The sequence below is a fragment of the Mesorhizobium wenxiniae genome, from assembly GCF_002284535.1.
Taxonomy (GTDB): Bacteria; Pseudomonadota; Alphaproteobacteria; order Rhizobiales; family Rhizobiaceae; genus Mesorhizobium; species Mesorhizobium wenxiniae.
Window position 1 is genome coordinate 57,672 of sequence record NZ_NPKH01000039.1, and the last position, 111,678, is coordinate 169,349.

Consider the following 111,678-nt stretch of genomic DNA (forward strand, 5'->3'; position numbering starts at 1 on the left):
CTTTCGCTCGGCGCCGACGAAGCGACGCTGCGGGAGAAGATGAAGGACCCGTCGATCGCCGAGGCCCTCTCCGAGACCTATGACCTTGCCAACAAGCTGGCCATCACCGGAACGCCTTCCTATGTGGTCGGCAACGAGGTGGTGTTCGGGGCGCTCGGCCAGGAAGTGCTGGCGGAGAAGATCGAGGCGGCCAAGGCCGCACTCTGATCGCCCGCTGGCTTTCGGCGCAAGCCATTTTCCGCCTGTTGTGGACAGCGAAAGAACCCACTTGCGCTCTTTTCGCAGGCGTCTAAGCCCATTATAGAGGTCCGGCGCGCCGACTGATGCCGGCGCTGATGTGGTGGATTTGAAGTTCCTGCTACTTTGGTGGCATCAGCGTTCAGGAACTTCAAATCCACCACATCAGAAATGTATAAATTGCCAGTGTGGCTTTGAATCCGAAATTCGTTCAAAGCGCTGCTCCAAGGTACTGCGAATTTCGGATTCAAAATCACACTGGGAAAGGTCGGCATTTTGAAAACGGTTTTCGTCCTGAACGGTCCCAACCTTAACGCGCTCGGCAAACGCGAGCCGGGCATCTATGGCGGCAAGACGCTTGCCGCGATCGCCGACGATTGCAAGCTGGCAGGTGCGGCACTTGGGCTCGAGATCGATTTCCGTCAGTCGAATCATGAGGGCGACCTCGTCGACTGGATACAGGAAGCCGCCGACAAGGCTGTCGGCATCGTCATAAATCCGGGCGCCTACAGCCACACCTCGATCGCCATTCACGACGCCATCCGCTCCGTCGCGCCATTACCCGTCGCCGAAGTTCATCTTTCCAACATCCATGCGCGGGAATCATTCCGCCACGTCTCCATGGTCTCGCCGGTCGCCGTCGGCATGATCTGCGGGTTCGGGCCGCTCGGCTACACACTGGCGCTGCAGGCGCTGGCCGCACGCCTATGACCGGCCAACAAACAGAAGGCTCGAAAATGTCGATAAAGAAGAATGGTGTTGACCAGCAGCTTATCCGCGATCTGGCGGGCATACTGAACGACACCAACCTCACCGAGATCGAGGTCGAGCTGGGCGACTTGAAGGTGCGCGTGTCGCGACAGGCGCCGGCCGTGCATGCGGTCGCCGCACCGCAGCCCGCCTATGCGCCGCCGGCAGCGCAGCCGGCTGCCGCAGCCGCCCCGGCAGCGGCCGACGTGTCCAAGAATGCGGTGGCCTCCCCCATGGTCGGCACCGCCTACCTGGCGCCGTCGCCCGACGCCAAGGCGTTCATCGAGGTCGGCCAGCAGGTCAAGGAAGGCCAGACGCTGCTGATCATCGAGGCGATGAAGACAATGAACCAGATCCCCTCGCCTCGTGCCGGCACGGTGACGGCGATCCTGTTCGAGGATGCGCAGCCGGTCGAATATGGCATGCCGCTCGTCGTGATCGAGTAGAGCCGGGAACAGCCGAAAAATGTTCCAGAAAATCCTCATCGCCAATCGCGGCGAAATCGCGCTGAGAGTGCTGCGCGCCTGCAAGGAGCTTGGCATCCAGACGGTGGTGGTGCATTCGACCGCCGACGCCGACGCCATGCATGTGCGGCTCGCCGACGAGAGCGTCTGCATCGGCCCGCCGCCGTCGCGCGACAGCTATCTCAACATCCACCAGATCGTCGCGGCCTGCGAGATCACCGGCGCCGACGCGGTGCATCCGGGCTACGGATTCCTGTCGGAGAATGCCAAATTCGCCGATATCCTGGCCGCGCACAACATCACCTTCATCGGTCCGTCCGGCGATCACATCCGCATCATGGGCGACAAGATCGAGGCCAAGCGCACTGCAAAGCGTCTTGGCATTCCGGTGGTGCCCGGCTCCGACGGCGCGGTCACCGAGGAAAAGGACGCCAAACGCATCGCCGCCGAGATCGGCTATCCCGTGATCATCAAGGCGTCGGCCGGCGGCGGCGGACGCGGCATGAAGGTGGCGCGCAGCGAAGCCGATCTTGTGGTCGCGCTGCAGACGGCGCGCTCGGAAGCCGGGGCCGCTTTTGGCGACGACGCCGTCTATATCGAGAAGTATCTCGAAAAGCCGCGCCACATCGAGATCCAGGTGTTCGGCGACGGTGCCGGCCGCGGCGTGCATTTCGGCGAACGCGACTGTTCGCTGCAGCGCCGTCACCAGAAGGTCTGGGAAGAGGCGCCCTCGCCGGCGCTCAATGCCGAGGAGCGCGCGCATATCGGCGGCGTCTGTGCAAGGGCGATCGCCGATCTCGGCTACTCCGGTGCCGGCACCATCGAGTTCCTCTATGAGAACGGCGAGTTCTATTTCATCGAGATGAACACGCGCCTGCAGGTCGAGCATCCGGTGACGGAGGCGATCACCGGTATCGACCTCGTGCATGAGCAGATCCGCGTCGCCTCGGGCGGCGGGCTTTCGGTGCGCCAGGAAGAGATCCGCTTTCAGGGCCATGCCATCGAATGTCGCATCAATGCCGAGGATCCGCGCACCTTCACGCCCTCGCCCGGCACGATCACCCACTTCCACACGCCGGGCGGCCTCGGCATCCGTGTCGATTCCGGCGTCTATTCCGGCTACAAGATCCCGCCCTACTACGACAGCCTGATCGGCAAGCTGATCGTGCACGGCCGCAACCGTGTCGAATGCATGATGCGGCTGCGGCGGGCGCTCGACGAATTCGTCGTCGACGGCATCAAGACGACGCTGCCGCTGTTTCGCGATCTCGTCGGTAATGCCGATATCGCCAATGGCGAGTATGACATCCACTGGCTGGAAAAATATCTGGCCAAAGAGGATTAGGTCGTAAACTTATAGAATATAATGTCGCGATGACCCGTCCCTACGCGCCAGGCTATCGCATCCCGACCGACCTGTTGCTCAAGGCCTACGCCTCGGGCGTCTTTCCGATGGCCGAAAGCGCCACCGATCCCGAAGTGTTCTGGGTACGGCCGGAGACGCGCGGCATCATCCCGCTCGATGGTTTTCACACGCCCAAAAGCCTGAGGAAGGCGATCCGGAAAAACCTGTTCGACATCCGTTTCGATTTCGACTTCGAGGCGGCCATCGACGGCTGCGCCGAGCGGCGCGAAGAACGCCGGTCGACCTGGATCAACGCGCCGATCCGCGAGGCTTATGTCGAACTTCACCGGATGGGCCATTGCCATTCGGTCGAAGCCTGGCGCGAGGGTCGGCTGGTCGGCGGCCTCTACGGCGTGTCGCTCGGCCGGGTATTCTTCGGCGAGAGCATGTTCGCCCGGGAAACGGACGCGTCGAAGATCTGCCTGGTGCATCTGGTTGAACGTCTGAAGGAAAGGCGCTTTGCGCTGCTCGACACGCAGTTCACCACCGAGCACCTCAAACGTTTCGGCGCGATCGACGTGCCGAGGGGCAAGTATGAAAAGATGCTGGCTGACGCGCTGAAGGGCGAAGCGGTCTTCTTTCCCTGACGATCCGTCCAATCAGTCTTTCGTCGCAACTTCCAGCGGCGTCTGCGCGTGGAACATCATCTTCCAGCCATTGACGCGATGGACATAGCCGGTGCTGACCAGCGCCGCATAAGGCTCGCCATTCTCGCGAGTGGCATGGGCCTCATAGGTCAGCACAACGATGTCGCTGCCCGGCTCGATGATGCCCTTGAGATCGATATCGAGATCGCGCCAGCGGTTCGGATCCGTCGCGGTTTCGGCCAGATCGGCGTTACTCATCGTTTGCGCCATCTGTGGGAAAGCCACCAGGCATTCGGTGTCGGCATTGGCTTTGAAATAGGCAGCGTCGCCGGTCCAGAACCCTCTTTCGAGATCGAGGAGTTCGTCCTTGTTGGCCATCATGGGAACATCTCCGTACCGCCAGCCATGACCAACGCACGGAGAATAAGGCAGTTCCGGAAGCTTAGTATGTGATCCCGAACAGGAGATCCCGCGTGCCTGGCGCTCTAATTGGATTTAGCAGCGTCGGGTGCCGGCACCTCCGACTTCTGCTTGCAGCCTTTCAGCCAGACATCGTAGACCGCGTGCTCGACGGCGTTGAGGCCGGGGCTTTCGGCAAACATCCAGCCGGTGAAGATGCGGCGGATCTTGCGATCCAGCGTGATCTCGTCGACCTCGACAAAGGAATCGGTCTTCGGCTCTTCGGTTTGCGGCCGCGAATAGCAGATGCGCGGCGTCACCTGCAAGGCACCGAACTGCACCGTCTCGTCGATATAAACATCGAAGGTGATGATGCGGCCGGTGATTTTGTCGATGCCGGCGAATTCGGCGACGGGATTGGTGATGCGTTCTGGTGCCGCAGGTGCCGCCGGCGCCACTGTCGCCTCCGGTTCCACCGGCGCCTCCGGCGCCGCCGGGTCCAACGGCGCCTCAAGCGTCTGTGCGGCGACCATGCTAAAAGCCGCAAAAGCGGCGGCGGCCACCGTCAGTCCGCCCATCGAGATTCGGCTGAAAATGCTCATGCAAGGGTCCGGTGGTTTGCGCCCGGGGCGATTCTGTCGCGCCCAAGGCTAGTCGCTGCTGTCAGATCGGCAAGCAGCTAAACGCCAATTGTGGCGATAAAGGACCGATCCGCCGCGACGAGCGGTTACGAACCCGGCGTCCAGGCGTCGTAATCGCCCGTCACCTGCGGGCGGTGCTGGTTGGTGAGCACAGAGCCCTTGGGGCGATAGGCGGCGGCACTTCCGGTGAGGTTCGGCTGATGCGGCTTCTGCCAGTCGCGTGGCTTGTAATTGTCGCTCGGCGGCGCGATGTCGACGCGGTGATGCATCCAGCCATGCCAGCCGGGCGGAATCATCGAGGCTTCCGCATAGTCTCGATAGATGACCCAGCGGCGGGTGCGGCCTTCCGAATCGACACCACCCTCGTAGTAGACATTGCCAGCCTCGTCCTGCCCGACTTTCTTGCCATGCCGCCAGGTGTGGAAGCGCGTGCCCAGCGTCTGGCTGTTCCACCAGGTGAAAAACTGCAGAAGGAAAGTCTTCATCCAAATCCTCGTGGCAAGCCCTCGCGGCGGCAGCGGCGGCGCCTGTTTCCTGCTTATGGCGTCAGGCCATCGCTAAGGCAAGGGTTTTGCCGCAAGCGCCGCGCAAATGGCTGTCAGAAAACCGATGCAAACCCGGCGGGCCTTTCGCGGCGGTCGAAGCATGCCTTGCCAAGGCTGCCCCGTCTTTCTAAAGCTCTGCGCGTCCCATGCAGGTATCCAGTCTGATTGACGGTGAGGGAGGTAAAGATGGCCCCGGATTCATCCGACCCTGAGCTGCGAATCAGTGCCAGCTCCATTCGCCTGCGCAAGGGCGGCGTGCCGGTCGTCTGCCTCACCGCCTACACCTATCCCGTCGCTCGCCTGCTCGACGATCATGTCGACCTGCTTCTGGTCGGAGACAGCGTCGCCATGGTTCTCCATGGCCACAAGACCACGCTGGGCGCTTCGCTGGAGATGATGATCGCCCATGGACAAGCGGTGATGCGGGGTTCGGCCAGGGCCTGCGTGGTGGTCGACATGCCGGCCGGAAGCTATGAGGCAACGCCGCGCCAAGCCGTCGCCTCGGCTCGGCGGATCGTCAACGAAACCGGTTGTCAGGCCGTCAAGCTGGAGGGCGGCGTTACCGTTGCCCGGCAGATCGCGGCGATCGTCGCTGCCGGCATTCCGGTCATGGGACATATCGGCTTGCAGCCGCAATCGGTGGAAAGCGACGGCGGCTACAGGATCAAGGGCCGTACCGAGGAGAATGTGGCGGCGCTTTATCGCGACGCCCGCGCGGTCGAGAAGGCCGGCGCGTTTTCGGTAGTCATCGAAGGCACAGTCGAGACCGTCGCCGCCGACCTCACCCGGCACATTTCCATTCCAACCATCGGGATCGGCGCCAGCGGAGACTGCGACGGCCAGATCCTGGTCATCGACGATATGGTCGGCCTGACCGTCGACCGCGTGCCGAAATTCGTCAAGCAATATGCCGACCTGCGCAGCGTCATATCGCAGGCGGCAGCCAGCTATGCAGCGGAGGTGCGAAGCCGGACATTCCCCGGCCCGAACCACGTCTTTTCGGCCGCAGCCGAACAAGGGCAAAGAATGAGTTGGGACAAAGAATGAGCCGAGACAAAGCATGAGCCGGCCTCTCATCGTCGACAGCGTCGCCGCCCTTCGCGCGCAAATCCGCGACTGGCGTCGCGATGGCCTCAGCCTTGCCATGGTACCGACCATGGGTGCACTGCATGACGGCCATGTCTCGCTGATCGGGGTCGCACTCGAAAAGGCCGATCGCTGCGTTGTCTCGATCTTCGTCAACCCGACGCAGTTCGCTCCGAGCGAAGACCTCGACAAATATCCGCGCCAACTCGCCCGCGACCTCGACCGGCTGGCCGAGACCGGCGCCCAACTCACTTTCACCCCTGGTGTGGCGGAGATGTATCCGGCTGGCTTCGCCACAAGGATCTCGGTCGGCGGGCCAGCCGCCGGGCTGGAATCGGATTTCCGTCCGACCTTCTTCGACGGCGTCGCGACGGTCGTGGCAAAGCTCTTCCTGCAGGCGTCGCCCGACTGTGCGGTCTTCGGTGAAAAGGACTACCAGCAGCTTTGCGTCGTCAGGCAGCTCTGCCGCGACCTCGATCTGCCGGTGGAAATCATCGGCGCGCCAACGGTACGCGACGCACATGGCCTCGCCATGTCCTCACGCAATGCGTATCTGAGCGAAGCCGAGCTGGAGGTGGCGCGCCAGCTCAACGCCATATTGCGCCGGACGGCGGCGGCACTAGCGGCAGGCGCGGATGAAGGCAGCGCGACCGCCGAGGCCAGCCGCGCGCTCGTCAAGGCTGGCTTCGACAAAATCGATTATGTCGCGGCGCGCGAGAGCCTGACGCTCGCCCCATGGCGGCGAACCCGTGACGGACGCCTGCTCGCAGCCGCCTGGCTGGGCAAGACCCGGCTGATCGACAATGTGGAAGTTCCCTCCGCCTAAAGCGCGTCGCGTTTGGATGGATTCATGCGACGCGCTTTAAGTTCTTGTTTTTATGCATGTCGTTATCGCAAGACCGCTTCGCACTTTTGCGCGACGTGCATTAAGCCAATCAGGCGACCTTGAGATCCTTCATCGCCTTCTCGTAGACATCTTTGATCGGCTTGGATACGTCTTCGGCGGCTTTCGTCGCGGCCGCCTGAAACTCCTTGCCCTGCTCGACGGTCTTTTCCACCTGCTTGCGCAGGAAGGCAGTCTGCAGTTCGACGAACTCGGAGGGCGATTTCACGGCAACCAGGGCTTCGAGGTGAGAAAAGCTGGCCTCAACATTTGCGCGCAGCGCGGCGATCGTCTTCAGCGACAGCTCATTGCCAGCGGTCTTGGCTGTTTCGAAGGATGACTCAAGAGCCTTTTGGGTCGCCTCGGCGCCGGTCGCCAATTTCGATAAGGCTTCTTTCGACTGCTCGACGCCCTTTTCGGCGACAGCGCGGAACTGATCGGTTGCCGCGGTCGCTACTTCTGCATTCTCGATGATTTCAGCAGTTTTATCAGCGGTCTTGGTCATAGTTTCCATCCTTTGCGGTGGGCGACCTTGTAGAAAAGCCGTCTCGTTCATCTAGCAGCCTGACGTTACGGCATCTGCAGTGCATTGCAATATTTTTGTGCGTCGCACCATGCCTTTTTTGCCTCAGCGTTAGCCACTGCTGAATTCTTACCGGGCGTGTTTTGCGGACGACAGATGAGAAAGTATTCGGGCAAGAATTGCAAAACAGTGGCCCGCTTCATCGCGCCTGTCCGATACACGGTTCGCCCCGCGAATTACGGAATTACGGTGACAGTGCACTTTTATTCCCCGCCTGCCGCGTTTTCCGGATTTCACGGTTTTTTCGGTTTGCTCGGCAATCCGATCCAGAAGTGCTTCGCTGCCCACCGGCCAGCACAGCCGAGCAAACAGGGCAAACACTGCACTGTCACCCTAATTCACCCTAATTCCAATCTGCATATTTTTTAGACCTTTGTGGACGACATCTTCAGAATCCAAGCTACCCGGCCGGCTCGGCTACAATTCGGCCAAAATCATGGTGCGGTCCTGCGCGCTCCAGGAGCGCAGCATCGATGCTCGGCTGGAATGAGAACGTTTCCTGGCGCGGATCCCAATCTTGATACCGGCACATGTCGAGCGGCTGCTCCCCTATCTGTTCCTGCTTGCATTGACCTGCATCGCGGTCGCCTTCCGGCCGCTCCTGCCTGTCGATGAAACGCGATATCTCAGCGTCACCTGGGAGATGTATCTGAGCGGACAGATCTTCGTTCCGACGATGAATTTCGCGCCCTATCTGCAAAAGCCGCCGCTGCTGTTTTGGCTTATCGACCTGGCCTGGGACATTTTCGGCGCAAGTCGGGTTGCCGCGATGCTCGTCATCTTCGTCGCGTCGTCGCTCGTCATCTGGCTGACGACGCGTCTGACAAAAACCCTCTTTCCCAGGCGCGACGACATCGCAAGCCGTATCCCTTGGCTCGTCGCCGGAAGCACCATCTTCGTGATTTATTCGACGCTGATCCTGTTCGACATGCTGCTGACAATCTTCGTGCTCGCCGCGCTTTTGTCGTTGCTTGCCTTTGCCAAAAACGGCAACCATTGGCACGCCGTGCTGGCGGGATTGTTCATCGGACTGGGTGTTTTGACGAAAGGTCCGGTGGTGCTCATCCATGTCGGCGCCCCTATCCTGCTCTATCCGTTCTGGCGCGATCGGCAGGCCGGGCTGGCGACGCCGAAATTTTTTGCCGGGGCGGGTCTGGCAATTCTCGCCGCATTGATCCCGGTGGCGATCTGGCTGGTGCCGGCGACCATCCAGACGAAAGGCAACTTCGTCTACGACCTTGTCTGGAACCAGTCGGCAGGGCGTGTCACCGGCCACCTGCACAACTCCCATGGCCGGCCGTTCTATTTCTACGTCGTGCTGTTGCCGATCATGCTCATACCGTGGATCTTCATACCCGAAGTGTGGCGGCTGAAGCTGGGCGCCCGGATACGTGGCCTGATCGACACGAAATCGCCGGACCTGCGCGCACTGCGCCTGCTGTCGTTCTCGTTCGTCGCGGTTTTACTGGTTTTCAGCGCGATATCCGGCAAGCAACCTCACTATCTGGTGCCGATGCTGCCATTTGCGACCATCCTGTTCGGGTATTTCATGGCGGAGATTCCCCCCGCGCGGCTCAGAAACTCGGCCTTCGTCCTGCTCGCAATTTTCGGCATCGGCCATGCCGCAGCATCAGCGACCGCTTTCAGACGCGAAGATCTCATGCCGCTGGCCAAATTCATCGCCGAGCGAAAGAACGCCGACTGGGCCGTCGCCTTCGACTACCAGGACGAGGTCGGTTTCCTGGCTCGGCTGCAGAAGCCGTTCGAAAGCACTGACAATCCCGAGGAATGGCTTCGCTCGCATCCTGGCGGCTATGTCATCGACAAATCCAAGGACACTGGGACGTCGGAGCAAATCGCTTTCCGCCTTCACGTCGAACGAGGCTATCTTGTCGTCCTCAAGGGACAACATTGAGGGCGCCGCAACCGACCGCGCAGCCCGTAAAACGCAACTGACTGCGACATATCCGGGCAGACAAATCTATCCGATCGCCTTCTCGCCGGCAGCCCTGAACCGCCGCCACAGGCGGCGGTGTTGCCGGCGGGCAAAAACCCTTTCGAGCGATAGAAGGCGACGGCCGGAGCGTTTGCCTCTTCCACTTCGACACGCAGCGTCCGCGCCTCCGGAAAGCTGGCCTCGACCTCTTCCAGCAGCGCCTGGCGATCCCTTGCCTCTAACAGGTCGGATGCACGTAAAGCTGGTTCAGCATGACGATCTTCGCATCCGTGGTGGCTGCGGCGAAAGCCATGCGCCGATGAGCCTGCCGTCGTCTGCGACCAGGAATTCGGAGTTCGGCCGTGTCAGCAGCGCTCTACAGCGCCGCGGCCCCTTTCGGAGGACGCTGTAGCACTTTGATTTTGCGCATGATCCTTTCCGAAATCGATTCCGATTTCGGGGTCATGCGCTGAGCGAGGCGATCGAATGCCATTCGTCAGTGATCTCGGTGACTTTGGCAGCACCATAGATGGCGTCATAGGTGGCATGCCACGTTTCGACCAGCAGCGCCCGGATGGCAACCAGATCGCGTTCGCTGGCAGTGCGGACGAACATCGGTTTTCTCGCTGACGGCTCGGCTATGCTTCGACAGGTCTGCGTTTGAGATCGATCACGGCAAGCAGCACGACCCAGATGAGGAGCACCAGGCTGCCCGCCATGTTGGCCGCCATGGCGATATCGGAGAAACCTGTTGCCGCCGTGGCGACGCCGCCAATCAGGACGCCAACAGCCCCTGCGCTGCCGAGCAACGACATCCAGACTGGACAGTGCTTCGCCTGTTGCAACGCGATGCTGGCGAGCAGGACGGTCAGGCCGAGCAGCACGGCGCTCACCGCGGCAAAGCCGATTTCGATCTGCCGCACCGCAAAGGCAGCGTTGAACAGCGATGCCTTTGCCGCATCGTCAGCCATGGCCCATGCGTTGACCATGGCCTTCAGGGCGATGCCGTCGACTGCCTGCAAAGCCGCCGCAGCCGCAAGCGACGCCGCGCCAAATACGATGGTGAGCAGAGCAAAGCCCCGCGCCGGACCGTCGAACAGACGGCCAATGATCAAAAGCATGCCGGCGATCATCGCCACGACACCGGCAAGTTGGGCCATGTGACTAAAAAGCCAATTGTGATCGGCGGAATACTCACCGAAGGCGCGAAGCGCATCACTCGGGTCCTCATGCATCGGATGCAACAGCGTGCCGACGAAAAGCAGCACGGCACCTGCGATCAGCAGCGCCGACGAGAGACCTGCCTGATTGCGCGGCCGTGGTCTTGCGTTCATTGCGCTATTCGATCCTGAGCTTGGCCTTGACGAGATCGTTGACCGCTTGCGGGTTGGCCTTGCCGCCTGTCGCCTTCATCACCTGGCCGACGAACCAGCCGGCCAAGCTCGGCTTGGCGCGCGCCTGCTCGACCTTGTCCGGATTGGCTGATATCACCTCATCGACCGCCTTTTCGATGGCGCCGCCGTCGGTGACCTGCTTCATGCCGCGGCTTTCGACCAACTGGCGCGGATCGCCGCCTTCGTTCCAGACGATCTCGAACAGATCCTTGCCGATCTTGCCGGAGATGGTGCCCTCCTTGATCAGATCGATGACCGCGCCGAGCTGATCGGGCGAAACCGGAGCATTTTCAATATTCTTGCCGGCTCTGTTCAACGCGCCCAGCAGATCGTTGATGACCCAATTGGCGGCGAGCTTGCCGTCGCGACCAGCGGCCACCTTCTCGAAATAGTCGGCGACCGCCTTTTCCGACACCAGGATCGAGGCGTCGTAGGTCGACAGGCCAAGCGAGGAGATCAGCCGCGCCTTCTTGGCGTCGGGCAGTTCAGGCAGATCGTTTGCCAACGCATCGACATAGGCCTGGTCGAATTCCAGCGGCAGAAGATCGGGATCCGGGAAATAGCGGTAGTCGTGCGCTTCTTCCTTGGAACGCATCGAGCGCGTCTCGCCCTTGTTGGGGTCGAACAGCCGCGTTTCCTGGTCGATTTTGCCGCCATCCTCGAGGATGGCGATCTGGCGGCGCGCCTCGTAGTCAATGGCCTGGCCGATGAAGCGGATGGAGTTGACGTTCTTGATCTCGCAGCGCGTGCCGAATTCGCCGCCGGGCCGGCGCACCGATACGTTGACGTCGGCGCGCAGCGAGCCTTCGTCCATATTGCCGTCGCAAGTGCCGAGATAGCGCACGATGGTGCGCAGCTTGGTGACATAGGCCTTGGCCTCGTCGGCGGAGCGCATATCGGGCTTGGAGACGATCTCCATCAACGCCACGCCGGAGCGGTTGAGGTCGACATAGGACATCGTCGCATGCTGGTCGTGCATCGACTTGCCGGCATCCTGCTCCAGGTGCAGGCGCTCGATGCCGACCTCGATGTCCTCGAATTCGCCCTGCCGGTCCGGGCCGACGGAGACGATCACCTTGCCCTCGCCGACGATCGGCTGCTTGAACTGCGAGATCTGATAGCCCTGCGGCAAATCGGGATAAAAATAGTTCTTCCGGTCGAAGACCGATTTGTGGTTGATCTCGGCCTTCAGCCCGAGGCCGGTGCGGATCGCCTGTTTGACACATTCCTCGTTGATGACCGGAAGCATGCCCGGCATCGCCGCATCGACGAGGCTGACATTGGCGTTTGGCGGCGCACCGAAAGCCGTCGAGGCGCCGGAGAACAGCTTTGCTTGCGAGGTCACCTGCGCGTGCACCTCGAGGCCGATGATGATTTCCCAGTCGCCGGTGGCACCTGATATCAGGCGCTTGGCATCGGGTGTGCGAGTATCGATGAGGGTCATAGTGGCCTGCGAGTTATCGGTGACGGAATTCACTTCTCAACGTGAATTCCATCACGTCCGACGTGAAAGTCACTCGCTAGTGCAAACCACAAAAAGAGACAAGCGCAAAGCCAAAGCTGGCGCTTCACATCGAATCCAGCCGGCCGGCTGAAGAAATGAGGCGTCACGCCGTCGCGATGTAGGCCCTGATCTCCGCGGCCTCGCGCTCGACATCCTCGATGCGCCGCTTGACCACATCACCTATGGACACGATGCCGTCGAGCAGGCCGTCCTTTTCCACAGGCAGATGGCGGAAACGGCCACTGGTCATGATCTCCATGACTTCATTGACGGTGTGGTTCTCATTACAGATCTTCACCTTGGGCGTCATTGCCGAACGCACCGCGATATCCAGTGCGGCGGCTCCTTCCCTGGCGAGGACCCGCACGACGTCGCGCTCGGAAAGAATACCGACGATCTTATGATCGCCATTGGTGATGACCAGCGCACCGATCCTGTGTTCGGCCAGGATGCGAATGGCCTCGCTCAGCTTTTCGTTCGGCCCGAGCGTCAACACGTCATGGCCTTTCTGCTCGAGAATTGCCTTAACAGTCATGGCGTCCTCCTCAGTTTTACTTGCCGGTTCCTGCCCTGACCGGCTTTCCTTTTGCGCATGACCCCGAAAATCGGCCCGATTTTCGGAAGGATCATGCGCAAATCAAAGTTCTACAGCGTCCTTTGCTCGTCCAAGAGGACGCGCGGCGCTGTAGTGAACATCGTGCGCCGCGATCGATTGCATTTCAAGTGCGGCGATGCTTAAGCCGTGAACTCATCCGGCTGCTGCCGTCGATCGAAAGCGCGCAGGCCGAAGAAGCCGGCGACGAAACCGCCAATATGCGCCTCCCAGGCGATCTGGCTGTCGATGCCGGGCGCGAAGGCAACGAGGCCGGTGGCGAGATTGATCACCATCCAGATGGCAAGAAAAGTCACAACGCCGCGCGAGCGGAACACTGCCGCCATCGGCAGCGGCGCGCCGGCGAAGGCAGCTTTGCCGGACGAGCGGTCCGTGCGGAAGCCAAAGCGGGCGGCGGCCCCCATCATGCCGGAAATCGCCCCCGATGCGCCGACCAGCGGCGCCTGGCCGAGCGGATGCACGGCCCAGAACAGCACCACCGCCGCCAGCCCCGTCGCCGCGAAGAACAGGCTGAAACGAAGCGCGCCGAAGCGGTTCGCCAGCGGTGAGCCGAAAGCCGCCAGCCACACCATGTTGACGGCAAGATGAGCAAAGCCGCCATGCAGGAAGGCATAAGTGAAGGGGCTCGAAAACGCGTAGAAATCGAGGTCGAAGCGACCGGAATAGCGGATCGGAATGAAGGCGGTCCGGATCAGCAGGGAGAAATCCTGGTCCTCGGTGAGCCAGTAGAGCCGGATCAGATGAACGACGACGCAGATGCCGATCACCGCCAGCACAACCGGTGGCATGTTGAATACCGGCTCGCGAAGACGCTCCGGCTCGCGGCCGACAGGTCCGCCCTCGCCCTGTTTGATTTCCGATGGGCTTGCTGGTTCGCTCATATGGCTCGCACTCAGTCGCTGGATTCGACTTCGCGAGCATGTAGATCACGGCCACCCGATTCACAAAGGGGCGAATCGCCCCACGCAAATCAAAACCGGGGCGAATCAAAATTGGCGCGAATCAAAAAGAAGCCGTCCAAGGTTTCCCTTGAACGGCTGGTCGAGCCCCCATGCTCCCCCAAACTCTTGACTGAACTGCTGCCGATCGCTGCGAAACGACCGCTTCTGGAGTGGTTTTAGCGTGCCACGGGCGTGGGCGGGGCGCAACGTAAACCACTTGTTAACCTTAACGACCCCGACCCGTGAACAAGTGTTAACGATGCTGGCACGCATCCTGCTCCGCAACGCATGTAGGTCCTCGGAGGGCGCCCTTCTGTTCACCGATGGGACATCAGACGACAGATTGCGCGGAGCAGCATAACATGAACCAGAACGGATCGATCACGCTGTTCCATTATTGGAACCGGCTGCGTGACGGGCGCCCTGCCCCGAAGCGTTCGGAAGTCGAGCCAGCCGACATCAAGTCGTTGCTGGCCGACACATTCATCCTGGAAAAGGATACGCGCGGCGAAGCGGTATTCCGGCTCGCCGGCACCAGGCTTTGCGCGGTCTATGGCCGTGAACTCAAGGGGTTTTCCTTCCCCTCTCTATGGCGCGAGAAGGACCAGCGGCTTATCTCGAAACTGATCCACGGCGTCTTCGATCAGAAATCCGTATTGCTCATCACCTATGAAGGTTTCAGCCGCACCGACCGTTCCAGCAAGTTCGAGCTGCTCGCCCTGCCGCTCGACGGCGGCGTCGAAAATCCGCGCTGCCTCGGCGTGATAAGCGCCGCTGAAAAACCCTTCTGGCTGGGCGCGGACCCTATCGCCGACGCCCTGATCGATTCGATCCGCGTCGTCGATCCGGAGAAGGAACCGATATTCGCCAAGAACCGGCCGGCCATCGACGTTCCCTCGCTTGTCCCGTCGGAACTCGATCCGCCCCAGACGATTTCGGCTCTCGGCCAGGCGCGCCGCATCCGCCATCTGGTCGTGTTCGACGGCGGGCGCGGGTAATAATCCAAAACTCTAAAGTAGCGGTGTCAGGCTTTCCCCTTTGTTAACCCGCTTCGCTGTAGCTTTCTGACGAAGTTCCTCGCATCAACGCGCGGAATGCCAGACGGGGTGTAGGCAGTCATGAGGTCAGCGGCGGTCGACACCGCGCCGTCCCGAGCTGAAAGGCGTAACTTTCAGCGCGTTCGCGTGAAAATCTACGGACGCTTCATGCTGGAGGATCGCACCGAACATCCGTGCCAGGTGGTCGATATGTCGCCGGGCAATGTAGCGCTTCGCACCGAGCGCATCGGCATGCCGGGCGAGAAAGTCATCGCCTACATCGATCACATCGGCCGCATCGAAGGAGTCGTCACCCGCATCCTGCAGGATGGTTTCGCGATGACGGTCATCGCCTCGGAACGCAAGAAGGACAAGCTTGCCGCGCAGTTGACCTGGCTCGCCAACAAGCACGAGCTTGATCTGCCGGAAGATCGTCGTCACGAACGCGTGGCGCCGCGCAATCCGACCACCGTGCTTCAGCTCAGTGATGGGCGCCAGTACCAGTGCCGCATCATCGACCTGTCGCTTTCGGGCGCCGCGGTCGAGATCGATGTCAAGCCGGCAATCGGCATCCAGGTCATGCTCGGCACGATGCGCGGCCAGGTGGTGCGCCATTTCGAGGACGGCGTCGCCATCGAGTTCGCGGTCATCCAGCGGCCCGAAACACTCGATTCCGAATTCAACGCACCCGGCACCTGACAAACAACACGGTTTCCGCAATCGAACCGGCCCATTTCGGCCGGTTTTTTGTTGCCCCGATGCCGCGCCAAGGCGCCGCGCCGGCCGATACGGCTCCGCGAGAACGCCTCAACAATTTTGTACTGGAATGATTCAAATTTTATGTGTATTCTATAGGCGTTTTACTTAATGTCTACTTCGAGCCTTTGCGTCGAATAAATCCAATCGTGTCATTGTCTCCTCAAACGGGGAGACTGGACGATGAAGAAGACGAGGGGCAAGCTGTTGCTCTTGGCAATGGCGATGCAGCTTACCGCCTGGGGAACGGCGTATGCAGCGGGACCTGCCTTCATGCACACCGGCAGCCGTACCACACAGCCGGTCGGCCATTACGAGTTCTGTCAGAAGATTCCGCAGGAATGCAATCAGCGGACGCCGAAGCAGGCGCCGATCGAGCTGACCCGCAAGCTGTGGGCGAAGATCGTGAGCATCAACAATTCGGTCAACAGCAAGATCGCGCCACGCACCGATATGGAACTGTGGGGCAAAGAAGAAGTCTGGTCCTATCCCAACAGCGGCTTCGGCGACTGCGAGGACTATGCGCTGGAAAAGCGCCGCGCGTTGATGAACATCGGCGTTCCGGCCGGCGACCTGCTGATGACGGTTGCGCGCCAGCCGAACGGAGACGGCCACGCGGTGCTGACCGTGCGCACCAGCCTCGGAGAGTTCATCCTCGACAATCTGGAAACCAGGGTGCTGTCCTGGACTGCTACCGACTACACCTACCTGAAGCGCCAATCGAGCCAGAATTCGGGCGCTTGGATAATGATCAACGACGGCCGCTCCGACGCGGTCGCCAGCGTCCGCTAAGGACGCCAATGCATGTCGCCCAAAAGTGCGCAGCGGTTTTGGGATAGCGACATGCATAAAACAGAGATTAAGCGCGTCGCATCATTTGAACGCGCCGCGCTTTAGGAGAAAACCCGGTCGAGCCCCACCCTCCCCGTCCCCAACGACCGGGTTTTAGGAGCCGGCCCCGTCCCCGGGCCGGCTCCACCATTTCAGGAGACACGGGCCTTAGTCCGGCAGGCCCGCCTTGCGAAGGCCCTCGATATATCTGCTGCGATCGTCCGGTCGATGAAACGGCGGCAGCACCTCGGCGAGATTCGAAAGCCGCAGCGAGGGATCGAACGCGCACAGCCGGGCCATCATTTGCTGCGCTTCCAAAAGCCGCCCCGCCAGGGCATGACCTACGGCCGCAACGCGCATGGCGCTTGCGTAGTTCGGCTGGGATCGCAACGAGCTTTCTGCCCATTCGACAGCGTCATCGTAGCGGCCAGCACAGAAGTGAGCGAGCCCCGTGCAGAACTGCCAGGCGAACAGACGCGGATCCAGTGGGCTCAGGCGCATGGCGCCCGCAGCGTGTTCGACGGCCCTGTCCGGCTCACCAAAGCAGGCTTTCACCCAGCTGCTTAGGCCCCAGGCAGCCGCTAAATTCGGGTTGAGAACGAGCGCGCGATCGATGCAGACCGCACTGTTCTTGAGTTCGCCCCCAACATAACCAAGGACGTATCCACCATGGGAAAGTGCAATCGCATCGTCCCTGCCGAGTTCGACCGCTCGCCTCGCCAATCGGACGGCTTCTGCGACCTCTTCCGCGCGATCGACCATCCAGCCATTGCTCTTTCGAGTGGCGTAGCATCGCGCAGCCCGCGCGTAAGCTGCGGCAAACTCCGGGTCACGGGCGATCGCTGCCTTGAACAGTTGCAACGCTTCGTCGATAGCCGCTTGATCGTTGACCGTCCGGTCAAAGACTGCGAGCCCGCGGAGGTAGTAGTCATAAGCGTCGAGGCTTTCTGTCGGCTTGCGTTTGGCACGCTCGATCTCAGCCTCCTCCACCTTCGGTGTGATTGCGCCGACTATGCTCGAGGCGACCTGGTCCTGCAGATCGAACACCTCGGCGAGCGTTCCGTCAAAGCGATCGGCCCAGAGATAGGCCCCCGTCGAGGTGTCGATGAGCTGTCCGGCGATGCGCAGGCGGTCACTCGCCCGGCGCACACTTCCCTCGACCACATAGCGCACGCCCAGTTCACGCCCGACCTGCTTTATGTCTATGGACCGCCCCTTGTAGGCAAAGCTCGAATTCCGTGCGACTACGAACAGGTGGCGAAAGTGAGCCAGGGCGGTGACGATGTCTTCCACCATACCGTCGGCAAAATATTCCTGCTCGACATCACCGCTTAGATTCTGGAATGGCAGCACTGCAATTGATGGCTGGTCGTCGTGTCTCGCTAGAACTGCCCGCATTTGCGCCGGCGTCGCGACGCCAGAGCTTGGCCCCGGCGGCTGATGTCCAGTTCGGTCGCGGGACTGCAGAGAAGCCGCCAGTGAGCTTGTCTGCGCCTCCGGCTCCGCATCCAGCTGCTTCTTCAGGGCAGTTCGACAAAGCTCGAACTGGCGCAAGGCCGCGTTTTCGTGACCGCGATGGGCGTGGATCCGGATCAGCGCCCGATGGGCGGCCTCGGCGGTAGGATCTGAGGCGAGCAATCTCTCTGCCAGCCCTTCGCAGGCTGTCTCTTCAGCAGAGCCGGGTATGGGCAGCGCGAGGCTCAGCCGATCCACCAACTGCAGCGCCTTGCGCTGATACCTGTTCAGATAAGGTCCAAACCACTCATCCAGTTCCTCAGGAATGGCTTCCCCTGCGAGCACCCCACCGCGGTAGAGGTCGGCGGCGAAGGCGAGATCGGTCGCCCGGCCCTCCTCCAGTTTCCGGTCGAAGATCGAAATGTCCGCTTCATCCGGGCCGGTAATCAGCGCGACGGCTTCGTGATCCCCGTCGATGTAGACGGCGGCATCTTTGCTGGTCGGGAACGAGCGCCGGATGTCGACCAGTGCTTGCCGCAAACTGTTGCGCGCCTGGCCATTGCTTCGTCCCGGCCAAAAGGCTTCGGAAAGCTGCTCGCGACGATGGCCGCGGCGGCCGGCAAGGACCAGGGCAGCAAAAAGCAGCGAAGTCTTGCGCGTGGCGAAGCGGACGGGCCGGCGCTCCAGGGAAGTAACCTCGAGGCCGCCAAGCAACCTGATGCGCACAGATGGTCTCCAGACTTTGACCGCCGCGGCAGAATAGCATTTCGGTGGTTGGATTTTACACCGATTTAACGGCAGCTCGTCGGACGTTTCCGTTTTTTTCACGCTCAGCCGAACAGCCCGAAAACACCCGCGTGGCACGTTCCCAGCCGCAAATCTCGAAATTGGAGACTAGAAATGGCTCATACGGATACTCGCGCCGACCGCAGCGCGTCGAAAAGACACTTGTTTGGATCTTGCAGGAAAAGCGTAGCAATGATGATCGCCGCCTTCTGGGGATGGCGACGGACCGTCGCAGAAGGCAGGGCGCTAGCCGACTTGACGCCCGATCAGCTGAACGACATCGGTCATCCGGAGGCCCATCGAACGGTGCTCAACATCAAGGCAGGTCTGATCGCGAATTTGATGTCGATGCGGTAAGTTCGGCGTACCATTGCGCAAAAGGATCAGCTGCCGGCAGCCTGCAACCGCTGCATAGTCGAACTCGCACCAAACGCGCGGGCTGGATTGTCGGCAGTAAGAGACTGAAGCGGGATGAGATTCTAACAAACGCAGCCGCAAGAACTTCTCTCCAATCGCAACCCGCCCATGAGGCTTTCAGGCAACTGCCAATGGGAGCAATATGGGCGGCCGTTCAACCTCCGGATCGCTGCGATGTTGGAAATCCCGGAAGATCGATGCGAGCGCCACCGCCTGTTCAAGGCCATCGATGACGCGTTCAAGGCGGGCGACTTCGAGGGCCTCGGTGTGGCCCTCGGCGGCTCACCCGGCTGGTTCGACGAGCAAATGCCGTTTGAACTCGGCCTTGGACATCCACTGGAATATGCGATCTATTGGAGTCCCGCCGCTTTCATCTCGATCTTACTGGATGCGGGCTCGGACCCGAACTATCACCACCACAGCGGTTTTCCGGCAATCATCGCGGCACTGTCCACCGACCGGGCTGACAGACTGGAAATCGTCCGAATCCTGATCGATGGGGGCGCAGACCCCAACATGCGGGGCGTAAACGACTGGACACCGCTTCACTATGCAGTCGCCATCCGTAGCGTCGATGCCATCCGCCTGCTGTTGGCGGCGGGCGCCGACTCATCGCTCGAAACCCGCATCGACGACTATACGACAGCCCTCGAGGACGCCGACAATGCCGGTTTTGAAGCCGGCGCTTCGTTGCTGCGCGATGCGATGACCAGACGCGGCTCCAATGGACTCTGAGTTGGGGGACGATGCAGGTGAAACCATAGCCGAAGGTTTGAGCAAGGCTGGCCTCAGGCCTTCATCAGTCCCGCTTTGAAGCGTTTGCCGTTGGCGACGTAGTGCGCGGCCGAAGCGCGCAGCCTTGAGACCGCGGCATCGTCCAGCGCTCGCACCAAACGCGCGGGCGAGCCGATGATCAGTGAATTGTCGGGGAATTCCTTGCCTTCGGTGACCAGGGCGCCGGCGCCGACCAGCGAGTTCTTGCCGATTTTCGCGCCGTTCAGCACGATGGCGCCCATGCCGATCAGGCTGTTGTAGCCGATCGTGCAACCATGCAGCAACGCGCGATGGCCAATCGTGCAGCCTTGCCCGATGGTCAGGGGAAAACCGGCATCGGTGTGCATGACCGTCTGTTCCTGCACATTGGTATCGGCGCCGATGGTGATCGGCTCGTTGTCGCCGCGAATGACGACGCCGAACCAGAAGCCGGCATTGCGGCCGATCTGTACGTCGCCGATCAGGGTGGCGTCGGGCGCGATCCAGTTGCTGTCCGCGTCCTCGAAAACGGGGGCTTTTGCGTCGATCGCGTAGAGCGGCATTTCGATCTCCCGATTCGTCTCACACTGAAAAGTCAGTCGAACCTAGGAGCATGCCCGCAACGGATGCAATGTCGATCAGCACGACGCCCAACGCCAATGCCCAGACCGTCGCGGTGCAACCGCAGGAGATCAGCGCCGGAGCGGAAATGCGGCCTTGCCGCCAGGCGTCGAGGGCTTCGTTGGCGAACATCAAGGGTCCGGCGCAGGCCGTCGCGGCGAGCGAACGCAGCACATGCGCCGGCGACAAATAGGGCTCGACGAAGGCAAGCCGGCGGCCTGACATCAGCTCCATCGCCGATCCGGCCAGGCCGCACGCCGTCAGCCCAACCATAAAAGCAAAGAGTGTGTGTTCGACCAGACCCATCTTTACCTTCCATTTACCATGAAAACGCACAGTCGTGTTCGACAGGCGCCGTTGCAAGAGCCGTGCCGCGCCACATGTCCCGCCTAAGGACACCCCAAGAGGGGCGTCCCCAGGGGACGGCCATGGGACATCTGGGGACAGGCGGCCGAAATTGGGGATCGCGATGAAGCAGGCAGCCACCGCCAACAGTCTGCAACTCACCGTCGTCGATTCCAAGCTGATGAAGCGGGTGTTCTACGTGTTCGCAGCGCTGGCAATGCTTTCGGTGGCGATCAGCCTTGGCGGCAAATGGCTCGGCCGCTCGATCGCCATGGCCGGATACACCGACGACACGACAATCCACGAGGTGGTGATCGGCAACAATGTCATCGCCGTGCCGGGCAATGTCATCCGCTTCGACCAGGCCCGGCGCGACGGCATCGCCTCGCGGCTCGACCTCTATCTGCGCTATCCCGAGATGGACGGCTACAGCGAGGCCGCCCGCGACGATTTCAACCACACCGGATCGAGCAAGGACATCGTCTTCCTGTCGTTCGAACGGCAGATAATGTCGCGCGAGATGAGCGGCCGCTTCGCGCCGATCTACAGCGCCCTGATCGTCGAACCCGGCACGCCCGGCCCGGGCGGCACCACGCTCTACGGCTTCACCGAAAAATCAGGCTATTTCAACGAGGTGCTGGCGGTCGCCAATCGCCGGGGCAAGGACCCGTTCGTGGCCCGCTGCCTGAGCGGCCCGAGTGCTGCGCAATCGCTGGCGCCCTGCGAACGCGACATTCTGGTCGGCGACAGTCTCAGCCTCAGCTACCGCTTTCCCATGGAATTTCTAGGAAACTGGCAGGCGCTCGATGCAGCCATCGCCGCCGAGGCTGCGCGTATGCTGAAGACAGGGCGCTAACGCATTGTGTCTGAAGGGATTATGTGACGCGCTTTGGGGACAAATCGCAAACGGCGGAGATTGGCGTCCCCTTCTCCGCCAGGGATAACGGCGCCTACCGGTAACCGAGAACCCCCGACTCAGGCCAGATCGATGTCGAGGATCGCCATCGAGAAGTTATAGTCGCCGTCGTCCTCGTCCTTGAAGACGATGCCGAGGAATTCGTCGCCCACATAGACCTCGGCCGAATCGTCCTTGCGCGGCCGCGCTTTCACTTCAAGCTTGGGGTTCTGGAAGACGCGCTTGAAATAAGCGTCCAGCTTTCTGATTTCGTCCGGCTTCAAAACTCTTCTCCGATCGTCGGTCTTGCTCGTTTGAGCGCGCTTCTGGCACGTCGACAATGGCGATGTAAAGGCGAGCCGACCGGATATGCGAGAACCGACAGGCGGCAGAGCCGGCAAACGGAGTTACGTTGCCCGCCCCGCGGACTTGAAATCAGATATCGAAGCTGACGACGTGGTCCATCGACTGCGATGGCAAAAGCTGGTCCATCTGCCGTGAAGGCTGGTCGCAGCCGGTCTCGCCGACGACACGAGCCGGCACGCCGGCAACCGTCTTGTTGTGCGGCACCGGCGACAGCACCACCGAGCCTGCCGCGATCTTCGAGCAATGGCCGACTTCGATGTTGCCGAGGATCTTGGCGCCGGCGCCGATCAGCACGCCGTAGCGGATCTTGGGATGGCGGTCGCCACCGGCCTTGCCGGTGCCGCCCAGCGTCACGCCGTGCAGGATCGACACGTCGTCCTCGATCACCGCCGTCTGGCCGACGACGAGGCCGGTGGCGTGGTCGAGGAAGATGCCCTTGCCGATGCGCGCGGCCGGGTTGATGTCAGTCTGGAACACCGAGGACGACCGGCTCTGCAGGTAGAGAGCGAAATCCTGGCGGCCCTGGTTCCACAGCCAATGTGCCAGCCGGTGGGTCTGGATGGCATGAAAGCCCTTGAAATAGAGCACCGGCATGATGAAGCGGTCGCAGGCCGGATCGCGATCATAATAGGCCTGGATGTCGACACGCACCGTCGACGACCAGTCCATGTCGTCGGCTGCCATCGCCTTGAATGTCTGGCGGATGAGATCGGAACCGATATCCTGATGGGCGAGCCGCTCAGCCAGCCGATGAATGACCGCCTCCTCCAGGCTTTCCTGGTTGAGGATGGTCGAATAGAGGAACGCCGCCAGCAGCGGATCGCGGTTGACCGCCTCCATCGCCTCGTCGCGGATCGAGCGCCAGATCGGGTCGATCGGCTCCACCATGGTCGGGCGGGCAATCGTAACACTGTTCATCAATGGTCTCCGGCTTGCCTGCTTGCGTATTCTCCGGTCGCATAATGCGCATCGCGATCAAATTGATGCGCATTAAGCATCTGTTTTTGGGCATGTCGTTGTCCCAAAACCGCTGCGCACTTTTGCGCGACATGCTCTATAAGCCAGATCATAGCACGGTTGAACTCAATTTTCCTTAGTGCTTTGTCAAATGGATTTGGTTCACGGAAATTCAAGCGGCCATGGAAGACGAACCCTTGATCGACGAATCGCTGAAGCACGAGCTTTCCGCGCTCTATCAGGCCGACGACCGCCACTATCACGGCCTTGCCCATATCGAGGCGATGATGGTGTTGGCCGCCGGCTATAGGGCATCCCTGCACGATCCCGAGGCGGTCAAGGCGGCGATCTGGTTCCACGATGCCATCTATGACAGCCGAGCCAAGGACAATGAGGCGAGGAGTGCCGCCCTTGCCGAGAAAAAACTCGCCGGCCGCTCGGATACGGAGCGCCTGGACCGCATCGCAGCGATGATCATCGCCACCGCCACGCATGAATTGCCGCACTTTGACGACGAGAATGCCGTCCGCGACGCAGCGCTGTTCCTCGATATGGACCTGGCAATCCTGGGTGCGACGCCGGATGCGTTCGACGCCTATGAACAGGCAGTTCGCCGCGAATATGGCTGGGTGGAAGAGCCAATGTGGCGTGCCGGCCGCAGTGCGGTTCTGAAGAGTTTCCTCGCCCGCCCGCATATCTTTCACACCGAGGAGTTCCGGCAGCGGTTCGAGGTTCAGGCTCGGCAAAACATGGCGCGTTCGCTCAAGGCGCTCGGGCTAGCTGAGTCCAAACAGGCGTAGTTATAAGCATCCATACGCTGCGCATCGATGCACTCACAGCGGATTTTCGGCATAGAATTCCAGCACCCGCTGCTTGAAGGTCTTGTCGCCGACGGCCAACATGTGGTCGCGGCCCTCGATGTGAAAGGCCCTGGCGTTCGGCATCAAGGCGGCCAGTTCGTCGGGCGAACCGCCGATATCGTCCTTGGTGCCGACGGCAATCAACGTCGGCTGGGCAATGCGCGCAATGTCGGCCTCGGCCAGCAATTCCCGCGAGGTGGCAATGCAGGCAGCCAGCGCCCGGCGGTCGCTGCGTGTCTGGTCGGCGAAGGCGCGAAACGAGCGGCCGCGCGGATGGCTGGCGGCATCAGGATCTTCGGCCAGAAGGGCGGCGGCGATCGGATCCCAGTCGCCGACGCCGTCGACCATGCCGACGCCGAGACCGCCGAAGACCAGCGTCGCCACCTTGTCCGGATCGGAAAGCGCCAGGAAGGCCGATATCCGCGCGCCCATCGAATAGCCTATGACATGGGCGCGTTCGATGCCGAGATGGGTCAGCAACGCTGCCCCGTCGGAAGCCATTTTTGCGGGGGTATAATCGGCCTCTTCATAGCTCTTCGACGAGGCGCCATGGCCGCGATTGTCGAAGGCGATGGCGCGGTAGCCGGCATCGTTAAGCGCCTTGAACCAGCCGGGCGACACCCAGTTGACGTAATGGGTCGAGGCAAAGCCATGGATCATGAGCACCGGATCGCCCTGCCCCGATGCCGGCTGGCGGTCGAGGAAGGCAAGATCAAAACCGTCATGGCAGAAAAACTGCATCTGCGCCGGATCCTGCGCGTTCAGTTATGCGCAGTGCCGATTGCCGGGTGGCGCAACAAATCGCCGTCCTCAATGCCGCCCCTGGCGGCGGTGCCCGCCTTGAGCTCGAGCACGAAGCGAACCGGCTCGCCAGGCGAGATCATCGCCTCGGATTGCGGCTCGCCTTGCTTGATTGCCCGGATCCTGCCGTCCTGACCGACAAAGATCAGGTCGAGCGGCATCGGCGTGTTCTTCATCCAGAAGCTCACATCCCGAGGCTCCTCGAACACAAACAGCATGCCATGATCGTCGGCCATCTCCTCGCGAAACATCAGGCCGGCCTCGCGCTCGGCGGAGGTGTCGGCGATTTCGACGGAGAAAGAGCGTTCGCCGGCTTTCGTCACAGCGACCAGCGGCTGCGGGTCGACGGCAAGGACCATAGCTCGGCGGTCTGCCGAAGCCGGTTGCTGCGAATGGAAGAAAGCGCCTGTGGCGATGACAAAAGCGATCGCGGCGCAGACTACGCCTGTTGTCAGCCAGTTCCTGTAAGTCATTCAGAATCCTCGGCCATCGCCCTAGACCATGATCCGAACCTACGGTTCGAAAAAGATCATGGTCAAGCAGAAAGCACTAGGTCGCATCCCGATTCGATCGGGATGGAACCTAGTGGGAGACCGGCAAGGTACCCATATCCGGGTGAATTTCGGCAGCCATAAGGCCTTTGTCGCCGCGCCCGAAGCGGACCAGCACGACCTGCCCGGGCCGGAGCTCGGTAATGCCGTAACGGCGCAGGGTCTCCATGTGGACGAAAATGTCCTCGGTGCCCTCGCCTCGGGTCAGGAAACCGAACCCCTTGGTGCGGTTGAACCATTTCACCAGTGCCCGTTCGAGGCCGCTTTCCGGCGTCACCGAGACGTGGGTGCGCTGCTCCTGCATCTCCGCCGGATGGGTCGCCGTGGTGAGATCCATGGAGAGCACGCGGAACGCCTGCAATCCGCGCTCACCTTGCTTGACCAGGCAGACGACGCGCGCACCTTCCAAGGCGGTCTGGAAACCGTCCTTTCGAAGGCATGTCACATGGAGGAGAATATCGCCGGAAGAGCCGTCATCGGGAAGAATGAAACCGTAGCCCTTGGCCACGTCGAACCATTTGATGGCGCCCGCAACCTCGACAAGATCGGCAGCGTCGCCGCTCCCGTCTCTTTGCAAGGCGTCGTGACCGGTTCCGTCCCGCCCCATGAAAGAGGCTTTTTCCCCCATAAGAACGCCCCCTTTTTCCAAGAATACCGCAACTGATTCTTGGCGTTAGATTAACACTGCCGCTTCCGGTGTGTGCAAGACCTGAGCTGTCTTTTTTCACGGTTCATTGCAGGGATACCGGATTTGTTGTTTGCCAACACGACCGGTTATCGGGAATTGCCCTTTGGCCGGGTGGCCCCTATGTTCCGCCGCAACGCAAACGTTTCGAGGAAATCACATGCGCTATCTCCACACCATGGTCCGTGTCGCCGACATCGATGCCTCGCTCGATTTCTACTGCAACAAGCTTGGCCTCAAGGAAGTGCGCCGCCACGAAAACGAACAGGGGCGCTACACGCTGATCTTCCTCGCCGCGCCCGAAGACGAGCAAAGCGATATCGCCGACAAGGCGCCGCTGATCGAGCTCACCTACAATTGGGATCCGGAAGACTACAAGGGCGGCCGCAATTTCGGCCACCTCGCCTACGAGGTCGACGACATCTACGCCACCTGCCAGCAGCTGATGGACAAGGGTGTCACCATCAATAGGCCGCCGCGCGACGGCAACATGGCCTTCGTCAAGTCGCCGGACGGCATTTCGATCGAGCTTTTGCAGAAAGGCCCGGCCAAGGCCAAGGCCGAGCCCTGGGCGTCGATGCCGAACACCGGAAGCTGGTAACCCATCACAAGATCGAGGGCGGGTACGACCGAGCCGGACATTTTATGGCGTTTCTCGAGATCGCGCCTATCTGTCCGGCGATCACGCCTGCTTCCGAAATTGGCGCATCTTGCCTTAGGAGAAATCCATTCATGCCGACCAGCCATGTCGATGTCGCCACTGAACATGCGAGCCGTTATCTGCAGCAGCTATGCAAGCATTGGGCGCACAAGTTTCCGGTCGAGTTCGATCCGAACCACGGCACGATCGACCTCTCACTGGGCCGTGCGGTTCTCGATGCCGATGCCGCAGCGCTGCATATCGCGGTAACCGCTGACGAAGCCGGCTCGTTGGAGCGCCTGGAAACGGTCGTCGCCGACCACATCAAACGCTTCGCTTTCCGCGAAGAGCTGATCTTCGATTGGAAAAGGGCCTCGGCAGCGTAGGCGACCACGTTCAGCCGTCTCGGCCGGCTAACTCCAGCAGCGCCTGCACCGTGCGCCAGTTGCGCGCGGTGCAGGGCACTTTCAGCGTGCGCGGGATGAGGTTGGCAAACACCGATTTGCCGAGGCCATCCGGTGCGTGCAGATAAAGTACGTCGTCCCTGATCTCGAAGCTTTCAGGGCCGGTGCACTTCTGCGAAAGACGAGCCGTCTCCTCAGGCGTTGGCGCACGCTCCAGCGCGTAGACGTGGAGTTTCGTCGGCTCCCCGGCGACTTCCGGATAGGGATTGTCCGCCACCAGCCGCTCGAACCAGCCGAGATCGCGCACCATGATGCGCGAGTGAAATCCCCATTTCTTCTCGAAAGCCGCTTCCAACTGCTTGGTCAGCGTGGCCACATCGCCCGTTGCCGACCGGAACACGGCGTTGCCGCTCTGCACGTAGGTGGCGACGTCGCCAAAGCCGAGTTTCTCGAAGAACGACCGAAGTTCGGCCATCTTGACGATGCGGTTGCCGCCGACATTGATGCCGGAAAACAATGCAACGAATATCTTCTCCTCTTCACTCATATTCGGGCGCTCAAATGATGAACCCGGCGAGCGTCTCGTTGTCGGTGATGTCCTGATACTGAACGCCCTCGGCCTCGAAATTCGCGTTGAGCAGCTCGAAATTGCGGCGATCCTTGGTTTCGATGCCGATCAGCACCGAACCGAAATTGCGCGCCGATTTCTTCAAATATTCGAAGCGGGCAATGTCGTCGTCAGGCCCCAGCAATTCGAGAAAGTCGCGCAGCGCGCCCGGCCGCTGCGGAAAGCGGATGATGAAGTACTTCTTCAGCCCCTCGAAACGCAGCGCCCTTTCCTTCACATCCGGCAGCCGCTCGAAATCGAAATTGCCGCCCGACACCACCGCGACGATGGTCTTGTCCCTAATTTCCTTCTTCGAAAAATCCTTGAGCGCGTCGATCGCCAATGCGCCGGCCGGCTCCAGCACTACGCCTTCGACATTCAGCATCTCGATCATGGTCGCGCAGAGCCGGTTTTCCGGGATCAGCCGCACGGCCTCAGCGGCAAACTTCCTGAGGTGCCGCAACGGTTCGCGGCCGATCTCGGCCACCGCCGCGCCGTCGACGAAATTGTCGACCCTGGCGAGCTTGATGCGCTTGCCGGTGGCGAGGCTCTCGCTGAGGCTTGGCGCGCCGGCCGGCTCGCAGAAGACGAAGCGCGTGTCGCGGCGCTGGTCGGCGAAATAATGCGTCACACCCGCAGCCAGACCGCCGCCGCCGACCGGAAGCATGATGATGTCGGGCATCCGCGCGCCCGGCATCTGGCCTGATATTTCGTAGGCGACGGTCGCCTGCCCCTCGATGATGTCCTTGTGGTCGAACGGCGGCACCATGTGCGCGCCGGCGCTTTCGGTGAATTCGAAGGCGGCGCGGTAACAGTCGTCGAAAAAGTCGCCGATCAGCCTGATCTCGACGAATTCGCCGCCGAACAGCCGCGTCTTATCGATTTTCTGCTGTGGCGTCGTCACTGGCATGAACACCACACCTTGTCTGCCGAAATGACGGCAGACGAAGGCAAAGCCCTGCGCATGGTTGCCGGCGGAAGCGCAGACGAACAGTTCGGCGTCGTTGCCGGCGTCGAGCGCCTTGCGGAAGAAATTGAACGCGCCCCTGATCTTGTAGGAGCGCACCGGCGACAGGTCCTCGCGCTTCAGCAGCACGCGCGCCCCGGTCTTCTTCGACAGGTAATCGTTTTCCTGCAGTGGTGTTTCCGGGAAAATCTCGCGGATCGCGGCGGCAGCGGCAGCGACGCGGGAGGAGAAACTGGTCATCGGAAAAATCACCCCGAATCGTCTGTGGTCTTCGCGTGCGATTGTCGGTCACGAAGCTAGCACACGCCGTACGTGTTTGATCAGGGCAATCGTTCTGGCTTTCGTGCAACAGTGCTTGACTGTCGCAAGGCGCTGAGCGCAATTCGGCTGGATATGACTTACTTCTGCCGCACTTCGACTGTCCGGGAGGGGTTCGCGGAGGTTGGATAGCCTTTTCGGCCGGAGTGGACTCTAGAGTTGAAGAAGATTTGTATCCTTGTCCTTACCTTGCTCGTTGCCGGCTGTGGCGGCCGGCAAACCGAGGAACTGCTCGGCAGCGCCATGGTCTCCGCGCCGGTGACGGAAATCGCCGGCAACCACAGCATCTTCATCGCCACGACGCGCAAGCGCTCCGACGATCCCAGCAAGGTTTTCGACCGTGAGCGCTCGGCCACGCTGAACTATGCCCGCGCCAACGTCACCGTGCCGGGGACCCACGAAACCGGTCGGATCGAGCGGCGTTCGCGCGGCAAGTCGAACGACCCGGCCAAATACTTCATGGCCTCCGACGTCGTCGGCTACGACACCGCGCCGAAATTCTCCAGCGCGCTCAGCACCGACATCGCCGCGCGCGGCGGCCGCGTCATGGTCTTCGTCCACGGCTACAACACCGGTTTCGACGCCGCCGTCTACCGCGTCACCCAGATCGCCCATGATTCCGGCTACCCGGGCACGCCGGTGCTGTTTTCCTGGGCGTCAGGCGCCAAGACCAGGGACTATGTCTACGACAGGGAAAGCGCCAGTGCTGCCCGCGACCAGCTGGAAGTGACGTTGAGGATGCTCGCGCAGACCGGCGCGCGGCGCATCGACATCGTCGCGCATTCGCTGGGAACCTGGGTTACCATGGAAGCGCTGCGCCAGCTCGCCATCAACGGCGACCGCGATCTCGGCGGCAAGCTCGGCGACGTCGTGCTGGCCTCGCCCGACATCGATGTCGACGTGTTCAAGAGCCAGATGCGCCGCTACGGCAAGCCGAACAAGCCATTCATCCTGCTCCTGTCCGACGACGACCGGGCGCTGCGGCTCTCCGGCCTGATCGCCGGCTCGCGGCCGCGCGTCGGCGACTACAAGGACGCCGCCGACCTCGCCGACTATGGCGTGAGCGTTGTCGATCTCTCCAGCGTCAAGGGATCGGACCGTTTCAACCACACCAAATTTGCCGACAACCCCGAGCTGGTGAAGATGATCGGCCAGCGGCTGCGCGAGGATGACGGATTTGCCAGCGACCGCGAGGTAACCGACCGCATCAGCCTGCTCGGACAGTGAGGTGCGTTCCACGCCCTGTTACTTTCGTCGTGCGTGTTCACGGTTGCGGCACCATCGAATCACTTTCAACTGGACCGGGCCGGACCTTGGCTTTATCGAAATAGCGAGCGACGTCACCAGCTTGACGTCCCCCTTGCGGGAGCCTGCGTGACCGTGCGTTCGAAGATTTTTCTCGTCGTAGCGTTTGCGCTCGCCGTTACCGGCTGCGCCGGTGGGAAAACACACGACCTTCTCAACACGACGGCTGTCACAGTGCCTGCCTCCGACATCGCAGCCACGCATGAGATATTCGTCGCCACCACCCGGAAAAGGGCAACGAAAGATCCGCGGCAGGTGTTCGACGGTGACCGTTCACCGACCACCAGTTTTGCCAGTGTCGAGGTCACCGTTCCGAAGGTCCATCAGGTCGGCGCCATCGAGCGGGTCAGGAGCTCCGCCAACAGCAATCCGGCGAAGGATTTCACGGCAACGGAGGTCGAATTCTACGAAGGCGCCCCGCAATTCGCCAAGGCGGTCGGCGCCGACATCGCCATGCGCGGCGACCGCGCGCTGGTCTTCGTGCACGGCTTCAACAACGGTTTCGACGACGGCATCTATCGACTGACGCAGATTGCGCACGACACGAAATATCCCGGCACGCCGGTGCTGTTCTCATGGGCGTCGAGCGGCAAAACCACGGGCTATATCTACGACAAGGAAAGCGCCAACGCTGCGCGCGACGATCTCGAAGAGACGCTGCGTATGCTGGCCAAGACGAAGGCCAAGAGCATCGACATTATCGCCCATTCGATGGGCACCTGGGTGACAATGGAGGCGTTGCGCCAGCTTGCCATCACCGGCGACCGCGATCTCAGCGACAAGCTCGGCTACGTCATCCTGGCCTCGCCCGACATCGATGTCGATGTGTTCAAGAAGCAGATGATCCGCTACGGCAAGCCCGACAAGCCTTTCGCCATCCTGCTTTCGGGCGACGATCGCGCCCTCAGACTCTCCTCCCTGATCTCCGGCGACAAGCCGCGCGTCGGCGACTATGGCGACGCGGCCGACCTCGCCAGCTACGGCGTGTCGGTGATCGACCTGACCAAGACCAAGGGCGGCGACCGTCTGAACCACGCCAAATTCGCCGACAACCCGTTCCTGGTACAGTTGCTCGGCGACCGGCTGCGCGCCCCGGCCGGCCTGGCATCGGAGGAAGCCAATCCGGCGCAGCCGATCGACAATCTCGGCCAGGGCATCGGCAAGGCCGTCGGCTCGGTTGCCGAGATCGTCATCACCACGCCGTTCAGGGTGCTGACCATCGCCACCGGCGGATGAGCAATCTGGGCTCGCCCTTGGTCGTTGTCAGACGAACAGGTCGACCTTTTGGAACGTCGTCACGTCGATCAGGCCGACATCGGAAATCCTCAGTTGCGGGATGACGACCAGCGCCAGCAGCGAGTGCTGCATGTAGGCGTTGTTCAGCGAACAGCCCATCTGGCGCATCGCCTCGGTCAGCTTGTCGGCCTTGGCCGCGACGATTTCGGCGCGCTCGTCCGACATCAGCCCGGCAATCGGCATTTCGACCAGCGCCAGTTCCTTGCCCTTGGAGAACAGCACGACGCCGCCACCGACCTCGCCCAGCCGGTTGACCGCCAGTGCCATGTCCTGCTTGCTGGTGCCGACGACGATGATGTGGTGCGCATCATGCGCCACGCTGGAGGCTATGGCGCAGTCGCCCATATAGCCGAAGCCGGAGACGAAGGCATTGGTGACGCCGCCCGTGCCCTTGTGGCGTTCGACCAGCGCGATCTGGCAGACGTCGTTGCGACGGTCCATGGCGACCAGACCGTCCTCCACCGGAAGATCGGCCTCGAGCGCGCGCGTCGGCGCCTGGTTCTCGATCACGCCGATGACCCGCACCCGCACCTCGTTGGCGCCCATGGGTGCCGCGATGTCGAAATCCCCTGACTTGAGCTTCCTGCCGAGCTTGACGGTGTTCTTCGACGTCTTCGGATAGTTATAGGCCGGAATGTCGATGTCGAGCTTGCCGCCCTTGGCCAGCCTGACGCCGCGGCCATAGACCTCGTCGATAGTCATTGCGGCCAGATCGGAGACGATCAGCAGATCGGCAAGCCGCCCCGGGGCGATCGAACCCAGCTCTCGCTCCAGCCTGAAATGCTGGGCAGTGTTGAGCGTCGCCATCTGGATCGCCGTCACCGGCTTCAACCCCTGGCTGATGGCGTGCCGGACCACCCGGTCCATATGGCCTTCATGGACAAGCGTGCCGGAATGGCTGTCGTCGGTGCACAGGATGAAATTGCGCGGATCGAGCCCGCTCTCCGTCACCCCTTTGATCTGCGAGGCGACGTCGTACCAGGCCGAACCCAGCCTCAGCATCGCCTTCATGCCCTGGCGGACGCGGGCGATGGCGTCCTCGGCGCGCGTGCCTTCGTGGTCGTCCTCGGGGCCGCCGGCGACATAGCCATGGAACGGCAGGCCGAGATCGCGCGAGGCGTAATGGCCGCCAACCGTCTTGCCCGCCCTCACCGTCGCGGCGATCTCGCCCGACATCACCGGATCGTTGGCCGCAACACCGGGAAAATTCATCACCTCGCCAAGCCCGATGATGTTTTCCCACGCCATCGCCTCGGCGACATCGGCGACCGTCAGCTCGGCGCCGGCATGCTCCAGCCCAGGTGCGGAGGGCACGCAGGACGGCATCTGCACTAACACGTTGATCGGCATGGCGACGGCCTCGTCATGCATCAGCCGCACACCCGGCAGGCCGAGCACATTGGCGATCTCGTGCGGATCGATGAACATCGAGGTCGTGCCATGCGGGATGACCGCGCGGCAGAACTCCGTCACCGTCACCATGCCGCTCTCGACATGCATATGCGCGTCGCAGAGACCCGGCACCAGATAGCGTCCGCCGGCGTCGACCACCTTGGTGCCCTGCCCGATGGCGTGGCCGGCATTCGGTCCGCAATAGGCGAAGCGGCCGCCGGCAATGGCAATGTCGGTGCCGGCGATGATCTCGCCGGAGTGAACGTTGACCCAACGCCCGTTGCGGATGACGAGATCGGCGGGCCTCCTGCCCATCGCGACGTCGACCAGATGCGTGGCCGCCTCGGCCCAGGGTTTTGGTTTCGTTGCGGTCTTCGCCATGAAAGAGACTCCTGTTTTCCCGACTGTGCCAAGCCGATGGCGTTTTGACCAGCGAGATCGGCGGATTGCCTGAGGGCTCCTCGGCCTTAACATCGACCGTGATTTTCGCGTCTGTTGCGAGCTCGCGATTCGTTACTTTGTGACGGCATTTATGTTGTGGATTTCGCCATGGCGCTGATTTGCGCCAACGACCCGCCGCCGAGGCGGGTTTTTTGTTTCGGCGCCGTCCACGGCAAAGTGCCTAACCGGAATACGTTCCGTTTGCGGCAAATCAGATTGCCTCCCGTTAGCGAATCTTTCTGAATCGACGTTCGGGAAACCGCAGACACCACTCGAAGACTCAGATCAGAACTGGAAGTGCCAGATCCGGCCGCTCAGAGGGTCTCGATCTCCACTATTCGAACCTGCAGGCGGTTCAATCAATTTGATCCCCGAACTGTCATTTTTTACTCGGATCGTCCGCCGGATTGACGTAGTTGATCGTGAACGGTCCGTTGCCATGAACCTGAATAATCGTTTCGCTTGTCATCCAGGCGAAGTGATTCATTCCGGCCGGCGCAACTCCGAAGCCGCCAGCAGTCAGTTCGATGCCTTTCGCCTCGTCGAACTTATCGCCCATTCCGATATGAAAGTTGCCGGAAAGCACCGTTATATATTCCGCGGTGGGATGACTATGTGCGGCAATTTTGTAGCCGGCGGGCGTCTTCAGTCGCAGCACATAAGGCCCATCCTTTGAGGGGTCTCCAGCGATAACAGCTATGTCCGCGCCAGCGGGAATGACAGCAGGAGCAGGGCCCCATTTGATACTGTCCGCGTTCACTGGCATACCATCGGCAAACAGAGGCGCTGTCCCAACAAGCAGCAGCGCCAGAGCAGAGGCGAGCTTGAGCATGACAATCTCTCCATTGGTTCGTAGAGGACAGCGTTAAATATCAACGCTGAGTCACTCGCCAATTGGAGCCTACCAATGCAGAACGCCCGAACGCATCCTCCGAACGGGGGACGCGCTTTCGCGGCAGACCTCGGAAGCCGCCGTTAAGTGTCCTCCCGCTGTTCCCTGTCGCGGCAGTTAAGAAGTTCGACCAGATCGTCGGCCTCTTCGATCGGCATGTCGATCAAGGGGACACCCACCTCGACAACCGGCAGCCCTGTGAACACATCGATGATGTCCCACGTGCCTTCAGGTGTCTTCTCAATGTCGTAGCGTTGAGTCATGGGGGAGTAGTGAGCCATGAGGGTAGAGGGGAAGACCTGGCGCGTTTTACTCGATCATCGCTCGTTCGGGCTTCGGCAATGCGGAAATGGATCCCGCCCGGCCTGATCAAGCGCCTCAAGCAATGAGGCAAGGGGGCTGGGAAGTCGCAGGTCGACGGCAAGATCCAGCGCGTCGTGTAAATACCGGCGATTATCTTCGGAACGGATCAGTTGCCGAACGGCTTCGGCAACAGACTTCCCTCGTTCTGTGTCAAACTTTGCCATGTTCGGGATTCCAGTAGCTTTAGTGCGAAACTCAGCCACTACGAAATTGTTCCCGGTGGAAACGATCTTGTTTGAGCCTCAGTGTTTGATTCCCTCGCTGGGAAGGGTTGCCGCCGGCCCGGTAACGGCAGCTATGCTGTTGACTTGGGCACGGATTTCGCGCCGACGATCCGCATCCAAGGCGGGTCGCGCGTGCCATGATGCGGGCCGGAAAAAACGCCCTAGCTTGAGAGACCGTAACGGTTTGGTAACGAGCCTGCCCCGTCGAGGGGGAGTCCGGGACAGGCTCGGCTCCTCAGAACATGCCGGATTTCTCCGACTGGCCTCCAAACCACTGTGCCCGCGTAAAGTTCCATTGCGTGGTGATCATTTTTCCTCGCGAAAGTCCTGCAGCGAGGCATGCCGAAGGTCTTCCTGCCACGCAGGTGTTTGGCGATCCGCGCAAGAACGAAGGCGACGATTTTACATCTGCCCGATCTGTGCGCAGCCGGTCGATATGCCGGATCTCAGGCAGTAATCTGGCACGATCAGCCGGGGCACGATCTGCTGGAATGGGCCCCTAGCGGCGCCTTTCTCGCTGCCGCCGTCATGACCGAACCGTAACCTCGACCGGCAAGGGGGAGCGCTGGTTCTGCAGCGAGGCAGAAGCGCGATCAGCGGGCTGGCGAAAAGCGCGACGGTGACGTCCGCCTTGCTCTTGTGCCGCAGCTATTGCGCGATTTTGGTTCCGTTGACGCCCGGCAATCATGGACGGCCCGGCGGCGAGTGGTCGAGTTCCGGTTCCCATAGCACACTAGCCCAGCACTAAGCCTGCAATCAAAACGGCAAATCCGATAGAAAGCGGGACCGCCAAAAGCCAGCCAGCCTCCAAAACGCTATTTTCTTGCCGATCCATAACAGTCTCCTCTTTGACGCTGCCCCTCATTACGAAAGCTCCGGGGAGCGGTTCGGTTCCGACGGATTTGCCGACGACCCGGCGGCGATGGCACCACGGTTCCTCGCGTTCGCCCTCACCATTCGCGTCGGCGGCGATCGCATCGCGTGGCGTCAGGGCCACGAGCTCATGGATGGCACCGTTGATCTCACCGCGCTCCAGACGCTCCCACAAGGCGCCGCAGAACGATGTTGGAGCGGATGTCGTCGATAGCCTCGATGAAGGCGGCGGGCAGCATCGGGCTCGTACATCGCGACAAGCTGTTCGATCCGCTCGCACGGTGATAGGCGTTGAGCATCTGAAGCCTATTTGGAGGTACCGCAATTGGTCATCGCGTTCGCCATATCTGCAGGTCTCGCACTGGTAACGGTTCTGATGCACTATGAGGTGCTAAGTATCGCCGGAGCGATGAGGCGTCGTTTTTCACTTCCGATGCGGGTTGATCTGCTGCTCTTGGTCATCGCAGCGATCATTGCTCACGTGGTGGGGATCTGTCTTTTCGCGGTCGCCTATGCCTGGATGCACCAGCATCCAGACCTTGGAGCTCTCGCAGGCTTGTTTTCCGGGAGCGCAGCGGATTTCTTCTACTTCTCGATCACCTGTTACACGACCATCGGCTTTGGCGAAGTCTATGCCACTGGGCCGATGCGGATCGTTGCTGCCTTGGAAGGTCTCAACGGACTCGTCCTAATCACTTGGTCAGCATCGTTCGCATACGCATCGACTTCGGATTTGTGGAAGCGGAAGCAAGACTGACGCGCGTGCGTAGTGCTTTGAGCGCCTAAGCTTCCACAAACGCAATGAGGGCTCGCACGCGGCCTGGCCGCGGATGGAACCATCAACAATGCCGAGGTCGAGTTCCTTCAAAAATGGCTGGCAGCGAATGCGGAGATCAGCAATCAACCGATCATCCGAACCATGCAGCCCTCCCCCATTGGAACCCCGCGTAGCTAATCCCAATTGGAGATTAAGGCTGCATACTGCACGGGCTGCGCGTCACCTATGCCGCCGCCATACGGCGCATGGGCAATGACGCCGGGACGAGGCGCCGACGCGCTGGGGGCCGCTCTACGCGCTTGGGCGAGCACCATACCAAGCATGTCGAGAAAGAGGTTGGACGCTGCGAGCATGGACCAGAAAATATGGCAAAAACGGGCTCCGGCGAATGAAAAGGGGAACGCAGTTTTGCACAACACAATTTTCGGACTGCACAACGCCGATTGACGAAATCGCCTAAGTAGTTGAAACGAAAAGGGCGCGGACGTGGCGGAATTGGTAGACGCAAGGGACTTAAAATCCCTCGATCTCTGATCGTACGGGTTCGATTCCCGTCGTCCGCACCAGGAACACCAGGGCCACCCAGCGGGCGCGTCCAGGTTCCGGCAGATCAAGCCCGGATCGGGTTCAGCTTCAGGTGCTGGATCAGGATGATCGTCTTGGCGTCGATGATGCGGCCGTCGGCGATGCCGGCCAGAGCTTCATCGAGCGGCATCTCCAGAACCTCGATGTCTTCGCCTTCTTCCGGCGCGCCGCCGCCGTCCGAGATGCGGTCGGTCGGCGAATAGCGCGCGACGAAGAACCAGAGCCGCTCGGTCACGCTGCCAGGGCTCATAAAGGGCGAAAACAGCCGATCAACGTCCTTCAGGTGGTAGCCGAGCTCCTCTTCCGCCTCCTTGCGGATGCAGGTTTCGGGGTCGTGTTCATCGAGCAGGCCGGCGCAGGCCTCGATCAGCGGCTCGCGGTGGCCGGTGACGTAGGCCGCGTAGCGGAACTGCCGAACGAGCAGAACCGTCGAGCGCTCGGGGTCGTAAGGCAGGATCACCGCCCCGTCGCCGCGATCGTAGGTCTGGCGGATCTGCGTCTCCCATTTCCCGTCGCGCCGGCGATAATCGAGGACGGTCTTTTTCAGGACTGCCCAATCATCGGAAAGGACTTCTTCTGAACGGATACGAATGCGGTCTTCCATGGTGAACTCCGTGCTGCCAGCGTGAGGACTACAGCGCCGCGCGTCCTCTTGGACGCGCAAAGGACGCTGTAGCACTTTTGATCTGCGCATGATCCATTCCGAAATCGGAATCGATTTTCGGGGTCATGCGCTAGCTGCGAACCGGCCCGTGCGCAATCCCAACAGCAATTGGTCCAGTGGCGCGCTTCACCGCCTCGTGTATGGCGCAGGCGCAATCCACTGCCTAAATAGCGACAGCCCCTCCCCGGAGTTTTTTTGATGACCACATCCCTTTTCCAGCCGATCACGCTTGACGGCCTCGCCTTTCCCAACCGCATCGCGGTCGCGCCCATGTGCCAGTATTCCGCCGATGACGGTTCGGCCAGCGACTGGCACCTGTACCACTGGATGAACCTGGCGATGTCCGGCGCCGGCATGGTCACCGTCGAGATGACCGACGTCGAGCGGCGCGGCCGCATCTCGCATGGCTGCCTCGGCCTTTATTCCGACGACAACGAGGCAGCGGCCCGGCGCGCGCTGGATGCCGCCAAGCGCGTCGCCGCCCCCGGCACCAAATTCGGCACGCAGCTTGCCCATGCCGGCCGCAAAGCATCTAACCGGAAGCCTTGGGAAGGCGGCGGGCCGCTCGGTGCCGATCAGGATCCCTGGCCGATCGTGTCCGCCTCGGCAATCGCCTACGACACGGGCTGGCAGGTGCCGCGGGCGCTGGAGGATGAGGAGATACTGCACATCATCGAACGCTTCGCCGAGGCGGCAAGGCGGGCCGAGCGGGCTGGCTTCGATTTCATCGAATTGCATGCGGCACACGGCTATCTGATCTTCCAGTTCCTGTCGCCGCTTTCCAACCAGCGCACCGACCGCTGGGGCGGCTCGCTGGAAAACCGCATGCGTTTTGTCGTCGAGATCGCCAAGGCGGTGAGGAAGGCAGTGCCCAAGCTGATGCTCGGGGCGCGCCTGTCGGTCAAGGAATGGGTCGATGGCGGCTTCGATGTCGAGGACGCGATCGAAGTGGCCAAGGTGCTGAAGGCAGCGGGCGTCGCCTATCTCTGCTGCTCGAGCGGCGGCAATTCGCCCCTGCAGAAGCTGCCGACAGGTCGGGGCTACCAGGTGCATCTGGCGGAAGCCGTGCGCAACGGCGCCGACATCCCGACGCGGGCCGTCGGCCTGATCGACGATCCGAAGCAGGCCGAGGCGATCGTCGCCCAGGGCCGTGCCGACATGGTGGCTTTGGCCCGCGCCTTCCTCGCCGACCCGCGCTGGGCGTGGCGCGCCGCGGCCACCTTCGGCGAGACGATCCACCCGGCGCCGCAGCTTGCCCGCTCGGTGACGACGATGCAGCACTGGATGAAGGCGGCGGGCTGAGCGGCCATTTCGGCTGCGGCCCCAATGACCGCGACCCCAATGATTGCGACCCCAATGATTGCGACCCTTGAGACCTTTACGCGGAGGGACGTGCAACCAAATCGGCCGCTCCGCGTTGGCGGCGATGATGGACAACAAGCCTTTTGAAAAGCCGGTGGTGGTCGAACTTGGCCATGTCGGCAAATACCGTGAGATCCGCAGCACCCAGGAAACGGCGGAGTGCCTGATGACGGTCTGGCCGCTCAATCGTGGTCCCCGGCATCGCGATGCTCTCGACACTTGCCTAAAAGTGCTGGAGGGTTATCGTTCGACGGCGGATGCGCGCCGCGCATTGGTCGAAGCCGCGAAGGAATCGGACGTGCTGGTTCCCGAGGAGAGATTGTCCGACGGCAGGCTGCCCGAAGACAAACTACCCGAAGGCAAACTGCCCCAAGGCAAACTGCATTGAGCAGACGGAGCTTTTCCCACTGGAGGATTTCATGGCGAAGCTGACCTACAAGATCGTCGAGCATGACGGGGGCTGGGCCTACAAGGTCGGCTCGACATTCTCGGAAACGTTCCCTACCCACGAGGACGCGCTCCGCGCGGCGGAGATCGCTTCGGCCGAACAGCAGGTCGCCGGCACCACGGACGGCATCCAGTACGAGGACGCCGACGGCAAATGGCACGACGAGCTCGCCGACGGCCGGGACCGGCCGCAAACCGAAGTTTCCGATTAGGCTGGTGTCATATACTGATGACTTCTCGCACCTCCGTTTTCAAGGGCTGGGGCTGGGCGAGTCATTTTCCTGCTAGGATCCCAGACATGGCGAATTTCAATCCCACCGGGAACAAACACGATCAGGACCAACGAAGAAGAGTGCTTGCCACGCAGCCGCTTTACAGGGCAGTCTGGTAGCGCTACCGTTTCATCATCGCGCGTGACCAGGGAGGAACTTTGGGAGCTGCCGCGGCCAGTTAGGAAAGCGGTTTCCTTCGAAGACGTCGCAGGAAGCATTCGGGAGGAAATCGATGGCGTCTGTCGCGATTGGCGATGTCTACAAATCATTCGGAACCGTCGAGATTCTTCACGGCGTCAGCGTGGACATAGACGACGGCGAGTTCGTCACGCTGGTCGGACCGTCGGGCTGCGGAAAATCGACCCTTCTCAGGATGATCGCTGGCCTGGAAAAGATTTCGCGCGGCCAGATCGCGATTGGCGAGCGTGTCGTCAACAACGTTGCGCCAAAAGAACGCGACGTGGCCATGGTCTTCCAGAACTACGCGCTCTACCCGCACATGACCGTCGCCGAGAACATGGCGTTCTCGCTCATGCTCAAGGGTGTTTCGAAAGCCGAAAGCGCTGCCAGCGTTAAGCGCGCCGCCGAAATCCTGGGGCTGGTGCCATTGCTGGAGCGCTATCCCCGGCAGCTTTCCGGCGGCCAGCGCCAGCGCGTCGCCATGGGCCGGGCGATCGTGCGCGATCCGGCGGTCTTCCTGTTCGACGAGCCGCTGTCCAACCTTGACGCCAAACTCAGGGTGCAGATGCGCGCCGAGATCAAGGAACTGCATCAGCGCCTGAAGACCACGACGGTCTATGTCACCCATGACCAGATCGAGGCCATGACCATGGCCGACAAGATCGTGGTCATGCATGACGGCCTCGTCGAGCAGATCGGGCCGCCATTGGAACTCTACGACCGGCCGAACAATCTCTTCGTCGCCAGCTTCATCGGCTCGCCCGCCATGAACATGCTGAGGGGCGAAATCGCAACTGATGGCGGCTCATCGTCTTTTCGCGGCTCCGGGGGGATTTCCCTGCCGCTGGCCGCAGTACCTTCGATCGGCAGCGGCGAACAGGTGGTGCTGGGGATACGACCCGAGCATCTGCGGCTGTCCGACGAAGATGGCATTCCGGTCACCGTCGTGGTGGTCGAGCCGACCGGGTCGGAAGTGCAGCTCATCGGCCGGACGGCCGGCGGCGAAGAGATCGTCGCCAATTTCCGGGAGCGCCATTCCTTCACGCCGGGCGAGACCGTACGGCTGACGGCCGAGCCCGGCCTCATCCATCTCTTTCATGGCGAAACCGGGCAGCGCTTCGAAATGCGCACCCGGCAGTAAGAACCACCGCGAGGAAATAAACAGGAGGAGACGAGCATGAAATTCACCAGACGTGACGTGATCCGCACCACCGCCGGCGTGGCGGCGGGAGCCTTGGGAAGCCGGTTCGTCGGCTCTTCCGCCTTTGCCCAGGAGGGGTTGACATACAAGCCCGAGGACGGCGCGAAGCTGCGGATGCTGCGTTGGTCGCCCTTCGTGCAGGGCGATGAGGATCAATGGCTGGCCAACACCAAGCGGTTCACCGAGGCGACAGGCGTCGAGGTCCGCGTCGACAAGGAAAGCTGGGAGGACATTCGCCCCAAGGCGGCGGTTGCCGCCAATGTCGGCTCCGGTCCAGATCTGATGTTGGTCTGGTTCGACGACCCGCACCAGTACCCCGACAAGTTGCACGACGTGACGGAACTGGGTGAGTATCTCGGCACGAAATACGGCGGCTGGTACGACGGGCCAAAGCAATATGCGACGCGGGAGGGGAAATTCCTCGGCCTGCCTCTGGCCACCATCGGCAATGCCATCGTCTATCGGGAAAGCTGGGTGAAGGAGGCTGGCTTCTCGGAATTTCCGAAGGACACGGCGGGCTTCCTCGATCTTTGTAAGGCCTTGCAGGCGAAGGGGCATCCGGCCGGCTTCACGCACGGCCATGGCGTCGGCGACGGCAACAACTATGCTCACTGGCTGCTTTGGAGCCATGGCGGCCAGATGGTCGACCAGAGCGGAAAGGTGACCATCAACAGCCCGGAGACGCTCAAGGCGATCGAATACGCGCAGGAACTCTACAAGACCTTCATCCCCGGCACCGAAAGCTGGCTCGACGTGAACAACAACCGCGCCTTCCTGGCCGGCGAACTGGGCGTCATCGCCAACGGCATTTCCGTGTATAACACGGCCAAGACCAACAAGGACAATGATCCGAAACTGGCTGAAATCGCCAAGGACATGCGCACGACCAGCCTGCCGATCGGTCCCGTCGGGAAATCGGTCGAGCTGTTCCAGGTGACCACGGCCGTGATCTTCGACTACACGCCCTACCCCAACGCAGCCAAGGCCTATCTGCAGTTCATGTTCGAGGAACAGCAAATGGCGGAGTGGATTACCTCCTCGGCCGCCTACTGCTGCCAGACACTCAAAGCCTTCGACAACAATCCGGTATGGACGGCCGACCCGAACAATGCCGCTTACGCCAAGGCCTCGGCGACGCTGCGTCCCAACGGCTATGCCGGGCCGCTCGGCTACGCCTCGGCGGCGACCATGGCCGATTATGTCCTGGTCGACATGTTCGCCAAGGCCGTGACGGGCCAGGCCACGCCCCAGGAGGCGATGGAAGAGGCGGAGAAACGCGCCAACCGGTACTATCGCGTTTGATCACAGCCGAGCCGGGCAGCCGCGACCGCGCTGCCCGTCTGGTTCCTGAAATCGTGTGGCGGCCACTCAGGCCACCATGCCAGCAGACCTTATGAGGAGCCGTCCCATGGCCGTGTCGTCCGCCGCCGTTCAGCCGCGTCCGTCGATCCTGTCGCGGAGCCTGTCGCTCCTGGCCGACAGCCGGAACGCGCTTGGCTTCGGCTTCATGCTGCCGGCGGCAGCGCTGCTGCTGGTCTTCCTCACCTATCCGCTGGGGCTCGGCATCTGGCTCGGCTTCACGGATGCCCGCATCGGCCGCCCCGGTATCTTCATCGGCATCGAAAACTACCAATATCTGTCGGATGATGCCGTCTTCTGGCTCTCCGTATTCAACACCTTGCTCTACACAATAAGCGCCTCGATCCTGAAGTTCGCGCTCGGCCTCTGGCTGGCGCTTATCCTCAATCAGAACCTTCCCTTCAAATCGTTCTTCCGCGCGATCGTCCTGCTGCCGTGGGTGGTGCCGACGGTGCTGTCGGCCATCGCCTTCTGGTGGATATACGATTCGCAGTTCTCCATCCTGTCCTGGGCGCTTATGGAAATGGGCCTAATCGACCATCGCATCAATTTCCTCGGCGACCCGGAGAACGCGCGCGCTTCGGTGATCGCGGCCAATGTCTGGCGCGGCATTCCGTTCGTCGCAATCACGCTGCTGGCCGGCTTGCAGACGATTCCCCAGTCGCTTTACGAGGCCGCCACGCTCGACGGCGCCAGCCGCTGGCAATTGTTCCGTTTTGTGACGCTGCCGCTGCTGACGCCGATCATCGCCATCACCATGACGTTCTCTGTGCTGTTCACCTTCACCGATTTCCAGCTGATCTATGTGCTGACCCGCGGCGGACCGGTCAATGCCACCCATCTGATGGCGACATTGTCCTTTCAGCGCGGCATTTCGGGAGGCCAGCTTGGCGAGGGCGCCGCCATCGCTGTCGCCATGATCCCGTTCCTGCTTGCGGCGATCCTGTTCAGCTATTTCGGCTTGCAACGCCGCAAATGGCAGCAGGGCGGCGGAGACTGACATGGCCACGATCAAAAAAACGAAACGTCCGGAACTCGACGAAGGCGGCATGGGCTACCTTCAGAGCCTGCCGCGGCGCGTGGTGACGGTCTATCTGCCGTTGCTGGTGTTCGTCATCGTGCTGTTGTTCCCGTTCTACTGGATGACGATCACGGCGATTAAGCCCAATCACGAGATGACCGACTACGCCAATTTCAATCCGTTCTGGGTCGTGCATCCGACATTCGAGCACATCCGCTATCTCTTGTTCGACACGTCCTATCCGGGCTGGCTGCTCAACACGATCATCATCTCGACCGCCGCGACGTTCCTGTCGCTGCTGGCTGCGGTGTTCGCGGCCTATGCGATCGAACGGCTGAGGTTTTCGGGGGCGCGGCAGGTCGGGCTCGCGATCTTCCTCTCCTATCTCGTGCCGCCGTCGATCCTGTTCATCCCGCTGTCGGTGATGGTGTTCAACCTTGGGCTTTACGACACGCCCTTCGCGCTCATTCTTACTTACCCGACCTTCCTGGTACCATTCTGCACGTGGCTGCTGATGGGTTACTTCCGCTCCATCCCGTTCGAACTGGAAGAATGCGCGCTCATCGACGGGGCGAGCCGGTGGCAGATCCTCACCAAGATCGTGCTGCCGCTGTCGGTGCCCGGCCTGATTTCCGCCGGCATATTCGCATTCACCCTGTCATGGAACGAATTCATCTATGCCCTGACATTCATCCAGTCGTCCGAAAACAAGACCGTGCCGGTCGGGGTGCTCACGGAGCTTGTCCGTTCCGACGTCTATGAGTGGGGAGCGCTGATGGCCGGTGCCCTGATCGGCTCCCTGCCGGTGGTCGTGCTTTATTCGTTCTTTGTCGAGCACTACGTTTCCTCGATGACCGGTGCGGTGAAGGAATAGCGCCTATGGGCGCCGCACCTTCTCCCTTCTCCCTTGTGGGACAATGTGGCCTCGCGAAGCGAGGTCGGGGTGTTCCAGCTTGGTGCCGACCGCGTTCCAGCCAGCACCCGTCTTGGCGCTGCGCACCAATCCACTTTCTCCCACCAGGGGAAGGAAGAGCCGCACCGTGGGCGCCAATATCCTGGCGTATTGCCGCCGGCGAGCCGCCGCGCTATCTCAGGCGACCTTGCCTGCCTAAGGCGACCTGTCTGCCCGAGGCGACTCTGTCTGCCTAAGGCGACCTTTTGCCGGAGCTCCCATGTCTGAAATCGTCACCGCCGCCATGCTCGTCATCGGTGATGAGATTCTGTCCGGGCGCACCAAGGACAAGAATATCGGCCATCTCGCCGACATCATGACGGCGATCGGCATCGACCTGAAGGAGGTGCGCATCGTTCCCGACGAGGACGACGAGATCGTCGCCGCGGTGAACGCTCTACGTGCCCGCTACACCTATGTCTTCACGACCGGCGGCATCGGCCCCACGCATGATGACATCACCGCGGACGCGATCGCCAAGGCCTTTGGCGTGCCCTGCGAATACGACGCCAAGGCCTATGCCATGTTGCAAGCGAGCTACGCCGCGCGCGGCATCGAATATACCGAGGCGCGCAAGCGCATGGCGCGGATGCCGCGCGGTGCCGACCATATCGACAATCCTGTGTCCATCGCGCCCGGCTTCCGCATCGGCAACGTCTATGTCATGGCCGGCGTGCCGGCGATTTTCCAGGCGATGCTCGACAATGTGGTGCCGACGCTGAAGGCCGGCACCAAAATGCTGTCGGCCACGGTGCACTGTCCGTTCGGCGAAGGCCTGGTCGGCGGACCGCTGGGTGACATCCAGAGGGCGCATCCGGATACGATAATCGGCTCCTACCCGAAATATGGCGACGGCAAGTTCTGGACGGAGCTGGTCGTCCGTGCCCGCAGCCAGGACGCGCTGGACGCCGCCCGCGCCGATGTCGAGGCGATGGTCGCAGGCCTCACCAGCGCGGCCAGCTAATCTAAAAGCGCGTCGCGTCTGAGAGGATTCATGCGACGCGCTTTAGGCTCTTTTTATGCATGTCGTTAGCCCAAGACCGCTGCGCACTTTTGGGCGACATGCATAAGCCGGAACCAAGCATGGTGCTGTAACGTTTCTCGCGGGCGAGTTTCGATCGCCGTAAATTGAGGGGGTTATCATGCGATTCAAAACCATCGTCGCCATACTGCAGAACGAGCAGGACGCCGAGCGCGTGCTCGAATGCGCCATTCCGCTTGCCGACAGGTTCCAGAGCCATCTCATCGGCATTCATGCCGAAGCGATTCCCATCCCCTACACCTCGGCCACCGGCTTTCCCGACACCGAGTTCCTGCAGGTTTCGGCCGACGTGAACAAGGAGCGTGCTGAAAAATTGCGGGCGGTTTTCCTCCGGCATCTCGAGGATTCCGACCTGTCCTTCGAGTGGCGCAGCCTCGAGAGCTTTTCCGGAGACAGCGCGCTGACCGGTATCCCAACCGTTCGCACCGCAGACCTCATCATCGCCGCGCAGCGCGAGTCGGGCGGCGATTCGAGCGCCGATGTCGACACGCTGGTCTACGACGCCGGGCGGCCGGTACTGGTCGTGCCGCATTCGGGCCCGCTCGTGACCAGCTTCAAGCATGTGCTGCTCGCCTGGAACGGCAGCAAGGAAGCCGCGCGCGCCGCCTTCGACGCCCTGCCCTTCATCATCGAGGCCGAGAAGACCGATATCGTCGTCATCGACCCACCGGATACGCTCGACGAGGCTCCGGAGGCGGCCGGCGCCGAAATCGCCGCCGCCCTGTCCAGGCATGGCGCCACCGTCAGCGTCTCGGTGCTGCAATCGGGCGGCCACTCGGTCGACGACGTGATCCAGACCAGGGTTGCCGAAACCGGCGCCGACCTGCTCGTGCTCGGCGCCTACAGCCATTCCTGGCTGCGCCAGCTTCTGTTCGGCGGGGTCACGCGCACGGTGCTGCGCACGTTGCCGGTGGCAGCTTTCCTGTCACGGTAAATCCACAAGGGTACTCCACAGGGGCGAGTCCACAGGGATCGCCTGCCGCCGCCCTTGCCAAGGTCAAGGCTTTCCAGTTAATTCCGCGCGCATTCCTTCAAGTGTTTGCGCGCGGTTTTTCGCGCGCTGCGGAGTGCATGCAAAAATGTCCCTTCCCGAAAAGGCCTTTCCCGTCTCCTGGGATCAGTTCCACCGCGACGCGCGTGCGCTTGCCTGGCGGCTTGCCGGCGCCAACAAAGGCCAGTGGAAGGCGATCGTCTGCATCACGCGCGGCGGCTTGGTTCCGGCCGCCATCATCTCGCGTGAACTCGGCATCCGAGTCATCGAGACGGTTTGCGTCGCCTCCTATCACGACTACGCCAGCCAAGGGCAGCTGCAGGTGCTGAAGGAGGTCACGCCGGCACTGCTCGCCGATGACGGCGCCGGCGTGCTGATCATCGACGACCTCACCGATACCGGCAAGACCGCGGGCATCGTGCGCGCCATGATGCCCAAGGCGCATTTCGCCACCGTCTACGCCAAGCCGAAAGGGAGGCCGCTGGTCGACACCTTCGTCACCGAGGTCAGCCAGGACACCTGGATCTATTTTCCGTGGGACATGGGCTTCACCTACCAGAAGCCGATCGCCGACGATCACGTCGGCTGATTCGCGGCAACTGCTTTTTCTCCCGGAACATGCCGGCGAGCATTGCTTGCCGGCGAGCACTTCTTGAAAGAGTGCCGCGGCGCACGATATTTCCTGAATGGACGCCTGTTGGTGTGGTTAACCAGTCCGTATGAGGTTTTTTACTTTTATTGCTCATGATTAGCCGTAAGATTCGCGAAACGGCAGATGATTCTGGAGGCTGGGGCAAGCTTCTCCGATGTTGACGAGGCCAGCAACGCACAACCATTTGGCCGAAAGGGTTCAGCGGCTCTTCGGCACAGCGCCGTGCCGCCTGCAGGTTGCAGCATTGCCCTGGCGCGATACCGGGCATGGCGTCGAGATCATGCTGATCACCAGCCGCGATACCGGTCGCTGGGTGCTTCCCAAGGGCTGGCCTGAGGCCAAGGAGCTGCTTTGCGAAGCGGCGGCGCGCGAGGCCGGCGAGGAAGCCGGACTGCGCGGCACGATCTCCCATCATGAAGCCGGCCGCTACTTCTATGCCAAGGCCTTGGCTTCCGGCGAGGAAGTGCCTTGCGAAGTTCTGGTATTTCCGCTGCAGGTCGACAAGATCGCCGACCGGTGGAAGGAAAAGCGGTCGCGCATCCGCAAATGGGTCAGCCCCGCCGAGGCCGTGCGCATGGTCAACGAGCCGGACCTTGGTCAGATCATCGCCTATTTCTGCGCTGACCCGCACCAGTTCTCCTGAGCAAGACTAGGCGCACCGGCCAAAGCTGCGCACCTGCCGCATCACCGGCGATGCTCTTTGGCGAAGAGAATCGATTTGACCACCACAGCTTTGGCGTGCGTTGTCATCACGGTCGATGGCTTGGACGTGAGTCAAAATCGAAATCCTCCGCGCCACTTCTATCCCCGTTATCCACATATGTGACACACAAGATGTTGGGGTCACAAAAGCTACGCAAACGAATCCTTGACGGCGCAAAACGAGTCGCCTTTTATGGGGCATGCGCTCCTGTTGAGAGTGCGACCGGAAAGTTCTGAGCCCGGTCTTTTTCCCGGACTATGTGCGTTTTGGCCGCATTTCCGCCTGTCTATAAGGCCGGCGGATGCGTTGGGGTTGTGGGGTCTTTGGGGGACGAAGGGGAAAAATGTCGGACTGGAATAAATTGTCTGTTAACACTATATTTAGTGTTTGCAGGTAAGTTCGACGCTAGATAGTGTGAAGATCCCCTCGATTGAGGGAGTCGCAAAAAGTTTCAGTTTTGAGGGACCTGCAGGGTTCGTCGGCGCGTTGGACGACTACTTCGCAAGGAGTTCGGCCAGCAGGGCGGGCGGAGCCTGTGAAAGGGAGCCGGCCGTTTTCTAACGCTGGCAGACGGCGGACATGCGCGTTTCGCCAAGGGGGCAGAAATCCCCTGGGAAAAGCGCTATATATAGACAAGCAAGGGATAGGACCAATGCGCATCGAGCGTCGTTTCACCAAGCAAGGGCAGTCGGCTTATGCGGAGATCGAATTCCGCAAGGCGCTTTCGGAGATCAAAAATCCGGATGGCTCGGTGGTGTTCCGCTTGGACAATATCGATGTGCCGGCGCAGTTCAGCCAAGTTGCCGCCGACATCCTGGCTCAGAAGTATTTCCGCAAGGCCGGCGTGCCGGCTCGGCTTAAGAAGGTCGAGGAGAATGACGTCCCTTCCTTCCTGTGGCGCTCCGTCGCCGACGAGGCCGAACTGGCAAAGCTGCCCGAGTCCGAGCGCTACGGCTCCGAGATCGACGCCCGCCAGGTCTTCGACCGCCTCGCCGGTACGTGGACCTATTGGGGCTGGAAGGGCGGCTATTTCAAGTCGGAGGAAGATGCGCGCGCCTTCCGCGACGAACTCGCCTATATGCTGGCCACCCAGCGCGTCGCGCCGAACTCGCCGCAATGGTTCAACACCGGCCTGCACTGGGCCTATGGTATCGACGGCCCGAGCCAGGGTCACTTCTATGTCGACCCGTTCACCGGCAAGCTGACCAAGTCGAAATCTTCCTACGAGCATCCGCAGCCGCATGCCTGCTTTATCCAGGGCGTGCAGGACGATCTCGTCAACGAAGGCGGCATCATGGACCTGTGGGTGCGTGAAGCGCGGCTGTTCAAATACGGCTCCGGCACCGGCTCCAACTTCTCATTCCTGCGCGGCGAAGGCGAAAAGCTGTCCGGCGGCGGCCGCTCGTCCGGCCTGATGAGCTTCCTGAAGATCGGCGACCGCGCGGCGGGCGCCATCAAGTCGGGCGGCACGACGCGCCGCGCCGCAAAGATGGTCATCGTCGACGCGGACCATCCCGATATCGAGGAGTTCATCGACTGGAAGGTCAATGAGGAGCAGAAGGTCGCCTCGCTGGTCACCGGCTCAAAGATCGTGAAGAAGCACCTCGAAGCGATCATGAAGGCCTGCATCAATTGCGAAGGCCAGGACGACGATTGCTTCGACCCGGCGATCAACACCGCGCTGAAGCGCGAGATCAAGGCGGCCAAGAAGGACGGGGTGCCGGAGAACTACATCTACCGCGTCATCCAGTTCGCCAAGCAGGGCTACACTTCGATGTCGTTCAAGACCTACGACACCGACTGGGATTCAGATGCCTACCTCACCGTTTCCGGCCAGAACTCCAACAATTCGGTCTCGCTGAAGGACGATTTCCTGCGCGCCGTAGAGCAGGACGGCGACTGGCACCTCACCGCTCGCAAGGACGGCAAGGTGCTGAAGACGCTGAAGGCCAGGGATCTGTGGGAAAAGATCGGCTATGCCGCCTGGGCGTCGGCCGATCCGGGCCTGCACTTCAATACGACCATGAACGACTGGCACACCTGCGCCGCGGCCGGTGCGATCCGGGCGTCCAACCCGTGCTCGGAATATATGTTCCTCGACGACACGGCCTGCAACCTGGCCTCGATCAACCTGCTGCCCTATCGCAACGCCGACGGCACCATCGACATATCAGCCTACGAGCACACGGTTCGGCTGTGGACCATGGTGCTGGAAATTTCCGTCATGATGGCGCAGTTCCCGTCGAAGGAGATCGCCAAGCTCTCCTACGAATACCGCACGCTCGGCCTCGGCTACGCCAATATCGGCGGCCTGCTGATGACCTCAGGCATTCCCTATGATTCCGACGAGGGCCGCGCCATCTGCGCAGCACTCACCGCTGTTATGACCGGCATGGCCTATGCCACCTCGGCCGAAATGGCCGCCGAGCTCGGCGCCTTCCCCGATTACGACCGCAATGCGCAGAACATGCTGCGCGTCATGCGCAACCATCGCCGCGCTGCCTATGGCGACAAAGACGGCTACGAGAAACTCGCCGTCAATCCAGTGCCGCTGGTCGCCTCCGACCTGAAGCAGCCGGAGCTTGCCGCCCATGCCAAGGCTGCCTGGGACCGCGCCATCGAGCTCGGCGAGGAGCATGGCTACCGCAATGCGCAGGCGACCGTAATCGCGCCGACCGGCACGATCGGCCTGGTGATGGATTGCGACACCACCGGCATCGAGCCCGACTTCGCGCTGGTCAAGTTCAAGAAGCTGGCCGGCGGCGGCTATTTCAAGATCATCAACCGCGCCGTTCCGGAAGCACTGCGTACGCTGGGCTATTCGGAAAGCCAGATCGCCGAGATCGAGGCCTATGCGGTCGGCCACGGCAATCTGAACCAGGCGCCAGCCGTCAACGCCGGCTCGCTCAAGGCCAAGGGTTTTACGGACGACAAGATCGCGGCACTCAATGCGGCATTGAAGTCGGCGTTCGACATCAAGTTCGTCTTCAACCAGTGGACGCTGGGTGCGGACTGGGTGAAGGAGACCTTTGGCTTCACCGACGAGCAGCTCAACGATTTCTCGTTCGAGATGCTGCCGGCGCTGGGCTTCTCGAAGAAGGACATCGAGGCCGCCAACATCCACGTCTGCGGTGCGATGACGCTGGAAGGCGCGCCGTTCCTCAAGGCCGAACACCTGCCCGTGTTCGACTGCGCCAGCCCGTGCGGCAAGATCGGCAAGCGTTCGCTGTCGATCAACAGTCACATCCAGATGATGGCGGCGGCCCAGCCCTTCATCTCCGGCGCCATTTCCAAGACCATCAACATGCCGAACGACGCGACGGTGGAAGACGCCAAGGGCGCCTACATGCTGTCGTGGAAGCTGGCGCTGAAGGCCAACGCGCTCTACCGCGACGGCTCGAAGCTCTCCCAGCCGCTCAATGCCTCGCTGCTTGCCGACGTCGAAGACGACGAGGACGAGGCGATCGAGCAGTTGATCGCGGCACCCGCCTCGCAGCGCGCCGTGCAGGTGACCGAAAAGATCGTCGAACGCGTCGTCGAACGCCTCTATCGCGACCGCGAAAAGCTGCCGAACCGCCGCAAAGGCTACACCCAGAAAGCGGTCGTCGGCGGCCACAAGGTCTATCTGCGCACCGGCGAATTCGATGACGGTCGTCTTGGCGAAATCTTCATCGACATGCACAAGGAAGGTGCCGCCTTCCGGGCGATGATGAACAACTTCGCCATCGCCATCTCGCTCGGCCTGCAATATGGCGTGCCGCTCGAGGAATATGTCGAAGCCTTCACCTTCACCAAGTTCGAACCAGCCGGCATGGTGCAGGGCAACGACGCCATCAAGAACGCGACGTCGATCCTCGACTACGTGTTCCGCGAGCTTGCCGTGTCCTATCTTGCCCGCCACGACCTCGCTCATGTCGACCAGTCGGATTTCGACAAGACCGCACTCGGGCGCGGCATCACCGAAGGCAAGGCGACGCCGTTCTCGAAGGGGCTGACGCGCGGCGTCTCGCCGGTCAAGCTGGTGTCGGGGATCGGTGCCGAACCCAAGGGCTTCGGCGGTTCAAGTCCCTCTCCCGCTACCGTCCCCACTCGTTCGGCGCCAACGGCGTTCTCAGGCTCCAATGTGCTGGCGCTGAAGCCGGCCAGCGACGAAGCGATGGCCTATAAGCGAGACTACGAAGAGCGGGCCAGGGAACTGGTCGAGGACATCGTCTACGAAGAAGCAATCGACCCGACAGGGCTGTTCACCGATGATGCCGCGAAAGAAGCGGCCGAGGCCAAAGCGCTTGCCGCTACCCGGCGCCAGCAATCATTGATGCAGGGCTACACCGGCAACGAATGCTCCGAATGCCACAACTTCACGATGGTGCGGAACGGGACATGTGAAAAGTGCGACACCTGTGGAGCTACGAGCGGGTGTAGCTGAGATAGATGCCACCTCGGCTTACGGTCCGCGAAGTCATTCGCCTGCTGGAAACCGACGGCTGGTATCTGGTTGCAACCAAATGCAGTCATCGCCAATATAAGCATGAAATCAAAGCCGGCCGCGTCACCGTGGCCGGCAAGCCGTCTGAAGAGGTTGCACCGGGAACACCTAATAGCACCCTCAAGCAGTCCGGTTTAAAGGAGTGACGATATGCGTTACGCGGTGGGGATCGAAAAGGCCGGCAATAATTTTTCCGCTTACGTGCCGTATCTACCCGGCTGCGTCGCGACCGGCGCGACGGTGCCTGAGGTGGAAACCGAAATTCGCGACGCTATACGCTTTAATATCGAAGGCTTGCGTGCCGATGGGCTGGATGTGCCCAAAGGTGTCAGCTGGCGGAATACATAGAGGCGTAAAAGCCGCGCCTTCCCTTCTCCCCTTACAGGCTACAGGGGGAGAAGGGAAGAACTGCCCTCAGTTCACGGCGCTGATGTTGCCCAGGCGGAGAAACAGCGTTTCGCCGGAAGAATCGTCGACGCCGTCATTGTCAGTGGCGACGAAGATGTCGCCGTTCTTGTCGATGGTGAAACCTTCGACCTTGTCGATGACATAGCCGTTGGTGGCTGATTTCAGGTCGCCGATGATGTCGCGCACCAGCGTCTTTTCGACCAGCGGCAGTTCGCCGCCGAGCTTGGCAGGTTTGAAGGCATCGAGCGCCACCGAATAGACGCGCTTCACCTTGGCCAGGTCGCCGATCTGGTTGTCGCGTTCGAGGATGTAGAGCTTGCCGTCATGCGCGGTGATCTCCGATAGCCCCACCCAGCCAGCTTCGGTCGCTTCGAGCGGATAGCGCACCGCCGACCATTCCTTGGCCTTGGGCTTGTAGGCCAAAAGCTTGACCTGGCCTTTCGGATCGTCGGCCCATTCGCGCTGCACCGCCATCACCAGCGTCAGCTCGTCGCCCTCGCCGATGGTGGTGATGCCTTCGAGACCGAAGCGGGTCTGGTGGGCGAGCAGGTCCATCGGGAAGCCGATTTCCTGCTTGATCTCGCCCTTGTCGTCGACGCGCAGGATAGCGTGCGGGACGAGCTTTGCCCGATCGCCTTCATTGGCCAGCCAGAAGCCGCCTTCACCATCGGCGACGATGCCTTCGATGTCGAGCTTCTGTGCAGGATGGCCGCCACGCGTGACAATGGTCTTGCCGGTGATCAGCGCCGGCGTCTGCGTGGCATCGATCTCGAAGATCGAGGGCGCGTTGGCGTAGAACGAGTCCGAGGCCGCGAAGAGCTTGCCGGCAGTGTCGCCGGCCGCGAACGCCGAAAGCGCACCCCAGCCGAGCGGCGTGCCGTCTGCCGTGGGCTTTGCCGTGATCGTCGGGTAAGTGGCGGGACCCTCGGAGCGCTCGTAGATCATCACGTGCGAGCGGGCGAGCCCGTCCTCGACCAGGTCGGCCTCGTTGGCGGTGACCAGGAGATTGCGCGACGGGATCGCGACGAGCCCTTCCGGGCCGATGCCGGACGGCAGGATGTGGACAAACTGAGGCTCCGCACCCGTGTCCTTGTAGACGCCGACAACGGAGCCACGCTCCGAAGCGACGAAAATCAGTCTGTCTTCGCCGAAGGCGCCGGTGTCGAGACCTTCCGGCTCCACGCCCTTCTTGTTGCGGTCGTCGGGATAATGGCCGGCATTGGCGACCTCGTACTCGAAGGACGGGCCGGATTCGTAGAGAACCTCGCCCTTCTTGCTGAAGATCGTGAAGCCGCGCGAGCCGCCTTTGTAGTCGCCTTCGTTGGCGACGACGAGACGATCATTGTCGAGCCATTTCACGGCGTCAGGTTCGCGTGCGACGTTTTCGATTTTGCCGTCGAATGAAAAGGCGCCGTTCTTCTTGGTGTCGATCTTGTCCAGCGTGACGGAGCCTGCCGAGAAGTGCGTGACGATCGCGCCGGTTTCGGCGTTGACGATGGCGACGTGGTTGTTTTCCTGCAGCGTGACCGCTATTTCGCCGGCCTCGTTGAAGGCGACGAATTCCGGCTCCGGATCTTCCGCCGCAACCTCGGCAATGCCCGCCAGGTTCACGCTCTTCATCGTCGCGCAATCAGGCTGGCCTTCGGTCATCGTGAAAATCTTGAGGTCGCCCGCAGGCATCTGCGGAATTTCTCCGTCGTTCAGCTCCTCGTCGCGCTCGTTCTCGATGGCGATGGCCAGGAACTTGCCATCCCTGCTGAACGCCAGCGAGTCCGGCTGGCCGCCGAGGTCGCAGGTGCCTTCGATCGCCTTGGAGGCAAGGTTGATGACGGTGAGGTTGCCCGAAGGCTTGGCTTTGCTCTTCGACGTGTTGACGCCGGCCAGCACCTTGCCGCCGATGACCACGACCGACGTCGGCTCGCCCTCGATCTTGACGATGCCGCCGGCCTTGGGCGCATTGGGGTCGGTGATGTCGATGAAGCCGACCGCGCCGAGCGGGCTGTCGGAATAGACCAGCGTCATGCCGTCTTCGGTCGCCGTGATGATCTCGGACGAAGTCGGCGTGGTCTGCTCGACGTCCGCGGGGAGGTTTCCGGCGACGGCGAAGCTCGCGACCCGGTTGAACATCATGTCGGCATGGGCCGGCAGCGAAACGGAGGCAGCAAGCGCTGCCGTCAGGACGAAAAGCGCGGAATGGCGGGGCACGGGTGGCGTCTCCTGTTCGAATGGAAGCCACCTGCTTTGGGGGAACGACCTTTCAAAGCGATGACGGATCCATGACAGTTCTGAGACAGGCGGTCAGGTCCGTCGATATTCATCTCATGCGGGCCTTCAAATGGCGGCTTTCTGCGGCCGCGATCAGCACCCCGTAGGCGCGAGCAGCAAGAAGTTCCCCCGGAAGGAACTCCCTACTCCGCCTCGGCCACCATCTGCCGCCCACCAACCCAGTTCCGCCAGGCTCTCTCGTCGCCGTGGAAGACGTTGAGGTCGATGCGGCCTCTCACGCCGTGCGACAGGCCGGAGCCGGAATACTGCCAGAACACCCATTTGCGGCCGGGATAGACCTTTGACGGGTGCTGTGCCACCGCGCGCAGCCAGAACGGATAGTCGGGGAAAGCGCCTCTGAGATTGTCGCGGTAGAAATCGGGCGCGGTGTAGATGATGGGCCGCTGGCCGTAGTGGCGCTCGAGCTTGTCCATGAACACCTGCATCTTCTCCAGCACCTTTTGCCGCGACGGCCGCCGCTTGCAGCTGGATTCGCCGTTCCACTCGACATCGATCACCGGCGGCAAGGCGCCCTCGACCCTCGGCACGTTGCGGATGAACCAGTCGGCCTGCTCGCCTGCCGTACGGCACCAGTAGAAGAAATGGTAGGCGCCGCGCTTGAGGCCGGCGGCGTCGGCATTGCGCCAGTTCTTCATGAACATCGGATCAAGATGATCGCCGCCATCGGTCGCCTTGATGTAGGCGAAGTTCGCGCCCTGCGCGCGCAGCTTTGCCCAGTTCACGTTGCCCTGCCAACGTGAAACGTCGACGCCGTGAACGGCGAGGTGCCCGGGCGAGGCCTTGCCGAAATTGATCGGCTTGGCGTCACGAAAACGGTAGCGCTGGACCGGCTCGGCGAGGATCGGTGCTGCTCGTGCCAGCCGCTTCGGCGCCACTAGGGCAATCGGCTCGACGGGTGGTTCGATGCTGTCGGCAGGCTCTGGAGTGGCCATCGCCACAGTCTGCTCCGTCGCCTCTTCCTGCTCAAAGTCGGGTGCGGCATCGGCCGCACCGACCGACGCCACCGGCGCGGGCGGCCGCACAACGGAGCTGGTCGTCTCGCTGGACGGCACTTGCAGCGCGTCGACGCCGGACGTGGATGTGCAGCCGGCAAGGCAAAGTGACGCGATCGAGAAGATGACGACGCCTGATAACCGCATCTGGACCTGTACGCAGAACACAACAGACCGAGGGCAAGACAACGCCGCCGGACAACCGATCCAGATTACTAACGAGAAATTGCCAACAAAGTTTGAATCAAATTGTTAGGACGAGAGCTGGGCAAACAGAATACATGGCGCCCGCTTTATCAGCGTAGCGGTGAGAGCTTGGAAACGCCGGCAGGACGGAGAGGGCGCGAAGGATCGCCGACGCCTGGAGGCCCGCTGCCTAGCCGCACAGCCATAGCTTGTGGCAGCTCTCGGCTACCATGTGAGCGGGCGGTATGAAGCGGTCGGTGACGGGGCGATCGTTGACGACCGGTGCATCATCCCGGCGAACCTTTTCTTCAAGCAGCGAGCGAAGCTCGGCCGGCTGTACGCGGTCACGCTCCATCACCAGCTTGACCATCGGATCGCTCAAAAGCTCATCCAGGGTATTGATTCTGTCTTTCATCCGTCGCCTCCTCGACTGCCGACCCGCACGTGATAGATAGGCGGCAATGATGGCTCGCCAATGACGCTTTGCCGGCTATCTCGTGTCCCGGATGAAAAAATTGGGCACGCTTTGCGCTCAGTTCGCCTGTGCTTCAGTTCGGGGGTGGCGCGCCTTCATATTGCGGCAGGCCGTCGTCAAGCTGCACCCAGGGCTGCTTCGAGGCGGTCCACATATGCATCTGCGGCTTGAATACCGAAGGGGCGTCGAGCGAGCCTGAGGTCACGCCGATGATGCCGGCGGAGTCGCGCCGGGAAAACATCGTCGTGCCGCAGCCCGGGCAGAAGCCGCGCTTGAGATCGGGCGAGGAATTCACCGTCGCCACCGGCCCGTCGATGGTCACGTCGTCGATGCGGAACAGCACGCGTGCGTTGAAGGCCGCGCCCAGCGCCTTCTGGCAGAGCCGGCAATGGCAGACCCGCTCGTTGATCGGCGTGGCATCGGTGCGGTAACGCACCGCGCCGCACAGGCAGCCACCCTGATATTTCGCCATTACCTGCGCCCCTCTTTCTGAAGATTGTCGGCAAGGTAGCTGCCGGCACAGCAGCGTCAATTGAAAAGCCTTGATACGGCCATTTATGGCTGTGATGCGGGAGATGCCATTGGCCCCACGACGTGTCGGGATTGCCAAGGCTTATAGCCGGCTTCAGAGGGATAAGCCTGCCCGGCCATCTCGCGGGAGATGGCCGGGCAGGCCGCTGTCAGGTGGTTATTCGCTGATGACCTCGTCCCAGGTCTTGACCTTGGTCTCGCCATTGAGGAAGGGCAGAGTGACTGCTGTCAGTTCCGGCGCGAAGAACACGTCGTAATGGGTGCGGTTCGGCAGGATGGCCAGCCGGTTCTGCGAAAGGTTCTCGCGCATCCAGCCGGCGTCCTTCAGTCCGCCGCCGAGCATCTGATAGAATTTGATCTCATGCTCGGGCCGGTACATGTCGCTGTCGCCAAAAACCAGCATGACCGGCATCTTCAGCTTGGGTACGTCAGCGGAGTAGTCGTAGTCCTTGCGCATATGGGCGCCCAGTTGATCGAGCAGCTTCGGAAAGTCCTGCGGATGCGGCGCGACCGCCACGTAGGACTTGTACATCGGCGTGTCTTTCATCATGTCGGCCATCGCCGCGCCGACCTGCGCCTGCTGGGTGCGCATGTCGGCATAGAAGCCGTCCGCGGCATAGCCGGCCGACACCAGGACCAGCCGGCGCACCGCTTCAGGATGCTGGACGGCCATGCGGAAGGCGACGCCGCCGCCCAGCGAATAACCCATGACATCGACCTGCTCGTAGCCGAGCGCCTTGACGATCGCCGCCATGTCGTCGCCCATCGCCTCCAGGCTGAGCGGCCGGTCGCCGAGCGCGGTGCGGCCGTGGCCGTGCAGGTCCACGCCGATGACGGTTCGGTTCTCGGCAAACTTCGGCAGGATCGGCGCGAACATGTCGGTGGTGCCGAGACCACCATGCAGCAGAAGCAGCGGCTCGCCCTTGCCGTAGACGGCGTAATAGTAGTTCAGGCCGTTGATCGGCAGCAGGCCGGATTTCGCCGGCTTCGGCATTGCTTTCGTTTCAGTGGTCATGACGGGCTTTGCTTCCTCGGCTTTGGTGGAGCCCGGCGCGGCGAAGAGCGCTGCAGCCGAGGCGAAAATGGCGAAAAACATCGCTCTGGACATGTCGGTCTCCTTCCGTCCCGCTGATATCAAAGCCGCTTGGCGACTTCTTCGAGCTGGTCGGCGCACTGGCCCCAGCCCTCGTGAAAGCCCATCTTCTCGTGCTCTTCGCGGTCAGTGACGGACCAATGCGCAACCCGGGCGATGTAGCGGGTCTTGCCCTCGCCCTCATCCTCGAAGGTCAGCACGACCGTCATGAACGGTTTTTCGGACGGCTCCCACGCCTTCGTATAGGCGTCGGTGAGAACGATCTTCTTGCCCGGCACGACTTCGAGGAAGATGCCGGGGTTCGGGAATTCGTTGCCGTCGGGTCCCGCCATGACGACCAGGCTGGAGCCGCCGGTGCGCACGTCCATTTCGGCGCGCGGCGTCGTCCACGGCTTGGGCGCGAACCATTGCGTCACGAGCTTCGGCTCGGTCCAGCAGCGATAGACGTTCTCGCGCGGCGCATCGATGATGCGGGCAAGAACCAGTTCGCGGTCGGAGCCGGGGGCGATGTCGAGCTTGGTGGTCATGATGGTCTCCTCACTTGCAAAAGAGTTGGCTTGAATGCCGGTTTCCGTCTCAAGGACGAGCGGGCAACGCGCAGCCCGACAGCGTCCCGCGAAAATTTCACCAGGCCGATTCCGGCGAACGCCGAAGGAGAGCTTAGTGGCGCTTGGCTTGCACCAGATAGGCGTCGATATCGGTCTCGCCGAGCCACTTCGCCGCTTCCAGCCGATGCAGGCCTTCGACCAGGACATGGCGCTTGCCGTCGTGGCGCACCTGGATCGGCGTCTTCATGCCGTTTTCCAGAATGTCTTCGGCCAGATGCCGGACGGTCTCGGGATGCAGTGTCTTCCTGCGCGCGGTCGGCACGTAGATGTCGTCCACCTTGACCTTTTGCACTCTCAGCATGTCGGCTCCCGTGGCGAAAAAGGCCACCCTTTGTGAGATAGTCGGTTTGGAAGGCAAGGCCAAGGCCGGCTGTGAGCTATCGCTGGCCCGATCGTTTCCAATTGACGGTTGGCCGGCAGATGGTCGAAATGACGCGTTCGACCCTTCACAGGCCTTCATGACCAAGCTTCCTACCGAATTCCCCGATTTCGGACTGACGCCCCACCAGCGCAGGCAAGCCGTGCGCGGCCACTATTACGAGTGGCCGGGCATGGATGGCGAACGCGGCGAGATCTGGTGTTACAGCGATCGTTTTTCATACCGCCGGGACGAGACGGTGGTGCTGCATGTCAGCTCGACGGCCTCCAGCTTCAGCATGTCGATCGTCCGCGATGGCGGCACCGAAACGAAAATGTTCGAGAAGGCTGGGATCGCGGCGCGCTGGCAGGATACACCCGACCAATGTTCGGTCGTGGGCTGCGGCTGGGGCGCTTCGTTTGAATTCCGGGTCGGCGACGACTGGCCGTCCGGAGCCTACCGCATCACGCTGACGGCGGACGGCCGCGACGGCAAGCCGATCTCCTGCCAGGATCTTTTCATCGTTAACCCGCAGCCCGGCAAGAAACGCGGTCGTGTGCTGCAGGTTGCAGCCACCGGCACCTGGCTTGCCTACAACACGTGGGGTGGCTCCAATCATTACGAAGGCATCACCGGCCCGAACCGCGACCAGTATGCCCCAATAGTGTCAAAGCAGCGGCCATGGTGCCGCGGTTTTGTTGTTCTGCCGAACGAGGCGCCGCGCGTGCCGCTCGAGGTCGCCGTGCCGCCCAAGACCGTGCCGCGCTATCCGCATATGGAATGGGCCTTCGCCACCGGCCATTCGAAGAAATACGCCTCGTCCGGCTGGGCAAGCTATGACAGCCACTTCTTTCGTTTTGCCGAGCGTGCCGGCTATGGGGTCGATCTCGCCAGTCAACACGAATTGCATTTTTCACCCGAAATCCTCGACGGCTATGACTGCGTCGTCTTCGTCGGCCATGACGAATACTGGACCTGGGAGATGCGCGACACTGTCGACGCCTATGTCGAGCGCGGCGGCCATGCGGCGCGCTTCGCCGGCAATTTCATGTGGCAGACCAGGTTGGAGGACGAGGGCCGCCGGCAAGTCTGTTACAAATACCGCGCCCGCGCCGAGGATCCGGCCTATCGGGGCGGCGACGTGACCCGTGCCACGAACTCCTGGGAAGCACCTGAGATTGGCCGGCCGGGCGCCTCGACTTTCGGGCTCAATGCGACGAGGGGCCTCTACGCCGGCTGGGGCGGTTGCACGCCGCGCGGCGTCCGCGGCTTTCCAGTCTACAGGCCGGAGCATTGGGCGTTCGCCGGCACAGGCATCTACTACGGCGACCTGCTCGGCGCCGACAGCCATGTCTATGGCTATGAGGTCGACGGGCTCGACCACGAGATCCGAGGCGGACTGCCCTACCCTACGCCCAACAGCGGCGCACCGGACGGGCTGCAAATTCTCGCGGTCGGCATGGCTGCCCAAGTCGAGGAGAGCGCCGATATTCCGTTCGAAGACCAGTTCCTCGGCGACGAGGACGGACGCTTCACCGCCGAAACGCTGTTCGGCGAGGCGAGCGACGCCAATCTCGACAAGGTCAAGCGCGGCAACGGCATGATCGTCAATTTCCCGCGCGGCAAGGGCGAGGTGTTCCACGCCGGAAGCTGCGAATGGGTCGCCGGCCTGCTAAGGCAGGACCCGATGGTCGAGCTCGTCACCAAAAATGTTCTCGACCGCTATCTCGGAAAGTCCTGACATGCTGAAGTCCCAAACCCCTGCCCCGGACACCGAGACGCGCCCGCCATCGCATCTGTTCTATCTGTCCAGCCTGCGCCGGCCGCTGGTCGACCGCGCCGAAGGCATCTACATCTGGACGCAGGATGGCCGCCGCTTCATCGACGGATCGAGCGGACCGATGGTCGCCAATATCGGTCATTCCAACCGCAACGTGCTCGATGCGATGAAGCGGCAGATGGACCGCGCAACCTTCGCCTACCGGCTGCATTTCGAGAACGAGCCGGCCGAGGAGCTCGCGCGCGAGCTGGCCGGAAAGCTGCCCGAAGGCATGGACCGCATTTTTGTCGTCTCGGGTGGCTCGGAAGCGACGGAATCCTGCATCAAGCTCGCGCGGCAGTGGGCAGTGGCGACAGGCCAGCCCAAGCGCTGGAAGGTGATCACCCGCTTTCCCTCCTATCATGGCGGCACGCTTGGTTCGCTATCCGTCACCGGCGACGACGCCTTGGCCGAAACCTTCACACCGATGATGCAGGTCATGCCGACCGTGCCGGCGCCGGCCGCCTGGCGCGACCGCGACAATCTCTCGATGGAGCAGCGCGGCATCCGCTACGCCGACATGCTGGAGGAGAAGATCCTCGCCGAAGGGCCGGAAAGCGTGCTCGCCTTCATCATGGAGCCGGTCGGCGGCGCTGCCACCGCGGCGCTGGTCGCGCCGGACAGCTATTATCCGCGCATCCGCGAAATCTGCGACCGCTACAGCATCCTGCTCATCCATGATGAAGTGATGAGCGGTGCCGGCCGCACCGGAAAATTCCTCGGTGGCGACCATTGGAACTGCAAGCCCGACATCGTCGCGCTGTCGAAGGGGCTGGGCTCGGGCTATGCGCCGCTCGGCGCGCTGGCGGCACCGATGCGGCTGGTGCAGCCGCTGCTCGCCTCCGGCGGCTTCCAGCACGGCCATACCTATGCCGGCAATCCGCTCGCCTGCGCCGCCGGGCTCGCCGTGCTTAGCGAGATGGATCGTCTCGGCCTGATCGCCAATGCAGCTGACATGGGCGATATTTTGATGGCCGGGCTGAAGGGGTTAGCCAAGCGGTTTCCGTTCATCGCCGACGTGCGCGGCAAGGGCCTGCTCCTAGGTGCCGAGATGGTCGCCGACCCCAATACGCTGGGGCCGATCGCACCGGCGAAGAAGGCCACCCAGCGGCTGCTCGACCTCGCCTATGAGCGCGGCCTGATCATCTATGGGCGAAAGGTCAAGGGCGGCTTCGACGGCGACAATTTCATGGTGGCACCGCCGATGATCATTACCAAGGAACAGGTCGGCGAAATCGTCGCCATCATCGGCGACTCGCTGCAGGTGCTGGCCGGCGAGCTCGACCTGCCGGTCGAAGGCTGAAATGGCGCCGCGAAAAGTCATCGTCACCTGCGCCGTCACCGGGTCGGTGCACACGCCGTCAATGTCGCCGCACCTGCCGGTGACGCCGGACCAGATCGCCGCAGAGGCTATTGCCGCCGCCGAAGCCGGCGCCTCGATCTTGCATCTTCACGCCCGCGATCCCAATGACGGGCGGCCGACCGCCGATCCTGATGTGTTCATGCAGTTCCTGCCGCGCATCAAGCAGGCGACATCAGCGGTGATCAACATCACCACCGGCGGCTCGTCGCTGATGACGCTCGACCAGCGGCTGGCCGCACCGCTCAGGGCCGAGCCCGAAATGTGCTCGCTTAATATGGGCTCGATGAATTTCGCGTTGTTCCCGATGCTCGACCGGCCAAGAGAGTGGCATCACGAGTGGGAGCCCAAGCTGCTTGAAGCGACACGCGACACGATCTTCAAGAACACCTTTGCCGACATGGAGACCGTGCTCGAAAGACTTGGAAAGGGCTGCGGCACACGCTTCGAATTCGAATGCTATGATGTCGGCCACCTCTATTCTTTAGCGCATTTTCGCGACCGGGGGCTGGTGTCAGGACCTCTGTTCATCCAGTTCGTGTTCGGCATATTGGGCGGTATCGGCGCCGATCCCGACAATTTGGTCCATATGAAGCGTATCGCCGACAAACTGTTCGGCGACAGCTATCAGTTTTCGGTGCTGGCCGCCGGCCGCCACCAGATGCCGATGATCTCGATTGCGGCAGCGATGGGCGGCAATGTCCGCGTTGGGCTGGAGGATAGCCTCTACGACGGCCGCCAGCTGGCAAAGTCCAATGCCGACCAGGTGCGCCGTATCCGCAGGGTGCTCGACGGGCTGTCGCTGGACGTCGCCTCGCCCGCTGAGGCGCGTGAGATGCTGGCGCTCAAGGGCGGCGACCGGGTGGCGTTCTGAGATGCGGCCGTGATCAACCCAGCGTCAAAAGACATTCGCATCCGGCCCGGCACCGTCGAGGACATCGAAACCATCCATGCTGCGATCCTGCGGCTTGGCGCCCATATCGGCGCGCCCGAGGAAATCACTTCTACGGCCGACGACCTTCGCACCTACGGCTTTGGCGAAAACCCTGCCTTCTCGACGCTGATTGCGGAAGTCGGCGGCGAGTTCGCCGGCCTGTGCCTGCATTTCCCGATCTTCTCGACCTGGATGGGCCGGCCCGGCGTTTATGTGCAGGACCTCTATGTCGAAAATCGGTTTCGCGGCCGCAGGATCGGCGAACGCCTGCTGCGCCGTGCCGCGCGAGAATGCCGGGAGGACGGCGGCGTCTACCTCAGACTGTCCGTCGACACTGACAATGAAACCGCCAAAGCCTTTTACGAAAGACTGGGCATTGCCTGGTCGAGCTACGAGCAGGTGCAGAAGATCGCCGGCGACGCGTTCTTTGCCTTCGCCGATGCACCCGATGATGAGGAGCCAAGATGAAAGCCTTCTATGCCGAAGAACAGAAGCGCCATGATCCCAAGGCATTCCTCTCCAGCGGTGCGCAGAAACCCAATCCGGAAAAGCCGGAACGCGTCGAACGGCTGCTCGCCGGCGCAAGGGCCGCCGGCTGCACGATCGAACGGCCGAGAGATCACGGGCCAGGACCGGTTGCGGCGGTGCATACGCCCGAATATCTCGATTTTCTCGAGCACATCTTTGTGCGCTGGCAGCGTATCGAAGGCGCTTCGGCGGAAGTGATCCCCAACATCCATCCGATCGCGCGGGGCGGCTCCTATCCGGCCTCAGCGGTCGGCCAGGCCGGCTATCACATGGCCGACACCGCTTGCCCGATCTCAAGCGAGACCTGGCAGAGCGCGCTGTGGAGCGCTTGGAGCGCGGTCGAGGCCGCTGAGGCCGTGATGTCAGGCGCACCGGCTGCCTATGCGCTCTGCCGTCCGCCCGGCCACCACGCCTTTGCCGACGTCGCCGGCGGCTTCTGTTTCATCAACAATTCAGCGGTCGCGGCACAGACGCTCCGCAAGAATGTGGCGCGGGTGGCAATCCTCGACGTCGATCTGCATCACGGCAACGGCACGCAAGGCATTTTCTATGCGCGACCGGACGTGCTCACCGTCTCGCTGCATGCCGATCCGGTGCGCTTCTACCCGTTCTTCTGGGGTCATGCCGACGAACGTGGCGAAGGGGCCGGCCTCGGCTACAATTTCAACCTGCCGCTGGCGCGCAAATCCGGCGACGCCGCATTCCTCGACGCGCTGGATGTGGCTTTCCAGCGTATCCGCGCCTTTGCGCCGGAAGCGCTTGTGGTGGCGCTCGGCCTCGACGCCTTCGAAGGCGATCCGTTCGGCGGACTGTCGGTAACGACACCGGGCTTCTCGCGCATCGGCGAGGCTATCGCCGGCCTCGGCCTGCCGACGGTCATCGTGCAGGAGGGCGGCTATCTCTGCGACGAGCTCGGCGACAATCTTACTGCCTTCCTCACCGGCTTCGGCGGCGGCAAGAAGCGGTGATGTCGGATCAGGATCGCTCCTGTCGCAGCATGGCGATGACGCGATGCACGCTCTCCAGTGTCTCGTCGATTTCGGCCGCCGTATTGTAGTGGGCGATGCCGATGCGCACGACGCCCTGTTCGGGCGGAATGCCGAGCTGGTGGACGATTTCCCAGGCATAGTTGTGGCCGGACCACAGGAAGATGTTTTCCGCATTCATCTGCCTTACGATCGTCTCCGGCACGATGCCGTCGACGGTGAAGGAGACCGTCGGGACGCGCTCCCCGACACGCGCCGGATCGGTAATGCCATGGATGGTCAGGCTTGAGATAGCCGCCAGGCCGTCGATCAGCCTTTGCGCCAGCGGGTTCTCATAAGCTATTGATCTTTCGAAGGCCTTGGCGATCCTGGCGCGGCGCGAGCCGCCATCGCCTGCCGCCGCGCCGAGTTCCGCAAAGTAATCGACCGCGGCCGTCAGTCCGGCCATCAGCTCGATCTGCGGCGTGCCGAGTTCGAACCGCTCCGGCAGAGCATTGGACGAACAGCGGCATTTATACGGTTTCAGCGCATCGATGACATCCAGCCTGCCCCATAAGATACCCAAATGCGGCCCGAAGAATTTATAGGCCGAGCAGATCAGGAAATCGCAGCCGATATCCCTGACGTCGATCAGGCCGTGCGGCGCGAACTGAACGGCGTCGACATAGACCAGGGCGCCGGCCTGCTTGGCAATGCCGGTCAGTGCCTTCACCCGGTTAATCGAGCCGGTCAGATTGCTGGCGTAGTTCAAAGCGACGAGCCGGGTCCTGTCGGTGAGCAGCGTAGCAAGCGCCGCCTCCTCGATCTGCCAGCTCTGCTCGTCGAAAGGCAGCCAGCGCACGACAAGGCCAAGGTCTTCGGCCAGCTGCAGCCACGGCGATACGTTGCCTTCGTGATCCATGCGGGTGAGGATGATTTCGTCGCCCGGTTTCATCGTGCGGCCGAGCGTGCGCGACATGTGATAGGTCAGCGTCGTCATGTTGGCGCCGATGATGATTTCCTGAGGGCTCGCAGCAGCCAGGAAATCGGCCATCGCCGCATGGGCGTCATCGACGATTTGTTGCGCTGCGATCGTGGTTTCGAAGAATCCGCCGAGATTGGCGTTTGCGGTCAGCAGGCAGCGTGACACCGCGTCGGCAACCGCTTGCGGCACCTGCGTGCCGGCAGGGTTGTCGAGGTAGATGCGGCGACTGCCCTTGTCGGTCAGCGACAGGGCCGGAAATTTCTCGCGCACGGCATCGATCGGAAAATCCATTTCTGCCCCTTCCCGTTGTAATCATTTGATAACTTCGCTACCGGCCGTATTGCTCACGGACAGGGGTTGCCGACACGCTGGTGGATTGCATCGACCGCCTTCTGCATGTCCTCGGTCCAGACGACATCGGCGCAAGACAGCGCCATTTCGAGTTGCGAAATGGTCGTCGCGCCGATGATGCTCGAGGTGACGAAAGGCCGGCTCGTGACATAGGCGTTGGCAAACAATGCCGGCTCCATGCCGAAAGAGCGCGCCAGCTCGTTGTACTCAAGCTGCGCTTCCGCAGCGTTGGGCGTCTCGTAGCGCTGGCCCCGATTGAAGAGCTGCGAGCGTGAGCCTTGCGGCCGCGCGCCATGATCGTATTTGCCGGTGAGATAGCCCTGCGCCAACGGCGAATAGGTCAGAAACGAAACCTGTTCACGCTCGCAGACTTCGGCGAGATTCACCTCGAAGCTGCGGTTGACGAGATTATAGGCGTTTTGCAGCGACACCAGGCGTGGACCGAGGCCCTTGTCAGCTTCGGCGATGAACCGCATGACGCCCCAGGAGCTCTCGTTCGACAGACCGAAATGGCGGATTTTTCCAACCTTCACCAGTTCGTCGAAGACGGCGAGTGTCTCGGTGATCGGCGTCTCGCCAGCCGGTGCGCCGACGGAATCGGCTCGCAGCGGCACGGCACCGACACGGTTCGGGTTGGCGCCCCAAGGCACGTCCCGCTCCGGCCAATGGATCTGATAGAGATCGAAATAATCGGTGTTGAGCCTGGTCAGCGACTTTTCGACGGCATCGAAGATGTCGGCGCGCACCAGCTTCGACGGGCGCCCGCCGCGGAACCATGCATTGGCGGTGCGGCCAACCACTTTCGAGGCGAGGATCACTTGATCGCGATTGCGCTTCGCTTTCAACCAGCTGCCGATGATCTTCTCGGTCCAGCCCTGCGTCTCCGCCTTGGGCGGGATCGGGTAGAGCTCGGCGGTGTCGATGAAGTTGACGCCGCGCGAAAAGGCCAGGTCCATCTGGGCGTGGCCATCCGCTGCGGTGTTCTGCTGGCCCCAGGTCATCGAACCCAAGCAGATCTGGGAAACAAGAAGATCGGTCCGACCGAGGCGGCGCTTGTGCATGGAACTTTCTCCGGCGGGAATTCTTTGCGCGGCTGCGCGGGAGGAGCCGCAGCATACAGGAAGGCGCGGGCTGTCTCCAAGCCCGCCGCAAATCGGCTAGCACTTTTCCGCGAGTCCAGTGAACGCAAGGCGCAAGGAGGTAAAAGCCGGACTGGATTTTCATGCAGTCCGGAATTCCGCCAGGAATGGCGGAAAAACCGGCCCTGTGCCGGCATTCAGCTATACGGTCAGCCCGCGCCGGGAGTTTCACCGGCGAGGTCGATTGTGGTCAAGAAATTCGGTGCGGCATAGCTGCCATGCAAATGCTGCACTGCACAATTGTCATGATTTAACTATATTTGGGACTCGGGGAGGACCAACCAGGGGCTTGAATCATGGGTTTCCTCACTGAAATGTTCGCCCGTCCGCGTCCGCAGGAACATCTGCGCTACCGCGCGGCGCTGGCGCTGCTTCATTCGATGAGCAATGCCGACCGTGCGGATATCGGCATCAAACCAGCCGACTTCCCGCGCGTCGCCCGCGAAATGTCCTCACGCTAGTCAGGTCGCACGACATTCCGGCTCGACCGCCATTCTTCAACGCGACCCCATGAAAGTCGCCTTGCTTAACGGCACGCCATTGTGGCGCAGGATGTCGTAGGCGGTGGTCACGTGGAAATAGAAATTGGGCATGGCGAGATGCAGCAGATACTGCATGCCCGTCATCGAGAATTCGCGCTGGCCAAGCTTCAGCTCGAGCACTCTGTCATCCGAGCCGTCCATATCGGCAGCCGAGAATGTCGCCAGATGGTCGACGGTCTTGGCGATGCGCGCCTGGAGATCGGCAAAGCTCGCCTCGTTGTCTTCGTATTTGGGCACCTCGCGACCGGCAAGCCGCGATGGCGCGCCCTTGGCGTGATCGGTGGCGATCTGTACCTGCCTGGTCAACGCGTACATGTCCGGCGCCAGCCTCGACGTCAAAAACACCTGCGGGTCGATCTTGCGATCAAGCGCATTCTGCTCGGCGATATCCAGCACGTTGGATAGCGCCTTCAACCTGGCCGAAAACACCGGCACGGCCGCTTCGTACATCGATATGGTCACGTGATTCTCCTATCCGGCGGGACGCCGACGGCGGGACCTAACGCCTCCGCGGGCGATTCTTCAAGCGTCACCACGTCGCCGCAATCGGTATGATAGGATTTCCCATCAGGTGGAGATTCCCGATGAGAAGCGCCCTTTTCGCAGCGACCGCCTTTTTCTCCTTTACCGTGTCAGGCCAGCCAGTGCTCGCCGCCGATGCGCCCTATGTCGACGACAGGTCGGACGCCGAAGCGGTCATCCGCTCGCTCTATAGCGCCATCAACCGGCAAGAATTCGCGCGCGCCTGGGATTATTTCGGCGACACCAAGCCGGCCAAGGATTTCGACGCCTTCGTAAAGGGCTATGACGGCACCAACGCCGTCGAAGTCAAAACCGGTGCCGTGTCCGAAGACGGTGCTGCCGGCAGCATCTATTACAGCGTTCCGGTCGCCATCCGGGCGACAGCTAAGGACGGCAGCGAAAATGTCTTTGCCGGCTGCTACACGCTGCGCCAGGTCAACGCCTCGATCCAGGAACCGCCATTTCGCCCGATCTTCATCGACAAGGGCGCGCTGAAATCGGCGAAGGCCGATTTCGACAATGCTGTGCCGGAAAGCTGCGGCGACGGACCGCCGCCGAAGAAGGATGCGGCGCTGGAGCAGGCCAAGGAGGCGTTTGCGGCCACCTATGGCGAACAATGCGATAAGGAGATGCCTGGCGGCGAGCCTTTGGGAGAGCCGGACGCCTACTCCCTCCGCTACAAGGATGCGGGCGCCGAGGCCGACGAGCCCGAACGCGAGACGCGGCTGTTCCGCTTCTTCTGTTCGATGGCTGCCTACAATGAGAGTGCCGTCTACTATATCTACGACGAGGTATCCGGCGTCCGGCAGCTGCAGTTCGCCTCGCCGGAACTCGATATCCACTATGAGAACAACGATAGCGAAGGCAAGGTCGAGGCGATGAACGTCACCGGCTTCCAGACCGACGACCAGTTGGTCAATTCCGAATTCGACGACGCCACCAAGACGATCTCGTCCCTCAACAAGTGGCGCGGCGTCGGCGATGCCTCATCAGCCGGGACATATCTTTTTCGCAACGGCAATTTCTCGCTGGTGCAGTACGATGTCGACGCCTCCTACGACGGCGAGATCAACCCGCAGACGGTGGTGGACTACAACACCGCGCCTTGAAGCGCGGCGCGCTTCAAGTTTTTTCTTGATGCATGTCGTTGCCCCAAAACCGCTACACACTTTTCGGCGACATGCATTAGGGCGCCTTCGACAGCATCCAATTGAGCGTGCCGCGCCAGTCGGTCATGCGGATCGGCGTGCCGTGCGTGCCGGTCTCGAAACGAACAAAGCGGGCCGGATAGGTTTTCGATTTGGCCAGGATCGAACGGAAGAAGGCTTCCTGTTTTGCCACCGGAAATACCGGATCCTTGCTGCCGTGGCCGAAGAGGACCGGGACACGGCGCTTAAAGCCCGGGCTCGAGAAGAAACTTTCATCCCACAGCGAACCGAGCAGCAGCAACCCGTCGATGCGGCCGCCCGTATCCTTGCGGGCAGCAAGCTTCCAGCACAGTGCGCCGCCCATCGAGCCGCAGGCAACGAAGATCTTCGCGCCCGGCGACTGCTGGGCATAATGGCCGATCAGCGCGGCGATCTGTGCCGCCCCGGTGTCGCCGAAATCGGAAAAGTCCGGTGAGAGATAGAGGCCACCATTGCCGGCCATCAGGTTCTTGATGCGGTTAAAATTGCCGCCAAAGGTGAAGTCGTCAACGCCCTGCTTGCGGCTGCCGCCCTGCCCGTGCAGATAGAGCACGATGATGCCGGCGCCTTGCGTGCGGCCGACGCCGACGTGGCGGATATTTCCGGCATCGGTCTTCAGCGACAGATCCCGCTGCACGTTACGCACACCGGTGTCGACATACTGCGCCTGCGCGCGGCGCTCCGGCACTTTGTCGCGGGCGTTTATGTCGCGCAGCTCGCGATAGTCGACGACTGTATACGCGCCGTTGTTCTCGGATGAGAGCGTGCCCGGATAGGCAAACAGATCATCCTTGAAGGGCTTTAGCGGCAGCGTTTGGCCATGCGCCAAACCCGAAAACAAAAGAAACGTCGCGATCAGAAGGGGTAAACGGAAAGCCATGCCAAAGGCATCGTTTTTCGGCTTCGGTTTGTCAATCCTGCAGCACGCCGCCGGCGCCTTCCAGCGCCTCGCGGGTGTCGACGTCTATCGAAGCCGCCTTGCCGATCTCGACATTGACGACATCGAGCCCCTCGGCCTCGACCAGATGGCGCGCGCCGGTATCGCCTTCGAGATGAGCGATCGCCGCAAACAGCGAGCGCGGCAGCAGCACCGGGTTGCCTCGCTTACCCTCATGCGAGGCGCGTACGACCGATTGGCCCTCGGACTTGCGGAATGCGTCAATCAGCCTGTCGAGGTCGGCCGACGAGACGCCAGGCATGTCGCCGAGCATGATCATGGCGCCGGCGGCATCGCCGGCAACCCGGGCGATGCCGGCCTTCAGCGACGAAGACAGGCCCTCGGTGAAATCCGGATTACCGGCGAAGGTCACATCCAGGCCCGACAATGCGGCGTGTACGCGTTCGCGCTGATGGCCGGTGACAACGATGATGCCCGAAGCTTTCGAACCGAGCGCGCGCTCGGCGGTGCGGCGCACCAGCGGCTTGCCGTCGAACAGCGCCAGCAGCTTGTTCGGGCCGCCCATGCGGCTGGAGCGACCGGCGGCCAGCAGCACGACATCGACTTTCAACTCGGCCCTGGCCGGCAGTGGCTCGCGCGGCTGAGGCCGCGTCGGGATTTCCATCAACAGACCGCCGACACCCATGCCGGCAATATCCTTGGCCGTCACGTCGAGACCGGCAATCAACCTGTCGAGAACCCAGTCGAAGCCGTTCTCCTTGGGGCTGCGCGCGCAGCCGGGCGCACCGATGACGTGCTTGCCGCCAAGTGTGCCGAGCACCAGCAGATTACCGGGATCGACCGGCATGCCGGCGCGGACGACGATGCCGCCGGCCTTCTCGATCGCCGCCGGGACGACGTCGCCAAAATCGCTCATCGCCGAAGCGCCGAAGATCACCACCATGTCGTTGTCGCGCGCCAGCGAGGCCGCAGCTTCCGCAACGGGACCAACTTCATGCGGCGTGCGGCGCTCCGCCGTCAGCCGGCCGCCCGAGCGCGCCAGGCGGGCTTCGGTGACACGCAACGTCTTGTCGAGCACGTTCGGCTTGATACCGGGCAGAACCGTCTGGATGACGCCGACACGCACCGGCTGATAGGCATTGACAGCGAAGATCTCGCTGCCGGCGCAGATCCTTGCCACCGCATCGACCAGCACGGAGCCGACCGCGAAGGGAATGATCTTCACGGTCGCCACCATCTGGCCCTTTTCGACCGGTGCGTGCTGCGCCAGCGTGGCGATGGTGATGGTCGGGTCGACGGCGTTGATGGCGTCGATCTTCGCCGCGTCGACAGTGAAGATGCCGCCCGCCTCGGCGTGCAGGTTGACCCGGCCGGTCGCGGCGGGCTTGGCCTCGATGTTGCGATGGATCATGCTTTCGGCGATCTTTTCGGCGGCAGCGTCCTCGCTCAAATCGTCGGGAGCAAGAACAGCCGCGACAACCTCCGAAATCCCTGCCGCCTTGAGCAAAGATACATCATCGGCGCTCAGCCGATGCGCCTTGCGGAAGCGCCGTTCTCCGACCGTGGTGGCATGCGCCAGCACCGCGCCCTCGGCCGAGTCGATCGGGATCGGGCCGAATTTCACGCCGCCGCGTCCGTAGAGCGCCGCGCGTCCTCTTGGACGCGCAAAGGACGCTCACCTACTTTGAATCTACGCATCGTGCTTCTCCAAAATCGATTCCGAACTTTGGGCCGATGCGGAGGCTTCGAGGCCACGCGAGCGGAAGGCCTGGATCGCCTGCGCCAGCACCGCGACGGCGATCTCGGCCGGGCTCGCTGCGCCGATGTCGAGGCCGATCGGCGCGTGGATGCGGGCGATCTGGTCGGCGGTCGCGCCCAATGCCAGCAGGCGCTCGACGCGCTTCGCATGGGTCTTGCGGCTGCCGAGCGCCCCGACATAGAAGCAGTTGGCGTCGAGCGCCGCCTTCAGCGCGAAGTCATCGATCTTCGGGTCATGGGTGACGGCTGCCAACGCCGTATAGCTGTCGAGCGGCTGGCGCTTCAGGACATCCTCGGGCCATTCGGCATGCAGCGCGACATCGGGAAAGCGGTCTGCGGTGGCAAAGGCCGTGCGCGGATCGACGATCTCGACGGGAAAGCCGGCGATCTTGGCCATCGGCGCCAGTGCCTGGCTGATATGAACGGCGCCGATCACCAACAGGCGCGGCTGCGGCAGATAGGCGTTGAGGAAGAAAGTTCGCCCCTCCGCCTCGACCGACCCGGAACTGCCTGATCGAAACGCCTTGGCGATCGCAGCGCCCAGATCGCCGGCGACCTGGTCGCCCTCGCGCACGGTGCGGTCGCGGCCGTCGCCGAGATCGGTGACCAGGATCGCCGCGCGGCGGGCGCGGCGTTCGGCGTTCAGCGTCTTCAGCGCATAAGGATCCATCGTGCCCGACCTAACCCAACCGCTCGACATAGACTTTGATGCGGCCTCCGCAGGACAAGCCAACCTGCCAGGCGGTCTCATCGGCGACACCGAACTCCAGCATCTTTGCCTTGCCGCTGTCGATGACATCGATTGCCTCGGTGACCACCGCGCCTTCGACGCAGCCGCCAGAGACGGAGCCGTGGAAATTGCCTTCCGCGTCGATGACAAGATGGCTGCCGACGGGACGCGGCGCCGAGCCCCAGGTTTCGACCACGGTGGCAATGGCGACATCCTTGCCGTCCTTCATCCAGCCTTCGGCGATGATCAGCGGATCGCGCGCCTCATCGAGATAGATACTATTTTCCATCACCGTTTCTCCCGGAGAAAACATATGGCTATGCGGCGCTTCACGCGCCACCTTCAATCCGTCTGCGTGGGTCGACCAAGCGCGCCGAATTCTTGTCCAGCGACTCGCAGAGATCAGCGAGCGCATCGAGATTGTGTACCGAGCGGAACTCGTCGACATGCGGCAGCATCGCCTTGACACCGCGGGCACGGGCCTCGAAACCGTCGAAGCGCAGCAGCGGGTTCAGCCAGATCAACCGCCGGCAGGATTTGTGCAGGCGCTCCATTTCCTCCGACAGGCCGGCGATGTCGTCGCGCTCCAGCCCGTCGGTGATCAGCAGCACCACCGCGCCCTGGCCCAGCACGCGCCGCGACCACAGCCGGTTGAATTCGGCCAGCGTATCGCCGATGCGGGTGCCGCCCGACCAGTCCATCACCGCAGCCGCGCAATCGGCGAGTGCTGCGTCAGGATCGCGATGGCGCATCTGCCGCGTCAGATTTGTCAGCCTGGTGCCGAAGACAAAGGCATGCACGCGTCGGCGCTTTTCGGTCAGCGCATGCAGGAAATGCAGAAAGATGCGCGTGTACTGGCTCATCGAACCGGAAATATCGGCAAGCACGACCAGCGGCGGGTGAACCTCGCGCGGTGACCGGAATCTTGGCAGGATCAGTTCGCCGCCTGTCCGCGCGGCCGAGCGCATCATGGCGCGCGGATCGATACGTCGGCCATGCGCGTCGGATTTGAAACGCCGTGTCCTGACCATGTCGAAGGGCAGCCGCAACGCGGTAATCGCCTTCTTGGCGTCGGCCATCTCGGCGGCGTTCATCTGGGCAAAGTCCTTGCCCCTCAGCACCTCGTTGCCGGAAAATGTGAAGCGGGCGTCGACCTCGATCTCGGGGATTTCTTGCGCCGGCTGGTTCTTCTGGTGGCCCTCGAACATTGCCTGGCTGACGCGGTTTTCCGCAGCGCGCGGCTTCTGCTTCTCTCTGATATCAGGCGCCACCGGAGAAAAAATCGCCAGCATCTTTTCGATCAGCTCGTGCGATTTCCAGAACAGCCGGAACGTCTCGTCAAAGGTTGGGTGGTCCTCGTGCCGCGAGACGAGGACAGCGTGCAGCGTCCAGTAGAAATCGTCGCGGGAACCGATGCCGGCGGCCAGCACCGCCTCGATCGCGTCCTTGACCGAGGCCGGGCCGACCCGCATGCCGGCCTTGCGCAAGGTGCGGGCGAAATACACGATGTTGTCGGCGATCCGCCCCTCCGGCGTGGCCTCTTTCGGTTCGCGACGCGGCGTTGCCATCGCCCTACTCCGCCGCCGAAAGCTCGGCCTTCACCTCGTTGAGGATGCGCCGGCCTTCGCCCTGTTCTATACGGGCAATGTCGTCCTGGTATTTCAGCAGCACGCCGATCGTGTCGGAAACGGTTTCCGGATCGAGCGCCACCTTGTCGAGTTCGGTCAGCGCGCCGGCCCAGTCGATGGTCTCGGCAACCCCCGGCACCTTGAACAGCTCGATCTGGCGCAGCTTCTGGATGAACGAAACCACCTCTGCCGACAGCCGGCTGTTGGCCTGCGGTACTTTCCTACGCACGATCTCCAGTTCGCGCTCGGCATTCGGATAATCGACCCAGTGATAGAGGCAGCGCCGCTTCAGCGCGTCGTGGATCTCGCGGGTACGGTTGGTGGTGATGATGACGATCGGCGGCTCCTCCGCCTTGATCGTGCCGAGTTCGGGAACAGTCACCTGGAAGTCGGAAAGGATTTCGAGCAGGAACGCCTCGAAGGCCTCGTCAGTGCGGTCTAGCTCGTCGATCAGGAAGACCGGGGCGCCCCCCGCCTTGCCGGTCAGCGCGTCGAGCACCGGGCGGCGGATCAGGTACTTTTCGGAAAAAACGTTACGCTCCATGTCGGAGCGGTCGACCTTGCCGGCCGCCTCCTCCATGCGGATCTCGATCATCTGCGCGGCGTAATTCCACTCGTAGACGGCGGAGGAGACGTCCAGGCCTTCATAGCATTGCAGGCGGATCAGCCGGCGGCCAAGCGCTTGCGCCAGCACCTTGGCGATCTCGGTCTTGCCGACGCCGGCCTCGCCCTCGAGAAACAGCGGCCGCCTCATGCGCAGCGATAAGAACAGGACGGTCGCCAAAGACCGGTCCGCCACATAGTCCGCGCCGGTCAGCAGATCGAGCGTCTCGTCGATCGTCGCCGGCGCGGGGCGCGATTTCAACTCGGTCATTCTCTCTCCGTGGGTGCAGCCATCCAGAGCCTCTACAGAGCGTGATAGCCGCGGTCGTGATAGATCAGCGGCCGCAAATTATCGCCGGTACGCAGGCCTGTCACCTTGCCAAAAAGCACACGGTGGGTGGCCAGATCCTTGGTGTCGATCAGTTCACAGTCGAACACGGCAAGCGCGCCCTTCAGCGTCGGCGCACCGGTCGAGATCACGTCCCAATCGCCCAGCGCGAAACGTTCCTCGACAGGCAGGCCGGTGAGACCGGAAAAGCCGACCGACAGCGCCTCCTGGTCCGAAGCCAGCGTGTTCAAGGCGAACTTGCCGTTCTTCACGAACGGCTCGTTCTTGGGATTTTCGCGATTGAGACAAACCAGGATGGTCGGCGGCGTGTCCGATACCGAACAGGCTGCAATGACGGTCGCACCGCGCCGGCCGGCGGGGCCATCGGTGGTAACCACATGGACGTGGCCGGCAAAATGGCTCATCGCGTCGCGATAGGCCTGCGGCCCTATGTCGTTCTTCTTCAGCACCGGCGATTTCCATTGGTTTGAAGCGAGGTGAACCCAGCGTTATATATGGCGGCATATTGCACGCCACAAGCGAAGTGGTTGACATGCATCCTGAATTTCGCGTGTTGCGTGAAAGCTGACCAGCCTTTAGGTCTTGGCAGGAAGTGGCGCCGGCAACACGCGACCGGCGCGGAGGAATTCTTCGCACGCATGCGACCCCGGACAATAGGCACGACAACGACAATAGCGGTGCTGGCCTGGCTGTCTCTCGCCGGCGATGCGAACGCTGAAACGCTGCTGGTCGGTGTCGCAGCACCACTGTCGGGGCCCTCGGCGATCCTCGGCAGGCAGATCGAGGCGGGTGCTGGCCTGGCAGCGGAGGCGAACGGTGTCGATCTCAAGACGGTGGACGATGCCTGCACAGCCGATGGCGGGGCTGCCGCGGCGAGGGAATTCGTTGCGGCGAAAGTCGGCGCGGTCGTCGGCTTCCTCTGCACCGAGGCGATCGAGGCGGCACTGCCGATCCTGAAGGACGCCAACATACCGGTCATCACCGTCGGCGTGCGCACCGAAAGTCTGACCGACCGGCGCGCCAAGACCGGTTGGCCGATCTTTCGGCTTGGGCCGCGCGGCGATGACGAGCGCAACGCCGTCGCCTCCAATGTGACCCGCCGATGGCAGAACGAACTGTTCGCGATCGTCGACGACGGCACGATTTACGGCCGCGAAATCGCCGAGACGCTTCGGGCGGCAGCCGAGCAGGCGGCGCTGAAACCGGTGTTCGTCGACACATTCCGGCCGCAACTCGACAACCAGATCGGGCTGATCGGGCGGCTGAGGAAAGCCGGCGCAACGCATGTCTTCGCCGGCGGCGACGGCGACGACATCGCCATCATGGGCCGCGACGCAGGCCAGCTCGATGCCGGCATCACCTTTGCCGGCGGCGAAGCGCTGCGCACCCCGCCCGGCGACGTGCCTTATGCCACGGGCACGCTGATGATCGCACCGCCCGAATGGGATGATGTCGCCGACTCCAAGGTGCTCGACAGCTTTGCCGCGCAAAAGATCGTGCCGGAGGGTTACATGCTGCCGGCCTATGCGGCGGTCGAGATCGCCGAGGCGGCGACGGCCCTGGCGGAAACCTCCAACAAGCCTTTGGCCGATGCGCTCACCGCGCGCGACTTCAGCACCGCGATCGGACCGATCCGCTTTGACGGCAAGGGCGACTTGACCGAAAACCTCTATCGGGTCTTCCGTTTCAACGGCGCAAATTTCGCGCCGGCGGAGGCCAAATGATGTTTCGGACAGGGCCGCGCAATCTCATCACCGATGTCGCCGGCCTGCGCGTCGGCAACGCTTCCGATGTGAGGCTGAGGTCCGGGGTGACCACCATCGTCTGCGACGTACCTGCGGTGGCCGGTGTCCAGATCCTGGGCGGTGCGCCGGGCACCCGCGAGACCGACCTGCTCGAGCCACACAATTCGATCGAGGCGATCCATGCTGTGGTGCTTTCGGGTGGTTCGGCCTTCGGTCTCGACGCCGCCTCCGGCGTACAGGCGGCACTGCGTGAAAGGGGCATCGGTGTCGAGGTCGGCGGCTTTCGCGTGCCGATCGTGCCGGCGGCGATCCTGTTCGACCTGCGCAATGGCGGCGACAAGGATTGGGGCCGCTATCCGCCCTACCGCGATCTCGGCTATGAGGCGGCACAGGCTGTCGGCCTCGACTTTGCGCTGGGCACGGTCGGCGCGGGCACCGGTGCGTTGAGTTCCGGCCTCAAGGGCGGCCTCGGCTCGGCCTCGACGGTGCTCGACAGCGGCGTCACCATCGGTGGGCTCGCCGCCGTCAATCCGACCGGCTCGGTGACGATCGCCCAAACCCGCCACTTCTGGGCGGCGCCCTTCGAGATCGGCGGCGAGTTCGGCGGGCTTGGTTATCCCTCGCCTATGCCGGAGGACGCGAAAACGATCCTGCTGAAGTTTCGCGACAAGCATATCGGGAAACGGACGGAGGTCGGCGGCAACACGACCATCGCCGTCATCGCCACGGACGCCGTCCTCACCAAGGCCGCCGCCAAACGCCTGGCGATATCAGCGCATGACGGCTTCGTGCGCGCCATTTGGCCAACACACACGCCAGCCGACGGGGATCTGGTTTTCGCGCTGGCGACCGGCAAGAGCGGTATCGAGCTCGCGCCCAATGACGCCATCGACCTCTACGCAGCGGCCGGCGCCACCATGGCGCGCGCCATCAGCCGCGGTGTCTTTGCCGCGACGCCAGCCGACGGCGACCTGTTTCCGGTCTGGTCGTCGCGCTGAATGCGCGCTGCCGTAATCAAAAATGGGGCCGTGATTAATGGCCGTGATCAGGTGGGGTCGGATTTTTCTTCCTCGAATGTGACCGCAACATCCGAATTTGCCGACAGCCGCACTTTCTGGCCCTCGACTTCGGCTACGAGGCTGAGCGGAATATAGTGGTGATGCCCCCTGTGGGCGCCCTCGCCGCTGTCGCGCTTGGTCAGCTTGATTCGTTGTCCCTCAACTTTGTCGACGGTGCCGACATGGACGCCGTCGGCGCCGATCACTTCCATATGTTCGCGAATCCTGGCTGCATCGGTCATTGTGGGTTCTCCATTTCAAGCTGCCAACATAAACAAATGACAGCGCGATTGGATGCATCGGCTTTGCGTCTCAGAGGGCACGACGTTTTGACGATGTCGTGATAGTGATCGAAACAACGCTGGCTGCTCAAACGGAAATCCGATGCGAATTCTTGCCCTGCTTGCCGTTTCCCTCCTTGCCCAGTTTGCAATCTCGCTCGCCGCGCATGCCGGCGACGTCGCCGAGCTTGAAATCCTCGGCTTCACTGGGAATGGCGGCATCTTCGCCTTCGAGGAATATGGCGTCCAGGACGGGTCGGGATTTCCCTATGCCAATCGCTATTACATCGACACGGCCGACGACAGTTTTCTCGAGGGCACACCGATCAGGGTGCGGCTTGACGACGAGAACGCAACGCTCGACGCGGCGCGCCTTGCAGCTCGGCAGAAAGGCGAAGCTATCATCAAGCAGGCGGAATTGACCTCGAATCGCGGCATCACCGCCGGCTTCAACCCGGTGACCGAACTTTCGGCCGATCCGTTCCGCATGGTGGTCAACCCGCGGCCGATCTTTTCGCCGGTCGATGATCCGCTCGAGTTCCGGCTCGACGAGATCGGCATGAACGACACGGAAGCCTGCCAGAGCCTCGGCGAGATCAATGGCTTTCGCTTGCTGCGCATCGAAGCGAAAGACGGCGGCAAGACTGAGCTTCTGCACGAGGACAAGTCGATCCCCAAAAGCAGAGGCTGCCCGAACGGCTACCGGATCGGCGCGGTGCAGACATTTTCCATGCAAGGCCTCAGCGCCTATGCCGTACTGATCGCGGTGCGCCAGTACGGCTTCGAAGGGCCGGACTATCGCTGGATCGCGGTGACCGGCCGGCTGTGACGCCGCTCCCCGCCTTACACAACCGCCTGGATCGTATCCGCAACGCTTTGCCATCGCCGGGCGTCGCGGTTTGCGGCGCCCTGCTGTGGGCCGCAGCGATGGGCGCCAGCGCGCTTGTCAATCTGCTGTTGGACGACTGGGAGACCCCGGCAAAGATCCGCTTCGTCTCGCTGCTCTATGCGGCCGGCGGTGCGCTCGCCTTTCCTGTGGGCCTGTTCCTGGCGCGGCTCGTCTCGCTCGGACGGCATTGGCAAGTTGCCTTGGCGGCCGCGCTTGTGTGCCTTCTTGCCGCCACGATCGGCTTCACTGGTGGGCTCTTTGCGCTGCAATACCGTTCCTACTATGCCCAGTGGCATGAACCTGCACTGACCATCGCCTGGTCCATCCAGTTCGTGCACACAATGGCGACGGCGTTCTATCAATTCATCGTTTTGGGCATCCGGCTTTATTTTCCGCTCGGTTTCATCGCGCTGGCTCTCGCCAGCATCTGGTTTGCGCGGCAGCAGCGTTGAGGATTTTGTCTGCCTCTGTTAGGACGCGGGCGAACGCCCTCGCAAGTCAGGACTGACGGATGATCCCTCGCTACTCCCGGCCGGAAATGGTGGCCATCTGGTCGCCCGAAACCCGATTCCGCATCTGGTTCGAGATTGAGGCCTACGCTTGCGATGCACTGGCCGAGCTCGGCGTCATCCCGAAGGAGGCCGCCAAAACCATCTGGGAAAAGGGCGGTGCCGCGAAGTTCGACGTCGATGCCATCGACGAGATCGAGCGTGTCACCAAGCACGACGTCATCGCCTTCCTCACTCATCTTAGTGAATTCGTCGGGCCGGATGCCCGCTTCATCCATCAGGGCATGACCTCCTCGGACGTTCTCGACACCTGCTTTGCCGTGCAGCTCACCCGCGCCAGCGACATCCTTCTGGCCGACATCGACGGCCTGCTTGCGGCGCTCAAGCGTCGCGCTTTCGAACACAAGGACACAATCACCATCGGCCGCAGCCACGGCATCCATGCCGAGCCGACCACCTTCGGCGTCAAGCTGGCGCAGGCCTATGCCGAATTCTCGCGCTGCCGCGAGCGGCTGGTGCACGCGCGTGAGGATATTGCGACGTGCGCCATATCAGGTGCTGTCGGCACTTTCGCCAACATCGATCCCTATGTCGAAGAGCATGTGGCGAAGAAACTCGGATTGAAGCCGGAGCCGGTGTCGACGCAGGTGATCCCGCGCGACCGCCACGCGATGTTCTTCGCGACACTCGGTGTCATCGCATCATCGATCGAACGGCTGGCGACCGAGATCCGCCATCTGCAGCGCACCGAGGTGCTAGAGGCGGAAGAGTATTTTTCGCCCGGACAGAAAGGCTCGTCGGCGATGCCGCACAAGCGTAACCCGGTGCTTACCGAAAACCTCACCGGGCTTGCGCGCATGGTGCGTTCCTTCGCGCTACCGGCGATGGAGAACGTGGCGCTCTGGCACGAGCGCGATATCTCGCATTCGTCGGTCGAGCGCATGATCGGCCCGGATGCGACCGTGACGCTCGATTTTGCGCTGTCGCGGCTGACCAGTGTCATCGACAGATTGCTCGTCTATCCCGACAACATGCTGAAGAACATGAACAAGTTCCGCGGGCTCGTGCATTCGCAGCGTGTGCTACTGGCGCTGACCCAGGCCGGTGTCAGCCGTGAGGACGCCTACCGGCTGGTGCAGAGAAACGCCATGAAAGTGTGGGAGCAAGGTGCTGATTTCCTTGACGAACTTTTGGCTGACAAAGAGGTCACCGCAGCCTTGCCCGAAGCCGAGATTCGTGAAAAATTCGACCTCGGCTATCATACCAAGTATGTCGAGACGATCTTCAAGCGTGTGTTCGGGGAAGCGTGATGATTTCGGCGGCCGGAGATTTCGACTTTCTCGCCCTGCCGGGCCGCGGCAATTCCGGGCCAGATCACTGGATGTCGCATTGGTGCCGGGCGTTCCCCAATTCGAGTCGAGTGCTGCAGGCCGAATGGGACAGGCCCAACCCTGAGGACTGGATCGGCCGGGTGGACGCAGCGATTGCCGCGGCACCTCGGCGCGTGGTGCTGCTTGCGCACTCACTGGCGGTGGCGACGGCGGTGAAGTGGGCGGCCGGCGCCAGCGAAAGCCAACTCAACAAGGTTGCGGGCGCATTGCTGGTTGCCGCAACCAATGTCGAGAATCCTGATCCTTCCTTCGACCTTGTTCGTCCATTTGCGCCGATGCCGCTGAAACGCTTGCCATTTCCGACCTTGGTGGTGGCAAGCCGCACCGATCCGCGCGTCACCTTCGACCAGGCAACGGCCTTCGCCGCTGCCTGGGGCGCGGACCTCGCCGATGCCGGCGATCTCGGCCATATGGGAAACCTGACCCACCTCGGCCTTTGGCCGGCGGGCCTGCTCATGCTCGGCCGCCTGCTGGAAAAGGCCCGGCTCTAACAGGCTTCCGAAACGCTCAGGCCTTGCCGGGAACGGTCCTGATCACCGTGCCCCATGGATCCTCGCGGGTCGTTGCATCGGTCACGTTGTCCGAACGCATTTCGACCCAGGCCAGGCCGGACCGGGACGGATCGCGACGACCGGCGCCGGCGCTCTGCCACGCATTGGCGCCGATGTGGTGGTGGTAGCCGCCTGACGACAGGAACACCGCCGCACCGCCATATTTCGCCACCGTATCGAAGCCGAACTCCTGGTGCCACCACGTCTCAGCATCTTCCGGCCGACCGACGCGCAGGTGGACGTGGCCGATGATGCTGTTGTCCGGCATGCCCTGCCAGCCGGCATCGCCGGCCGGCACTTCTGCGACGACAGAGGGGATATTCATCCGTTCGGTCGCCATCGCCACTTTGTCTCCATTCCATTTCCAGTCCTCATGGCGGCGGTCGGCATAGATTTCGATACCGTTGCCTTCAGGGTCGGTCAGGTAAAGCGCCTCGCTGACCAGATGGTCGGAAGCGCCGTCGATGTCGATCTTGTCGGCGATGGCATGATTGATCCAGCGACCGAGATCAGCCCGGCTGGGCAGCAGGAAAGCCGTGTGGAAGAGGCCGGCGCTGCGCGGATCGTCGGGTTTCGCCGCTGCATCCGCCTCAATGTCGAGCAAGGGACGATTGGCGGCGCCGAGCGTGATCGCGCCGCCGGCGCGGCTCAGTTCCCGCAGACCGACGGCGTTGCGATAGTAAGCGGCCAGGCTTTCGGCATTTCGCGCGCGCAACCCGACGCGGGCAACGCTGACCGGGGTCGTGGCGGCAAAAGGCAGTTCGCTCATCAAAATCTCCGTTCGGGCGGCCCTCGACGAGATCCCCAAAGCCAGGACCCCTGTGCCACCGATCATTGTACGTCGTGTCAGTCCCAAAATCCTGGTTTCCTTACACGGCTGTTTCTTTTCCTGACGACAGATCGTCGATCGCGATCGTTCACACAAGGCGGCAAGAAGCGAACATGGTGTTCACAATTGTGGGCAATCGCACCGATAATCGCGGTTGCACGAAACCGTGTCGCTCGCTACATGCGCGCCATGAAAGTCAGGGATGCAGACATTCTCATCGTGCCGGGCTACACCAATTCCGGCCCCGACCATTGGCAGAGCCGCTGGCAGTCGAAATTGTCGACGGCGCGCCGTGTCGAGCAGGCGGAATGGTCGAAGCCGGTGCGCGAACACTGGACGGCGAGCGTGGCGAAGGCGGTCAACGAGGCCGAACGGCCGGTCGTTATCGTCGCGCATTCGCTGGGCGTCGCCGCCGTAGTCCAGGCAATGCCGCAGTTCCAGCGCCGGGTCGCCGGAGCCTTCTTCGTGGCGCCGCCCGACGTCGCCAATCCTAGGATAAAACCCAGGCACCTGATGACCTTCGGTCCCTATCCGCGCGAGCCGCTGGCATTTCCTTCGGTGGTGATCGCCAGCCGCAACGACCCGTTCTGCACGTTCAAGGTGGCCGAGGACATTGCCGGCGCCTGGGGCTCACTGTTCATCGACGCCGGCGAGGCTGGCCATCTTAACGCGGACTCTGGTTTCGGGCCGTGGCCTGAAGGATCGATGACTTTTGCCAAGTTCCTGACTGATCTTTAGGACCCAATCGAGTCCCTCACGCTCTTCAGCAGGGTCTTTGCCCCCAGACCGATCAACGCATGCTCGGAGCCCATGGCCAGCAGCCGGTAGCCCATCGACACAACACGGCCGGCGATGGCCGGCTCGACGACGTAAATCGCGGCATGCTTGCCTGCCTTGCGTGTCCGCTCGGCGATCAAGGCGACGGTTTCCAGCATGCTTTCGAGCGTCGAGTTGACGGTGGCGCCGTTCGACCAGGCAATCGAGAAGTCCGATGGGCCGAGGAAGATGCCATCGATACCCGGCGTGTCGAGGATGCCGTCGAGCGCATCGAGGGCGGCGCGCGTTTCGACCATGGCGAAGGCCATGGTGCGCTCGTTGCTGTCGCGCAGCCAGTCGGCATAGTCGCCCTTGCCATGACGCGGAAAGGCATAAGTCGGGCCCCAGGAGCGCTCGCCGAGTGGCGGGTACTTCATGGCGGCGGCAAACAGCCGCGCGTCTGCCACCGAATTCACCATCGGCGCAATCACCGCCTCGGCGCCGAAATCGAGCGCGCGGCTGGCCATGTCGAAGCGGCCGACCGGAATGCGCACCAGCGCCGGTTTGTTGGCGGCCAGCACCGGCCCAAGGCCGCGCAGCACACTGTCCTCGTGATGTCCGCCATGCTGCATATCGAGGGTGACGGCATCGAAACCCTGTCTGGCAAGAATCTCGACCGTCAGGGCATCAGGCACGCCGGACCATGCGGTGCACAACGTTTCATCGGCCGCAAGGCGTGACTTGAGGGACATGGGCGCCTTCCTTAATCGCTCTCGCATCGGCCCAAAATCGGCAAGCCCGACGCGAGGAGTCAAAGTTTGAGAGCGTACTTTGTGCGTCCGAATGGATGCATGTCGCTCTAATGCAGTTCAGCCGGAAACAGCTGCAAAGGCAAAGAAAAACCGCCCGGAGAGACCGGGCGGTCGATTGGTCCAGCGTATCGATTGGCTCAGAGCAAGGATCAGGTGTTCTTGATCTGCTCGATCGCCTGCGCCATCAGATCGTCCATGGTGCGGCGAATCTGATGGTCCGACTGGACGACCCCGGCCTCGTCGAAATCCTTGCGTATCTTGCGGAACACGTCGTGATCGCCGGCTTCCTCGATGTCGGCGAGGACCACCTGCTTGGCATAGGCTTCCGCGTCGTCCCCGGCCTTGCCGAGCTTTTCGGCGGCCCACAGGCCGAGCGCCTTGTTGCGGCGGGCCGCGGCCTTGAACCGGAGCTCCTCGTCGATTGCGAACTTGCGCTCGAAGCCCTCCTCGCGATCTTTCATGCTGCTCATGGCATCCCTCCGGTCAAATCCGATTCGTTGGCAGTTGGAATATGTGTATTGCCGCAGCACAAACCAAAAGCCCGCGGGCCGGTCAATATGGTATGTCACTTGCTGCGCTGCGGCATTTCATTCCCGAAAGCGGTTGATTGAAAGGATTTGCCGATTGAGCAAACAGTGCGATTGGGATAGACACCGGCATTGAACCCCTACCGTTGCCGCACTAATTTAGGCAGACGGACAGGAACTGGCCGCTTGCCGCCTGCCCGGAAATCCAGAGAAAAGATCAGATGAAAAATCGCCGCCGCATTTATGAAGGCAAGGCCAAGATCCTCTATGAGGGCCCTGAGCCGGGAACACTGATCCAGTTCTTCAAGGACGACGCGACCGCTTTCAACAAGAAGAAGCACGAAATCGTCGATGGCAAGGGCGTGCTCAACAACCGCATTTCCGAGCACATCTTCAACCATCTCAACCGGATGGGCATTCCGACTCACTTCATCCGCCGGCTCAACATGCGCGAGCAGCTGATCAAGGAAGTCGAGATCATCCCGCTCGAAGTGGTGGTGCGCAATGTCGCCGCCGGTTCGCTGGCCAAGCGTCTTGGCATCGAGGAAGGCACCGTGCTGCCGCGCTCGATCATCGAATTCTATTACAAGGCCGACGCGCTCGACGACCCGATGGTGTCTGAAGAGCACATCACCGCTTTCGGCTGGGCGAGCCCGCAGGAGATCGACGACGTCATGGCCCTGGCCATCCGTGTCAACGATTTCCTCTCCGGCTTGTTCATGGGCGTCGGCATCCAGCTCGTCGACTTCAAGATCGAGTGCGGCCGCCTGTTCGAGGGCGACATGATGCGCATCGTCGTTGCCGACGAGATCTCGCCGGACTCCTGCCGCCTGTGGGACGTGGCGACCCAGGACAAGCTCGACAAGGACCGTTTCCGCCGCGACATGGGCGGGCTGGTCGAAGCCTATCAAGAAGTCGCCCGCCGCCTCGGCATCATGAACGAAAACGAGCCGCCGCGTCCCGCCGGACCAGTGCTCGTCGCCTCTACCGATGGCGTCAAAGGCAAGCCGCACTGAGATTCTTTGCCACTCAACACTTCGAACAGGAGCATGTCCAGCGTGATCAAGGCCCGCATTACCGTAACCCTCAAGAATGGCGTGCTCGACCCGCAAGGCAAGGCGATCGAGCATGCGCTGTCCGGGATGGGCTTTGACGGCGTCGGCCAGGTGCGGCAGGGCAAGGTTTTCGACGTCGAGCTCTCCGAGAGCGACAAGGCCAAGGCGGAGGCCGATCTCAAGGCGATGTGCGACAAGCTTCTGGCGAATACGGTCATCGAGAATTACGCAGTGGAGATCGCCTGAGGTGAAATCAGCCGTCGTTCTTCTGCCTGGCCTCAACCGCGACCGCGACATGATCGCGGCGCTGACCAAGATTTCGGGAACGCCACCGGTCACCGTTTGGCAGACCGACACCGAAATCCCCGATGTCGACCTGATCACTATCCCCGGCGGCTTTTCCTTCGGCGACTATCTGCGCTGCGGCGCCATTGCCGCGCGCATGCCGGTGATGCGGGCAGTGGCCGAACAGGCGGCCAAAGGGGTCATGGTCATCGGCGTCTGCAACGGCTTCCAGATCCTGGTAGAGGCCGGCCTGCTGCCGGGCGCCTTGATGCGCAACACCTCGCTGAAATTCGTCTGCCGGCAAGTCAAGCTGCAGATCGCCAACGCCAACACGATGTTCACCCGTCGCTATCAGCCGGGTCAGATCATCCGCTCGCCGGTGGCGCATCACGACGGCAATTACTTTGCCGACGCCGAGACGCTTCGCAGGCTCGAAGGCGAAGGGCAGGTCGTGTTCCGCTATGCCGAAGGCACCAACCCCAACGGCTCGATCAACGACATTGCCGGCATCATCAACGGCCAGGGCAATGTGCTCGGCCTGATGCCGCATCCCGAGAACCTGATCGAAGCAGCGCATGGCGGCAGCGACGGCCGGGCGCTGTTCGAGAGTGCCCTCGGCGTCGCCGCTTGATATCTTCATCCTTTTTCCGAATTCGAAATAGGCGCCGCATGAGCCCGAGACAGACGATCGCCCGCCTCGCTCTCGTCGCCACCGCCGGCCTTGTGCTCGCCTCCTGCCAATCGAAGCCGAAGAGCGCACCGGCGCCTTTGGGCAAGAGTGCGGCGCTGCTTGCCATGGAACAGGTGGCGATCGCCGCTCACAAATGCTGGATCGCCAGCAAGGATCCCGCCTTCAGGCCCTATCAGATGGCCAATGAGCTGAATTCGTTCACCGGCACGCCGCGCTTCCTGTTGGTCCCCGCCAAGCATTATGGCGCAAAGCCGTTGCTGGTCGTGCAGGCGCAAGGCAATTCACGCCGGGTGGACGTGTACGGCCCGCTGATGGCCGAACCGCTCGGTGCGCGCATCGGCTCGGACATCGCCCGTTGGCAGACAGGCAACCCGGCCTGCGGTGTGGCTGCGTAGCGTGCCATTGACGCCGGAATGGTGATGCAGATTTGCAGGACGAGCGCGGCCAGGCCTATGACCAGACCGGCGATTTGTAGGAAGCGGCCATGACGGCCGATGGACTGGCGCGGGCGCCGATATCAGGCGAAGAGTCCTAACGGCGCCGCCAGCGTCGCCGTCTCGGCGCTCGGCATCACCGGGCTTTTTCTGGTGCTGTGCATAGTCGCCGTACTTGCAGACCGCGGCGTCTCACGGATGAGGAGCCACGGTAACTATCAAGGCACGAAAAGGCGTCCTAAGACCGCGTCTTCTTAAGGATGCACACAAGCTTGATGCATCTTTCAGTCCCAGAACCGCCTCAGACCCTCACGGTGGGCCTCGCAGCGCGAGATGCCGATATCCTTGAGCTGATCGTCGGTCATCTCCAGCAATGCCAGCCGGCTTCGCCGGCGATCCAGCAGGCTGCCGATCCGGCTCGCGAGTGACCTGACCGTTCGCACCAGGCGACGGACATAACCTTGCCGGCCCGACGGACCGACTCCGAGCAATTCAGCTCTCGTGTAACGGATTGTATCGATTGCAGCCATTTTCTTGCTACCAGAATTCGAGATTGTACCCTTTTGTTGCGCAATCCATATGTATTGACTCTCAATTCGGTGCAATATAGAAAATTGTCACCATGACAAATTGGCTTCCCGACCTTACGTCCGGCTCCGGACCCCTCTACCAGCGGCTTGCAGATTCCATTGAAACCGACATCGACCGCGGCGTGATCGATGCGGGGGCAAAACTGCCGCCGCAGCGCGACCTGGCTTATGACATCGGAACAACTGTCGGCACGGTCGGTCGGGCCTATCAATTGTTGCGCGAACGGGGGCTGGTGAGCGGCGAAGTCGGGCGCGGAACCTATGTTCTGGGCCGGCATGAGACCAAGACCGATCTGCTGGCATCCGACCCACATGTGGAAGGCACTCGCTATATCGATGCGCCTCGCGGTAAGTTGCGCTTCGACAGCACGGCTGCGCCGGATATTGGCCAGGGCGCCATTGTCTCCGATGTGCTCTCGCGCACGGCGCAGGACCATCCGTATGAGATTTCAAGCTATACGCGGGATTTTCCGGACCGCTGGTTCGAGGCCGGTTGCAGCTGGCTCTCGCGAAATTCGTTTCGCCCGAGCCCTGACGGCATCGTTCCGACGCTCGGCACCCATGCGGCGGTTATGGCGGCGATTGCTGCGCTCACCACGCCTGGCGACTATATCGTCTTCGAGCACCTCACCTATTCGCAGATTTCACGCAGCGCCGGCCTGATCGGCCGCCGGACCGCGCTGGTGACGTCTGACGACGAAGGACTAGACCCAGAGGATTTCGAGCGCGTCTGCGCGCAAAAACATCCGAAAATGATGTTCCTGATGCCGACGGCCAAGAACCCCACACTGGTGACGCTGTCGGCAACACGCCGCGAGGCGATCGCGCGCGTCGCGCGCGAATACAATGTCATCCTGATCGAGGACGATCTCTATGGCGATCTGACCGACGACCCGACCCCGCTATTGGCCGAATATGCCCCCGAACGGACCATCGTTGCCGGCGGCCTGTCGAAATCCGTCGCGGCTGGTGTTCGCGGCGGCTGGCTCGCCTGTCCACCGGCCTATCGCCACCGGATCCGGGTCGCTCACAAGATGCTGACGGGTGGCCTCCCCTTCCTGCTGGCGGAAGTGTGTAGCCGGCTGGTTCTGTCCGGCCAGGCCAGCGAGATGCGCAATCGCAGCATCGTCGAGATCAACGCGCGCGTCGCGATCGTGCGCGAGACGCTGGCCGGGTTCGACTTCAAGGCAGTGGACAATGTGCCCTTTGTCTGGCTCACCCTGCCTGATCCATGGCTTTCCGGCACCTTCAAGAATGCCTGTCTCGAACATGGCGTGCTCATCGATGATGAGGACGAGTTCAAGGCGGGCCGTTCCGAGCAGGTTTTCCACGGCGTGCGTTTTGGCGTTTCGCAGCCGAGTCGGCGAGAGGACATCGCGGGCGGCGTCGGCGTGATAAGGCGGCTTCTCGACGAGGGCCGCGCCGGATACGACAGTTTCTCCTGAACCGGCTTGAAACCGGCGGGTCGAGTGGCGATCTTTCGCTGGTTGCTGCCCCTGTGGCTTTCCATCGTTTTTCGGCGCTTGATGGGTGTATCGGCCTTCGCGCTTGCGATAAGAGGGGATTCGCCCCCAAGGATATAAATTGCCGCCCATGACCATTTCCAATTCCGTGCCGATCACTCCGGAACTTATTGCCGCGCACGGGCTGAAGCCCGACGAGTATCAACGCGTCCTCGACCTGGTCGGGCGCGAGCCGAGCTTTACCGAGCTTGGCATCTTCTCGGCGATGTGGAACGAGCATTGCTCTTATAAATCCTCGAAGAAGTGGCTGCGCACGCTACCGACCACCGGACCGCAGGTCATCCAGGGACCGGGTGAGAATGCCGGCGTGGTCGACATCGGCGACGGCGACTGCGTCGTCTTCAAGATGGAGAGCCACAACCACCCCTCCTACATCGAGCCCTATCAGGGGGCGGCGACCGGCGTCGGCGGCATCCTGCGCGATGTCTTCACCATGGGCGCGCGGCCGATCGCGGCGATGAACGCGCTGCGCTTCGGCGCGCCGGACCATCCCAAGACCAAACACCTCGTTGCCGGCGTCGTTTCCGGCGTCGGCGGCTACGGCAATTCGTTCGGCGTGCCGACGGTCGGCGGTGAGGTCAATTTCGACGCGCGCTACAATGGCAACATCCTGGTCAACGCCTTCGCGGCGGGGCTCGCCAAGACCGATGCGATCTTTCTGTCGGAGGCGAAGGGCGTCGGTCTGCCGGTCGTCTATCTCGGCGCCAAGACCGGCCGCGACGGTGTCGGCGGCGCAACCATGGCCTCGGCCGAATTCGACGACAAGATCGACGAGAAGCGGCCCACCGTTCAGGTCGGCGACCCGTTCACCGAAAAATGCCTGCTCGAAGCCTGCCTCGAGCTGATGGCGTCCGGTGCCGTCATCGCCATCCAGGACATGGGGGCTGCCGGTCTCACCTGCTCGGCGGTCGAGATGGGCGCCAAGGGCGACCTCGGCATCGAGCTCGACCTCGACAAGGTGCCGGTGCGCGAGGAGCGCATGAGCGCCTATGAGATGATGCTGTCGGAGAGCCAGGAGCGCATGCTGATGGTGCTGCGCCCCGAAAAGGAAAAGGAAGCCGAGGCGATCTTCCACAAATGGGGCCTCGACTTCGCCATCGTCGGCAAGACCACCGACGATCTGCGCTTTCGCGTGCTGCATCAGGGCGACGAAGTCGCCAATCTGCCGATCAAAGACCTTGGCGACCAGGCGCCGGAATATGACCGTCCCTGGGCCGAGCCGAAGAAGCCGGCGCCCCTGGCTGCCAGCGATGCCCCACAAGCGGACATCGCCGAGGCTTTGTTGAAGCTGCTCGGCGGACCCGACCTTTCATCGCGCCGTTGGGTATGGGAGCAGTACGACACGCTGATTCAGGGCAATTCGCTGCAGCTTCCGGGCGGCGATGCCGGCGTGGTGCGCGTAGAAGGTCATCCGACCAAAGCGCTCGCCTTCTCGTCCGACGTGACGCCGCGCTATTGTGAGGCCGACCCTTACGAGGGTGGCAAGCAGGCGGTGGCCGAATGCTGGCGCAACCTTACCGCCACCGGCGCCCTGCCGCTCGCGGCCACCGACAATCTCAATTTCGGCAATCCGGAACGGCCCGAGATCATGGGCCAGTTGGTCGGCGCCGTGAAAGGCATTGGCGACGCCTGCCGTGCTCTCGGCTTTCCGATCGTCTCCGGCAATGTCTCGCTGTACAACGAAACCAACGGGCAAGGCATCTTGCCGACGCCGACCATCGGCGGCGTCGGACTGATCGCCGACTGGTCCAAGATGGCACGGATCGGCTTTGCCGCCGAGGGCCAGATGATCCTGCTGGTCGGCGCGCCGTCCATGTGGGGAACGCATCTCGCGCAGTCGGCCTACATGCGCGACATTCATGGCCGCACCGACGGCCCGCCGCCGCCGGTCGACCTCGACCATGAAAAGCGCGTCGGCGACCACGTACGCGCCCTAATCGCCTCCGGCGTCGTTACCGCTGCACATGACGTTTCCGATGGTGGCATTGCGGTCGCGCTGGCCGAGATGGCGATGGCGTCCGGCATCGGCGCGACTGTCCCCGGCCTGGTCGGGACCGATCCGATCCCGGTCTGGTTCGGCGAGGATCAGGGCCGCTATCTCTTGACGCTGTCGATCGATCCGCAGAGCGATGAATGGGATGCAATTCGCGAGCAGCAAAGTAAGCTCGGCATCTTTGCGCCGTGGATCGGCTCGACCGGCGGTAGTGACCTGAAACTCGGCGAGGCACGGGCGATCCCTGTCGGCGAATTGACCGCTGCCCACGAATCCTGGTTTCCTCGCTTCATGGGAGATGAGCTCGTGGACCCGTGATATGATCGAGTGGGGACGTTTTGGCGTGGTCCATCCGCCATTTCGATCATATTTATGAGATCACGACCTGAACAAGGAATCCTCGCATGGCAATGGATGCGCACGACATCGAACGGCTAATCAAGGAAGGCATTCCGGACGCCAAGGTGACGATTCGCGACCTGGCCGGCGACGGTGACCATTATGCGGCCGAGGTGGTGGCCGAGAGCTTTCGCGGAAAAAGCCGCGTCCAGCAGCATCAGATGGTCTATGACGCATTGAAGGGCAATATGGGCGGCGTGCTGCACGCGCTCGCTTTGCAGACCAGCGTGCCGGACTGAGGGTTTCGCCTCCAACCCCTCGTCACTTTTTCGCCGAGACGGCAATGATCGGCCCTGCAGGATAGTTTCCGCCGACGATCATCCTCTCGCCATTCGACAGCGCCGAAACCACGCCGTCGAAGAAAAGTGCGTTGGGGCAATGCAGCGCATCACGGAACAGGCGTGCAAAGCTGCCGAGACTGACTTGCGAGCGTGAGATCGCCAGCACGACCGTGTCTTCGTCACGCACGCCGACGCCATTGCGGATGTGACGCGACGTGCCGTTCGCCTCGAAGCGAGGATGAAGCCGGCCGTCGATCACCAGCATCGGGCCGGATTGCGTGGCGAACCCCACGTCCGGCTTGGCGGCGGCATAGGCGTTCGTTTCCATGACCGCCGCCAAGCCGTCGTTCCGAACCAGGAACACGCCATTCGGCTTCAGGAAGAAATTGCCTTCGCTATCAGCGAGGTTGAGCGGCGCCATCTCGCGACCATTTTCGACGAGGAGGCCGACCGGCGTCAGGTCCTCATGATACATGCCGGCGTTCATGGCGAGCAGCACCGGCCTGCCCTCGCCCGACATCGCCCTGTCGAATTTGTCCAGCGAGCCGAAGACCTTGCCGTCTGCGCCGGCGTGGAAGACAGCAACGTCGTAGCTGCGAAGATCGATCTCGCAGACGATATAGGGGATCGCCTCGAAATTCAGGTCCCGGCATGGCCCGGGCAGTTTGCCGCCGACGGTGACAGGCGGATGCTCCGATGGCCTGAACCACCAGATCAAGGCCAGCACAACGAGCAGAACACCAATCAGGATTGCCGCGCTAAGTCGCCTTTTCATCGCTTCCTTGGGGAAATAGCTGGCCGATGCTCTTGGCCCAATATCAGGCCATCCTTTGCGCCATTTGCGTGACGATGCGGCAAACGTCTTGTTTCGGGCAACCTATGGGTTTATTTGAAGGGCATGTTTCGAGCCCGACTCTCGCGGGCATGAAAGGATTCTCCATGAGCGGTATCAACGACTACATCGACAGCGAAGTGAAGGGCAACGACGTCGTTCTCTTCATGAAGGGCACGCCCGGTTTCCCGCAATGCGGATTTTCCGGTCAGGTCGTGCAGATCCTCGACTACATCGGGGCCGACTACAAGGGCGTGGACGTGCTGACCTCGGCCGAGCTGCGGCAAGGTATCAAGGAATACTCCAACTGGCCGACGATTCCTCAGCTCTACGTCAAGGGTGAATTCGTTGGCGGCTGCGACATCATCCGCGAGATGTTCCAGGCAGGCGAACTTCAGACGTTCCTCGTCGAAAAGGGCGTGAGCGTCAAAGGCGCCGCCTGACGAGCACGTCGGCCACTTCGACAAGCTGATTACCTCCCCGATGTCGGGGTACAAGACGAATGGATGCGCCGGTGCGCCGGCGCTTTTTCGTTTGAAGATCGGACTTTGCCGTGGATCAGCATGCACAAGCGCCGCAACAGGCAGGTACCTTGCCTATTCCGCGCTGGGAATTCATCGCTCTGTGCGCGGCATTGATGGCGCTCAACTCGCTGGCCATCGACATCATGCTGCCGGCGCTGCAGCAGATCGGCGCCTCGCTGGGTGTGGAGAATGAAAACCACCGCCAATATGTGATTGCCGCTTATATTCTGGGCTTTGGCGGTGGACAGCTCTTCTTCGGACCGATCTCGGACCGCTTCGGGCGCCGTGCTCCGCTCGTTGTCGGGCTGGTGATCTATGTCGCGGCAGCGGGTGCGGCGGCAATTGCCCCGACATTCGCCATCCTTATCCTGTGCAGGGTGGTGCAAGGCATCGGCGCGGCGGCCACACGCGTCATCGCCGTCTCGATCGTGCGCGACACTTTCGACGGCCGGCGCATGGCCGAAGTCATGTCGCTGATCTTCATGGTTTTCATGGCAATTCCGGTGGTGGCCCCCGGCATCGGCCAGTTCATCATGCTGTTCGCGACCTGGCACGTGATCTTCATCACCATGGCGGCCGGGGCACTGATCGTGTCGGCCTGGGCGCTGCTGCGCTTGCCCGAAACGCTGCATCCCGAATATCGCAGGGCGCTGACGGCCGAATCCATCATCGGCGGCTTCCGCATCGTGCTGACCAATCGCATGGCACTTTGCTATGCCTTTGCCAGCACTTTTGCCTTCGGCGCGATGTTTGGCTTCATCAACTCGGCGCAGCAGATCTATGTCGGCGTCTTTGGCGTCGGCGAGATGTTCCCGGTGATTTTTGCAGGGATCGCCGGCGTGCTCGCCTTTTCGAACTATCTGAATTCGCGCCTTGTCGGCCGCATCGGCATGCGCAGATTGTCGCAGAGCGCGCTGCTCTTGTTTCTGGCCATCAGCCTCGCCTGGCTGATCGTTTCCATCCAAATGAAGATGCCGCTCTGGCTTTTCATCACCTTCTTTGCCTGCGCGATGGTCCCGTTCGGCGCACTCGGCGCGAATTTCAACGCGCTCGCCATGGAGCCGCTCGGCCAACTGGCCGGCACGGCATCGTCCATTCTGGGTTTCATGCAGACCTTCCTCGGCGGCCTGCTCGGCACGCTGATCGGCCAAGCCTTCAACGGCACGGTGACGCCCTTGGCCGCCGGATTCTGCAGCGTGTCGCTTGGCGCATTGGTGATGGTGCTGATCGCCGAGCGCGGCAAATTCTTCCAGCCGCAAAACCAGCCGGTTTAATGCCGGACGCGCTTTAGGATGCACTCCCACTCGCTGCTGTGAAGCGAGGGAACAGCATACGCCCTGCGATCGCTTCACCCATGCTGTCCGAAACGGGCAGTGGCAGAGCCTTGTCGAGAGCCTCGAGGACGGAAGCCACGAAGGCCCGGTTGAGCGTGGCATCATCCCCTAGACGCGAGTAGGTGGCGCGAGGCTTGCCGATAAGTGTGCCGTTTCGGCGAATTGAGAACTGCAGCGTCAGGGTCATGCCCGCGGTTCCGGGCGGCGGCTCCCAACAGGCGACGATCGCGGAGAACATCTCGTTTATGGTGTCGACGGGATCGGGACTGCGACATGCGCGTTCCTGCGATCTTGCCTCGTTCGGCCCGGCAACCATAGCAAGGGCAAGGGCCAGTGCGACAATTGCGGACCGAGGTTTCATTTCGGGTCTCCGGTTTTGCGCCGACAAATGTAATGTAAGCGAATTTTTTGACGAAAGCCTCCATCGATATCAGCCCGTCGTATCCATTCAGACGCGATGCGCTTTTAGTAACGCACCATGCCGGCGTCGACATTCAGCGTCTGGCCGGTGATCCAGCGCGCATCATCCGAGGCCAAGAACGACACCACGTCGGCGATATGTTCCGGCTGGCCCTTCCCCTTCATCGCCTGCAGCATCTCGACGAAGCCGAACGCCTCGTTGTGCGGGCTCGCCTTGACGCCATCGCTCTCGATTAGGCCCGGCGTCACCGCGTTGGCGGTGATATTGTATTTGCCGAGCTCTGTGGCGAGCGCTCTGGTGAAACCGATGACGCCGCCCTTGGCCGCGACATAGGCTGCCATGTTCGGCGTGCCGGCAAAGAAGGTGTTGGAGGCGATGCTGATCACCCGGCCGGCCTTGCCCGCTGCACGCATCTGGTCCGTTCCTGCGCGGCTGACGATAAAGGTGCCGGTCAGATTGACGTCGATGATCTTGCGCCAATGGTCGAGATCGACATCGTCCCAGGCGACGAACGGCACGATGCTGGCATTGTTGACCAGAATATCGATGCCCCCGGTCAGCGCCTCGATCTCGGCGAAGAGTGCCTTGACCGATGCAGGATCGGAAATGTCGGCGGCGATCGCCTTCGCTTTTCCGCCGATCGACCCGGCCGCGGTTTCGGCGCCTTCCGCGTTGATGTCGCTGACGATGACGGTCGCGCCATCGGCGGCCAACCGCGCGGCGATCGCCTTGCCGATGCCTTGTGCGGCCCCGGTAACCAGGGCGGTCTTTCCCGCAAGCCGTTCAGTCATGAAAACGCTCCCTCAATTGTGATCTGGTGATTTTCTGGTTCACGCGTCGGCGTCGATAATGGCCAGCGCCGCGTCGATGCCTTTGCCGACCGCGAGTTCCTGGCCTAAAGCATTCATCGCGCCGCCAAGTGCCGTCAGCGCCGCGATTGCAAAGATCGGCTGGGCGGTCGGGCCCATATGGCCGATACGTGTCAGCTTGCCCAATGTTTCGCCGCGGCCCGACGAAAACACCACGCCGTAGCGGGCGCGCGCCGCCTGGCGAAGCGCCTTCTCATCAATGTCTTCTGGCGTCCGGACGGCAGTCGTGGTTGGCGATGCGATATTGTCGCTGGCGGCCCAGATCGACAGACCCATGGCGGCGACGCCCGCGCGCATGGCCCTGGCGGTCAGCGCGTGGCGCGCCCACACCGCTGCCGGTCCCTCGTTGAGGTAGAGGTCGAGCGCGACGTCGAGCCCGTTCATCTCTGCGACGGACGGCGTGAAGGGAAACGGCTTGTCCTTCGACCAAGCATGCTCCCAGTCGACGATGCTGAGCATCGACGCGCGTGGCGCCAGTGGATTTGCCTTCATCTTGGCCCAGGCGCGCTCGCTGACGCCCATCATCGTGAGGCCGGGAGGCGCGCCGAGGCATTTGTTCGGGCCGGTGACGTAGATGTCGGCCTTGCAATCCTCAGGATGCGTTTTCATGCCGCCGAAGGACGAAACGGCATCGACGATCAGATAAGCGCCATGCGCCGAGACCAGTGCGCCGATGGCGTCGATCGGGTTGATGGTGCCCGACGGCGTATCGTGGTGGCAGACGGAAACGATGGTGATTTCCGGATGCGCTTCCAGCATTGCCGCAACCGCCTGCGGGTCGATCGCCTCGTTGTAGGGCACCTCGATTTCGAGGAGTTGCGGCGAATAGCGCTTCGCCCAATAGCCAAACCCCTTGCCGTAGACACCGGAGGCAAGGTTGAGCACGACGTCGTCAGGCGTGATCAGAGAGGCTGCGGCCGCCTCTAGGCCAAGAACCGGCTCGCCATGGAGAATGACCGGCCTGTTCGACAGCCGCATTGCCTTCTGCGCCTTGTCGACCACACCCTCGTAAAAGAGCTGGAACGCTGGGTCGTAGTCGTAGAGCACGGTGCGGCCAAGGCCGCGCAGCACACCGGGATAAGCGTTCACCGGCCCCGCGGTGAGCGTGATGACCGGTTCGGCGTGTTCGAGATAGCGCATGGTCTTTGTCTCCGCATTGACGGCGGTCAGCCGTAGAACTGCGTGCCGATCCGATAGGTCTTGAAGTTTTCCATGTCGTGCGAATACATCAGCTCGGCCCCATAATCCTCGGCGAGCTTCTTCACCTTGCGCATCGAGTTGACACCCGCCACTGGGTCGATGTGGAAGGCCGCCTGGCACAGCGTTTCAAGGCTCTTCTGCGTGTAGGCCGCATCGATGGTGAACATGATCGGCTTGCGCTTGGGAAACTCCACCAGCAGGCTGTAATGGCCGATCGAATGGCCGGGCGTCGAGATCAATTTGACCCCCCTGGCAAGCTCGACATCGCCGTCAATGCCCTCAAAGGTCGAGTTAGCCCGCGTCGTGCCTTCCAGCAATTGCGCGGTTGCGCCACGCGCTTCTGCAGCCTCCGCCGAAAAGCTCAGATCGGAATAGCCGAGATGCTCGAAAGGCTGGGGATTGCAGGCCTGCGGCACCTCGGTGCGATGGCAGATTTTCTTGGCATGCGGGAAATACTTGTTGCCGCCGCAATGGTCGAAGTGGAAATGCGAGTTGACAACGACGTCGATATCCTTCGGCTCGAGACCAAGCAGCGCCAGGGCGCCGGGAATTGTCTGGTGCTTTTCCTGAATCGGCTTTTCGAAGGGCAGCACTTTCATGACGTGATCGTAGTCGTAGCCGGTGTCGATGAGGAACCGGCCCTCAGCATGCTCGATCAGAATCGAATAGACGGGAAAGCGCACTTCGCCGCCGGGGCCGCGATTCCAGAACACGTGATAGCCGTCGAGCACGAGCGAACCTCCGTCGAGCAGGTAGACCTTGGTATCCGACATTTTTGTCTCCTCTTTTGGCGCGGGTCCCGTCCGCGCATGAATTGCCGTCAGCGCGCGCCGCGCTCGTAAGGAATACCGAGCGCTGCCGGCAGACTGGCCCGCCGGCCGAACAGCACCAGCATGATCATCACCGCCAGGAACGGCAGCATCTGGATGACGTCGGTTGGTATGTTGATGCCGGCCACCTGCATGGCCGTCGTCAGCGACAGGCAGACGCCGAACAGCAAGGCGCCGAACAGCACCCAGACCGGTCGGCCGCGCGCCAGCATGGCCAGCACGATGCCGAGAAAGCCCGCGCCATTGGTAATGAACGGAATGAACAGGCCTGCGCCGACATTGGCGAGAAAGGCGCCGCCGAGCCCCGCCAGCGCTCCCGTCGTCAGCACGGCGATGGTGCGGGTTCGCACGACGTCAATGCCGGCGACGTCAAGGGCGGCCGGCTTATCGCCCGCCGCCTGCAGGTTGAGGCCGAGCTGCGTGCGCCGATAGACGTAGCCCATGGCGAAAACCAGCGCGACCGCGAGATAGACGCTGAGATGCTGCCTGAACAGCGCCGGCCCGATGACCGGAATGTCCGACAGCAACGGAATGACGGTCACGTCTACTGCCGGCAGGCGGGGATAGCTGCGCGAAAACTGGAAATGGTGGAGCAGAGCCGTCAGACCTTCCAGTCCGAGCGTCAGCGCGATGCCGATGACGATCTGGTTCAACCCGATGCGCACGCAAAGCAGCGCCATGACCAGCGCCACCGCGATACCACCGCCGGCGCTGGTGAGAAAGCCGAGCCACAGCGATCCGGAATAGAAGGCGCCGACAAAGCCGAGATAGGCGCCGGCCAGCATCATGCCCTCGATGCCGATGTTGAGTACGCCGGCCTTTTCGGACATCTGTTCGCCGAGACCGGCCAGCAGCAGCGGGATCGCCGCGGTGACCGCGCCAAACAAAAGCGCGCTGAGAAAGATTTCGCCGAACAGCCCGGTCATCGCTTCAGTTCCCTTCGCGACTGGTTGTAGCGGTGATCGAGGTATTCGGCGAGCGCGAGCACGATCAGCACGATGGAGACCAGCACGAGCGTGAAATGATTGGGCACGCCGAGCCGGCGCGCCGCACTCTCGCCGCCGATCGACAGCACCGAGAGCAGGAACACGAAACCGATGGCGGCAAAGCCGTTCATGCGGGCGAGGAACACGACGGGGATGACTGCAAGCCCATACGCAGGGTTCCAGTCGGCGCGGACGTTACCCTGAACGCCGAGGATATCGACGGCGCCGGCAAGGCCGGCCAGCCCGGCCGAAATGGCGAAGACGGCAACGGTGAGCTTCGGCACGCCGAGCCCCGCATGGATGGCTGCGCGCGGGTTTGCGCCGACGATCCTCAGCTTCAGGCCGAAGGCGGTGCGCGTCATCACCAGATGTACAGTGATGATTGCCACCAGTCCCAGAAGCAATCCGCTGGTGATGGTCGTGTCGAACAGGCGCGGCAGCCGGTCCTCGACCGGCAAGGTGCGGGTCTGCGGCACGGTAGTCCCTGGATCGCGAAACACCAACTTGACCAGCACATTTGCAAGCGAGGTACCTAGGAAGGTCATCATCAGCGTGGTGATGATCTCGTTGACGCCCTGATAGGCCCGCAGCAGCGCCGGCACCAGCGACCAGATCATCGCAACCAACATGGCGATGACGAACGAGCAGATCAGCGCCAGCCAGGCCGGCATGACCTGCACGAGAGCCGGAGCGCTGGCCGCAGCCGTTACCGCGCCGAGCAGGAACTGGCCATCGCCGCCGAGATTCCACATGCCGGCGCGAAAGGCCACGATCAGACCGGCGGCAAGAAACAGCAGCGGCGCCATGCGCGTCAGCGTCTGCTGGATGCCGAGCGGCGATAAAAGCCCTCTCTTGAGCACAAAGCTATAGTAGGCAAGCGGATCGACGCCGACGGCAAGCAGGATGCTGCCGGCGATGATCAGCGCGGCCAGTATAGGGCCGAGCGTCATCAGCAGCCGATGCTGGATATCGCGGCGCGTGACCACAGCAGCCGTGGCATCGAGTGCGGTTGCACCGGCGGATGGTGCGGTGTCGATGCTCATGCGGCAAGCCCGATCATCAAGCGACCTATCTTGGTGCGGGCATCGTCGGCATTCTCGACGGTGCCGACGAGCAATCCGTTCGCGATGACGGCGATGCGGTCGCACATGCTGAGCAACTCCTCCAGATCGGTGGAGATGAGCAGCACGGCAAGGCCGCGAGCCGCCGTGTCGCGGATTCGCTGGCGTGAAGCCAATGTGTTGGCGAGATCGAGCCCATAGGTCGGCTTGTTGAAGATCACCACTTTTGCGCCTTCGGCGAGTTCGCGCGCCAGCAGCACCTTCTGGATATTGCCGCCGGAGAGCCGGGCGACCGGCGTTTTCAGGCTGGGCGTACGCACGTCGTATTCGCGGACCAGTTGGGCCGCGCGCTTGTCGATTTCGGCGCGCTGCTCGACGCCTCTGCGCCAGAAGGGGGCCGCGCCGACCTGCTTGAGAAAGAAGTTGATCGAGACCGGGAAGGTCCCGACCGTGCCCTCGCCGAGCCGGTCGTCGGTCAGATAGCGTAGGCCTCGCTCACGGCGTTCGCCGACGCTCAGCGCGTCGATAGTCGCTCCTTGCAGCCGCACCGAACCGTACGCAGTTGCACGCTGGCCGGCCAGCGCCTCCGCCAGTTGCTTCTGGCCATTGCCGTCGATACCGGCGATGCCCAGCAGTTCGCCTGGACGGATATCGAACGAAATCGACGACAGGCCCGGCGCGTCGTCTGTCGGCGCAACGCCGAGATCATGGACCTGAAGCAGCGGAGCCGCTTCGGCGTGGATGGTGCGAACCGGACGCTCGGCCGCTTCCGGGTCGTCCTTCTGCTTGCCGAACATCAATTCGACGATCTCAGAGATGATCACTTGCTCGCCCAATGCACGAAACCGCTCGGGAGGAATTTCGCCGACCTTGCGGCCGAGTTTCAGCACCGAGATTCGATCGCCAAAAGCCGCCGCCTCCTTGAGCTTGTGGGTGATGAAGACGATCGCCAACCCCTGCTCGACCAGGCGGCGCATAAGCGCGCCAAGCTCGTCGATGCCCTTCGGCGTTAGCATCGAGGTCGACTCGTCGAGGATCAGAAGCCGGCTGTTGCGCACCATCGCGCGCAGGATCTCGACCTGCTGCTGCTCGCCGAGCGAGAGTTCCGACACCCTGGCATGCAGCTTGACCGTGATGCCGAGTGTCCTTGTGATTTCCGCGACGCGCGCTTCCAATTCTTCGGTCTTGGGGCGCTGCCACCACGGTCCGCCGAGCAGCAGGTTTTCCGCCACCGTCAGCGTCGGCACCAGCATCATGTGCTGGAATACGGTTCCAATGCCGAGCGCCAGTGCATGGCGGGGGGATGTGATCGCGGTAGGCTCGCCGTCGACCAGTATGCGCCCCTCGTCCGGCTGCTGCAGGCCCGACAGCATGCCGATCAAGGTGGATTTCCCGGCGCCGTTTTCACCGAGCAACACATGCACCTCGCCCGGACGGATCGCCAGATCGACGCTGTCATTGGCGACCACACCGGGGAACCGTTTGGTCACGCCTTCAAGCGCGACGATGTCGCGCTTGTCGACCGACAATGAGGACGCACTGCTCATGAAAGCCAAGGCCCTGAAAACATAAAATCGGTTCGGAGGGGTGAACGGATCACCCCTCCGGAAGCCTGCTTTTGATCGCCCTACTGGGCGACGCTGGTCATCAGCGCCCTGACGGCTGCTGCATCATAGACCGGCTCGATCTTGGTCTTGCCGGAAATGATGTCTTCGCGCAGCGTCTGGATCTCTGCCCAGGCATCGTCGGGGATCGCCGCGGTCTTCAGAAGCTTGACCGAATCGTCCTTGAGGCCGATCGAGTAGCTCTTGGTACCGAACGTGTCGGCCTTCAGGTCGGCGATCATCGCCGCATAGACCGGCTCGATATTCCAGACCACCGACGACAGCAGGAAACCTTTGTCGATCGGCGTCTTGTCGCCGATGACGTCGATGAAATAGACCTTGCCGCCATCGCCGGCCTTGGTCGTCTCGACCGCCTGCAGCATGCCGAAGCTCGAGCCGTTGCCCTGGCCGAAGATGATGTCGGCGCCGGACGCGATCACACTTTCGGTGACGCGCTTGCCGCCGGCCGCATCGCTGTAGGCGGCGGGCCCGATCACCGCGTAGGTAACCTTGACGTCCGGATTCTCGGCCTTGACGCCCTGCGCGAACGCAGCCGACTGCGAGTTCCACGACGGAGGCTCGCCGGACACGACGATACCGACCGACTTGGAACGCGACATCTTGGCGGCGAGACGACCGGCAAGATACGCGCCCTGGTGACCGCTCAGCGTGTAGTCGGCGACAAGGCCCTTCTCCAGACCGGTCGGTGTATCGACGATCGCCACCGGCACCTTGGTTTCCTTGGCGATTTCGGGTGCCGCGGTGTTGTAGCCGCTGGCATGGGCGATCAGCAGGCTGGCGCCGTCAGCCGCCAGTTCCCGCAATGTCGGCCGCACGTCACCATAGCCGAGCCCCTGCGCCATCACTATCTCGACACCGGCAGCTTTCGCCGCTGCCTTGGCAGCGTCGATGCCTTGCTGGTTCCAGCCATAATCAGTGCCTTCTTCCGGCGTCAGGATGGCAATGGACGTGACCTCGGCGGCAAGTGCGTTGCCCAGCAAGAGGCCGCTTAATATAACAGCGCTTACGCTGCTCTTCAGAAACTTAGACATGTTACCCTCTCTGTTCGGTTGAACCAAGATATTCTTATTGTTATTGCGCAGACGCGAGGTAGACTGCCTGAACAATTCCATGCGGAGTTCAGGCAAGGTGGTTGTGCGATACATCCTTCCGATAGCGCTGGCGTTCACGTCGTTCGCCAGCGCGGTTGAATTGCGGCACATCACCGTGCGAACCGGCACCGACGGGCTCGATCGTGTGCCGCTGACGATTTCGAATGCGGGGCGCGAGGCGCTTTCCTGCAACGCAGACTTCGCCCACTGGTATTCGGCCACGATCGCCACCGCCGCGCCTGGCCGGAGCGCCAGTGTCGAGCTGTGGTTCGATCCAAAAACCGGGACGTTTGCGATCCTCAACGACAAGCGCGAAAACCTGCCCGTCGAGCGACTGTGGTGCGGCCTGGCCAGCCAGGCATATGCCACGCGCGTTCAAATCGCGCTTGATCGAACCAGCGCCGCAAAGGGGCAAGTGGCCGTGACGTGCAGCAGCGCGGACGACAGGCTGGCCTGTCGATAGACCCTCGCTTTTCACCAGGTCAGACACCGCCCCCGACCTTCACTCTGCCGCCAGGAATTTGTCAGTGAAGACGTCGTCGGCCGACAGGGCCGTTTTGAGGACGCCCTGATCCGTCAGCGTCTTCAAGGTCTCTTCCCACTGGGTCTTGGTCATCCAGCCGAGGCGGTGCTCCTTCGTCGCCGGACTGTTGAACGTCGAAGCGATGTCGGCGTTGAGCTGGGCCAGCAGCACACCCTTCTTTTCCGCGTAGCCCGGAACGGCCTTGGCGGTGATCTCGGCGGCTTCTTCCGGATGAGCTGCGACATAGTCGAAAGCTTCCCTGTAGGCCTTCACGAAGCGGCGCACGACATCGGGCTTGTCCTTGATCATCGCCTCAGAGGTGAACAGCCCCGAGCCATAGGCTTTCCAGCCGTGATCCGCGCCGAGCATGATGCTCAGCGACCCCGGGCCGCCGGCCTTGGCTTCAAGTTCGGGCACTTCGGCGTCGAGATAACCGACCACTGTCTGCACGCGTCCGAGCAGCAGGTAGCTCTCGTAAGGCGGCGAGACGCTGTTGAGCGTCATGTCCTTCTCGCTCATGCCATTGGCAGCCAGAAAACCCCTGAAGAAGATGTAGGTGGAGCCTGCCGGATGGATGCCGATGGTCAGGCCCTTGAGGTCGGACGGCTTGGTCAGCTTGAGCGTCTTGGCGAGCGAGATGATGCCCAGCGGCGACTGCTGGTTGACTGCCGCCAGCGCCACGACGGGAACATTCTGGGATCGTGCCACGGCAAGCGTCGGAAGATCGCCGAAGCCGAATTCAGCGTTGCCGTTGCCCACGAGGCGCATTGCGTCCGGCGAGCCAGAGCCTTTGCGGACCTCGATGACATCTATGTCGTTCTTGGCGAAGAAGCCTTTTTCCTTGCCGACAAAGAACATGGCGTGATTGCCGCGCACCACCCAGTCAAGCTGGACGTTGACCGTGTCCGCCGCCAGAGCCGCGTTCGAGAAGCCAAGCGCGCCGACAAACGCCGCAAAGGTGGCTGCCTTGATAAGAGAGCGTCTCAGCATTGTTTGTTCCCCTTGTTTGTTGGTTGTTCGAAAGATCCTAAGCCCGGCTGAATTTCGGCGCCCAGGGCACCACGAAGCGTTCTAGAATTTCGGCTGCGTAGTAGAAGGCGATGCCGAGCACGGAAACGAGCAGCAGCGCAGCAAAGACAAGAGCCGTATCGAGCTGGGTCGACGCGAACTGGATGACGTAGCCGAGCCCGTCCGAGGCTCCGGCAAATTCGCCGACGATGGCGCCGATGACGCTCAGGGTCGCTGCAATTTTGGTTCCGGCCATTAGGCTCGGCAGCGAGTGGGGAACACGGATCCTGAACAGGATCTGGGTCGGGCTGGCACCAACCGAATTCATCAGCGACAGAAGCGAACGGTCGACCGATTGCATGCCGGCCAGCATCGACAGCGTCACCGGGAAGAAGGCGATGACCAGGATCAGGCCGATTTTGGGTGCGAGCCCGTAGCCGAACCAGAGGATGAAGATCGGCGCCAGCGCGACCTTCGGCACATTCTGGAACAACACGACGAGCGGGTAGAGAGCGCGGCCCAGCCAGTCGAAGCGCACGATGACGAGAGCAAGCGCAATGCCGACTACGACCGAGACAAGGAAGCCAAACAGGATTTCGCCCGCCGTGACCACCGTCGCCTGCATGAGGGTGCCCCGTTGGGCGACCAGCGATTTCGCAATCTCGGATGGGGCAGGAACGATAAAGGAGGATATGGAGAATATCCGCACCGCGGCTTCCCACAACATGATCGTCACCAGCAGAAGGATGACCGCCGGAAGCCAGCTGCTTATCGCCGCATTCCAGCCGGAAACAGGCTCTGGCTGGGAGAGGTTCGTGAGAGGCTGCTCGCTCACGTCGCGCCTCCCGGCTGATGACTGGAACGCAGCATCGTTCGAAGCTGAAGCACCAGCCTGACGAATTCGGGGACTTCGGTCACGGAAGCGTCGCGCGGATAGGGCAGCGGAATGTCCAGACTCTGGGTAATGCGTCCAGGGTTGATCCCCAGCACATGAACCTGGCGAGACAACTGAATGGCTTCGTCGATCGAATGCGTCACGAAGACAATCGTCTTGCCGGTCCTCTGCCAGATCTCAAGCAGCGACTGGCCCATCGAATCGCGGGTGATCGCGTCAAGAGCACCAAACGGCTCGTCCATCAGCAAGACCGCCGGATCAAGCGCCAAAGCCCGGGCGATGGCGACCCGCTGACGCATGCCGCCAGACAGTTCGTTTGGGCGCTTGTGGGCGGCATCGCCAAGGCCCACCAGTTCCAGCATCTCCTGTCCACGCGCCCGCAGCGCCGAGCGCGACATCGACTTGTCGGCGATGCCTAGCAGCATCGAGGCATTGTCGACGGCGTTTTTCCACGGCAGCAGATTGGCGTCCTGAAAGACCAGACCTATCATCCGTTTGCGCGCCGCCTCGCCTGGCGAAACGCCGGCGATCGAGACGCTGCCGTTGCTCGGAACTACCAGCCCAGCCAGCACTTTGAGCAACGTACTTTTGCCACAACCGGACGGACCGATGAGGGAAACGAACGAACCCTTCGGAACCGAAAGGTCTATATCCCTAAGGATCAGTTGCCGGTTCTGATCCGTGCCCATGATTACCGACACGCCCTTGGTGGAAATGAGGTCGTCGTGGCGAATATGGGCGGGTCGGCCGCCGGCTGGTCGAATGGTTTCAACCTGCATGGTCGGTCACCCCACACATGGTCATTGGCCGCAGCCGCGCGGTTTTGATGGTGCAGTCCGCATGAGCGGCCAACCAGGTGAAATTCCCAACACGGCCGGCCTCCTGCGCAACTCGTGCCATCGCCTACTCCTGGCCCTCGAGGATGCGGCGCACTGCGACCAGCTTGCGCGCCCGTTCGCCTTGCAGCGCCTTTATCTGTTCGGGCGTGTAGGAGAACATGCCCTCGCCCGACTTGATTCCGAACTTCGATAAACCGGTCTTCTCCAGAACCATCGGCGCGACATCATCCCGATTGGAAAGATCGGCGTTCAGGAACGACGAGACGGATTTGTAGATGTCGAGGCCCGCCATATCGAGCAGCGCCATCGGCCCGATGACGGCGACCTTGTAGCCGATGCCCCAGGATACGCAGGTGTCGAGATCCTCCGGTTCGATGACGCCGCGCTCGACCAGGTCGAGCGCTTCACGCAGCAGCGCGTAAAGCACGCGGTTTTCGACGAAGCCGGGAACGTCCTTCTTCACAACCACCGGCAACAGCCCGATCGAGCGGATCAGGTCGCGTATCGTCGCCACGGTTTCAGGCGCGGTCTTCTCGCCGCCAATCACCTCGATCATCGGAATGATGTGCGGGGGGTTCGACCAGTGCATGCCGACCAACCTCTCGGGATGCGAAATATGGGCCTGCAGCTTGGTGATAGGAATTCCTGACGTGTCCGAGGCGACGATCACCGAAGAACCTATCAGCGGGTCGATGGCGCGATAGGTTTCGGCCTTGATGTCGATATTCTCAGGCACATTCTCGATGACCAGTTCCGCACCATCGACAGTCTCGGCGAGGGTGCGGACGAAGCGCACCGTGCCAGCGCCCGATGCGGGCGCCTTGATATCGAGACGGTCCAGAATCGCGCCAGCAATGTCGAGCATGCCGCTGGCGCGTTCGACCGCGACATCGGAAACATCATACGCCGCCACGTCGAGCCCGCCGCGCGAAAGCCGCGCGGCGATGCCCGGACCCATCGTTCCCAGTCCGATGAGGGCGGCGCGCTTGATCATGATGCGGCCTTTGCGGGGGCGGCGGCGGTCGCCGCCTTGAAGGCCGGACGAGCGGCGATTGTGGCCACCCAGCGCTCGAGGTTGGGCAGCGACGGCCGGTCGATCTTGAAGTCGATACAGCGCTTCAGGATCGGCGCGCAGGCGACGTCGGCAATGGTCAGCTTGCCCAGTGCCAGGAAATCCTTGCCGGCCAGATGCCCGTCGACGATCTTGAGTTGCGCCACAAGGTCCTTCACCTGCTCCTTGTATTCGGCGGTCTGCTCTTCGGGCGTCAGCTTGGCGCCCTTGAAGGCGGCCATATAGCCCGGATTGACAGCTGCCAGCAGAAAATCCATCCAGCGCTCTACCTCGGTCTTTTCCGCCGGGGTGGCGCCATTCAGCTGCTCGCCGCCGGATGCCGCGAGATAGCGCAGGATGGTGTTCGACTCCCAGATCACGGTGTTGCCGTCGATCAGCGTCGGAACTTTCGACGTCGGATTGAGCGCCTTGTACTCGGCCGTCTGGGTGTTTTCGAACTGGCGGCCGTAGTCCTCGCGCTTATACGCCGCCCCAAGCTCTTCGAGCATGAAGAGCACCTTTTGAACGTTGCCCGATGTCTGGCGTCCCAAAAGCTTGTACATGTCGTCTCCTCGATTGTGTCGCGGCCTACTTGCCGGCCGGCAGCGGCTTGTAGACGATGGCGTCCATTTCGATCTTGGTGTTGATGACGGCTTTTGCCTCGACGGTCGTGCGCGCCAGCACCGCGTCGCCGATCCCTTCGAGGAACGCCTTGTTGTAGCGGCCGAAATCGCGCGTATCCTCGAGATAGGTGGTGATCCGCACGACATCGGACAGCGTTGCGCCCTCATCGGCAATGACGCGCGCGATGGTCTTCAGCGTCGCCAGCGTCTCTTCCTCGATCGTGCCGCTGATCATGTTGTTGTTCTCGTCCTTCGGCACCTGGCCGGAGACGAAAATGAAATCGCCGGCCCGCACCGCCGGATGAAACGGCAGGTTCGGATTCTTCTTGCCGATGGCGTAGTGGCTGGCGGATTTTCGCGTGCTGTCGTTCAACCTATCCCCCTAGAGAACGCTGGTTTCGATGATATCGACGCCACGGATGCGGTCGATAAGGTAGACGATGCCGCGATCGTCGATGGTGACGTCGTTGGAAGACGAACGCTCAGCGCCTTCAGGCGCGTCGGGCACGAAATGGCCGACCTCCTTGGGTGCGAACGGGTCGGCGATGTCGACCAGCCGCAGCCCCTGCGCGAACCATGCAAACGGAATGATGGTGCCCTTGAAGCGCTCGGAAGGCTGATGGCAGCCGGTCATCGGCGGTTGTGGTTCGCCATCCGGGTCGAGGCCAGGCACCTGGAAGGTCGAGATCGGCAGCGGGTTCGTCTCGTCGGTGATGTCGTAGATCCAGGTGAAGGCCGGCGGCGAAGGTCGGAGTTTGGCGACATCCTCGTCCGCCACCACCATGATGTTGCGGCCCTTGAGCGGCTGCGGGATCGGCAGGCATGTGTGCGTGGGATGCGGGAAGCTCGGGCTCGAATTGATATGCGAGACAAGCTTCGGCTTCGAAATGTCGGAAATGTCGAGGATGAACAGACCGTGATGCCAGTAGCTGACATACAGCCGGTCGCCCATGCGCAACGGATGGTGGCAGCGCGGCGTGACGTAGTCATGCCACGGATACTCCTCACCGCCGCCGGTCCACTGCCCCGGTATCCACCAGCGCCCGACCTCGACCGGATTTACCGGATCGATCAGGTCGAGGATCATCACGATGTTGCCGACATAGCCGTCGGCGGTCGGCGAGATATAGGCGTAGCGGCCGTCATAGTCATAGCGGTGCACGCCATGGCCGCCGGTTGTCCATTTCGAGATCAGCTTCGGCTCCGTCGGTCGGGTCGTGTCGTAAATCGCCAGGCCACCTCCGAAATCGGCCGGGCCCGCATTGCCGAAGCGCTCGTGGTTGATGATCATCAGACCGTCCTGCGCACGCACCTTGTGCGAGTGCCAGCCCGGCGGAACGTCGATCGTCGCGATCTTCTTCGGATTGCGCGGATCGGAAATGTCGACCAGCGTCGTGCCGCTCGGCGGGCGCATGTGGCCGACATAGAGGATGTTGCCGTCGACCCAGACCTGGCCACCGCCCGGACAGTCGACATGGCCGATCTGCTTTGTGTTGAACGCCGAAACCAAATTCATCCGCCCTTGCTGCTGAACCGTCTCTTTCGGTGTCCGCGCCATTATGCCGGCGCGGACAGTTTCCGCTGCAAAGACTAGACGGTGCGGAGCAGGTCGCCGGCCTGGTTGCGGCCCCAGCGCTTGTAGAGGAGCAGCGCCTTCTGGGTCGGCGCATCGGTCGCGCCGAAGAAGATGACCGGCTCGGTCGAGGAGCCGTTGACATGCTCGACCCACGAACCGCCCGGTATGGCGATCGTGTCGAACTGGTTCCAGTCGTAGCGCTTGCCGTCGATGATTGAATGGCCATTGCCGCGGAACGGCGCCAACAGCAGGCTGGCGGTCTCGCGCTGCGGCAGCGTCTTCTCGCCCGGCCGCAACATCTGGACGTAGAAGTTGATCGTTCGGAAGACCGGGCCGCCGGTGGTGGGGTCGACATAGTCGATGACGATGCCTTCGTGCGGATCGCCGTCCCAATCCTTGTGCGCGTCGAGGATCGCTTCCATCTTTTCCCAGCGATAGACATACATCGGCGACGACAGGCCACCGCCACGCTTGTGGTCGACGAAGCGCGGCATCAAGCCACCCTCGCCGTAGATTCGCTGCGAATAATCGCTCGGGAACCGGGCGGTCTGCACCTTCTTCTCGACTTCCTTGCCGTCGACCATCTCGGTATATTTGTGGTCGAAATGCACGGCGTGCAGCGTCTCGACCAGCGGCAGATCGAGAACCGATAGATTGACCGCCTGTTCGCCGCCGACCGTGCCGTGATTGTGCCAGGCGTCGTTCGGCGTCAGCACCATGTCGCCAGGGCCGAAAACCACATCCTCGCCTTCGACGCCGGTAAAGTTGCCCTTGCCGGTCAGGCCAAAACGTATGGCGCTCGGCGAATGCTTGTGCGGCGGCATGATCTCGTCGGGATCGTTCAGGCGGTAGGCGGTGTACATCGTGCTGACCGAGGCGCGCTTGGGCGCAAGACCCGGATTGACCAGGATCAGCGACCGGCGCTCGCTATCGTCCATGGTCACCAGTTCCGCGGCGCGCTGCAGCAGCGGCTCGATGTCGGTGTAGGACCAGACGAAGGGGATCGCCTTCGACGTCGCCATGAGCTGCTTTATCTCGTCGTGATCGACGCCTTCCGATGTCGCCCAGAACGGAAACATGTTCTTTTCGTAGAGGGCGTCATAGAGGCCCTTCAGCGCTGCCTTTTTATTGGTGACGGCAAGGTCTGCTGGTTGCGCCAAGGACATGTCTGACACCTCTCTTCACGAAGGATATGCGTTTAACCAACTCAACCGTATTCGGATTGGTTTTGCTCGACAATCCCAAAAATGGAGAATTTTTGAGGTTTTTGGTTGAGAAGCTTTTTTGAAAGGAAAATGCCGCGAAAGGGCACAAAATTTCAAAAATACGTGAAAAATACAACCCGTCCAGCAGGTGCGGATCGAGCCATGACGGCCGCGACTTCGCACGGCAGCCCAACCAACTCAAATTTTGCTTTCAACCAAAGGATTTGGTTGAACGCCGCGCGACAGCGATCAGGCGGCAATGCTTTGTTCAGCACGGCTGCGGATCAGGTCCGAGGCCTTTTCGGCGATCATGATGACCGCCGCATTGATGTTGCCGCAAATAAGGTCCGGCATCACGGAAGCATCCACTGCGCGGAGCCCGGCGACTCCGCGCACCCGCAGTTCGGGATCGACCACCGAGCCGGCGTCGACACCCATGCGGCAGGTGCCGGCTGGATGATGCACAGTGATCGAGGTCTTGCGAATATGCTCATCGATCTCGTCGTCGCTCTGGCATTGTGACCCCGGAAAGAATTCCGATGCGATGAACTGCGTCATCGACGGTTGTGCAGCGAGGTTGCGCGCAACGCGGAAGCCGGCGCGAAGCGACTGCCAGTCACGCGGCGAAGACAGGAAATTCTGGTGGATCAGCGGCGCGGCCAACGGGTCGTTCGACGCCAGTTTGACGCTCCCCCTGCTCTCCGGCTGGACGGCGACGATGCGGGTCGCAAAGCCATCGGCGAAGGGTGCCTTGAATGGCGACAGGTAAGGCCATGCGGCAAGCGGTGCAGCCGTAAAAAGCAGCTGAACATCCGGCAACGGCCGGCTTGCATCGCTTTTCAGAAACGCC

At 62.0% G+C, this 111,678-nt stretch carries 121 protein-coding genes, 1 tRNA gene and 2 pseudogenes (2 of these 124 running past the window's edge); 59 read left to right on the forward strand and 65 right to left on the reverse strand.

Features of this window, described 5'->3' with window-relative positions:
- The 5 genes from CIT31_RS30415 to aat all read left to right on the forward strand — a co-directional run.
- Positions 1–207: the 3' end of a DsbA family protein gene (locus CIT31_RS30415; protein ID WP_029353820.1), read on the forward strand. 597 nt of this gene lie to the left of the window's left edge; 207 of the gene's 804 nt are visible here — the last part of the coding sequence; its start codon lies off the left edge, out of view; it ends in the stop codon at positions 205–207.
- 306 nt (positions 208–513) lie between these two features.
- Positions 514–948 (forward strand): type II 3-dehydroquinate dehydratase, encoded by a 435-nt coding sequence (aroQ, locus tag CIT31_RS30420; RefSeq protein ID WP_029353818.1) that lies wholly within the window; start codon positions 514–516, stop codon positions 946–948.
- A 26-nt stretch (positions 949–974) separates the two neighbouring features.
- Entirely contained in the window at positions 975–1,433 is a 459-nt protein-coding gene (gene accB / locus CIT31_RS30425) for an acetyl-CoA carboxylase biotin carboxyl carrier protein (protein ID WP_029353815.1), read from the forward strand.
- Between the two features lie 19 nt (positions 1,434–1,452).
- Positions 1,453–2,796: an acetyl-CoA carboxylase biotin carboxylase subunit gene (gene accC, locus CIT31_RS30430; RefSeq protein WP_095521581.1), complete on the forward strand. Its 1,344-nt coding sequence runs from the start codon at positions 1,453–1,455 to the stop codon at positions 2,794–2,796.
- Positions 2,797–2,825: 29 nt separating this feature from the next.
- On the forward strand, positions 2,826–3,443 hold the full coding sequence (aat, locus tag CIT31_RS30435) for a leucyl/phenylalanyl-tRNA--protein transferase (protein ID WP_095521582.1): 618 nt from the start codon (positions 2,826–2,828) through the stop codon (positions 3,441–3,443).
- A 12-nt stretch (positions 3,444–3,455) separates the two neighbouring features.
- Here the strand turns inward: aat and CIT31_RS30440 are convergent, their stop codons facing one another.
- The 3 genes from CIT31_RS30440 to CIT31_RS30450 form a co-directional block, all read right to left on the reverse strand.
- Positions 3,456–3,824 carry a hypothetical protein gene (locus CIT31_RS30440; protein WP_095521583.1) on the reverse strand — a complete coding sequence of 123 codons (369 nt, stop codon included), beginning with the start codon at positions 3,822–3,824 and terminating at the stop codon, positions 3,456–3,458.
- 104 nt (positions 3,825–3,928) lie between these two features.
- A complete protein-coding gene (locus CIT31_RS30445) occupies positions 3,929–4,444 on the reverse strand; it encodes a DUF2155 domain-containing protein (RefSeq protein ID WP_165778606.1) in 516 nt (171 codons plus the stop codon).
- Positions 4,445–4,569: 125 nt separating this feature from the next.
- Entirely contained in the window at positions 4,570–4,968 is a 399-nt protein-coding gene (locus CIT31_RS30450) for an NADH:ubiquinone oxidoreductase subunit NDUFA12 (RefSeq protein WP_029353808.1), read from the reverse strand.
- Positions 4,969–5,214: 246 nt separating this feature from the next.
- Between CIT31_RS30450 and panB the strand changes: the two genes are divergently transcribed.
- Together panB and panC are read left to right on the forward strand one after the other, a co-directional pair.
- The gene (gene panB, locus CIT31_RS30455; protein ID WP_095521584.1) at positions 5,215–6,075 is read left to right on the forward strand and encodes a 3-methyl-2-oxobutanoate hydroxymethyltransferase; all 861 of its coding nucleotides are present in this window, start codon (positions 5,215–5,217) and stop codon (positions 6,073–6,075) included.
- A 13-nt stretch (positions 6,076–6,088) separates the two neighbouring features.
- Positions 6,089–6,940 carry a pantoate--beta-alanine ligase gene (panC, locus tag CIT31_RS30460; protein WP_095521585.1) on the forward strand — a complete coding sequence of 284 codons (852 nt, stop codon included), beginning with the start codon at positions 6,089–6,091 and terminating at the stop codon, positions 6,938–6,940.
- A 109-nt stretch (positions 6,941–7,049) separates the two neighbouring features.
- Here panC and CIT31_RS30465 read toward each other — a convergent pair whose 3' ends face one another.
- Positions 7,050–7,502 carry a phasin gene (locus CIT31_RS30465; protein WP_095521586.1) on the reverse strand — a complete coding sequence of 151 codons (453 nt, stop codon included), beginning with the start codon at positions 7,500–7,502 and terminating at the stop codon, positions 7,050–7,052.
- A 595-nt stretch (positions 7,503–8,097) separates the two neighbouring features.
- Here CIT31_RS30465 and CIT31_RS30470 point away from each other — a divergent pair.
- On the forward strand, positions 8,098–9,495 hold the full coding sequence (locus CIT31_RS30470; RefSeq protein WP_095521587.1) for an ArnT family glycosyltransferase: 1,398 nt from the start codon (positions 8,098–8,100) through the stop codon (positions 9,493–9,495).
- An 83-nt stretch (positions 9,496–9,578) separates the two neighbouring features.
- Here the strand turns inward: CIT31_RS30470 and CIT31_RS36235 are convergent.
- From CIT31_RS36235 to CIT31_RS30495, 5 genes and pseudogenes are all read right to left on the reverse strand, one after another.
- Positions 9,579–10,131 (reverse strand): annotated as a pseudogene (locus CIT31_RS36235) (GNAT family N-acetyltransferase); the annotation flags it as partial.
- A 23-nt stretch (positions 10,132–10,154) separates the two neighbouring features.
- Entirely contained in the window at positions 10,155–10,850 is a 696-nt protein-coding gene (locus CIT31_RS30480; protein ID WP_065008199.1) for a hypothetical protein, read from the reverse strand.
- Between the two features lie 4 nt (positions 10,851–10,854).
- Positions 10,855–12,354, reverse strand: coding sequence for an Asp-tRNA(Asn)/Glu-tRNA(Gln) amidotransferase subunit GatB (gatB, locus tag CIT31_RS30485; protein WP_095521588.1), 1,500 nt, complete (start codon positions 12,352–12,354; stop codon positions 10,855–10,857).
- A 163-nt stretch (positions 12,355–12,517) separates the two neighbouring features.
- Complete coding sequence (locus CIT31_RS30490) at positions 12,518–12,949, reverse strand: CBS domain-containing protein (RefSeq protein ID WP_023798170.1); 432 nt, start codon at positions 12,947–12,949, stop codon at positions 12,518–12,520.
- A 200-nt stretch (positions 12,950–13,149) separates the two neighbouring features.
- Positions 13,150–13,908 (reverse strand): rhomboid family intramembrane serine protease, encoded by a 759-nt coding sequence (locus CIT31_RS30495; RefSeq protein ID WP_095521589.1) that lies wholly within the window; start codon positions 13,906–13,908, stop codon positions 13,150–13,152.
- A gap of 422 nt (positions 13,909–14,330) precedes the next feature.
- Between CIT31_RS30495 and CIT31_RS30500 the strand changes: the two genes are divergently transcribed.
- From CIT31_RS30500 to CIT31_RS30510, 3 genes are all read left to right on the forward strand, one after another.
- Positions 14,331–14,966 (forward strand): PAS domain-containing protein, encoded by a 636-nt coding sequence (locus CIT31_RS30500; RefSeq protein WP_065008197.1) that lies wholly within the window; start codon positions 14,331–14,333, stop codon positions 14,964–14,966.
- 120 nt (positions 14,967–15,086) lie between these two features.
- Entirely contained in the window at positions 15,087–15,704 is a 618-nt protein-coding gene (locus tag CIT31_RS30505; RefSeq protein ID WP_029353792.1) for a PilZ domain-containing protein, read from the forward strand.
- A 240-nt stretch (positions 15,705–15,944) separates the two neighbouring features.
- Positions 15,945–16,553 carry a transglutaminase-like cysteine peptidase gene (locus CIT31_RS30510; RefSeq protein ID WP_065008195.1) on the forward strand — a complete coding sequence of 203 codons (609 nt, stop codon included), beginning with the start codon at positions 15,945–15,947 and terminating at the stop codon, positions 16,551–16,553.
- Between the two features lie 207 nt (positions 16,554–16,760).
- Here CIT31_RS30510 and CIT31_RS30515 read toward each other — a convergent pair whose 3' ends face one another.
- Positions 16,761–18,773, reverse strand: coding sequence for a BTAD domain-containing putative transcriptional regulator (locus CIT31_RS30515; RefSeq protein ID WP_095521590.1), 2,013 nt, complete (start codon positions 18,771–18,773; stop codon positions 16,761–16,763).
- 252 nt (positions 18,774–19,025) lie between these two features.
- Here CIT31_RS30515 and CIT31_RS30520 point away from each other — a divergent pair, with 252 nt between their 5' ends.
- Together CIT31_RS30520 and CIT31_RS30525 are read left to right on the forward strand one after the other, a co-directional pair.
- Positions 19,026–19,190, forward strand: a complete 165-nt coding sequence (locus CIT31_RS30520; protein ID WP_245316529.1) for a hypothetical protein — start codon at positions 19,026–19,028, stop codon at positions 19,188–19,190.
- Between the two features lie 234 nt (positions 19,191–19,424).
- A complete protein-coding gene (locus CIT31_RS30525) occupies positions 19,425–19,985 on the forward strand; it encodes an ankyrin repeat domain-containing protein (protein WP_165778607.1) in 561 nt (186 codons plus the stop codon).
- Positions 19,986–20,038: 53 nt separating this feature from the next.
- On the opposite strand, the gene CIT31_RS30530 is transcribed toward CIT31_RS30525, so the two are convergent.
- Both CIT31_RS30530 and CIT31_RS30535 read right to left on the reverse strand, forming a co-directional pair.
- Entirely contained in the window at positions 20,039–20,566 is a 528-nt protein-coding gene (locus CIT31_RS30530) for a gamma carbonic anhydrase family protein (protein WP_095521593.1), read from the reverse strand.
- A gap of 19 nt (positions 20,567–20,585) precedes the next feature.
- On the reverse strand, positions 20,586–20,930 hold the full coding sequence (locus CIT31_RS30535; RefSeq protein ID WP_095521594.1) for a DUF6949 family protein: 345 nt from the start codon (positions 20,928–20,930) through the stop codon (positions 20,586–20,588).
- Positions 20,931–21,093: 163 nt separating this feature from the next.
- On the opposite strand from CIT31_RS30535, the gene CIT31_RS30540 reads away from it, so the two are divergent.
- Entirely contained in the window at positions 21,094–21,825 is a 732-nt protein-coding gene (locus CIT31_RS30540) for a hypothetical protein (RefSeq protein WP_095521595.1), read from the forward strand.
- A 119-nt stretch (positions 21,826–21,944) separates the two neighbouring features.
- Here CIT31_RS30540 and CIT31_RS30545 read toward each other — a convergent pair whose 3' ends face one another.
- Positions 21,945–22,148 (reverse strand): DUF3126 family protein, encoded by a 204-nt coding sequence (locus tag CIT31_RS30545; protein ID WP_013531334.1) that lies wholly within the window; start codon positions 22,146–22,148, stop codon positions 21,945–21,947.
- Between the two features lie 151 nt (positions 22,149–22,299).
- Positions 22,300–23,148, reverse strand: a complete 849-nt coding sequence (cysE, locus tag CIT31_RS30550; protein ID WP_065008191.1) for a serine O-acetyltransferase — start codon at positions 23,146–23,148, stop codon at positions 22,300–22,302.
- A 221-nt stretch (positions 23,149–23,369) separates the two neighbouring features.
- On the opposite strand from cysE, the gene CIT31_RS30555 reads away from it, so the two are divergent.
- On the forward strand, positions 23,370–23,987 hold the full coding sequence (locus CIT31_RS30555) for an HD domain-containing protein (protein WP_095521596.1): 618 nt from the start codon (positions 23,370–23,372) through the stop codon (positions 23,985–23,987).
- Positions 23,988–24,020: 33 nt separating this feature from the next.
- On the opposite strand, the gene CIT31_RS30560 is transcribed toward CIT31_RS30555, so the two are convergent.
- From CIT31_RS30560 to CIT31_RS30570, 3 genes are all read right to left on the reverse strand, one after another.
- Entirely contained in the window at positions 24,021–24,788 is a 768-nt protein-coding gene (locus tag CIT31_RS30560) for an alpha/beta fold hydrolase (RefSeq protein ID WP_165778608.1), read from the reverse strand.
- Positions 24,789–24,808: 20 nt separating this feature from the next.
- The gene (locus tag CIT31_RS30565) at positions 24,809–25,321 is read right to left on the reverse strand and encodes a DUF192 domain-containing protein (protein ID WP_095521598.1); all 513 of its coding nucleotides are present in this window, start codon (positions 25,319–25,321) and stop codon (positions 24,809–24,811) included.
- Positions 25,322–25,430: 109 nt separating this feature from the next.
- A complete protein-coding gene (locus tag CIT31_RS30570) occupies positions 25,431–26,027 on the reverse strand; it encodes a cold-shock protein (RefSeq protein WP_095521599.1) in 597 nt (198 codons plus the stop codon).
- Positions 26,028–26,244: 217 nt separating this feature from the next.
- Here CIT31_RS30570 and gloA point away from each other — a divergent pair, with 217 nt between their 5' ends.
- Entirely contained in the window at positions 26,245–26,685 is a 441-nt protein-coding gene (gloA, locus tag CIT31_RS30575; RefSeq protein WP_095521600.1) for a lactoylglutathione lyase, read from the forward strand.
- 131 nt (positions 26,686–26,816) lie between these two features.
- A complete protein-coding gene (locus CIT31_RS30580; RefSeq protein WP_065008185.1) occupies positions 26,817–27,110 on the forward strand; it encodes a DUF2218 domain-containing protein in 294 nt (97 codons plus the stop codon).
- Between the two features lie 10 nt (positions 27,111–27,120).
- Here CIT31_RS30580 and CIT31_RS30585 read toward each other — a convergent pair whose 3' ends face one another.
- Entirely contained in the window at positions 27,121–27,675 is a 555-nt protein-coding gene (locus CIT31_RS30585) for a DUF1697 domain-containing protein (RefSeq protein WP_095521601.1), read from the reverse strand.
- A gap of 10 nt (positions 27,676–27,685) precedes the next feature.
- On the reverse strand, positions 27,686–28,942 hold the full coding sequence (gene ilvA / locus CIT31_RS30590) for a threonine ammonia-lyase IlvA (RefSeq protein ID WP_095521602.1): 1,257 nt from the start codon (positions 28,940–28,942) through the stop codon (positions 27,686–27,688).
- Between the two features lie 237 nt (positions 28,943–29,179).
- On the opposite strand from ilvA, the gene CIT31_RS30595 reads away from it, so the two are divergent.
- Entirely contained in the window at positions 29,180–30,247 is a 1,068-nt protein-coding gene (locus CIT31_RS30595; RefSeq protein WP_095521603.1) for an alpha/beta hydrolase, read from the forward strand.
- Positions 30,248–30,394: 147 nt separating this feature from the next.
- Complete coding sequence (locus tag CIT31_RS30600; protein WP_095521604.1) at positions 30,395–31,561, forward strand: alpha/beta hydrolase; 1,167 nt, start codon at positions 30,395–30,397, stop codon at positions 31,559–31,561.
- A 27-nt stretch (positions 31,562–31,588) separates the two neighbouring features.
- Here CIT31_RS30600 and ade read toward each other — a convergent pair whose 3' ends face one another.
- The 5 genes from ade to CIT31_RS34730 form a co-directional block, all read right to left on the reverse strand.
- Positions 31,589–33,394 (reverse strand): adenine deaminase, encoded by a 1,806-nt coding sequence (gene ade, locus CIT31_RS30605; protein ID WP_095521605.1) that lies wholly within the window; start codon positions 33,392–33,394, stop codon positions 31,589–31,591.
- Positions 33,395–33,833: 439 nt separating this feature from the next.
- Positions 33,834–34,286, reverse strand: a complete 453-nt coding sequence (locus CIT31_RS30610) for a cupin domain-containing protein (protein ID WP_095521606.1) — start codon at positions 34,284–34,286, stop codon at positions 33,834–33,836.
- Positions 34,287–34,429: 143 nt separating this feature from the next.
- Positions 34,430–34,609, reverse strand: a complete 180-nt coding sequence (locus tag CIT31_RS30615; RefSeq protein ID WP_029353754.1) for a hypothetical protein — start codon at positions 34,607–34,609, stop codon at positions 34,430–34,432.
- Positions 34,610–34,663: 54 nt separating this feature from the next.
- The gene (locus tag CIT31_RS33985; RefSeq protein WP_133116240.1) at positions 34,664–34,873 is read right to left on the reverse strand and encodes a hypothetical protein; all 210 of its coding nucleotides are present in this window, start codon (positions 34,871–34,873) and stop codon (positions 34,664–34,666) included.
- A gap of 793 nt (positions 34,874–35,666) precedes the next feature.
- Complete coding sequence (locus CIT31_RS34730) at positions 35,667–35,981, reverse strand: hypothetical protein (RefSeq protein WP_095521608.1); 315 nt, start codon at positions 35,979–35,981, stop codon at positions 35,667–35,669.
- A 150-nt stretch (positions 35,982–36,131) separates the two neighbouring features.
- Here CIT31_RS34730 and CIT31_RS30630 point away from each other — a divergent pair, with 150 nt between their 5' ends.
- Both CIT31_RS30630 and CIT31_RS30640 read left to right on the forward strand, forming a co-directional pair.
- On the forward strand, positions 36,132–36,563 hold the full coding sequence (locus tag CIT31_RS30630; protein WP_245316530.1) for a potassium channel family protein: 432 nt from the start codon (positions 36,132–36,134) through the stop codon (positions 36,561–36,563).
- Between the two features lie 501 nt (positions 36,564–37,064).
- Positions 37,065–37,150, forward strand: a tRNA-Leu gene (locus CIT31_RS30640).
- A 44-nt stretch (positions 37,151–37,194) separates the two neighbouring features.
- Here the strand turns inward: CIT31_RS30640 and CIT31_RS30645 are convergent.
- On the reverse strand, positions 37,195–37,773 hold the full coding sequence (locus CIT31_RS30645; RefSeq protein ID WP_065008177.1) for an NUDIX domain-containing protein: 579 nt from the start codon (positions 37,771–37,773) through the stop codon (positions 37,195–37,197).
- 258 nt (positions 37,774–38,031) lie between these two features.
- On the opposite strand from CIT31_RS30645, the gene CIT31_RS30650 reads away from it, so the two are divergent.
- The 14 genes and pseudogenes from CIT31_RS30650 to CIT31_RS30715 all read left to right on the forward strand — a co-directional run bounded on the left by CIT31_RS30650 (position 38,032) and on the right by CIT31_RS30715 (position 52,857).
- Positions 38,032–39,135, forward strand: coding sequence for an NADH:flavin oxidoreductase/NADH oxidase (locus CIT31_RS30650; RefSeq protein ID WP_095521610.1), 1,104 nt, complete (start codon positions 38,032–38,034; stop codon positions 39,133–39,135).
- Between the two features lie 124 nt (positions 39,136–39,259).
- Positions 39,260–39,583, forward strand: a complete 324-nt coding sequence (locus CIT31_RS30655) for a DUF982 domain-containing protein (RefSeq protein ID WP_095521611.1) — start codon at positions 39,260–39,262, stop codon at positions 39,581–39,583.
- 31 nt (positions 39,584–39,614) lie between these two features.
- Positions 39,615–39,854, forward strand: a complete 240-nt coding sequence (locus tag CIT31_RS30660) for a DUF2188 domain-containing protein (protein WP_065008174.1) — start codon at positions 39,615–39,617, stop codon at positions 39,852–39,854.
- A 292-nt stretch (positions 39,855–40,146) separates the two neighbouring features.
- Positions 40,147–41,235 (forward strand): ABC transporter ATP-binding protein, encoded by a 1,089-nt coding sequence (locus tag CIT31_RS30665; protein WP_065008173.1) that lies wholly within the window; start codon positions 40,147–40,149, stop codon positions 41,233–41,235.
- Positions 41,236–41,271: 36 nt separating this feature from the next.
- On the forward strand, positions 41,272–42,597 hold the full coding sequence (locus tag CIT31_RS30670; RefSeq protein ID WP_095521612.1) for an ABC transporter substrate-binding protein: 1,326 nt from the start codon (positions 41,272–41,274) through the stop codon (positions 42,595–42,597).
- Between the two features lie 205 nt (positions 42,598–42,802).
- On the forward strand, positions 42,803–43,654 hold the full coding sequence (locus CIT31_RS30675; RefSeq protein ID WP_370463494.1) for a carbohydrate ABC transporter permease: 852 nt from the start codon (positions 42,803–42,805) through the stop codon (positions 43,652–43,654).
- 1 nt (position 43,655) lies between these two features.
- A complete protein-coding gene (locus tag CIT31_RS30680; protein WP_095521613.1) occupies positions 43,656–44,549 on the forward strand; it encodes a carbohydrate ABC transporter permease in 894 nt (297 codons plus the stop codon).
- 298 nt (positions 44,550–44,847) lie between these two features.
- Positions 44,848–45,591 carry a competence/damage-inducible protein A gene (locus tag CIT31_RS30685; protein WP_095521614.1) on the forward strand — a complete coding sequence of 248 codons (744 nt, stop codon included), beginning with the start codon at positions 44,848–44,850 and terminating at the stop codon, positions 45,589–45,591.
- Positions 45,592–45,769: 178 nt separating this feature from the next.
- Positions 45,770–46,603 (forward strand): universal stress protein, encoded by an 834-nt coding sequence (locus CIT31_RS30690; protein ID WP_095521615.1) that lies wholly within the window; start codon positions 45,770–45,772, stop codon positions 46,601–46,603.
- A gap of 145 nt (positions 46,604–46,748) precedes the next feature.
- Positions 46,749–47,249, forward strand: coding sequence for a xanthine phosphoribosyltransferase (gpt, locus tag CIT31_RS30695; RefSeq protein ID WP_029353723.1), 501 nt, complete (start codon positions 46,749–46,751; stop codon positions 47,247–47,249).
- A gap of 217 nt (positions 47,250–47,466) precedes the next feature.
- The gene (locus CIT31_RS30700; RefSeq protein WP_029353721.1) at positions 47,467–47,955 is read left to right on the forward strand and encodes an NUDIX hydrolase; all 489 of its coding nucleotides are present in this window, start codon (positions 47,467–47,469) and stop codon (positions 47,953–47,955) included.
- Between the two features lie 712 nt (positions 47,956–48,667).
- On the forward strand, positions 48,668–52,441 hold the full coding sequence (locus CIT31_RS30705; protein WP_095521616.1) for a vitamin B12-dependent ribonucleotide reductase: 3,774 nt from the start codon (positions 48,668–48,670) through the stop codon (positions 52,439–52,441).
- Between the two features lie 5 nt (positions 52,442–52,446).
- Positions 52,447–52,647: a type II toxin-antitoxin system HicA family toxin gene (locus CIT31_RS30710; protein ID WP_095521617.1), complete on the forward strand. Its 201-nt coding sequence runs from the start codon at positions 52,447–52,449 to the stop codon at positions 52,645–52,647.
- Between the two features lie 4 nt (positions 52,648–52,651).
- Positions 52,652–52,857, forward strand: a pseudogene (locus CIT31_RS30715) (type II toxin-antitoxin system HicB family antitoxin).
- A 58-nt stretch (positions 52,858–52,915) separates the two neighbouring features.
- Here the strand turns inward: CIT31_RS30715 and CIT31_RS30720 are convergent.
- From CIT31_RS30720 to CIT31_RS30750, 7 genes are all read right to left on the reverse strand, one after another.
- Positions 52,916–55,114, reverse strand: coding sequence for an esterase-like activity of phytase family protein (locus CIT31_RS30720; RefSeq protein WP_095521618.1), 2,199 nt, complete (start codon positions 55,112–55,114; stop codon positions 52,916–52,918).
- Positions 55,115–55,317: 203 nt separating this feature from the next.
- Positions 55,318–56,334, reverse strand: coding sequence for a glycoside hydrolase family 25 protein (locus CIT31_RS30725; protein ID WP_095521619.1), 1,017 nt, complete (start codon positions 56,332–56,334; stop codon positions 55,318–55,320).
- 229 nt (positions 56,335–56,563) lie between these two features.
- Complete coding sequence (locus tag CIT31_RS30730; RefSeq protein ID WP_029353718.1) at positions 56,564–56,788, reverse strand: hypothetical protein; 225 nt, start codon at positions 56,786–56,788, stop codon at positions 56,564–56,566.
- 133 nt (positions 56,789–56,921) lie between these two features.
- Positions 56,922–57,320, reverse strand: a complete 399-nt coding sequence (locus tag CIT31_RS30735) for a GFA family protein (protein WP_095521620.1) — start codon at positions 57,318–57,320, stop codon at positions 56,922–56,924.
- Positions 57,321–57,536: 216 nt separating this feature from the next.
- Complete coding sequence (locus CIT31_RS30740; RefSeq protein WP_095521621.1) at positions 57,537–58,487, reverse strand: alpha/beta fold hydrolase; 951 nt, start codon at positions 58,485–58,487, stop codon at positions 57,537–57,539.
- Positions 58,488–58,513: 26 nt separating this feature from the next.
- Entirely contained in the window at positions 58,514–58,999 is a 486-nt protein-coding gene (locus CIT31_RS30745; RefSeq protein ID WP_095521622.1) for an SRPBCC family protein, read from the reverse strand.
- Positions 59,000–59,132: 133 nt separating this feature from the next.
- Entirely contained in the window at positions 59,133–59,381 is a 249-nt protein-coding gene (locus CIT31_RS30750; RefSeq protein WP_065008163.1) for a ParB N-terminal domain-containing protein, read from the reverse strand.
- A 157-nt stretch (positions 59,382–59,538) separates the two neighbouring features.
- On the opposite strand from CIT31_RS30750, the gene CIT31_RS30755 reads away from it, so the two are divergent.
- From CIT31_RS30755 to CIT31_RS30775, 5 genes are read left to right on the forward strand one after another with little or no spacing between them, the layout of a single operon-like run.
- Complete coding sequence (locus CIT31_RS30755) at positions 59,539–61,179, forward strand: N,N-dimethylformamidase beta subunit family domain-containing protein (RefSeq protein ID WP_095521866.1); 1,641 nt, start codon at positions 59,539–59,541, stop codon at positions 61,177–61,179.
- Between the two features lies 1 nt (position 61,180).
- Positions 61,181–62,560, forward strand: a complete 1,380-nt coding sequence (locus tag CIT31_RS30760) for an aminotransferase family protein (protein ID WP_095521623.1) — start codon at positions 61,181–61,183, stop codon at positions 62,558–62,560.
- Between the two features lies 1 nt (position 62,561).
- Entirely contained in the window at positions 62,562–63,491 is a 930-nt protein-coding gene (gene kce, locus CIT31_RS30765) for a 3,5-dioxohexanoate:acetyl-CoA acetone transferase (RefSeq protein WP_095521624.1), read from the forward strand.
- Positions 63,492–63,503: 12 nt separating this feature from the next.
- Positions 63,504–64,019, forward strand: a complete 516-nt coding sequence (locus CIT31_RS30770; RefSeq protein ID WP_425350688.1) for a GNAT family N-acetyltransferase — start codon at positions 63,504–63,506, stop codon at positions 64,017–64,019.
- Positions 64,016–65,047, forward strand: a complete 1,032-nt coding sequence (locus CIT31_RS30775; RefSeq protein ID WP_095521625.1) for a histone deacetylase family protein — start codon at positions 64,016–64,018, stop codon at positions 65,045–65,047. The genes CIT31_RS30770 and CIT31_RS30775 overlap by 4 nt, the downstream gene beginning before the upstream one ends.
- Positions 65,048–65,054: 7 nt before the next feature.
- Here the strand turns inward: CIT31_RS30775 and CIT31_RS30780 are convergent, their stop codons facing one another.
- On the reverse strand, positions 65,055–66,320 hold the full coding sequence (locus CIT31_RS30780; protein WP_095521626.1) for a cysteine desulfurase-like protein: 1,266 nt from the start codon (positions 66,318–66,320) through the stop codon (positions 65,055–65,057).
- 53 nt (positions 66,321–66,373) lie between these two features.
- Positions 66,374–67,441: an aldo/keto reductase gene (locus CIT31_RS30785; protein ID WP_095521627.1), complete on the reverse strand. Its 1,068-nt coding sequence runs from the start codon at positions 67,439–67,441 to the stop codon at positions 66,374–66,376.
- Positions 67,442–67,815: 374 nt separating this feature from the next.
- On the opposite strand from CIT31_RS30785, the gene CIT31_RS30790 reads away from it, so the two are divergent.
- Complete coding sequence (locus tag CIT31_RS30790; protein ID WP_023798224.1) at positions 67,816–67,980, forward strand: hypothetical protein; 165 nt, start codon at positions 67,816–67,818, stop codon at positions 67,978–67,980.
- A 36-nt stretch (positions 67,981–68,016) separates the two neighbouring features.
- On the opposite strand, the gene CIT31_RS30795 is transcribed toward CIT31_RS30790, so the two are convergent.
- Entirely contained in the window at positions 68,017–68,523 is a 507-nt protein-coding gene (locus CIT31_RS30795; RefSeq protein WP_065008156.1) for a DUF1993 domain-containing protein, read from the reverse strand.
- A gap of 122 nt (positions 68,524–68,645) precedes the next feature.
- Here CIT31_RS30795 and CIT31_RS30800 point away from each other — a divergent pair, with 122 nt between their 5' ends.
- Entirely contained in the window at positions 68,646–69,692 is a 1,047-nt protein-coding gene (locus CIT31_RS30800; protein WP_095521628.1) for a DUF1176 domain-containing protein, read from the forward strand.
- Positions 69,693–69,768: 76 nt separating this feature from the next.
- On the opposite strand, the gene CIT31_RS30805 is transcribed toward CIT31_RS30800, so the two are convergent.
- From CIT31_RS30805 to CIT31_RS30835, 7 genes are all read right to left on the reverse strand, one after another.
- Positions 69,769–70,650, reverse strand: a complete 882-nt coding sequence (locus CIT31_RS30805) for an alpha/beta hydrolase (protein ID WP_206073437.1) — start codon at positions 70,648–70,650, stop codon at positions 69,769–69,771.
- Positions 70,651–70,681: 31 nt separating this feature from the next.
- Positions 70,682–72,292: a molybdopterin-binding/glycosyltransferase family 2 protein gene (locus CIT31_RS30810; RefSeq protein WP_095521629.1), complete on the reverse strand. Its 1,611-nt coding sequence runs from the start codon at positions 72,290–72,292 to the stop codon at positions 70,682–70,684.
- 66 nt (positions 72,293–72,358) lie between these two features.
- On the reverse strand, positions 72,359–73,096 hold the full coding sequence (locus CIT31_RS30815) for an XdhC family protein (RefSeq protein WP_095521630.1): 738 nt from the start codon (positions 73,094–73,096) through the stop codon (positions 72,359–72,361).
- A gap of 10 nt (positions 73,097–73,106) precedes the next feature.
- Positions 73,107–73,445, reverse strand: a complete 339-nt coding sequence (locus tag CIT31_RS30820; RefSeq protein WP_065008152.1) for an XdhC family protein — start codon at positions 73,443–73,445, stop codon at positions 73,107–73,109.
- Between the two features lie 40 nt (positions 73,446–73,485).
- Complete coding sequence (locus CIT31_RS30825) at positions 73,486–74,724, reverse strand: vWA domain-containing protein (RefSeq protein WP_095521631.1); 1,239 nt, start codon at positions 74,722–74,724, stop codon at positions 73,486–73,488.
- Between the two features lie 4 nt (positions 74,725–74,728).
- On the reverse strand, positions 74,729–75,658 hold the full coding sequence (locus tag CIT31_RS30830) for an AAA family ATPase (protein WP_095521632.1): 930 nt from the start codon (positions 75,656–75,658) through the stop codon (positions 74,729–74,731).
- 32 nt (positions 75,659–75,690) lie between these two features.
- Positions 75,691–76,185 carry a flavin reductase gene (locus CIT31_RS30835; protein ID WP_065008149.1) on the reverse strand — a complete coding sequence of 165 codons (495 nt, stop codon included), beginning with the start codon at positions 76,183–76,185 and terminating at the stop codon, positions 75,691–75,693.
- A 189-nt stretch (positions 76,186–76,374) separates the two neighbouring features.
- Here CIT31_RS30835 and CIT31_RS30840 point away from each other — a divergent pair, with 189 nt between their 5' ends.
- A complete protein-coding gene (locus CIT31_RS30840) occupies positions 76,375–77,460 on the forward strand; it encodes a branched-chain amino acid ABC transporter substrate-binding protein (RefSeq protein WP_095521633.1) in 1,086 nt (361 codons plus the stop codon).
- Positions 77,460–78,479 (forward strand): P1 family peptidase, encoded by a 1,020-nt coding sequence (locus CIT31_RS30845; protein ID WP_095521869.1) that lies wholly within the window; start codon positions 77,460–77,462, stop codon positions 78,477–78,479. Before CIT31_RS30840 ends, CIT31_RS30845 begins: the two co-directional genes overlap by 1 nt.
- 47 nt (positions 78,480–78,526) lie before the next feature.
- On the opposite strand, the gene CIT31_RS30850 is transcribed toward CIT31_RS30845, so the two are convergent.
- The gene (locus CIT31_RS30850; RefSeq protein ID WP_095521634.1) at positions 78,527–78,781 is read right to left on the reverse strand and encodes a DUF2171 domain-containing protein; all 255 of its coding nucleotides are present in this window, start codon (positions 78,779–78,781) and stop codon (positions 78,527–78,529) included.
- Between the two features lie 142 nt (positions 78,782–78,923).
- Here CIT31_RS30850 and CIT31_RS30855 point away from each other — a divergent pair, with 142 nt between their 5' ends.
- The 4 genes from CIT31_RS30855 to CIT31_RS30870 are packed head-to-tail and all read left to right on the forward strand — an operon-like array spanning position 78,924 to position 82,100.
- A complete protein-coding gene (locus tag CIT31_RS30855) occupies positions 78,924–79,649 on the forward strand; it encodes a DUF2259 domain-containing protein (RefSeq protein ID WP_095521635.1) in 726 nt (241 codons plus the stop codon).
- Positions 79,646–80,161, forward strand: coding sequence for a hypothetical protein (locus tag CIT31_RS30860; RefSeq protein WP_095521636.1), 516 nt, complete (start codon positions 79,646–79,648; stop codon positions 80,159–80,161). The genes CIT31_RS30855 and CIT31_RS30860 overlap by 4 nt, the downstream gene beginning before the upstream one ends.
- 59 nt (positions 80,162–80,220) lie before the next feature.
- Entirely contained in the window at positions 80,221–81,528 is a 1,308-nt protein-coding gene (purB, locus tag CIT31_RS30865) for an adenylosuccinate lyase (protein ID WP_095521637.1), read from the forward strand.
- Positions 81,528–82,100: an RBBP9/YdeN family alpha/beta hydrolase gene (locus CIT31_RS30870; RefSeq protein WP_095521638.1), complete on the forward strand. Its 573-nt coding sequence runs from the start codon at positions 81,528–81,530 to the stop codon at positions 82,098–82,100. The genes purB and CIT31_RS30870 overlap by 1 nt, the downstream gene beginning before the upstream one ends.
- Before the next feature lie 16 nt (positions 82,101–82,116).
- Here the strand turns inward: CIT31_RS30870 and CIT31_RS30875 are convergent, their stop codons facing one another.
- Positions 82,117–82,929: a VOC family protein gene (locus CIT31_RS30875; protein WP_095521639.1), complete on the reverse strand. Its 813-nt coding sequence runs from the start codon at positions 82,927–82,929 to the stop codon at positions 82,117–82,119.
- 249 nt (positions 82,930–83,178) lie between these two features.
- Here CIT31_RS30875 and CIT31_RS30880 point away from each other — a divergent pair, with 249 nt between their 5' ends.
- A complete protein-coding gene (locus CIT31_RS30880) occupies positions 83,179–83,727 on the forward strand; it encodes an RBBP9/YdeN family alpha/beta hydrolase (protein WP_095521870.1) in 549 nt (182 codons plus the stop codon).
- Here CIT31_RS30880 and CIT31_RS30885 read toward each other — a convergent pair.
- Positions 83,724–84,497, reverse strand: a complete 774-nt coding sequence (locus CIT31_RS30885) for an HpcH/HpaI aldolase family protein (RefSeq protein WP_095521640.1) — start codon at positions 84,495–84,497, stop codon at positions 83,724–83,726. The genes CIT31_RS30880 and CIT31_RS30885 overlap by 4 nt on opposite strands.
- 209 nt (positions 84,498–84,706) lie before the next feature.
- On the reverse strand, positions 84,707–85,027 hold the full coding sequence (locus CIT31_RS30890; RefSeq protein WP_029353671.1) for a DUF1476 domain-containing protein: 321 nt from the start codon (positions 85,025–85,027) through the stop codon (positions 84,707–84,709).
- A gap of 278 nt (positions 85,028–85,305) precedes the next feature.
- Here CIT31_RS30890 and purC point away from each other — a divergent pair, with 278 nt between their 5' ends.
- The 4 genes from purC to CIT31_RS30910 are packed head-to-tail and all read left to right on the forward strand — an operon-like array spanning position 85,306 to position 87,510.
- On the forward strand, positions 85,306–86,100 hold the full coding sequence (gene purC, locus CIT31_RS30895; protein WP_023674725.1) for a phosphoribosylaminoimidazolesuccinocarboxamide synthase: 795 nt from the start codon (positions 85,306–85,308) through the stop codon (positions 86,098–86,100).
- Between the two features lie 42 nt (positions 86,101–86,142).
- A complete protein-coding gene (gene purS, locus CIT31_RS30900) occupies positions 86,143–86,385 on the forward strand; it encodes a phosphoribosylformylglycinamidine synthase subunit PurS (protein WP_095521871.1) in 243 nt (80 codons plus the stop codon).
- Between the two features lies 1 nt (position 86,386).
- Complete coding sequence (purQ, locus tag CIT31_RS30905) at positions 86,387–87,055, forward strand: phosphoribosylformylglycinamidine synthase subunit PurQ (RefSeq protein WP_095521641.1); 669 nt, start codon at positions 86,387–86,389, stop codon at positions 87,053–87,055.
- A 38-nt stretch (positions 87,056–87,093) separates the two neighbouring features.
- On the forward strand, positions 87,094–87,510 hold the full coding sequence (locus tag CIT31_RS30910; protein ID WP_095521642.1) for a hypothetical protein: 417 nt from the start codon (positions 87,094–87,096) through the stop codon (positions 87,508–87,510).
- Positions 87,511–87,833: 323 nt separating this feature from the next.
- Here the strand turns inward: CIT31_RS30910 and CIT31_RS30920 are convergent, their stop codons facing one another.
- The gene (locus tag CIT31_RS30920; RefSeq protein ID WP_095521644.1) at positions 87,834–88,079 is read right to left on the reverse strand and encodes a DUF1127 domain-containing protein; all 246 of its coding nucleotides are present in this window, start codon (positions 88,077–88,079) and stop codon (positions 87,834–87,836) included.
- 92 nt (positions 88,080–88,171) lie between these two features.
- Between CIT31_RS30920 and CIT31_RS30925 the strand changes: the two genes are divergently transcribed.
- From CIT31_RS30925 to CIT31_RS30935, 3 genes are all read left to right on the forward strand, one after another.
- Entirely contained in the window at positions 88,172–89,584 is a 1,413-nt protein-coding gene (locus tag CIT31_RS30925; RefSeq protein ID WP_095521645.1) for an aminotransferase-like domain-containing protein, read from the forward strand.
- Between the two features lie 148 nt (positions 89,585–89,732).
- Positions 89,733–91,973: a phosphoribosylformylglycinamidine synthase subunit PurL gene (gene purL / locus CIT31_RS30930; protein WP_095521646.1), complete on the forward strand. Its 2,241-nt coding sequence runs from the start codon at positions 89,733–89,735 to the stop codon at positions 91,971–91,973.
- 86 nt (positions 91,974–92,059) lie between these two features.
- Positions 92,060–92,293, forward strand: a complete 234-nt coding sequence (locus tag CIT31_RS30935; protein ID WP_023674714.1) for a BolA/IbaG family iron-sulfur metabolism protein — start codon at positions 92,060–92,062, stop codon at positions 92,291–92,293.
- 22 nt (positions 92,294–92,315) lie between these two features.
- On the opposite strand, the gene CIT31_RS30940 is transcribed toward CIT31_RS30935, so the two are convergent.
- Positions 92,316–93,110: a phosphodiester glycosidase family protein gene (locus tag CIT31_RS30940; protein WP_095521647.1), complete on the reverse strand. Its 795-nt coding sequence runs from the start codon at positions 93,108–93,110 to the stop codon at positions 92,316–92,318.
- 164 nt (positions 93,111–93,274) lie between these two features.
- Between CIT31_RS30940 and grxD the strand changes: the two genes are divergently transcribed.
- Complete coding sequence (gene grxD / locus CIT31_RS30945) at positions 93,275–93,610, forward strand: Grx4 family monothiol glutaredoxin (RefSeq protein WP_029353656.1); 336 nt, start codon at positions 93,275–93,277, stop codon at positions 93,608–93,610.
- 110 nt (positions 93,611–93,720) lie between these two features.
- Positions 93,721–94,965 (forward strand): multidrug effflux MFS transporter, encoded by a 1,245-nt coding sequence (locus tag CIT31_RS30950; protein WP_095521648.1) that lies wholly within the window; start codon positions 93,721–93,723, stop codon positions 94,963–94,965.
- 13 nt (positions 94,966–94,978) lie between these two features.
- Here the strand turns inward: CIT31_RS30950 and CIT31_RS30955 are convergent, their stop codons facing one another.
- From CIT31_RS30955 to CIT31_RS30990, 8 genes are all read right to left on the reverse strand, one after another.
- The gene (locus CIT31_RS30955; RefSeq protein WP_095521649.1) at positions 94,979–95,386 is read right to left on the reverse strand and encodes an energy transducer TonB; all 408 of its coding nucleotides are present in this window, start codon (positions 95,384–95,386) and stop codon (positions 94,979–94,981) included.
- A 104-nt stretch (positions 95,387–95,490) separates the two neighbouring features.
- Positions 95,491–96,237 carry a pyridoxal 4-dehydrogenase, SDR-type gene (gene pldH, locus CIT31_RS30960; protein WP_095521650.1) on the reverse strand — a complete coding sequence of 249 codons (747 nt, stop codon included), beginning with the start codon at positions 96,235–96,237 and terminating at the stop codon, positions 95,491–95,493.
- A 39-nt stretch (positions 96,238–96,276) separates the two neighbouring features.
- Positions 96,277–97,455, reverse strand: coding sequence for a pyridoxamine--pyruvate transaminase (gene ppaT / locus CIT31_RS30965; RefSeq protein WP_095521651.1), 1,179 nt, complete (start codon positions 97,453–97,455; stop codon positions 96,277–96,279).
- A gap of 26 nt (positions 97,456–97,481) precedes the next feature.
- The gene (gene pldA, locus CIT31_RS30970; RefSeq protein ID WP_095521652.1) at positions 97,482–98,288 is read right to left on the reverse strand and encodes a 4-pyridoxolactonase; all 807 of its coding nucleotides are present in this window, start codon (positions 98,286–98,288) and stop codon (positions 97,482–97,484) included.
- A 47-nt stretch (positions 98,289–98,335) separates the two neighbouring features.
- Positions 98,336–99,271 (reverse strand): putative B6 ABC transporter permease subunit 1, encoded by a 936-nt coding sequence (locus CIT31_RS30975; protein WP_095521653.1) that lies wholly within the window; start codon positions 99,269–99,271, stop codon positions 98,336–98,338.
- A complete protein-coding gene (locus CIT31_RS30980) occupies positions 99,268–100,374 on the reverse strand; it encodes a putative B6 ABC transporter permease subunit 2 (protein WP_095521654.1) in 1,107 nt (368 codons plus the stop codon). The genes CIT31_RS30975 and CIT31_RS30980 overlap by 4 nt, the downstream gene beginning before the upstream one ends.
- Positions 100,371–101,939: a putative B6 ABC transporter ATP-binding protein gene (locus CIT31_RS30985; protein ID WP_095521655.1), complete on the reverse strand. Its 1,569-nt coding sequence runs from the start codon at positions 101,937–101,939 to the stop codon at positions 100,371–100,373. Before CIT31_RS30985 ends, CIT31_RS30980 begins: the two co-directional genes overlap by 4 nt.
- 80 nt (positions 101,940–102,019) lie before the next feature.
- Positions 102,020–103,048, reverse strand: a complete 1,029-nt coding sequence (locus tag CIT31_RS30990) for a putative B6 ABC transporter substrate-binding protein (RefSeq protein ID WP_095521656.1) — start codon at positions 103,046–103,048, stop codon at positions 102,020–102,022.
- 160 nt (positions 103,049–103,208) lie between these two features.
- Between CIT31_RS30990 and CIT31_RS30995 the strand changes: the two genes are divergently transcribed.
- Positions 103,209–103,571, forward strand: coding sequence for a hypothetical protein (locus CIT31_RS30995; RefSeq protein ID WP_245316531.1), 363 nt, complete (start codon positions 103,209–103,211; stop codon positions 103,569–103,571).
- Between the two features lie 39 nt (positions 103,572–103,610).
- Here CIT31_RS30995 and CIT31_RS31000 read toward each other — a convergent pair whose 3' ends face one another.
- From CIT31_RS31000 to CIT31_RS31040, 9 genes are all read right to left on the reverse strand, one after another.
- A complete protein-coding gene (locus CIT31_RS31000; RefSeq protein ID WP_095521657.1) occupies positions 103,611–104,621 on the reverse strand; it encodes an ABC transporter substrate-binding protein in 1,011 nt (336 codons plus the stop codon).
- Positions 104,622–104,658: 37 nt separating this feature from the next.
- Positions 104,659–105,474 (reverse strand): ABC transporter permease, encoded by an 816-nt coding sequence (locus CIT31_RS31005; protein ID WP_095521658.1) that lies wholly within the window; start codon positions 105,472–105,474, stop codon positions 104,659–104,661.
- Positions 105,471–106,313 carry an ABC transporter ATP-binding protein gene (locus CIT31_RS31010; RefSeq protein ID WP_095521659.1) on the reverse strand — a complete coding sequence of 281 codons (843 nt, stop codon included), beginning with the start codon at positions 106,311–106,313 and terminating at the stop codon, positions 105,471–105,473. Before CIT31_RS31010 ends, CIT31_RS31005 begins: the two co-directional genes overlap by 4 nt.
- 124 nt (positions 106,314–106,437) lie before the next feature.
- Complete coding sequence (gene fhmpcd1, locus CIT31_RS31015) at positions 106,438–107,367, reverse strand: 5-formyl-3-hydroxy-2-methylpyridine 4-carboxylate 5-dehydrogenase (protein ID WP_095521660.1); 930 nt, start codon at positions 107,365–107,367, stop codon at positions 106,438–106,440.
- On the reverse strand, positions 107,364–107,987 hold the full coding sequence (locus CIT31_RS31020; protein ID WP_095521661.1) for a glutathione S-transferase family protein: 624 nt from the start codon (positions 107,985–107,987) through the stop codon (positions 107,364–107,366). Before CIT31_RS31020 ends, fhmpcd1 begins: the two co-directional genes overlap by 4 nt.
- A gap of 25 nt (positions 107,988–108,012) precedes the next feature.
- Complete coding sequence (locus CIT31_RS31025) at positions 108,013–108,420, reverse strand: RidA family protein (RefSeq protein WP_095521662.1); 408 nt, start codon at positions 108,418–108,420, stop codon at positions 108,013–108,015.
- A 9-nt stretch (positions 108,421–108,429) separates the two neighbouring features.
- A complete protein-coding gene (locus CIT31_RS31030) occupies positions 108,430–109,563 on the reverse strand; it encodes an LVIVD repeat-containing protein (RefSeq protein WP_029353625.1) in 1,134 nt (377 codons plus the stop codon).
- Between the two features lie 74 nt (positions 109,564–109,637).
- Positions 109,638–110,789 carry a cupin domain-containing protein gene (locus tag CIT31_RS31035; RefSeq protein WP_095521663.1) on the reverse strand — a complete coding sequence of 384 codons (1,152 nt, stop codon included), beginning with the start codon at positions 110,787–110,789 and terminating at the stop codon, positions 109,638–109,640.
- 288 nt (positions 110,790–111,077) lie between these two features.
- Positions 111,078–111,678: the 3' end of a GMC family oxidoreductase gene (locus tag CIT31_RS31040; protein ID WP_095521664.1), read on the reverse strand. Its footprint extends 1,028 nt past the window's final position; only the last 601 of its 1,629 coding nucleotides appear in the window; the start codon falls outside the window, past its right edge — the gene reads right to left on this strand; it ends in the stop codon at positions 111,078–111,080.

Coding starts and splice junctions, on each gene's coding strand:
- CIT31_RS31000 (WP_095521657.1), bottom strand. CDS start 104,621: ATGCTGAGACGCTCTCTTATCAAGGCAGCCACCTTTGCGGCGTTTGTC.
- purL (WP_095521646.1), top strand. CDS start 89,733: ATGACCATTTCCAATTCCGTGCCGATCACTCCGGAACTTATTGCCGCG.
- CIT31_RS30505 (WP_029353792.1), top strand. CDS start 15,087: ATGAGGTCAGCGGCGGTCGACACCGCGCCGTCCCGAGCTGAAAGGCGT.
- aat (WP_095521582.1), top strand. CDS start 2,826: ATGACCCGTCCCTACGCGCCAGGCTATCGCATCCCGACCGACCTGTTG.
- purC (WP_023674725.1), top strand. CDS start 85,306: ATGAAAAATCGCCGCCGCATTTATGAAGGCAAGGCCAAGATCCTCTAT.
- CIT31_RS30495 (WP_095521589.1), bottom strand. CDS start 13,908: ATGAGCGAACCAGCAAGCCCATCGGAAATCAAACAGGGCGAGGGCGGA.
- CIT31_RS30565 (WP_095521598.1), bottom strand. CDS start 25,321: ATGACTTACAGGAACTGGCTGACAACAGGCGTAGTCTGCGCCGCGATC.
- CIT31_RS31030 (WP_029353625.1), bottom strand. CDS start 109,563: ATGAATTTGGTTTCGGCGTTCAACACAAAGCAGATCGGCCATGTCGAC.
- gatB (WP_095521588.1), bottom strand. CDS start 12,354: ATGACCCTCATCGATACTCGCACACCCGATGCCAAGCGCCTGATATCA.
- CIT31_RS30615 (WP_029353754.1), bottom strand. CDS start 34,609: ATGACTCAACGCTACGACATTGAGAAGACACCTGAAGGCACGTGGGAC.
- fhmpcd1 (WP_095521660.1), bottom strand. CDS start 107,367: ATGATCAAGCGCGCCGCCCTCATCGGACTGGGAACGATGGGTCCGGGC.
- CIT31_RS30785 (WP_095521627.1), bottom strand. CDS start 67,441: ATGCACAAGCGCCGCCTCGGTCGGACCGATCTTCTTGTTTCCCAGATC.
- ade (WP_095521605.1), bottom strand. CDS start 33,394: ATGGCGAAGACCGCAACGAAACCAAAACCCTGGGCCGAGGCGGCCACG.
- CIT31_RS30735 (WP_095521620.1), bottom strand. CDS start 57,320: ATGGCGAAATATCAGGGTGGCTGCCTGTGCGGCGCGGTGCGTTACCGC.
- CIT31_RS30670 (WP_095521612.1), top strand. CDS start 41,272: ATGAAATTCACCAGACGTGACGTGATCCGCACCACCGCCGGCGTGGCG.
- CIT31_RS33985 (WP_133116240.1), bottom strand. CDS start 34,873: ATGGCAAAGTTTGACACAGAACGAGGGAAGTCTGTTGCCGAAGCCGTT.
- accB (WP_029353815.1), top strand. CDS start 975: ATGTCGATAAAGAAGAATGGTGTTGACCAGCAGCTTATCCGCGATCTG.
- CIT31_RS30790 (WP_023798224.1), top strand. CDS start 67,816: ATGGGTTTCCTCACTGAAATGTTCGCCCGTCCGCGTCCGCAGGAACAT.
- CIT31_RS30580 (WP_065008185.1), top strand. CDS start 26,817: ATGCCGACCAGCCATGTCGATGTCGCCACTGAACATGCGAGCCGTTAT.
- CIT31_RS30645 (WP_065008177.1), bottom strand. CDS start 37,773: ATGGAAGACCGCATTCGTATCCGTTCAGAAGAAGTCCTTTCCGATGAT.
- CIT31_RS30740 (WP_095521621.1), bottom strand. CDS start 58,487: ATGTCCAGAGCGATGTTTTTCGCCATTTTCGCCTCGGCTGCAGCGCTC.
- CIT31_RS30665 (WP_065008173.1), top strand. CDS start 40,147: ATGGCGTCTGTCGCGATTGGCGATGTCTACAAATCATTCGGAACCGTC.
- CIT31_RS31035 (WP_095521663.1), bottom strand. CDS start 110,789: ATGTCCTTGGCGCAACCAGCAGACCTTGCCGTCACCAATAAAAAGGCA.
- CIT31_RS31020 (WP_095521661.1), bottom strand. CDS start 107,987: ATGTACAAGCTTTTGGGACGCCAGACATCGGGCAACGTTCAAAAGGTG.
- CIT31_RS30840 (WP_095521633.1), top strand. CDS start 76,375: ATGCGACCCCGGACAATAGGCACGACAACGACAATAGCGGTGCTGGCC.
- CIT31_RS30675 (WP_370463494.1), top strand. CDS start 42,803: ATGCTGCCGGCGGCAGCGCTGCTGCTGGTCTTCCTCACCTATCCGCTG.
- CIT31_RS30760 (WP_095521623.1), top strand. CDS start 61,181: ATGCTGAAGTCCCAAACCCCTGCCCCGGACACCGAGACGCGCCCGCCA.
- panB (WP_095521584.1), top strand. CDS start 5,215: ATGGCCCCGGATTCATCCGACCCTGAGCTGCGAATCAGTGCCAGCTCC.
- CIT31_RS30985 (WP_095521655.1), bottom strand. CDS start 101,939: ATGAGCAGTGCGTCCTCATTGTCGGTCGACAAGCGCGACATCGTCGCG.
- CIT31_RS30500 (WP_065008197.1), top strand. CDS start 14,331: ATGAACCAGAACGGATCGATCACGCTGTTCCATTATTGGAACCGGCTG.
- CIT31_RS30940 (WP_095521647.1), bottom strand. CDS start 93,110: ATGAAAAGGCGACTTAGCGCGGCAATCCTGATTGGTGTTCTGCTCGTT.
- CIT31_RS30925 (WP_095521645.1), top strand. CDS start 88,172: ATGACAAATTGGCTTCCCGACCTTACGTCCGGCTCCGGACCCCTCTAC.
- ppaT (WP_095521651.1), bottom strand. CDS start 97,455: ATGCGCTATCTCGAACACGCCGAACCGGTCATCACGCTCACCGCGGGG.
- cysE (WP_065008191.1), bottom strand. CDS start 23,148: ATGAACAGTGTTACGATTGCCCGCCCGACCATGGTGGAGCCGATCGAC.
- CIT31_RS30975 (WP_095521653.1), bottom strand. CDS start 99,271: ATGACCGGGCTGTTCGGCGAAATCTTTCTCAGCGCGCTTTTGTTTGGC.
- CIT31_RS30555 (WP_095521596.1), top strand. CDS start 23,370: ATGGAAGACGAACCCTTGATCGACGAATCGCTGAAGCACGAGCTTTCC.
- CIT31_RS30710 (WP_095521617.1), top strand. CDS start 52,447: ATGCCACCTCGGCTTACGGTCCGCGAAGTCATTCGCCTGCTGGAAACC.
- CIT31_RS30780 (WP_095521626.1), bottom strand. CDS start 66,320: ATGGATTTTCCGATCGATGCCGTGCGCGAGAAATTTCCGGCCCTGTCG.
- CIT31_RS30990 (WP_095521656.1), bottom strand. CDS start 103,048: ATGTCTAAGTTTCTGAAGAGCAGCGTAAGCGCTGTTATATTAAGCGGC.
- CIT31_RS30530 (WP_095521593.1), bottom strand. CDS start 20,566: ATGCCGCTCTACGCGATCGACGCAAAAGCCCCCGTTTTCGAGGACGCG.
- CIT31_RS30480 (WP_065008199.1), bottom strand. CDS start 10,850: ATGAACGCAAGACCACGGCCGCGCAATCAGGCAGGTCTCTCGTCGGCG.
- CIT31_RS30855 (WP_095521635.1), top strand. CDS start 78,924: ATGCGAATTCTTGCCCTGCTTGCCGTTTCCCTCCTTGCCCAGTTTGCA.
- CIT31_RS30830 (WP_095521632.1), bottom strand. CDS start 75,658: ATGACCGAGTTGAAATCGCGCCCCGCGCCGGCGACGATCGACGAGACG.
- accC (WP_095521581.1), top strand. CDS start 1,453: ATGTTCCAGAAAATCCTCATCGCCAATCGCGGCGAAATCGCGCTGAGA.
- CIT31_RS30520 (WP_245316529.1), top strand. CDS start 19,026: ATGATGATCGCCGCCTTCTGGGGATGGCGACGGACCGTCGCAGAAGGC.
- grxD (WP_029353656.1), top strand. CDS start 93,275: ATGAGCGGTATCAACGACTACATCGACAGCGAAGTGAAGGGCAACGAC.
- CIT31_RS30910 (WP_095521642.1), top strand. CDS start 87,094: ATGAGCCCGAGACAGACGATCGCCCGCCTCGCTCTCGTCGCCACCGCC.
- CIT31_RS30510 (WP_065008195.1), top strand. CDS start 15,945: ATGAAGAAGACGAGGGGCAAGCTGTTGCTCTTGGCAATGGCGATGCAG.
- pldA (WP_095521652.1), bottom strand. CDS start 98,288: ATGTCGGATACCAAGGTCTACCTGCTCGACGGAGGTTCGCTCGTGCTC.
- CIT31_RS30750 (WP_065008163.1), bottom strand. CDS start 59,381: ATGCTGAGAGTGCAAAAGGTCAAGGTGGACGACATCTACGTGCCGACC.
- kce (WP_095521624.1), top strand. CDS start 62,562: ATGGCGCCGCGAAAAGTCATCGTCACCTGCGCCGTCACCGGGTCGGTG.
- CIT31_RS30445 (WP_165778606.1), bottom strand. CDS start 4,444: ATGAGCATTTTCAGCCGAATCTCGATGGGCGGACTGACGGTGGCCGCC.
- CIT31_RS30685 (WP_095521614.1), top strand. CDS start 44,848: ATGTCTGAAATCGTCACCGCCGCCATGCTCGTCATCGGTGATGAGATT.
- CIT31_RS30920 (WP_095521644.1), bottom strand. CDS start 88,079: ATGGCTGCAATCGATACAATCCGTTACACGAGAGCTGAATTGCTCGGA.
- panC (WP_095521585.1), top strand. CDS start 6,089: ATGAGCCGGCCTCTCATCGTCGACAGCGTCGCCGCCCTTCGCGCGCAA.
- purB (WP_095521637.1), top strand. CDS start 80,221: ATGATCCCTCGCTACTCCCGGCCGGAAATGGTGGCCATCTGGTCGCCC.
- CIT31_RS30870 (WP_095521638.1), top strand. CDS start 81,528: ATGATTTCGGCGGCCGGAGATTTCGACTTTCTCGCCCTGCCGGGCCGC.
- CIT31_RS30655 (WP_095521611.1), top strand. CDS start 39,260: ATGATGGACAACAAGCCTTTTGAAAAGCCGGTGGTGGTCGAACTTGGC.
- CIT31_RS30535 (WP_095521594.1), bottom strand. CDS start 20,930: ATGGGTCTGGTCGAACACACACTCTTTGCTTTTATGGTTGGGCTGACG.
- CIT31_RS30845 (WP_095521869.1), top strand. CDS start 77,460: ATGTTTCGGACAGGGCCGCGCAATCTCATCACCGATGTCGCCGGCCTG.
- CIT31_RS30585 (WP_095521601.1), bottom strand. CDS start 27,675: ATGAGTGAAGAGGAGAAGATATTCGTTGCATTGTTTTCCGGCATCAAT.
- CIT31_RS30980 (WP_095521654.1), bottom strand. CDS start 100,374: ATGAGCATCGACACCGCACCATCCGCCGGTGCAACCGCACTCGATGCC.
- CIT31_RS30935 (WP_023674714.1), top strand. CDS start 92,060: ATGGCAATGGATGCGCACGACATCGAACGGCTAATCAAGGAAGGCATT.
- pldH (WP_095521650.1), bottom strand. CDS start 96,237: ATGACTGAACGGCTTGCGGGAAAGACCGCCCTGGTTACCGGGGCCGCA.
- CIT31_RS30680 (WP_095521613.1), top strand. CDS start 43,656: ATGGCCACGATCAAAAAAACGAAACGTCCGGAACTCGACGAAGGCGGC.
- CIT31_RS30775 (WP_095521625.1), top strand. CDS start 64,016: ATGAAAGCCTTCTATGCCGAAGAACAGAAGCGCCATGATCCCAAGGCA.
- CIT31_RS30465 (WP_095521586.1), bottom strand. CDS start 7,502: ATGACCAAGACCGCTGATAAAACTGCTGAAATCATCGAGAATGCAGAA.
- CIT31_RS30650 (WP_095521610.1), top strand. CDS start 38,032: ATGACCACATCCCTTTTCCAGCCGATCACGCTTGACGGCCTCGCCTTT.
- CIT31_RS30815 (WP_095521630.1), bottom strand. CDS start 73,096: ATGGATCCTTATGCGCTGAAGACGCTGAACGCCGAACGCCGCGCCCGC.
- CIT31_RS30805 (WP_206073437.1), bottom strand. CDS start 70,650: ATGGCTTTCCGTTTACCCCTTCTGATCGCGACGTTTCTTTTGTTTTCG.
- CIT31_RS30885 (WP_095521640.1), bottom strand. CDS start 84,497: ATGTCCCTCAAGTCACGCCTTGCGGCCGATGAAACGTTGTGCACCGCA.
- CIT31_RS30440 (WP_095521583.1), bottom strand. CDS start 3,824: ATGATGGCCAACAAGGACGAACTCCTCGATCTCGAAAGAGGGTTCTGG.
- CIT31_RS30700 (WP_029353721.1), top strand. CDS start 47,467: ATGTTGACGAGGCCAGCAACGCACAACCATTTGGCCGAAAGGGTTCAG.
- CIT31_RS31010 (WP_095521659.1), bottom strand. CDS start 106,313: ATGCAGGTTGAAACCATTCGACCAGCCGGCGGCCGACCCGCCCATATT.
- CIT31_RS30890 (WP_029353671.1), bottom strand. CDS start 85,027: ATGAGCAGCATGAAAGATCGCGAGGAGGGCTTCGAGCGCAAGTTCGCA.
- CIT31_RS30610 (WP_095521606.1), bottom strand. CDS start 34,286: ATGCTCAAGCTCGCCTCTGCTCTGGCGCTGCTGCTTGTTGGGACAGCG.
- CIT31_RS30875 (WP_095521639.1), bottom strand. CDS start 82,929: ATGAGCGAACTGCCTTTTGCCGCCACGACCCCGGTCAGCGTTGCCCGC.
- CIT31_RS30690 (WP_095521615.1), top strand. CDS start 45,770: ATGCGATTCAAAACCATCGTCGCCATACTGCAGAACGAGCAGGACGCC.
- CIT31_RS30525 (WP_165778607.1), top strand. CDS start 19,425: ATGTTGGAAATCCCGGAAGATCGATGCGAGCGCCACCGCCTGTTCAAG.
- CIT31_RS30820 (WP_065008152.1), bottom strand. CDS start 73,445: ATGGAAAATAGTATCTATCTCGATGAGGCGCGCGATCCGCTGATCATC.
- CIT31_RS30755 (WP_095521866.1), top strand. CDS start 59,539: ATGACCAAGCTTCCTACCGAATTCCCCGATTTCGGACTGACGCCCCAC.
- CIT31_RS30745 (WP_095521622.1), bottom strand. CDS start 58,999: ATGACCACCAAGCTCGACATCGCCCCCGGCTCCGACCGCGAACTGGTT.
- CIT31_RS30825 (WP_095521631.1), bottom strand. CDS start 74,724: ATGGCAACGCCGCGTCGCGAACCGAAAGAGGCCACGCCGGAGGGGCGG.
- CIT31_RS30660 (WP_065008174.1), top strand. CDS start 39,615: ATGGCGAAGCTGACCTACAAGATCGTCGAGCATGACGGGGGCTGGGCC.
- CIT31_RS30705 (WP_095521616.1), top strand. CDS start 48,668: ATGCGCATCGAGCGTCGTTTCACCAAGCAAGGGCAGTCGGCTTATGCG.
- gloA (WP_095521600.1), top strand. CDS start 26,245: ATGCGCTATCTCCACACCATGGTCCGTGTCGCCGACATCGATGCCTCG.
- CIT31_RS30490 (WP_023798170.1), bottom strand. CDS start 12,949: ATGACTGTTAAGGCAATTCTCGAGCAGAAAGGCCATGACGTGTTGACG.
- CIT31_RS30730 (WP_029353718.1), bottom strand. CDS start 56,788: ATGAAAGACAGAATCAATACCCTGGATGAGCTTTTGAGCGATCCGATG.
- CIT31_RS30880 (WP_095521870.1), top strand. CDS start 83,179: ATGAAAGTCAGGGATGCAGACATTCTCATCGTGCCGGGCTACACCAAT.
- ilvA (WP_095521602.1), bottom strand. CDS start 28,942: ATGACCAGTTTCTCCTCCCGCGTCGCTGCCGCTGCCGCCGCGATCCGC.
- CIT31_RS30725 (WP_095521619.1), bottom strand. CDS start 56,334: ATGCGGTTATCAGGCGTCGTCATCTTCTCGATCGCGTCACTTTGCCTT.
- CIT31_RS30850 (WP_095521634.1), bottom strand. CDS start 78,781: ATGACCGATGCAGCCAGGATTCGCGAACATATGGAAGTGATCGGCGCC.
- CIT31_RS30800 (WP_095521628.1), top strand. CDS start 68,646: ATGAGAAGCGCCCTTTTCGCAGCGACCGCCTTTTTCTCCTTTACCGTG.
- CIT31_RS30955 (WP_095521649.1), bottom strand. CDS start 95,386: ATGAAACCTCGGTCCGCAATTGTCGCACTGGCCCTTGCCCTTGCTATG.
- CIT31_RS30570 (WP_095521599.1), bottom strand. CDS start 26,027: ATGGGGGAAAAAGCCTCTTTCATGGGGCGGGACGGAACCGGTCACGAC.
- gpt (WP_029353723.1), top strand. CDS start 46,749: ATGTCCCTTCCCGAAAAGGCCTTTCCCGTCTCCTGGGATCAGTTCCAC.
- CIT31_RS30560 (WP_165778608.1), bottom strand. CDS start 24,788: ATGCAGTTTTTCTGCCATGACGGTTTTGATCTTGCCTTCCTCGACCGC.
- CIT31_RS30450 (WP_029353808.1), bottom strand. CDS start 4,968: ATGAAGACTTTCCTTCTGCAGTTTTTCACCTGGTGGAACAGCCAGACG.
- CIT31_RS30540 (WP_095521595.1), top strand. CDS start 21,094: ATGAAGCAGGCAGCCACCGCCAACAGTCTGCAACTCACCGTCGTCGAT.